Source organism: Peribacillus sp. TH16 (assembly GCF_016651095.1).
GTDB lineage: Bacteria > Bacillota > Bacilli > Bacillales > DSM-1321 > Peribacillus > Peribacillus butanolivorans.
Window position 1 is genome coordinate 1,614,802 of sequence record NZ_JAEKEM010000009.1, and the last position, 115,343, is coordinate 1,730,144.

At 37.7% G+C, this 115,343-nt stretch carries 112 protein-coding genes, 1 pseudogene, 1 riboswitch and 1 other annotated feature; of the genes and pseudogenes, 38 read left to right on the top strand and 75 right to left on the bottom strand.

Annotated features, from left to right (window positions below; genetic code table 11):
* The first annotated feature begins 748 nt into the window (after window positions 1–748).
* From pgsB to JFV29_RS21875, 6 genes are all read left to right on the top strand, one after another.
* A complete protein-coding gene (pgsB, locus tag JFV29_RS21855) occupies window positions 749–1,930 on the top strand; it encodes a poly-gamma-glutamate synthase PgsB (RefSeq protein ID WP_201186332.1) in 1,182 nt (393 codons plus the stop codon).
* A 15-nt stretch (window positions 1,931–1,945) separates the two neighbouring features.
* Window positions 1,946–2,395 carry a poly-gamma-glutamate biosynthesis protein PgsC gene (pgsC, locus tag JFV29_RS21860; protein ID WP_053347415.1) on the top strand — a complete coding sequence of 150 codons (450 nt, stop codon included), beginning with the start codon at window positions 1,946–1,948 and terminating at the stop codon, window positions 2,393–2,395.
* 10 nt (window positions 2,396–2,405) lie between these two features.
* Window positions 2,406–3,701 (top strand): CapA family protein, encoded by a 1,296-nt coding sequence (locus JFV29_RS21865; protein ID WP_201186334.1) that lies wholly within the window; start codon window positions 2,406–2,408, stop codon window positions 3,699–3,701.
* A gap of 81 nt (window positions 3,702–3,782) precedes the next feature.
* Window positions 3,783–5,369, top strand: coding sequence for a gamma-glutamyltransferase family protein (locus JFV29_RS21870; RefSeq protein WP_342366580.1), 1,587 nt, complete (start codon window positions 3,783–3,785; stop codon window positions 5,367–5,369).
* A gap of 54 nt (window positions 5,370–5,423) precedes the next feature.
* A complete protein-coding gene (locus tag JFV29_RS30730) occupies window positions 5,424–5,588 on the top strand; it encodes a CapE family protein (protein WP_342366596.1) in 165 nt (54 codons plus the stop codon).
* 78 nt (window positions 5,589–5,666) lie between these two features.
* Window positions 5,667–6,302 carry a poly-gamma-glutamate hydrolase family protein gene (locus JFV29_RS21875; protein ID WP_201186336.1) on the top strand — a complete coding sequence of 212 codons (636 nt, stop codon included), beginning with the start codon at window positions 5,667–5,669 and terminating at the stop codon, window positions 6,300–6,302.
* Between the two features lie 82 nt (window positions 6,303–6,384).
* Here the strand turns inward: JFV29_RS21875 and JFV29_RS21880 are convergent, their stop codons facing one another.
* Window positions 6,385–7,587 (bottom strand): C40 family peptidase, encoded by a 1,203-nt coding sequence (locus tag JFV29_RS21880; RefSeq protein WP_201186338.1) that lies wholly within the window; start codon window positions 7,585–7,587, stop codon window positions 6,385–6,387.
* Window positions 7,588–8,017: 430 nt separating this feature from the next.
* Here JFV29_RS21880 and JFV29_RS21885 point away from each other — a divergent pair, with 430 nt between their 5' ends.
* Together JFV29_RS21885 and JFV29_RS21890 are read left to right on the top strand one after the other, a co-directional pair.
* The gene (locus tag JFV29_RS21885) at window positions 8,018–9,409 is read left to right on the top strand and encodes a YcdB/YcdC domain-containing protein (protein ID WP_201186340.1); all 1,392 of its coding nucleotides are present in this window, start codon (window positions 8,018–8,020) and stop codon (window positions 9,407–9,409) included.
* A 218-nt stretch (window positions 9,410–9,627) separates the two neighbouring features.
* Window positions 9,628–9,921, top strand: a complete 294-nt coding sequence (locus JFV29_RS21890; RefSeq protein ID WP_201186341.1) for a HesB/IscA family protein — start codon at window positions 9,628–9,630, stop codon at window positions 9,919–9,921.
* A gap of 236 nt (window positions 9,922–10,157) precedes the next feature.
* Here JFV29_RS21890 and JFV29_RS21895 read toward each other — a convergent pair whose 3' ends face one another.
* The 3 genes from JFV29_RS21895 to JFV29_RS21905 form a co-directional block, all read right to left on the bottom strand.
* Window positions 10,158–11,513, bottom strand: coding sequence for an arsenic transporter (locus JFV29_RS21895; protein ID WP_201186343.1), 1,356 nt, complete (start codon window positions 11,511–11,513; stop codon window positions 10,158–10,160).
* Window positions 11,514–11,875: 362 nt separating this feature from the next.
* Window positions 11,876–12,034 carry a hypothetical protein gene (locus tag JFV29_RS21900; RefSeq protein WP_201186346.1) on the bottom strand — a complete coding sequence of 53 codons (159 nt, stop codon included), beginning with the start codon at window positions 12,032–12,034 and terminating at the stop codon, window positions 11,876–11,878.
* Between the two features lie 45 nt (window positions 12,035–12,079).
* Window positions 12,080–12,598 carry a DJ-1/PfpI family protein gene (locus JFV29_RS21905; protein ID WP_056521661.1) on the bottom strand — a complete coding sequence of 173 codons (519 nt, stop codon included), beginning with the start codon at window positions 12,596–12,598 and terminating at the stop codon, window positions 12,080–12,082.
* Between the two features lie 146 nt (window positions 12,599–12,744).
* Here JFV29_RS21905 and JFV29_RS21910 point away from each other — a divergent pair, with 146 nt between their 5' ends.
* A complete protein-coding gene (locus JFV29_RS21910; RefSeq protein ID WP_057214669.1) occupies window positions 12,745–13,137 on the top strand; it encodes a winged helix-turn-helix transcriptional regulator in 393 nt (130 codons plus the stop codon).
* A 308-nt stretch (window positions 13,138–13,445) separates the two neighbouring features.
* Here JFV29_RS21910 and JFV29_RS21915 read toward each other — a convergent pair whose 3' ends face one another.
* From JFV29_RS21915 to JFV29_RS21925, 3 genes are all read right to left on the bottom strand, one after another.
* Window positions 13,446–13,787 carry a DUF6176 family protein gene (locus JFV29_RS21915; RefSeq protein WP_201188004.1) on the bottom strand — a complete coding sequence of 114 codons (342 nt, stop codon included), beginning with the start codon at window positions 13,785–13,787 and terminating at the stop codon, window positions 13,446–13,448.
* A 44-nt stretch (window positions 13,788–13,831) separates the two neighbouring features.
* Window positions 13,832–14,317, bottom strand: coding sequence for an SRPBCC family protein (locus JFV29_RS21920; protein WP_201186348.1), 486 nt, complete (start codon window positions 14,315–14,317; stop codon window positions 13,832–13,834).
* Between the two features lie 122 nt (window positions 14,318–14,439).
* The gene (locus tag JFV29_RS21925) at window positions 14,440–14,958 is read right to left on the bottom strand and encodes a YfiT family bacillithiol transferase (protein ID WP_201186349.1); all 519 of its coding nucleotides are present in this window, start codon (window positions 14,956–14,958) and stop codon (window positions 14,440–14,442) included.
* Window positions 14,959–15,258: 300 nt separating this feature from the next.
* Here JFV29_RS21925 and JFV29_RS21930 point away from each other — a divergent pair, with 300 nt between their 5' ends.
* Together JFV29_RS21930 and JFV29_RS21935 are read left to right on the top strand one after the other, a co-directional pair.
* Window positions 15,259–16,383, top strand: coding sequence for a serine hydrolase (locus JFV29_RS21930; RefSeq protein ID WP_201186351.1), 1,125 nt, complete (start codon window positions 15,259–15,261; stop codon window positions 16,381–16,383).
* A gap of 99 nt (window positions 16,384–16,482) precedes the next feature.
* Window positions 16,483–16,920 carry a GNAT family N-acetyltransferase gene (locus tag JFV29_RS21935; RefSeq protein WP_201186353.1) on the top strand — a complete coding sequence of 146 codons (438 nt, stop codon included), beginning with the start codon at window positions 16,483–16,485 and terminating at the stop codon, window positions 16,918–16,920.
* A 61-nt stretch (window positions 16,921–16,981) separates the two neighbouring features.
* Here JFV29_RS21935 and JFV29_RS21940 read toward each other — a convergent pair whose 3' ends face one another.
* Window positions 16,982–17,266: an AbrB/MazE/SpoVT family DNA-binding domain-containing protein gene (locus JFV29_RS21940; protein WP_053347441.1), complete on the bottom strand. Its 285-nt coding sequence runs from the start codon at window positions 17,264–17,266 to the stop codon at window positions 16,982–16,984.
* Between the two features lie 605 nt (window positions 17,267–17,871).
* Here JFV29_RS21940 and JFV29_RS21945 point away from each other — a divergent pair.
* The 4 genes from JFV29_RS21945 to JFV29_RS21960 all read left to right on the top strand — a co-directional run bounded on the left by JFV29_RS21945 (window position 17,872) and on the right by JFV29_RS21960 (window position 20,322).
* On the top strand, window positions 17,872–18,867 hold the full coding sequence (locus JFV29_RS21945) for a DMT family transporter (RefSeq protein WP_083450928.1): 996 nt from the start codon (window positions 17,872–17,874) through the stop codon (window positions 18,865–18,867).
* Between the two features lie 301 nt (window positions 18,868–19,168).
* A riboswitch (guanidine-I (ykkC/yxkD leader) is annotated at window positions 19,169–19,270 on the top strand.
* 70 nt (window positions 19,271–19,340) lie between these two features.
* Window positions 19,341–19,682, top strand: coding sequence for a DMT family transporter (locus tag JFV29_RS21950; protein ID WP_057214620.1), 342 nt, complete (start codon window positions 19,341–19,343; stop codon window positions 19,680–19,682).
* The gene (locus JFV29_RS21955) at window positions 19,682–19,996 is read left to right on the top strand and encodes a DMT family transporter (protein ID WP_053347444.1); all 315 of its coding nucleotides are present in this window, start codon (window positions 19,682–19,684) and stop codon (window positions 19,994–19,996) included. The genes JFV29_RS21950 and JFV29_RS21955 overlap by 1 nt, the downstream gene beginning before the upstream one ends.
* A 140-nt stretch (window positions 19,997–20,136) precedes the next feature.
* A complete protein-coding gene (locus JFV29_RS21960; protein WP_063577886.1) occupies window positions 20,137–20,322 on the top strand; it encodes a hypothetical protein in 186 nt (61 codons plus the stop codon).
* Between the two features lie 335 nt (window positions 20,323–20,657).
* Here JFV29_RS21960 and JFV29_RS21965 read toward each other — a convergent pair.
* From JFV29_RS21965 to JFV29_RS22000, 8 genes and pseudogenes are all read right to left on the bottom strand, one after another.
* Window positions 20,658–20,951: pseudogene (locus tag JFV29_RS21965) on the bottom strand (LysE/ArgO family amino acid transporter); the annotation flags it as partial.
* A gap of 39 nt (window positions 20,952–20,990) precedes the next feature.
* Entirely contained in the window at window positions 20,991–24,212 is a 3,222-nt protein-coding gene (locus tag JFV29_RS21970; protein ID WP_201186357.1) for a DEAD/DEAH box helicase, read from the bottom strand.
* Window positions 24,213–24,417: 205 nt separating this feature from the next.
* Window positions 24,418–24,651, bottom strand: a complete 234-nt coding sequence (locus tag JFV29_RS21975; RefSeq protein WP_201186359.1) for a hypothetical protein — start codon at window positions 24,649–24,651, stop codon at window positions 24,418–24,420.
* Between the two features lie 18 nt (window positions 24,652–24,669).
* A complete protein-coding gene (locus tag JFV29_RS21980) occupies window positions 24,670–25,788 on the bottom strand; it encodes a GerAB/ArcD/ProY family transporter (RefSeq protein WP_201186360.1) in 1,119 nt (372 codons plus the stop codon).
* A 21-nt stretch (window positions 25,789–25,809) separates the two neighbouring features.
* Entirely contained in the window at window positions 25,810–27,033 is a 1,224-nt protein-coding gene (locus JFV29_RS21985) for a Ger(x)C family spore germination protein (RefSeq protein WP_201186361.1), read from the bottom strand.
* Window positions 27,023–28,663, bottom strand: coding sequence for a spore germination protein (locus tag JFV29_RS21990; protein ID WP_201186362.1), 1,641 nt, complete (start codon window positions 28,661–28,663; stop codon window positions 27,023–27,025). Before JFV29_RS21990 ends, JFV29_RS21985 begins: the two co-directional genes overlap by 11 nt.
* 211 nt (window positions 28,664–28,874) lie before the next feature.
* Window positions 28,875–29,492 carry a DedA family protein gene (locus JFV29_RS21995; RefSeq protein WP_201186363.1) on the bottom strand — a complete coding sequence of 206 codons (618 nt, stop codon included), beginning with the start codon at window positions 29,490–29,492 and terminating at the stop codon, window positions 28,875–28,877.
* A gap of 94 nt (window positions 29,493–29,586) precedes the next feature.
* The gene (locus JFV29_RS22000; protein WP_201186364.1) at window positions 29,587–30,240 is read right to left on the bottom strand and encodes a phosphatase PAP2 family protein; all 654 of its coding nucleotides are present in this window, start codon (window positions 30,238–30,240) and stop codon (window positions 29,587–29,589) included.
* A 1,258-nt stretch (window positions 30,241–31,498) separates the two neighbouring features.
* On the opposite strand from JFV29_RS22000, the gene JFV29_RS22005 reads away from it, so the two are divergent.
* Window positions 31,499–32,302 carry a class I SAM-dependent methyltransferase gene (locus tag JFV29_RS22005; protein WP_201186365.1) on the top strand — a complete coding sequence of 268 codons (804 nt, stop codon included), beginning with the start codon at window positions 31,499–31,501 and terminating at the stop codon, window positions 32,300–32,302.
* 19 nt (window positions 32,303–32,321) lie between these two features.
* Here the strand turns inward: JFV29_RS22005 and JFV29_RS22010 are convergent, their stop codons facing one another.
* The 9 genes from JFV29_RS22010 to pruA form a co-directional block, all read right to left on the bottom strand.
* Window positions 32,322–33,560 (bottom strand): cytochrome P450, encoded by a 1,239-nt coding sequence (locus tag JFV29_RS22010; RefSeq protein ID WP_201188006.1) that lies wholly within the window; start codon window positions 33,558–33,560, stop codon window positions 32,322–32,324.
* A 481-nt stretch (window positions 33,561–34,041) separates the two neighbouring features.
* The gene (locus JFV29_RS22015) at window positions 34,042–34,221 is read right to left on the bottom strand and encodes a DUF4083 family protein (protein WP_313888853.1); all 180 of its coding nucleotides are present in this window, start codon (window positions 34,219–34,221) and stop codon (window positions 34,042–34,044) included.
* 84 nt (window positions 34,222–34,305) lie between these two features.
* A complete protein-coding gene (locus JFV29_RS22020) occupies window positions 34,306–35,214 on the bottom strand; it encodes a LysR family transcriptional regulator (RefSeq protein WP_201188010.1) in 909 nt (302 codons plus the stop codon).
* A 36-nt stretch (window positions 35,215–35,250) separates the two neighbouring features.
* On the bottom strand, window positions 35,251–36,498 hold the full coding sequence (locus JFV29_RS22025) for a CynX/NimT family MFS transporter (RefSeq protein WP_201186367.1): 1,248 nt from the start codon (window positions 36,496–36,498) through the stop codon (window positions 35,251–35,253).
* A 298-nt stretch (window positions 36,499–36,796) separates the two neighbouring features.
* Window positions 36,797–37,474, bottom strand: coding sequence for a DUF975 family protein (locus tag JFV29_RS22030; RefSeq protein ID WP_201186369.1), 678 nt, complete (start codon window positions 37,472–37,474; stop codon window positions 36,797–36,799).
* A gap of 661 nt (window positions 37,475–38,135) precedes the next feature.
* On the bottom strand, window positions 38,136–38,390 hold the full coding sequence (locus tag JFV29_RS22035; RefSeq protein WP_056521602.1) for a hypothetical protein: 255 nt from the start codon (window positions 38,388–38,390) through the stop codon (window positions 38,136–38,138).
* A 36-nt stretch (window positions 38,391–38,426) separates the two neighbouring features.
* Complete coding sequence (locus tag JFV29_RS22040; RefSeq protein WP_207196172.1) at window positions 38,427–39,692, bottom strand: Glu/Leu/Phe/Val family dehydrogenase; 1,266 nt, start codon at window positions 39,690–39,692, stop codon at window positions 38,427–38,429.
* 22 nt (window positions 39,693–39,714) lie between these two features.
* Entirely contained in the window at window positions 39,715–40,908 is a 1,194-nt protein-coding gene (locus JFV29_RS22045) for an ornithine--oxo-acid transaminase (protein ID WP_083450848.1), read from the bottom strand.
* Window positions 40,909–40,927: 19 nt separating this feature from the next.
* On the bottom strand, window positions 40,928–42,475 hold the full coding sequence (pruA, locus tag JFV29_RS22050) for an L-glutamate gamma-semialdehyde dehydrogenase (RefSeq protein WP_201186371.1): 1,548 nt from the start codon (window positions 42,473–42,475) through the stop codon (window positions 40,928–40,930).
* Between the two features lie 382 nt (window positions 42,476–42,857).
* On the opposite strand from pruA, the gene JFV29_RS22055 reads away from it, so the two are divergent.
* A complete protein-coding gene (locus tag JFV29_RS22055) occupies window positions 42,858–44,273 on the top strand; it encodes a sigma-54 interaction domain-containing protein (protein ID WP_201186372.1) in 1,416 nt (471 codons plus the stop codon).
* 375 nt (window positions 44,274–44,648) lie between these two features.
* Here the strand turns inward: JFV29_RS22055 and JFV29_RS22060 are convergent, their stop codons facing one another.
* From JFV29_RS22060 to JFV29_RS22155, 20 genes are all read right to left on the bottom strand, one after another.
* Window positions 44,649–45,335 (bottom strand): FMN-dependent NADH-azoreductase, encoded by a 687-nt coding sequence (locus JFV29_RS22060; RefSeq protein WP_057214588.1) that lies wholly within the window; start codon window positions 45,333–45,335, stop codon window positions 44,649–44,651.
* A gap of 51 nt (window positions 45,336–45,386) precedes the next feature.
* Complete coding sequence (locus tag JFV29_RS22065) at window positions 45,387–46,232, bottom strand: VOC family protein (protein ID WP_201186373.1); 846 nt, start codon at window positions 46,230–46,232, stop codon at window positions 45,387–45,389.
* A gap of 7 nt (window positions 46,233–46,239) precedes the next feature.
* A complete protein-coding gene (locus JFV29_RS22070; RefSeq protein ID WP_201186374.1) occupies window positions 46,240–46,644 on the bottom strand; it encodes a DoxX family protein in 405 nt (134 codons plus the stop codon).
* Window positions 46,645–46,996: 352 nt separating this feature from the next.
* Window positions 46,997–48,247 carry an ABC transporter permease gene (locus JFV29_RS22075; protein ID WP_201186375.1) on the bottom strand — a complete coding sequence of 417 codons (1,251 nt, stop codon included), beginning with the start codon at window positions 48,245–48,247 and terminating at the stop codon, window positions 46,997–46,999.
* Window positions 48,240–49,139: an ABC transporter ATP-binding protein gene (locus JFV29_RS22080; protein ID WP_201186376.1), complete on the bottom strand. Its 900-nt coding sequence runs from the start codon at window positions 49,137–49,139 to the stop codon at window positions 48,240–48,242. The genes JFV29_RS22075 and JFV29_RS22080 overlap by 8 nt, the downstream gene beginning before the upstream one ends.
* A gap of 257 nt (window positions 49,140–49,396) precedes the next feature.
* Window positions 49,397–50,218 carry a nicotianamine synthase family protein gene (locus JFV29_RS22085; RefSeq protein ID WP_201186378.1) on the bottom strand — a complete coding sequence of 274 codons (822 nt, stop codon included), beginning with the start codon at window positions 50,216–50,218 and terminating at the stop codon, window positions 49,397–49,399.
* Window positions 50,196–51,533 (bottom strand): MATE family efflux transporter, encoded by a 1,338-nt coding sequence (locus JFV29_RS22090; RefSeq protein WP_201186380.1) that lies wholly within the window; start codon window positions 51,531–51,533, stop codon window positions 50,196–50,198. Before JFV29_RS22090 ends, JFV29_RS22085 begins: the two co-directional genes overlap by 23 nt.
* A 100-nt stretch (window positions 51,534–51,633) precedes the next feature.
* The gene (locus tag JFV29_RS22095) at window positions 51,634–52,398 is read right to left on the bottom strand and encodes an ABC transporter ATP-binding protein (protein WP_201186383.1); all 765 of its coding nucleotides are present in this window, start codon (window positions 52,396–52,398) and stop codon (window positions 51,634–51,636) included.
* A complete protein-coding gene (locus JFV29_RS22100) occupies window positions 52,395–53,195 on the bottom strand; it encodes an ABC transporter ATP-binding protein (RefSeq protein WP_342366581.1) in 801 nt (266 codons plus the stop codon). The genes JFV29_RS22095 and JFV29_RS22100 overlap by 4 nt, the downstream gene beginning before the upstream one ends.
* A complete protein-coding gene (gene nikC / locus JFV29_RS22105; protein ID WP_446728272.1) occupies window positions 53,192–53,968 on the bottom strand; it encodes a nickel transporter permease in 777 nt (258 codons plus the stop codon). The genes JFV29_RS22100 and nikC overlap by 4 nt, the downstream gene beginning before the upstream one ends.
* A 62-nt stretch (window positions 53,969–54,030) precedes the next feature.
* Window positions 54,031–54,975, bottom strand: coding sequence for a nickel ABC transporter permease (nikB, locus tag JFV29_RS22110; protein WP_201186387.1), 945 nt, complete (start codon window positions 54,973–54,975; stop codon window positions 54,031–54,033).
* Window positions 54,976–56,505 (bottom strand): nickel ABC transporter substrate-binding protein, encoded by a 1,530-nt coding sequence (gene nikA / locus JFV29_RS22115; RefSeq protein ID WP_201186389.1) that lies wholly within the window; start codon window positions 56,503–56,505, stop codon window positions 54,976–54,978.
* An 877-nt stretch (window positions 56,506–57,382) separates the two neighbouring features.
* Complete coding sequence (locus JFV29_RS22120; protein ID WP_053347480.1) at window positions 57,383–57,829, bottom strand: OsmC family protein; 447 nt, start codon at window positions 57,827–57,829, stop codon at window positions 57,383–57,385.
* Window positions 57,830–57,858: 29 nt separating this feature from the next.
* Window positions 57,859–58,596, bottom strand: a complete 738-nt coding sequence (locus JFV29_RS22125; protein ID WP_053347481.1) for an amino acid ABC transporter ATP-binding protein — start codon at window positions 58,594–58,596, stop codon at window positions 57,859–57,861.
* A 15-nt stretch (window positions 58,597–58,611) separates the two neighbouring features.
* On the bottom strand, window positions 58,612–59,256 hold the full coding sequence (locus JFV29_RS22130) for an amino acid ABC transporter permease (protein ID WP_201186391.1): 645 nt from the start codon (window positions 59,254–59,256) through the stop codon (window positions 58,612–58,614).
* 33 nt (window positions 59,257–59,289) lie between these two features.
* A complete protein-coding gene (locus tag JFV29_RS22135) occupies window positions 59,290–60,120 on the bottom strand; it encodes a transporter substrate-binding domain-containing protein (protein ID WP_201186394.1) in 831 nt (276 codons plus the stop codon).
* Between the two features lie 17 nt (window positions 60,121–60,137).
* Window positions 60,138–60,737 (bottom strand): TetR/AcrR family transcriptional regulator, encoded by a 600-nt coding sequence (locus JFV29_RS22140; RefSeq protein WP_342366582.1) that lies wholly within the window; start codon window positions 60,735–60,737, stop codon window positions 60,138–60,140.
* Between the two features lie 246 nt (window positions 60,738–60,983).
* Complete coding sequence (locus JFV29_RS22145; protein ID WP_201186396.1) at window positions 60,984–62,129, bottom strand: mannitol-1-phosphate 5-dehydrogenase; 1,146 nt, start codon at window positions 62,127–62,129, stop codon at window positions 60,984–60,986.
* Window positions 62,130–62,134: 5 nt separating this feature from the next.
* Entirely contained in the window at window positions 62,135–64,225 is a 2,091-nt protein-coding gene (locus JFV29_RS22150; protein ID WP_201186399.1) for a BglG family transcription antiterminator, read from the bottom strand.
* A gap of 86 nt (window positions 64,226–64,311) precedes the next feature.
* Window positions 64,312–66,264 (bottom strand): PTS mannitol transporter subunit IICBA, encoded by a 1,953-nt coding sequence (locus JFV29_RS22155; RefSeq protein WP_201186401.1) that lies wholly within the window; start codon window positions 66,262–66,264, stop codon window positions 64,312–64,314.
* Between the two features lie 282 nt (window positions 66,265–66,546).
* Here JFV29_RS22155 and tnpB point away from each other — a divergent pair, with 282 nt between their 5' ends.
* A complete protein-coding gene (tnpB, locus tag JFV29_RS22160; RefSeq protein ID WP_201186403.1) occupies window positions 66,547–67,752 on the top strand; it encodes an IS200/IS605 family element RNA-guided endonuclease TnpB in 1,206 nt (401 codons plus the stop codon).
* A 271-nt stretch (window positions 67,753–68,023) separates the two neighbouring features.
* Here the strand turns inward: tnpB and JFV29_RS22165 are convergent, their stop codons facing one another.
* The 4 genes from JFV29_RS22165 to JFV29_RS22180 form a co-directional block, all read right to left on the bottom strand.
* Window positions 68,024–69,316: a CitMHS family transporter gene (locus tag JFV29_RS22165; protein ID WP_201186404.1), complete on the bottom strand. Its 1,293-nt coding sequence runs from the start codon at window positions 69,314–69,316 to the stop codon at window positions 68,024–68,026.
* A 307-nt stretch (window positions 69,317–69,623) separates the two neighbouring features.
* Window positions 69,624–70,310 carry a response regulator gene (locus JFV29_RS22170; RefSeq protein WP_201186405.1) on the bottom strand — a complete coding sequence of 229 codons (687 nt, stop codon included), beginning with the start codon at window positions 70,308–70,310 and terminating at the stop codon, window positions 69,624–69,626.
* On the bottom strand, window positions 70,304–71,899 hold the full coding sequence (locus tag JFV29_RS22175; RefSeq protein ID WP_201186406.1) for an ATP-binding protein: 1,596 nt from the start codon (window positions 71,897–71,899) through the stop codon (window positions 70,304–70,306). The genes JFV29_RS22170 and JFV29_RS22175 overlap by 7 nt, the downstream gene beginning before the upstream one ends.
* 461 nt (window positions 71,900–72,360) lie before the next feature.
* Window positions 72,361–72,816, bottom strand: coding sequence for a collagen-like protein (locus tag JFV29_RS22180; protein WP_201186407.1), 456 nt, complete (start codon window positions 72,814–72,816; stop codon window positions 72,361–72,363).
* Window positions 72,817–72,957: 141 nt separating this feature from the next.
* On the opposite strand from JFV29_RS22180, the gene JFV29_RS22185 reads away from it, so the two are divergent.
* Entirely contained in the window at window positions 72,958–73,407 is a 450-nt protein-coding gene (locus JFV29_RS22185; RefSeq protein WP_201186408.1) for a hypothetical protein, read from the top strand.
* Between the two features lie 80 nt (window positions 73,408–73,487).
* On the opposite strand, the gene JFV29_RS22190 is transcribed toward JFV29_RS22185, so the two are convergent.
* Window positions 73,488–74,429, bottom strand: coding sequence for a DNA-3-methyladenine glycosylase family protein (locus tag JFV29_RS22190; protein ID WP_397327950.1), 942 nt, complete (start codon window positions 74,427–74,429; stop codon window positions 73,488–73,490).
* Window positions 74,430–74,694: 265 nt separating this feature from the next.
* The gene (locus JFV29_RS22195) at window positions 74,695–75,834 is read right to left on the bottom strand and encodes a LuxR C-terminal-related transcriptional regulator (RefSeq protein WP_201186409.1); all 1,140 of its coding nucleotides are present in this window, start codon (window positions 75,832–75,834) and stop codon (window positions 74,695–74,697) included.
* A gap of 221 nt (window positions 75,835–76,055) precedes the next feature.
* Between JFV29_RS22195 and JFV29_RS22200 the strand changes: the two genes are divergently transcribed.
* The 5 genes from JFV29_RS22200 (at window position 76,056) to JFV29_RS22220 (ending at window position 79,876) form a co-directional block, all read left to right on the top strand.
* Complete coding sequence (locus JFV29_RS22200; RefSeq protein WP_201186411.1) at window positions 76,056–76,811, top strand: SDR family NAD(P)-dependent oxidoreductase; 756 nt, start codon at window positions 76,056–76,058, stop codon at window positions 76,809–76,811.
* A 64-nt stretch (window positions 76,812–76,875) separates the two neighbouring features.
* Entirely contained in the window at window positions 76,876–77,619 is a 744-nt protein-coding gene (locus tag JFV29_RS22205; RefSeq protein WP_053347495.1) for an SDR family NAD(P)-dependent oxidoreductase, read from the top strand.
* Window positions 77,620–78,048: 429 nt separating this feature from the next.
* On the top strand, window positions 78,049–78,648 hold the full coding sequence (locus tag JFV29_RS22210; RefSeq protein ID WP_201186413.1) for a bifunctional transcriptional activator/DNA repair enzyme AdaA: 600 nt from the start codon (window positions 78,049–78,051) through the stop codon (window positions 78,646–78,648).
* Window positions 78,635–79,162: a methylated-DNA--[protein]-cysteine S-methyltransferase gene (locus JFV29_RS22215; RefSeq protein ID WP_057219880.1), complete on the top strand. Its 528-nt coding sequence runs from the start codon at window positions 78,635–78,637 to the stop codon at window positions 79,160–79,162. Before JFV29_RS22210 ends, JFV29_RS22215 begins: the two co-directional genes overlap by 14 nt.
* Window positions 79,163–79,876, top strand: coding sequence for a 2OG-Fe(II) oxygenase (locus tag JFV29_RS22220; RefSeq protein WP_201186415.1), 714 nt, complete (start codon window positions 79,163–79,165; stop codon window positions 79,874–79,876).
* Between the two features lie 118 nt (window positions 79,877–79,994).
* Here JFV29_RS22220 and JFV29_RS22225 read toward each other — a convergent pair whose 3' ends face one another.
* A complete protein-coding gene (locus JFV29_RS22225; RefSeq protein ID WP_201186417.1) occupies window positions 79,995–80,618 on the bottom strand; it encodes an NUDIX hydrolase in 624 nt (207 codons plus the stop codon).
* 176 nt (window positions 80,619–80,794) lie between these two features.
* Entirely contained in the window at window positions 80,795–81,067 is a 273-nt protein-coding gene (locus JFV29_RS22230; RefSeq protein WP_242485385.1) for a transporter suffix domain-containing protein, read from the bottom strand.
* 418 nt (window positions 81,068–81,485) lie between these two features.
* Between JFV29_RS22230 and JFV29_RS22235 the strand changes: the two genes are divergently transcribed.
* The 5 genes from JFV29_RS22235 (at window position 81,486) to JFV29_RS22255 (ending at window position 86,500) form a co-directional block, all read left to right on the top strand.
* Window positions 81,486–82,520, top strand: coding sequence for an ROK family transcriptional regulator (locus JFV29_RS22235; protein WP_201186419.1), 1,035 nt, complete (start codon window positions 81,486–81,488; stop codon window positions 82,518–82,520).
* A 46-nt stretch (window positions 82,521–82,566) separates the two neighbouring features.
* Window positions 82,567–83,877, top strand: a complete 1,311-nt coding sequence (locus tag JFV29_RS22240) for an MFS transporter (RefSeq protein ID WP_201186420.1) — start codon at window positions 82,567–82,569, stop codon at window positions 83,875–83,877.
* Between the two features lie 39 nt (window positions 83,878–83,916).
* The gene (locus tag JFV29_RS22245; protein ID WP_201186421.1) at window positions 83,917–84,297 is read left to right on the top strand and encodes a VOC family protein; all 381 of its coding nucleotides are present in this window, start codon (window positions 83,917–83,919) and stop codon (window positions 84,295–84,297) included.
* 268 nt (window positions 84,298–84,565) lie between these two features.
* Window positions 84,566–85,246: a copper homeostasis protein CutC gene (locus tag JFV29_RS22250; protein ID WP_116820908.1), complete on the top strand. Its 681-nt coding sequence runs from the start codon at window positions 84,566–84,568 to the stop codon at window positions 85,244–85,246.
* Window positions 85,247–85,627: 381 nt separating this feature from the next.
* Window positions 85,628–86,500: a DMT family transporter gene (locus JFV29_RS22255; protein WP_201186422.1), complete on the top strand. Its 873-nt coding sequence runs from the start codon at window positions 85,628–85,630 to the stop codon at window positions 86,498–86,500.
* A gap of 79 nt (window positions 86,501–86,579) precedes the next feature.
* Here the strand turns inward: JFV29_RS22255 and JFV29_RS22260 are convergent, their stop codons facing one another.
* Both JFV29_RS22260 and JFV29_RS22265 read right to left on the bottom strand, forming a co-directional pair.
* The gene (locus JFV29_RS22260) at window positions 86,580–87,038 is read right to left on the bottom strand and encodes a VOC family protein (protein WP_201186423.1); all 459 of its coding nucleotides are present in this window, start codon (window positions 87,036–87,038) and stop codon (window positions 86,580–86,582) included.
* A 158-nt stretch (window positions 87,039–87,196) separates the two neighbouring features.
* Window positions 87,197–87,703: a GNAT family N-acetyltransferase gene (locus JFV29_RS22265; RefSeq protein ID WP_201186424.1), complete on the bottom strand. Its 507-nt coding sequence runs from the start codon at window positions 87,701–87,703 to the stop codon at window positions 87,197–87,199.
* A 204-nt stretch (window positions 87,704–87,907) separates the two neighbouring features.
* Between JFV29_RS22265 and JFV29_RS22270 the strand changes: the two genes are divergently transcribed.
* The 3 genes from JFV29_RS22270 to JFV29_RS22280 all read left to right on the top strand — a co-directional run bounded on the left by JFV29_RS22270 (window position 87,908) and on the right by JFV29_RS22280 (window position 91,235).
* Window positions 87,908–88,474: a sigma-70 family RNA polymerase sigma factor gene (locus JFV29_RS22270; protein WP_201186425.1), complete on the top strand. Its 567-nt coding sequence runs from the start codon at window positions 87,908–87,910 to the stop codon at window positions 88,472–88,474.
* Entirely contained in the window at window positions 88,471–89,610 is a 1,140-nt protein-coding gene (locus JFV29_RS22275) for a DUF4179 domain-containing protein (protein WP_201186426.1), read from the top strand. Before JFV29_RS22270 ends, JFV29_RS22275 begins: the two co-directional genes overlap by 4 nt.
* A gap of 236 nt (window positions 89,611–89,846) precedes the next feature.
* The gene (locus JFV29_RS22280) at window positions 89,847–91,235 is read left to right on the top strand and encodes an L-cystine transporter (RefSeq protein ID WP_053347509.1); all 1,389 of its coding nucleotides are present in this window, start codon (window positions 89,847–89,849) and stop codon (window positions 91,233–91,235) included.
* A 177-nt stretch (window positions 91,236–91,412) separates the two neighbouring features.
* Here JFV29_RS22280 and JFV29_RS22285 read toward each other — a convergent pair whose 3' ends face one another.
* The 14 genes from JFV29_RS22285 to JFV29_RS22330 form a co-directional block, all read right to left on the bottom strand.
* Entirely contained in the window at window positions 91,413–92,090 is a 678-nt protein-coding gene (locus JFV29_RS22285) for a phosphatase PAP2 family protein (protein WP_201186427.1), read from the bottom strand.
* A 296-nt stretch (window positions 92,091–92,386) separates the two neighbouring features.
* Window positions 92,387–93,736, bottom strand: coding sequence for an amino acid permease (locus tag JFV29_RS22290; protein ID WP_053347511.1), 1,350 nt, complete (start codon window positions 93,734–93,736; stop codon window positions 92,387–92,389).
* 58 nt (window positions 93,737–93,794) lie between these two features.
* Window positions 93,795–94,030, bottom strand: a binding site (T-box leader).
* 331 nt (window positions 94,031–94,361) lie between these two features.
* Window positions 94,362–95,057: a cupin-like domain-containing protein gene (locus tag JFV29_RS22295; RefSeq protein WP_201186429.1), complete on the bottom strand. Its 696-nt coding sequence runs from the start codon at window positions 95,055–95,057 to the stop codon at window positions 94,362–94,364.
* 13 nt (window positions 95,058–95,070) lie between these two features.
* Complete coding sequence (locus tag JFV29_RS22300; protein ID WP_201186431.1) at window positions 95,071–96,144, bottom strand: TldD/PmbA family protein; 1,074 nt, start codon at window positions 96,142–96,144, stop codon at window positions 95,071–95,073.
* Window positions 96,141–97,379 carry a UPF0489 family protein gene (locus JFV29_RS22305; RefSeq protein ID WP_201186432.1) on the bottom strand — a complete coding sequence of 413 codons (1,239 nt, stop codon included), beginning with the start codon at window positions 97,377–97,379 and terminating at the stop codon, window positions 96,141–96,143. The genes JFV29_RS22300 and JFV29_RS22305 overlap by 4 nt, the downstream gene beginning before the upstream one ends.
* Entirely contained in the window at window positions 97,369–98,163 is a 795-nt protein-coding gene (locus JFV29_RS22310; RefSeq protein ID WP_201186433.1) for a hypothetical protein, read from the bottom strand. The genes JFV29_RS22305 and JFV29_RS22310 overlap by 11 nt, the downstream gene beginning before the upstream one ends.
* Window positions 98,148–99,113: a multinuclear nonheme iron-dependent oxidase gene (locus JFV29_RS22315; RefSeq protein ID WP_201186434.1), complete on the bottom strand. Its 966-nt coding sequence runs from the start codon at window positions 99,111–99,113 to the stop codon at window positions 98,148–98,150. Before JFV29_RS22315 ends, JFV29_RS22310 begins: the two co-directional genes overlap by 16 nt.
* 25 nt (window positions 99,114–99,138) lie before the next feature.
* Complete coding sequence (locus tag JFV29_RS22320) at window positions 99,139–101,025, bottom strand: B12-binding domain-containing radical SAM protein (protein WP_201186435.1); 1,887 nt, start codon at window positions 101,023–101,025, stop codon at window positions 99,139–99,141.
* A 95-nt stretch (window positions 101,026–101,120) separates the two neighbouring features.
* On the bottom strand, window positions 101,121–101,255 hold the full coding sequence (locus tag JFV29_RS31235) for a hypothetical protein (RefSeq protein ID WP_274607074.1): 135 nt from the start codon (window positions 101,253–101,255) through the stop codon (window positions 101,121–101,123).
* A gap of 55 nt (window positions 101,256–101,310) precedes the next feature.
* A complete protein-coding gene (locus JFV29_RS31240; protein ID WP_274607074.1) occupies window positions 101,311–101,445 on the bottom strand; it encodes a hypothetical protein in 135 nt (44 codons plus the stop codon).
* Window positions 101,446–101,500: 55 nt separating this feature from the next.
* Window positions 101,501–101,635, bottom strand: a complete 135-nt coding sequence (locus JFV29_RS31245; RefSeq protein ID WP_274607075.1) for a hypothetical protein — start codon at window positions 101,633–101,635, stop codon at window positions 101,501–101,503.
* A 55-nt stretch (window positions 101,636–101,690) separates the two neighbouring features.
* Entirely contained in the window at window positions 101,691–101,825 is a 135-nt protein-coding gene (locus JFV29_RS31250; RefSeq protein ID WP_274607075.1) for a hypothetical protein, read from the bottom strand.
* A gap of 71 nt (window positions 101,826–101,896) precedes the next feature.
* Window positions 101,897–103,288, bottom strand: a complete 1,392-nt coding sequence (locus JFV29_RS22325; protein ID WP_201186436.1) for an MFS transporter — start codon at window positions 103,286–103,288, stop codon at window positions 101,897–101,899.
* A gap of 81 nt (window positions 103,289–103,369) precedes the next feature.
* A complete protein-coding gene (locus JFV29_RS22330) occupies window positions 103,370–103,507 on the bottom strand; it encodes a hypothetical protein (RefSeq protein ID WP_201186437.1) in 138 nt (45 codons plus the stop codon).
* Window positions 103,508–103,675: 168 nt separating this feature from the next.
* On the opposite strand from JFV29_RS22330, the gene JFV29_RS22335 reads away from it, so the two are divergent.
* A complete protein-coding gene (locus tag JFV29_RS22335) occupies window positions 103,676–104,581 on the top strand; it encodes a helix-turn-helix domain-containing protein (protein ID WP_201186439.1) in 906 nt (301 codons plus the stop codon).
* Window positions 104,582–105,176: 595 nt separating this feature from the next.
* Window positions 105,177–106,340 carry an MFS transporter gene (locus tag JFV29_RS22340; RefSeq protein ID WP_201186441.1) on the top strand — a complete coding sequence of 388 codons (1,164 nt, stop codon included), beginning with the start codon at window positions 105,177–105,179 and terminating at the stop codon, window positions 106,338–106,340.
* Window positions 106,341–106,534: 194 nt separating this feature from the next.
* Here the strand turns inward: JFV29_RS22340 and JFV29_RS22345 are convergent, their stop codons facing one another.
* The 5 genes from JFV29_RS22345 to JFV29_RS22365 all read right to left on the bottom strand — a co-directional run bounded on the left by JFV29_RS22345 (window position 106,535) and on the right by JFV29_RS22365 (window position 110,119).
* The gene (locus tag JFV29_RS22345) at window positions 106,535–107,176 is read right to left on the bottom strand and encodes a response regulator transcription factor (protein WP_201186443.1); all 642 of its coding nucleotides are present in this window, start codon (window positions 107,174–107,176) and stop codon (window positions 106,535–106,537) included.
* On the bottom strand, window positions 107,169–108,215 hold the full coding sequence (locus JFV29_RS22350; RefSeq protein WP_201186445.1) for a sensor histidine kinase: 1,047 nt from the start codon (window positions 108,213–108,215) through the stop codon (window positions 107,169–107,171). The genes JFV29_RS22345 and JFV29_RS22350 overlap by 8 nt, the downstream gene beginning before the upstream one ends.
* The gene (liaF, locus tag JFV29_RS22355) at window positions 108,212–108,958 is read right to left on the bottom strand and encodes a cell wall-active antibiotics response protein LiaF (RefSeq protein ID WP_201186447.1); all 747 of its coding nucleotides are present in this window, start codon (window positions 108,956–108,958) and stop codon (window positions 108,212–108,214) included. The genes JFV29_RS22350 and liaF overlap by 4 nt, the downstream gene beginning before the upstream one ends.
* A gap of 161 nt (window positions 108,959–109,119) precedes the next feature.
* On the bottom strand, window positions 109,120–109,755 hold the full coding sequence (locus JFV29_RS22360) for a PspA/IM30 family protein (RefSeq protein WP_201186448.1): 636 nt from the start codon (window positions 109,753–109,755) through the stop codon (window positions 109,120–109,122).
* Window positions 109,756–109,774: 19 nt separating this feature from the next.
* Complete coding sequence (locus tag JFV29_RS22365) at window positions 109,775–110,119, bottom strand: lmo0954 family membrane protein (RefSeq protein ID WP_053347522.1); 345 nt, start codon at window positions 110,117–110,119, stop codon at window positions 109,775–109,777.
* 298 nt (window positions 110,120–110,417) lie between these two features.
* On the opposite strand from JFV29_RS22365, the gene JFV29_RS22370 reads away from it, so the two are divergent.
* Window positions 110,418–110,606, top strand: a complete 189-nt coding sequence (locus tag JFV29_RS22370) for a hypothetical protein (protein ID WP_201186449.1) — start codon at window positions 110,418–110,420, stop codon at window positions 110,604–110,606.
* Window positions 110,607–110,720: 114 nt separating this feature from the next.
* Here JFV29_RS22370 and JFV29_RS22375 read toward each other — a convergent pair whose 3' ends face one another.
* Window positions 110,721–111,335: a TetR/AcrR family transcriptional regulator gene (locus tag JFV29_RS22375; RefSeq protein ID WP_098175631.1), complete on the bottom strand. Its 615-nt coding sequence runs from the start codon at window positions 111,333–111,335 to the stop codon at window positions 110,721–110,723.
* A 167-nt stretch (window positions 111,336–111,502) separates the two neighbouring features.
* Here JFV29_RS22375 and kynU point away from each other — a divergent pair, with 167 nt between their 5' ends.
* The 3 genes from kynU to kynA all read left to right on the top strand — a co-directional run bounded on the left by kynU (window position 111,503) and on the right by kynA (window position 115,282).
* Window positions 111,503–112,789 (top strand): kynureninase, encoded by a 1,287-nt coding sequence (gene kynU / locus JFV29_RS22380; RefSeq protein ID WP_201186450.1) that lies wholly within the window; start codon window positions 111,503–111,505, stop codon window positions 112,787–112,789.
* A 150-nt stretch (window positions 112,790–112,939) separates the two neighbouring features.
* Entirely contained in the window at window positions 112,940–114,361 is a 1,422-nt protein-coding gene (locus JFV29_RS22385; protein WP_201186451.1) for an amino acid permease, read from the top strand.
* A 75-nt stretch (window positions 114,362–114,436) separates the two neighbouring features.
* Window positions 114,437–115,282, top strand: coding sequence for a tryptophan 2,3-dioxygenase (gene kynA, locus JFV29_RS22390; RefSeq protein ID WP_201188021.1), 846 nt, complete (start codon window positions 114,437–114,439; stop codon window positions 115,280–115,282).
* Window positions 115,283–115,343: the final 61 nt, after the last annotated feature.

Genomic DNA, 115,343 nt, shown 5'->3' on the forward strand with positions numbered 1-115,343 from the left:
CCACAAATTACGAATACTCCATAACTAGCGGAGATTTCTTACCCATTCTATTATTCTAAAAAATACAAACGGAAAGCTCAGATATCCTTCTGAGCTTTTTTTCTTTTCATTCTTCTATTTACACTATATTAATAGAAGAAACTAGGCATTTTTCCAAAAAAATTTGCTTGAATTTAGTTTATTTCATTTCAAAGAAAGAAGTCACACTATAGCCCCATGGGTATTTCTCATCTAAAAAACCGAAAATCATAAAAAAAAGAGGGGTGTTCTTTTACTCATCTTTGTTCATATTCAAAAGAGTACAACTATTTGAGTCGATAGATGCAATCTCTTACATAGAATGACAAATGCATGATTATTGTTACGTAGAAGTCAAATAAATGGGTATAAACAATTATTAAACTGTAATAAACCTCACTTTCAGAAACAATTAATTATACAAATATAGCCATTAAGAATTGGGTTCAAATACTCACGAAACTATTTTTATGCTATTCAAAATGAGTATTTATTTACACTTTCCATATTTTAGTGTAAATAAACCAAGGTTTTACTGGATTTCCACCCATATCTTTGGTCTCATAAAACATTTAATCATTTAGATACTATTACACTTATATATACATTTATTTGTAAAATACAATAATAACTATATTGCGATAGAATTTTTGACCCTTGCTTCTTAAGTTTAAAATCATGTAGTGTGTATTCAGTAATTCAAATATTTGAAAAAAAGAGAGGTTAAAAAATGGCACCAATATTTATTTGTGCGATCTTTTTGCTTGGCTATGGCATTTTCGAACAAAAACGCCATCAGAAGCGTCTCGACTCCATCCCGGTACGTGTGAATGTGAATGGGATTCGAGGGAAATCGACTGTAACGCGTCTAATTACAGGTGTGATTCAGGAAGCTAAGTACAAAACAGTAGGTAAAACAACCGGAACATCAGCAAGAATGATCTATTGGTTTACGGACAAAGAAAAACCGATTAAACGCCGTCCAGAGGGACCGAATATTGGAGAGCAACGCCGTGTAGTTAAAGAAGTTGCCGATTTAGGAACAGAAGCACTAGTTTGTGAATGTATGGCTGTACAGCCTGACTATCAACTAATCTTCCAAAATAAAATGATTCAAGCCAACATCGGAGTTATCGTAAATGTACTAGAGGATCATATGGATGTCATGGGACCAACATTGGATGAGGTTGCACAAGCCTTTACAGCAACTATTCCCTATAATGGGCATTTAATAACCATCGAAAGTGAATATTTGGAATTTTTCAAACAAATTGCAAAGAAACGTAATTCGAAAGTAATTGTTGCTGATAATTCAAGAATTTCGGAAGACTTTTTACGCGAATTCGACTATATGGTATTCCCGGATAACGCATCCCTTGCTTTGGCCGTTGCAGAAGCATTGGGCATTGATGAAAAAACGGCTTTCCGTGGCATGTTAAATGCACATCCGGATCCAGGTGCCATGCGTATCACTAAATTCGGAGACCCAATTCAGCCAACGTTCTTTGTAAATGGCTTTGCCGCAAATGACGCTTCGTCGACGTTAAACATCTGGGAACGTGTAAGTACCTTTGGATACAGCACAGAAGCTCCTATCGTCATAATGAACTGCCGTGCTGACCGTGTGGACCGTACAGAGCAGTTTGCAAGAGATGTATTGCCTTACATTAAATCTGAAATCGTCATTGCCATTGGTGAAACTACATCACCGATAACCCGGGTATTTGAGCAAGGTAAATTAGATACAAAAGAGTATTGGGATTTAGAAAACTGGTCAACTGAAGAAATCGTAGCCCGTCTCCGCCCATTAATGAAAAACCGAATCGTATACGGTGTCGGTAACATTCATGGTGCAGCAGAACCATTAATTGAAGCATTTATGAAATCTAAAACGAAGCAAAAAGCGAGTTAAGTAGGAGGAACCTTAATGTTTGGATCGGATTTATATGTAGCCCTAGTACTAGGGGTAACGCTTAGCCTTATTTTTTCAGAAAAAACGGGTGTCGTACCCGCAGGACTTATTGTGCCAGGTTATTTGGCGTTAGTATTTGATCAATGGGAAATCATGCTGGTCATCTTGATCATTAGTGTAGTAACTTATTTAATCGTCACTCACGGCCTTTCAAGATGGGTGATTTTATATGGAAGAAGAAAATTTGCAGCTATGATGGTAACCGGAATTTGTTTAAAGCTCCTATTAGATTTCGTCTACCCTGTCATGCCATTTGAAATTTTCGAGTTTCGAGGAATCGGTATAATCGTACCAGGTTTAATAGCGAATACCATTCAAAGACAAGGAATGCCATTAACACTTGGCAGCACACTTCTATTATCCGGTTTAACTTTCGGCTTAATGAACGTGTACTACCTATTCTGAGGTGCATAAAATGAAACGAACTTTAAATGCAAAAGAAAAAACACTTATCTTTATTAAACATACGAAGACAAAGAATCTTAAGTATGCTGGAATCATTCTCCCTATTTTACTAATAGCATTAGTCATTACCACTTGGATGGGACGGGCTGAAGAAGTGAACACAGTCGCTTCAAAATCGGATCAAACATTAACGATGACAATGGTCGGTGATGTGATGATGGGACGATATGTTGAAAAAGTGACAGATAAACACGGGTATGATTACCTCTTCCGTTACATGAAGCCCTATTTTACTGCTTCAGATTATGTTAGCGGAAACTATGAACACCCTGCTTTAAAAGAAGATGTATCTAAATACAAAGAAGCAGACACAGCGATTCGATTAAACTCATATCAAAGTGGTGTAGAAGCTGTAAAAAATGCTGGCTTCTCTGTAATGACCTTAGCCAACAACCATATGATGGACTTTGAAGAACAAGGCCTGCTTGATACAATTGATGAATTCAAAAGTGTGGATATGGATTACGTCGGTGTTGGATCAAATACTACAGATGCTAAAGCAAGTATCAATTATTCAGATGTTAATGGCGTACGTGTGGCCACTCTTGGCTTCACCGATGTCTATGGCAAGGATGCAGTATCCAAAAATAATCAAGCTGGTTTATTAAACTCTAATCCGGATTTATTATTTGAAATGATTGGTAAAGCTAGAGATGCTAAGCAAGGAAACGCAGACTTAGTTGTGGTAAATATGCACTGGGGACAAGAATACTCTACATCTGCTACATCACGTCAAACAGAATTGGCTAAAGCAGTCATTGATGCTGGTGCGGACGTTATCATCGGTCATCACCCCCATGTCCTTCAATCGTTTGATGTATATAATGACGGAATTATCTTTTATAGTTTAGGAAACTTTGTATTTGACCAAGGTTGGACACGCACAAAAGATTCAGCCATGGTTCAATACCATTTAGCAGAAGACGGACAAGCTACCATTGATGTCGTTCCCCTCCAAATTGAGGAAGCAACACCAAGACCAGCTACCTCTTCGATTGACCAATCACGAGTTTACCGTCAGTTGACGAAGGAAACTAGTGAAAAAGTTCAATGGTCTAAAAAAGAGAATCATATTGAGATTACCATGAATCATAAGAAGGTAATCGACCATAAGACACAACGTGAACAAGAAGAAAAAGCAGCGCAAGAAAAGAAAGCTGCACAACAAAAAAAAGCTGAACAAGAAAAGAAAGCAGCGCAAGCAGAGAAAACTGCTGTACAACAAGATATCCAACCAATACAGTAAATAACTATAAACAAACACGTGAATAAGAATCTTATTAGAGACGCACAACTTAGATGCTCACCGAAAAGAGGGGATCAATTAGTGATTAATCGTATGACGAGGAAAGTACTTCTTTCCCTATGTTTGCTTATATATTTAGCAGGATGTTCGGAGCCATCCCCTCTTTCTGACACGAATAAACCGATAGACAGTAAGTCAGCCAATCAACCGTATGGAGTTAGTTCTTCCAGCCCTATCGCAATAGATGTTGGAATGGAGATTTTGGATAACGGCGGAACAGCTGCAGATGCCGCGATTGCCGTATCTTATGTATTAGGTGTAACTGAACCTTATGGATCAGGAATTGGTGGCGGCGGTGGTATGCTGATTGTACCCGAATCCGAAGATCCCAATTTTATCGATTATCGTGAAACGTCACCTGAAGACCCAAGTTCAAAACACAATACGGGTATTCCTGGCTTAGTAGCCGGCATGCAGGTTGTTCACGATAAGTATGGAAGCGTACCGATGGAAGATCTTCTTCAGCCGGCGATTGACCTGGCTGAAGAAGGATTTACAGTCAATGAAATGTTAACATCACGCTTAATCGCATCCCAATCAAGGGTTTCTTCTGAAGAGACCCAAATATTTTATCCTGATGGTGATGCCATTAAACCAGGCAAAACTCTTACTCAAGAAAAGCTTGCTGAAACATTGAAACTGATACAGCAGAAAGGCCCTGACGGTTTTTATAAACAGGACATCGCACGCGATATAAAAAGAAAAACAGACATCGACTTGATGGATTTAAAGCACTATGAGGTGAAAGAACGGGAGCCGGTTCAAGGAACATTTGCTGGGTATGACATTTTGTCAGCCCCTCCTCCCTTTTCTGGAATTACAGTTCTTGAAATGTTAATGCTTGCTGAGAAAACAAACCTTGGTGATTCTTCCGGCAAATCAGATTACATGAAGGAGCTAGGGGCCATCACAAACACTGCCTATCAAGACCGAGTTACTCATACTGGGGATGGAATCAGTGCCTCTAAGGCTGAACAACTACTATCCCCCATTCACCTAAGCAACCTGAAAAATAAGATCCAAGAGGGAGAATGGAAAAATATAGAGTCTGGAGATTCCGAAGAACATGAAAGTACGACTCACTTTGTGATTATGGACAAATATGGTACTGTCGTTTCTGCAACAAATACGCTCAGTAACTTCTTCGGTTCAGGTGATTATACGAATGGTTTCTTCCTTAACGATCAATTGAAAAATTTCCGATCCGGTTTGAATTCTCAAGATGCGTATAAACGGTCAAGAACCTTTACAGCACCGACGGTTCTCAAAAAACAAGGGGAAGAAACGATTGGAATCGGTTCACCCGGTGGTGACAGAATACCTCAAGTACTGATGCAAGTCCTTTATTCATATACACAGAATGAAGGCTCATTTCAGGATATTATTGACCGCTATCGGTTTGTCTTTGATGGAAAGACCATCTATACGGAATCTCGGCTTTCAAATGAAATAATCTCATCATTAGAAGATTCAGGGTATAACGTCGTTCAAAAGGTTTCCCCCATGTATTATGGCGGAGTTCAAGTTCTAGTTAAAAACGAGAAGAACGGCCGGTTATCCGGAGCTGGAGATCAAAGAAGAAATGGTAGCTGGAAAGCACAGCAATAAAAAGAGCATCCGGCGTACCAGTTCATCTTTAAACATATAAATTTTTAAAGATCTATAAGGGGACGAGAATATGAATATTGTAAAAAAGTAGCAGGCTGGGTTATCCCTGTTATTCTTATAGCAGGCCTGCTTGTAACCATGAATACGTTTAAACGGTCGGAAACATTAACACCGGATGAGCAAAAGAAAATAGAACAATATACTAATATCCAAGAATAAAAAAAGCCGGGATTTCTCCCCTGCTTTTTTTATTTTTGATTTCAAGGGGTAATAATCTACAAATTGGGAGTGGAAATCATGCTGAAAAATAGCTATACAAATTTTGCTGAACTGCAACAGAAAGAACAAGAAAAAATTGATTACAGCATCACCGCTTATTACAGAAATCCTGATATAGCAGTCCTAGCCATACATGGAGGAAATATCGAACCAGGCACAAGCGAAATTGCTGTAGCTCTTGGAGAAAAAATGAATGCTAGCACCTATCTATTTGAAGGTCTGAAACAAAGAAATAACCAAATCCTCCATATAACATCCAACTTATTCGATGAACCAATCGGTGTTAGAATAGCATCTAACGCAATGACCAATCTCTCCATCCATGGTCATTATGACATTCATAATGCGCTAATCTATATTGGCGGGAGAGATGAAGCCTACAAGAGCTTGATTGAACATTCCCTAAATCAAGCCGGATTTCAAACGGATGACGCACCTAGGCACCTTTCAGGCATGGGTGAAAGGAACCTCACAAATTTAAGTAAAACTGGGGAAGGCGTTCAATTAGAGCTCTCGACTAAACTACGAAAAAAATTTTTCAAAGAAGATAACTTCACCAGAAAAAACAGGAAAAACCAATCGGAACTTTTCGACCGATTTGTCAACGCATTAGAAAAGGCGACTATAAGTTATAAACAAAACTTTTATTCATAACATTTTTTATAATGTAAAATTAATTCAAAAAAAGACTACCCAGAAACATCTAAGTTAGTCTTGTGATCACTCGTATATATCATTAGTTCATAAGGTTGTCGACTTGACCAAAGCTTTCGAACTTCTCGGCAAAATAAACTGACTCAAGATTGGATATATGAACGCCAGCGTTTTCTGTTGTATTGATAAAACGGCCATCCCCTAGATATATACCTACGTGGGTCACGCCTAGTCTTGTGCCCGTATCCCTAAAAAACACTAAATCCCCTGCCTTTGGATTTTCGATTTTCGGCAACAAGGAAAAGTAGTCCTCTGCTGAACCGCGTTTTACTGAAAGGCCCTGCTCCTTCATGACCCAATAGATGAAACCGCTGCAATCCATTCCAATCATCGGATCATCTTCTCCGAAAACATAGTTAAATCCACGTAGAGTGTAGGCATACTTAATGACATCATAAGCTTTATCATAGGAAGCCTCTTGATTTTCATAAAACGGATACAAAGTATTGCTGTATACTTGAAGATACTGCCCCTGCATCAAGCTATCAGTTGGTAAAGCGTTACGCTTTTTGATTGTCTTAATCGAAATACCGTAATTAACCGATATGCTATTAAGTGTTTCCCCATTTTGGACGATATGCTCTCCCTTAGGTGTATACGTTTTATACACGGCTTGGTATTTTGCAAAATATTCTTCTGTGGTCGATCTCACCTGAACTGTTTCTGCTCCATATCCAGAATTGACAAATTGATCTTTCCCTAAATAGATACCAGCGGTCACGACTTTTGAACTGCCTCTTTCTAGAAAAAATATAATATCTCCAACCTTAGGTGTATCTGTATCCATTCCTTGCTTATAATAACCTTCTACTGTCAAACGGTCGATGGGCACATTTTGTTGGGAGAGTACCCAATGAATCAATCCGCTAGAGTCAAACCCTTTTTTAGGCGTCTCTTCTCCAGCTGTTTTTTTAAATCCTGTAAAAGTTCTCGCATAGTTTGCAATTTTCTTTCCTCTCTCCGCCCATTGATAGTTTGTAGGAGTATAAACCGTTTTAATGATTCGTAAATTCTGCCCCTCATATAACTTAGTATCCGGTAAACCATTCGTCTTCATTAATTGTTCCGTCGATATATCATAAGTCAATGCAATCGATTCTACCGTGTCTTGAGAGGATACAGAATGAACTCGATCAGCCGCTTCAACTTTTACACCAGGGGAAAAAGTAAAACTAAACATGGCTAGTGCTAAAAGCAAAATACTTCCTAATGTTCTTTTACCCATTTTAACCCTTCCTTTATAACCAGAAATATTTATTAAAACATGCAGTCATCTAGTCAAAACACTTGATTATAAAGATGTTTTTTTAAAATAAATCAGGTATATATATAACTTTTATCTCAATACCTTATTCAACATTACACTTTATACTCATCCTCTTTTATAATATCGGTAATTAGCCTATGCCTTTTATCCTGTTATCAACAAATATATATTTGTTTAGTTTTTTAACAAATTCCCACACCATTAATAGTTTTTTATACTCATATCACATGATAATAAATCAACATCTAGTCGATAAAATTCCCATTCTAAGATTTTAATTAAACATAAAAAAGGAGCCTCTTCTTCTGAAATTCAAGAGACCCCTTCTCTTACCTTATCAGAACACTTCTTATGGAAAACGGATATAATTTAATGGGGAGGGATTTAGTTGAACAAAAATTCATTAAAACAAAAGGCTATCGAAATAGGGAAGGTACATAGTGGATATACATTAGAAATTGAAGATTTTCATAAAAAAAGTGGGACATTGATGTTCGCCTGGAAATCAGCTTGCGGATCTAAGGAGATAATCGTAGAGCTGGATGTATTCGGCAATCTGCTAGATTTTCATCTTGATAAGGAGTCTGTATCTAAAGTGGTATTAGCGGAAAAATCACTTCATGAAAGAGCCTTACAATATGTCATGGTCTACTATCCCGAAGCACTGGATAATTTTATCCTGGAAAAAATAAGCGTGAACAATGATAAGAAATCTATGCAATTTACATATGTTCAGCAGCAATTAAATTTACCGCTTCCTCGCACTGGATTTTTCGTGGAAACTGCTCTAGACGGCGAGGTTATCCACTTCCATTATTATGGAGCTGCAAAAGAAATCACCGTGCCAGAAAACCTTCTTGCTAAAGAGCTAGTGATGGAAAAATGCCTGAAAGATCTCGATATGAAGCTTTCTATTGCTATGATTAACTCGGAAGTCCATGAAAACGGCAAAGACTTGCCTCGTCTAGTATATGAACCGGTTCTCCCCTTTTATAGCCACCCTGCCGACCCTTCATCTGTAATGAAAAGGGATGAACAAGAGGATGAAAATGAAGAGGACTCATTATTATTGCCGCTTCCTCAACAGGAAATGCCATTACCGGATATTAATAAAGCTATCGGTTTTGACCTCGATGCCTATACGAAAGTACGGGAAGTCGATTTAGGTGATGAACTTGTTACGGTTTGGAGACAGGGAGAACCGCCAAAAGTTCAAGATTTAAGTGTAGACAGCTATTTCATTACTCAGAATGACCAGGCCTTCAAAATCAAGACAAACAAAGAAACTGGCATGGTATCATCGTTTGCCAATTTTGAAGACACGAGAGGCCCCCTGTCCTTATCCATCACAGAATGTAAAAAAATCGCCAGTCAATTTCTTTACAAGCTATATCCTTATGCTAACCGTTACTTTTATATTAATGAGGTTATATCGGATACAGAGAATCATAAGGTCGCTTTTCACTTTACGCTGATATATGAAGGAATACCTTTTGGGCTCGCTTATCTATCAGTTAATGAAACAACCGGTAACATTGGTTCCTTCTTCGGACCTGATCTTGATCCAGTTACCCTGTCGCAAATCCAAACGCTGCCTGCAATTTCCCCTGAACAGGCCAGGAAACGATTCATTTCGGCTTTCGAGCTAGAACTACTCTGGGATAATAACTACAAAGAGAAAAGCGATGAATATTATGAACTTGTCTATAAACAATCCTCTAGGAGAATATCATACATTGATGCACAGACTGGTGAAATCATATGGTCGAAGTTACATTAGAGTCATTCCTTATCTAAAGAAATCACTACTATCGCATTTATTTAAAGATTTCAAAGGAGTAAAAAATGCATACCACTTATTGAACTATTGTCATGGATTATATCCTCAAAAATTCAAATTTTTTAAGAGGTTCTAAAAATCGGTTGAGTAAAGAGTAAATGGTATCGATTGTAATGTTTATCATGATAAAGTGAGCCTAATGTATTGGAGTGAACATCTTGATAACAATAACAGTTAAAGCCCAGGAAATAATTAAAGGCATGCAGCAAAGTATGGAAGAGGAAACATTTTTGAGATTTGGTGTAAGTAGAGCATGTTGTAACCAGATGAACTATTCATTAAGTTTGACAAGATTTAAAACAGAACAAGAAGAAGAACTAGTTTTACATGGTATTAAAATTTTAATCGATCCATCAGATGCCCGTTTTACGGAACAAACAGAAATTGATTATGAAGGCGATGGTTTTTTGATAAATAACCCTAATCCGTTAGTTTCACCATTAATCTATTAGAAGAAAAAAGGGGAACCACATTTGCAGCTTCCCCCTTTTCTCAATATCTATGTCAGTACCCTGCTTAAATCTAAACACATGTAACAGAAACTGTTGTCCATTAAATAACACAAGAATATCTGAACTCAGATCAGTAAGAATTCCTCTATAAGATTTACTTCCTGAGAGTTGAGCATCAATCTGTTCACCTAGTAATTCGCCCTCAACACTAATTACTATCTCCTCCTAGGGTATTATCAGCTAAATACCATTTGCACCCAATAGTATAATAAAAGCAGCGTCACCACGGTAGTTAAAGGTATGACTATTAGGGATACCTTTAAATAATCTTTCCATTTTATTTTCATTTTATTTTGTTTCAAGATATGCATCCAGATAAGGGAGGCAAGCGTACCAATAGGTAATAACAATGAGCCCATGTCACTCCCAATTATATTCGCGAGATAGATCGTTTTTAACGTGATTGGATCAAGTCCCATTTCTGTTAAGGTAATGGTACCAATCATTAAGGCTGGATGATTATTAAAAATGTTTGATAGAATCGAAACTAATCCTCCCATGACAAAACTCGCACTTAATAACCCCTGGTTTACAATTGGTTCACATATTTGCACGAGTATTGCTGTAAGTCCTACATTATGGAGGCCATAAATAATGACATACATAGAGAATGCAAATATCAGAATATGCCATGGTGTCTTTTTTAAGATATCAACAGGATTGGTTCGCAAATGATACCATCTCCACACCAGTAAAGATAAAGACCCAAGTACAGCAACCAATTCAATTGGTATGGAAAGATACGAAGCAACAAAGAGTAAACAGCGCACCACAAAGACATAGAGCAATACCTTTAACATAAATTTAGTACGTTGACGTTTTGTTTTAACCGACATTTTTCCCTTTAAAGGATGGAAATTCTTAGTAAAAAAACTATCCTCAATGTCATAAGACAGATCTGGCAACTTTTCGGGCAATTTTTTCTTTACCACTACGAACATCAACCATGACATAAAGATTAAACCCAATGTTGCAGGAACAAACATCATGGCTGTATGCATATAAAGTGTCATATGCACAATTTGCAATGCTATTAAATTGACAATGTTACTAACCCCAATAGGAGCGCTAGAAGCAGTTGCAATCAGTGCTCCGCTCAAAAGATATGGAATGGCTTCATGCGGTTTCAGTCTAAGATTTTTCAGAAGCAATATCAATATGGGTGTCGTAATCATGATGCTACCATCGTTATTAAATAACAGGGTCATTAAAAAACATAATAATTGAATGTACCAATATAGGCGATATCCTGAACCTCTAGCAAGGGTAGCAAGTTTTGCAGCCGCCCAATGAAAAAAGCCAAAACTTTCTAGTATGACAGCCATGACAATCGTTGCCATGATGGTGATCGATGCGCCCCCGATTTTATTGATAATATCCAAAATATCTCCACGTGATACTATGCCAGTTAGTAAAATAATACCTGCACCGATTGAAGCTGGCCAAGCTTCATTTATACCTCCTGGCCTCCATAATATGACTATCATTGTCATGGCGAACACAAAAATAGTCATTCCAATTTCGATATGCATGTTCTTCTCCCCTTTTCGGGCCTTGAGCCATTGGAACCCTACTTGTCCGACTCCTATATATATATTCCCCCTTATTAAAAAAGCACAAGATAGTAAACCACTTCTTCTAAATTGTACCTTTGTCCTTCTAGTAAAAATGTCCACTAAAGAGAGAAGTCTAGACCTTTGAATCATGGTTAGGTACCTACTACATTTCACATATCTTCTAATAAGATCTATAGCTTCCACTATTCCGGTTTGAAAAAGGAGAAACCACTATAGTGGTTTCCCCTTTTCAAACCCTATATGGCCATCTGCTTAACCTATTTCTTTATCTAAAATTCTCCCAACATATGCTCTAAGTCATTTATTAATTGTGCAAGCTAATTCGTATATTGAGCAAGTTCAATGGTTGTAGCGGCTTGTTCCTCCATCGACGATGTAATCTCTTCAGATGAAGCAGTTGTTTGCTGAGATACAGCTGTTATTTCTCTATCATTCTTACCCCTAATGGAAAAACCCTTGAATTCTATAGAATCCAAGGGTTTCACATGGGGAATAATACGATTTACGTTGTAAGCAAAGATTTAGCGTAATGCTGCAGCTAAGCTTTCACCAAATTCTTTAGCTCCATCTGGGCCGTCACCTGTGATAATATCATCATGTGCAACAACATGTTGTTCAACATATTCAACATGATTAGCTTTCAATTCGTCAATTTGGACATCAACTGGGTAACATGCTGCTTTTCGTCCAGAAAGTAAACCTGTTTTAGCCACAGTTACAGATCCTGCACAAATTCCTGTGACAAGAACCTTTTGCTCATGAGCTTGTTTCAAGTAGCTTTGTAATTCTTGATTGCCCCATAGATGATCGTTCGTACCAGATCCTCCAATTACAGCTATAGCATCAAAATCACTAGCTGAAACGTCAGAAAAGATCACTTCAGCATTTGCCTTACCTTGATAGTCACCAGTAATCTCACCTGTCTTTGTACTTGCAATCGTTACTGTAACGCCTGCATTTTCTAACACTTCTTTTGGTTGAAATAATTCATCTTCATTAAAACGTTCTGGTGGTATAATAAGTAATGCTTTTTTACTCATATATGTCTTCCTCCTTATAATTGAAATAGATTGTCTGTCTGACTACTCATATTTTAGCGCTGGTTATAGACGTTGTGAAGAACGCACTTTTATGTGCGGAGGTTACCTAAAAGTTACTGGTAAAATAAAAAAGGAGCTAAATATCCATGTCAGAAACATTAAGAGATGAAATCAAAGAAAAAATCTTAAATGGCTATTATAATTGCGAAAAAGAACTTACTTTATCAATTTTCAGCGGCAAATGGAAAATCGTTATTTTATGGCATTTAGGTGTAGAAGGCACACACCGATTCAGTGACTTACAAAGACTTTTCCCAAAAATATCTCATAAAATCTTAACGAATCAATTGCGTGAACTTATAGAAGATGGTGTTGTTCACCGAGAAGTTTATCCTGAAGTTCCTCCAAAAGTTGAATATTCCATGACTGAACTTGGAATGACTTTACTGCCAATTGTTGAAATGATGTATGAGTGGGGAAAAAACAGAATGAATGAAATCAAACAAGAAATGCATTCTGAAAATGATAAGAACAATTAATGCGTACGTTTAATTACATAAATTAGACCGACAATGAGATATGTGTCGGTCTTTTTTTAACACTATGAAATTGGATATTTCCGAAAGCAAGCAAGTGAATAAAGTGATTATAAATAAACTAAATTTTATTAAAAAATAAATAATATGTAGAGCTAGAAGACTTTAAAATGGAGAAAATCTCTTTCACTTTGGTATTTAGAGGACTGAGTGGACTGCACATACTATTTCTCCTACATAGAATCCTCCCTGGAGATATTTCCTTTTCTGAACTACGACTTCTAAAAAGCCGCTTCTAATAAAAGCTCTGTCTACTTCATCGTAGAAAGAACACTTTCCTGTATCATTATCACTTCGGTTTTTAAATCAACAGGTCGACATTCATTATCTATACATTCTTCCCAGTATTCTAAGTGCTTCTTATCAATTTCGTGATTCGAATCTTGAACCTCGATACCACCATCACCTTGGACAGAGTACCAATAAAGATATTCAATCCCTTCAATCTCTTCTCGAAAAATAGTCTCTACATACATTTTTTCATCATTAAGTGTTAATAAAACACTACTCATATTATCATTTAATAGCTTCATCCATTGGTCAACAACCGCCGTTTTCCCAGGCTTAACCTTACCCTCTCCCCTTACATATATTTTTCAACTGTGGGAATGACTTCAAATTCGATATCACATTCTTTTTATCCTTCAATCTGATTGACTACGATAATATACTTCTCATGCCATTTTTCCCATTCATCCTTAGGAAAGTCCATATAATGACCATTCAATAATGTACTCAGCATATCGAGGCATACATGCCATCCAGCCAAATCTTTTGATGTATGGTCACTTATTGTGCGGATAGATTCTTTTAATACTAATAAACAACCCTCAGTTTTAGGGGATAACTCGAAACGAACCCAACCGTCACCCCATTCGAATTCTAGGACGGAATGTTTTTGGAAGTCTCTTATCTTCATATCAATAGATGAGCCAGTCCCATCATTCATATTAAATTTTATGGTCCCTTCTTTACGAAGTTCCGCAATTTCAAGATTCGACATCCATTTTTCCAACTTATCATTTTCTGTTAAAACAGCCCAGACCTGTTCTACTGAATGCTTTAGTAGACGTTCAAAGCGAGCGATATTTCCACCTTCAACTTTTTCTATTACTGCTAGCATATGTAATTCCTCCTCATTCAAATTGTTTAAGCATGCAGATCAATATTTGTGGTTTGTATTCTACCCGATGTGTTTTTATCACAGAAAAGAGTTGATGACTCTTTACTTTCCAACAGATCCATTTACCATCCCTGACGCTTTGATAACGAAGTAATATGAGCAAGGTGATGTCGACCATGCCACGAGTAAATGCCTATATTTTCACCTAATGAAACTTCTCCTGAATCCGGATGGATAAATGTTTTTTTTAGATCAGCTGAATTAATACTATATAAAAGGTTAGCCCAGCGTATATGTAACGCTTCAAGTAGGGATAGCGAAATATCAACCGGCAATTTATTATCAGGTAGCTCTGCCCATTTTCCCTCATCATATGGCTTAATGACAGGATTATTTTCCGTAAGAGCCCATTTAAAGCGAATATAAGCATTCATATGGCTATCCGCAAGATGATGCACGACTTGGCGAACAGTCCATCCGTCCGTACGATAAGCCGTATCAAGCTGTTCTTCATCCATGTTTCGTACTGCCTCTCGCAGCAATCCAGGCAAAGCCTCAATCTCCTTTATCCAGCCCTCAGCCACACTATTCGTTATCTCCCTATCAAACTGAAACTTCCCTATTGGGTATCTTGCTTCCATCTTTATTTCCTCCTGGTGTTTTTATAGTACCTTTATTTACTACATTCTTTATCCTTACCATTAAATCCTTTATGCCTACATATCTTCTCTGACTACCTTTTCTTTTCGAATCCAAACCAAAAAGGCTGGCGCAGCAGCCTTGATATTGCAGGTATACTATTTAGAACTACTTCATAGACCCGGCAATTTTATTTATGCTATCTCACTGCTTACATGCTTAAAAAGTTCTTCATAAGTAAAATGAAACCTAATCATTGAGCAGTCGTATATGTATTTATATGTAAAAAGGCAGGTGTTATTTTGAAAATATTACTCTTTTTAATCGGAGGTATTGGACTATCTCTATGTTTGATTCTAGGAATTGGGATGTGGATGTTTAAGAAGGATATCAACAAAGAGGATCCAGAATATATAGTTCAGTTTATCAAGGAGAATGCAGAGAATAAGAACGTTTCTTTATCCATCCATCTTAATGATGAGAAATGGGTAAATGTTAATGCCAACACGTTGCTTCCTTTAGCAAGCACCGTCAAAATCATCGTAGCCATTGAATATGCACAACAGGCGGCAGTGGGGCAAATCAATCCAGAGCAAGAAGTGAAATTAGCCGACCTAGATAGATTTTATGTTCCTAAAACAGACGGGGGAGCACATGAGGCATGGATTACTCAGGTCAAAAAGGATAAAGAGATAGATAGAGTTCCTTTAAGTGAAGTAGTAGATGGAATGGTTGCTTACAGTTCTAATGCGAATACAGATTACTTAATAACTATGCTTGGCCTTCAAAACATCAATCATGTTCCAGAGAGCTTAGGCATTACCAGTCATGAGCCAATGTATCCCATTGTAAGTTCGCTGTTCATACCTGACCAATTAATGAAAGAAAAAAAATTAACTAAACAAGATACCCTAAAGGCCTTGAAAAATATGGGCAAAGGTGAATACCGTGATCGGGCGATTGCTATTCACAATAAGTGGCAGACTCACCCCCCAACAGATCAGGAAAAGAAACAAGCAATGAAAATGATGGGTAGTGATTTTCAAAAAAATTGGTCTGATCGTTTGCCCCGAGCAACTACAGAAGACTATGTCTCCATAATGAAAAAACTAAATAGCAAGACGCACTTTGATAAAAACGTTTATCTGTATCTCGATCCGGTATTAGAACAGTTAATGAAAAGTCCAAGCAATCGTGAATGGCTTGTTCATGCAGGTCAAAAGGGAGGCTCTACTGCCTTTGTTCTTACGATTTCGATGTATGCGAAGGATAAAGATAATAACCAAACAGAGCTTGCATTTTTTGCAAACGATTTAACCTCTATTGAACAAGCAAAGCTATCCAAAAATATGAATGCGTTTCAGCTTAAATTTCTAACAGATACGAAATTTCGAACATACGTCAAAAAAGAAGTATCCAATCTATGAAGCATTAGGCAATGAATCGAACAGTTTATTCACAGTCACTTATCAATAAATGGTAAATTAAGAGTATTCTATAAAATAAACACTGGAGGTTCGTTACATATGGGTATTCAAAAAGCTACTTTAAATGAGCTTGATTCCTTAACAGAACTTTTTGATTTATACAGAGTGTTCTATGAGCAAACGTCAAATCTTGAGGGTGCAAGGGAGTTTTTAAAGGAAAGGTTAACGAACGAAGAGTCGGTCATTTTTATGGCCTTTGATGGGGATAACCCTATTGGTTTTGTTCAATTATATCCTTCATTTTCATCAGTGAGCATGATGCACTCATGGGTGTTAAACGATTTATTTGTGAAGGGAAATGCTCGCAAAAAGGGATTTGGTGAGAAGTTATTAAAAGCCGCTATTGCTTTTGCAAAAGAAACTGGTGCAAAAGGAGTGTCGCTTGAGACAGATAAGGATAACAGCAATGCACAAAAACTTTACGAAAAAATTGGTTTTATTCGAGAATCTAATTATTTTTATTACTTCTCCATTTAAAATGAAAAAAGTGTAGAGAAAATTCCTTCCTCTACACTTTTTTTATTTTATTTCCAATTAATTATTTAGCAGTTTCATAGCTTGCTTGAATTTCTTTAATTAGAAGTTCAGCACCTTCACGGCTAAGTATTAATTTACCGTTTGCAAGTTTCATATTGTCATCAGATATATCGCCCGTTACCTGACAAGTCATGTTTGCTTTGTATTTTTGAAGGATTATACGCTCTTGTTCTACGTAGATTTCCAAAGCATCTTTCTCTTTAATTCCTAGAGTACGGCGTAATTCGATAGGAATTACTACCCGTCCTAATTCGTCAACTTTACGTACAATACCTGTAGATTTCATTTTTATTTACCTCACTAATTTTCTTTCAAATTTTACATCTATACTTTTCGTCAACATTCGACATAATTTGCACTCTATAAATATACCACTCCCTCCCAAATTCGTCAATTCTCGTATCTTCGTATATTATCTACCTCTATATGATTATTATCTTATATCTCAATAAAGCCTCTATAAATAGCGCTATTATGCTATTTTAAAAGTTTTAATAAGGTATTTTTTGTATACTAAACATAAAATTGGTATATTAATTTTTTCCATATCCAAACGTCAATACTCTTATTTAAAGATATAATTTATGTCGAATATTGCAGAAGACATATTCACAGTCTTAAAGAATGCAGTTGATTTTTTTGTATAACTGAAGGACAATTTAGTATGATTGTTAGATTTAATATTTAGAATATTCACCTTATCTTTCCGTAACAAAGCTCCTCATTAGCTCTTGAAGGGAAAGTACGTTAAAACATGACAACCTGGTTCGTTACTCCAACCCTAAACTTTTATGGTTTGAATCTCGTAAAAGGTATGTTCTAAATTCTTTTCTAATCATAAGAAAGCCGAAACGATTGCCATACTTCAGAGGCTTGGCTAATTATTGGCTCATAAAACAGATTGAGGTGAGTCGATTGCGACCAATTATATTAGGTATTTGCTCTGCTTTCTTTTTTGCATTTACGTTTGTGTTAAATCAGTCAATGGAATTATCTGGTGGAAGTTGGATATGGAGTGCTTCGCTTCGATATATCTTTATGGTTCCTTTTCTAGTATGTATCGTCCTAAGTAGAAAAAACCTCCGACCACTCTTGCAGGTGATGAGAGAACGACCAGGGCCTTGGTTGCTTTGGAGTTTTGTAGGCTTTGGATTGTTCTATGCTCCCTTATGCTTTGCATCTGCCTACTCACCCGGTTGGCTAATCGCCGGTACTTGGCAAATCACGATTATCTCAGGTGCTTTACTTGCTCCGTTATTTTTTGAAAATGTTCAAACACAAGATGGACTCGTAAGGAAAAGAGGAGAGATTTCTTTGAAAGGTCTTCTCATGTCCCTTATCATTCTCTTGGGGATCATACTTATGCAACTAGAACACACTAAGCATATTTCTATGGCAAATCTCTGGTTGGGCGTAATCCCAATCGTCATCGCTTCATTTGCATACCCTTTAGGGAACCGTAAAATGATGGAAGTGTCCCAAGGACGTTTAGATGCATATCAGCGTGTGTTAGGGATGACTTTAGCGAGTCTGCCATTCTGGTTCTTACTTTCGTTGTATGGTTTTTTTACGGTAGGAGCACCAACGAAAATGCAGAGTTTTCAATCCCTTTTGGTAGCACTATTTTCTGGAGTTATTGCAACGGTCCTTTTTTTCAAAGCGACCGATTTGGTAAGGGGAAATATGCAGAAGTTAGCTTCCGTTGAAGCCACACAATCAATGGAAGTCCTTTTTGCTCTTGCCGGGGAATTACTATTTTTATCTTTACAATCCCCTTCTCCTTTATCGTGGTTCGGCATCTTTATCGTTATTATTGGGATGATTTTGCATAGTTATGTTTCTCATATAAAAGAAGTCAATCCTCGAAATCAGTCAGTGAGTGACTAATATAAGAGTAAGGCAGGACTATAAATGCATCTGATAAGACCAATGTGTTGGTACTTATCAGATGCATTTTTATTGGAACACTTGAGAAAGTATGTAATTTTCAATCTTAATTAGCGGTAATTTATTGAGGTTTCATTCGAGCATTTTTATTTGTCCTCATCCTGTTATCGTAATTATAGAAGGCTGGAAAGGATTTGGATGCCTTTTTCGAATAGATTCATACATTCATTGGAAAAAGTAAATAGCCCTTTAACCTTGAGTAAATTTAAAATGTATGTATAATATAATTTAATTGTATATGTTAAATGTTTTCTAGGGTTCCGTAGCGAGCGTCTGTGCTAGTCTGGTCCGAGAGAAAACTCACAGCTTTGCTGTGTCACGGAAGGATAAAAGCCTGGGAGAAACTGTTTTACAGTTATCTCTTAGGCTTTTTTTGTTTTTTGGTAAGAATAAAATTGGAGGTGTTATTTTTAATGAGTACAAACTGGATTAAAGTATTTATTGCTGCTTTTTTTGAAGTTTTTTGGGTTATTGGTTTAAAACACTCAAATGACTTTTGGACTTGGACTGGAACTGTTATTTCTATCATCATCAGCTTCTATTTAATGATAATGGCTGGACGAAAACTTCCCGTTGGAACCGTATATGCAGTATTTGTAGGAATGGGGACAGCAGGAACCGTTTTTTCCGAAATCATATTCTTTGGAGAATCATTTAAATTGAGTAAAACACTTTTGATTTTACTGTTATTAGCAGGGGTAATCGGCTTGAAACTAGTGACTAAGGATAATGTTGAAAAAGGAGATGAATCCTAATGGCTTGGGTCTCTTTAATCTTAGCTGGGCTATTTGAAATGTTTGGTGTTGCGATGATAAATAAATTGCATAAAGACCGTAATTGGCAATCCTTGGCGCTGTTGTTTTTCGGATTTGGGGCAAGTTTTCTATTTCTTGCTTATGCCATGAAAACACTACCTATGGGGACGGCTTATGCAATCTGGACAGGAATTGGTGCGTCTGGTGGAGCAATAATCGGCATGCTTTTATATGGTGAATCAAAAGACTGGAGAAGAGTCGTTTTTATTGCAATGGTGTTAGGTGCAGCAATAGGATTAAAACTTGTTTCATAAGAAGTTCTCACTCCTTCTTTGTATAAAAAGTTCTATATCAATTTAGAACAAATCGATTTGGGTTTTATCACTACCTACCTACTGCTATAAAAATTTGGTATGATAAATTAGTTAAATAAAATAGTGAAGGTGATTTTACTTTGTCTGAAGAAATTCCAGAAGAAAAAAAGGAATATGACACCACAATTATTTATGACTACGAAGATTACCCTGACATCGTTAGTGGTCGCTGTGACAATTGCGGTAAAGCTCAATTTGAAAGTTCGGTTAAGAACTATGTATATATTCGTAAATGCAGAGAGTGCGGCATGAAGAAATCGATTTGACCCTATATAGTTATAGGGTTTTTATTATTTTTTACTTTTTGTTCGTTTGGATTTATCAGATATACTCTTTCCTTTCTTCGGAGATCAAAATCAGAAAAGGTTATAGCAATAAGTGAATTCCTTCAGCGAATCATGGTATATGACAGATTTCCCTCGCAGTATGACCTGATCTGATTGTTTTCTTCTTAATCGGCTTTCTTCTTTCATAATGGCGCCCGCAGCCCTCTCTAATTTCATGTTACCCTTCAATAGGTAAAACATAATAGGCCGCCAATTGGAGGGCGGCCTTCTTGGGCTAACACTATAATTGACTAGGAACGCCGTTAAAAATCCTACTACATTTTATATAGTTGGAATGCTATATATAGAGCGACAATCCATATCATAATTGCAGATACTTTGTTGATTACGTTTATAAATCTCCCATCGGTATCGATATCTCCTACCTTTTTTCCCACGATAGCCAGACTGAAAAACCAAATCCAAGAAATTAATATAGTTGCAGCGGTAAACGTCATTTTCTCTATCCCGGTATAGCTAAGGGAACTGATTCCAATAACCCCAACGGTAGCAAGTATCGCGTGGGGGTTTAGTAATGAAACGGACATAGCAAACATAATCTGTTTTTTAGAACATTGCTGCTAACATTCTGTAATTGCCCTCGCTCTCTATATCATCAATATTTCCCGAATGTCCTCTTCAGTAAGAGCAGATGACGATTTCTCCTCAGGGTCAATGATTTCTTCAATCAGATGCCTCTTTTTCTCTTGCAGTTCATTCATTTTTTCTTCGATTGTGCCACGGGCAACAAGTTTGATGACCTGAACAACATTTTTCTGTCCCATACGATGAGCACGGTCTGTTGCTTGTTCCTCGACTGCTGGATTCCACCAAAGATCATATAAAATGACAGTATCGGCACCCGTCAGGTTAAGACCTGTACCGCCTGCTTTCAATGAAATGAGGAATATATCACGTTCGCCTGCATTAAATCGATTACAGATTTCAACGCGTTCTTTTGATGGTGTTTGTCCATCCAAGTAGAAAAAGGGCTGCCCTTGATTCGCTAAATCTCTACCAATGATCTGAAGCATTTTCGTAAACTGTGAGAAAATCAGTACCCTTCTTCCAGAAAGCTTTGATTCCTCAACAATCTGCATTAGTTGCACATATTTAGCTGAGCTTCCTTTATAACCGTCCACAAACAAGGCGGGGTGACAACAAATCTGTCGTAACCGAGTCAAGCCAGCGAGGATTCGAATACGATTTTTCCGAAGTGTATTTTTATCCAGATGTTTTAATGTGTCTTGTCGCAGCTTTGCTAAATAAGCAGCATACAGTTTCTTCTGATCAGGTAGCAGTTCCATCGATTCCATCGACTCGATTTTTTCTGGAAGCTCCGATAATACATCTTCTTTCAACCTCCGAAGTAAAAATGGCCGGATCCTACGAGCAATTTTTTCCCTTGAGAGGTTACTGTATTCCTTTAACCCCATGAATAGTTCAGGAAAGACAACGTGAAAAAGGGACCACAGCTCTTCTAGTGAATTCTCAACCGGGGTACCAGTGAGGGCGAAGCGATGATCCGCTTGTATCTTCTTCACCGCTCGTGCCGTTTGTGTCCCTGGATTCTTAAATGCCTGTGCCTCATCAAAAAATACCGTGTGAAAATCTTGTTTCTCAAACCACATAATGTCCTTACGTAATAACGGATATGAGGTAATGACAACATCTATGCCCGTTATTTCCTTCTGTATCTTTGACCTTTCTGTTTTATTGCCATCCACGACGACGGCTTGTATATCAGGGGAAAATTTCATGAATTCACTCAGCCAGTTATATGTCAAAGATGATGGACAAACAATAAGAGCGGGGAGCTTCTTCTTACGGATGTCTGGAAGCTCGGATAAAATGAATGCGATGCTTTGCAGTGTTTTACCCAGTCCCATATCATCTGCGAGAATTCCTCCAAAGCCATAGCCAGCAAGTATTTTCATCCATTTGTAGCCGCTTTTTTGATAGTCCCGTAATATTGGCTCTAAACTCTTTGGCACCGCGAACTCCAGGTTACTTGGATTGCGGATGTTTTCCAAGAACTTCCGGAATGACTCCTCTATTGTAAATGTATTGCTGTCATTTACAGAATCAAGAAGCTGAAGCCCTCTTACGATTGGTACATTTAAGCGACTTTCCAAATCTTCATTCTGAACCGGAAGTGCATTCAGAAAACGATTGATTTCTTCAAACTCCCTTGTCTCAAGGGAAAGCAACGATCCATTCCTCAAACGATAATACTTCCTTTTTTCCTCTAGAGCCTCTAGAACTTCTCGTATTTGTTTTTCAGGAATGCCATCCATTTCAAATTTGAATTCCAGCCAATTAGTCCGTTCTTTTTTGATTTTCACCCTAATTTGCGGAGCAGCATTCCCTCGGGAAATCCGATTTCTTACAGCAGTCGTGGCATATATTTGAACAAGCTTTTGAAGTTTCGGAACGACATGGTACAAAAATTCATACTCCAACTCTTCATTATGTAAAAAATATCCACCTTCTGTCTTGGCAAACATGCTATCATCCATCAGTTGCAGGATCTCTTCCTCTTTATCCACATCTCTTATAAGCTTGGAAACTGACTTGAGTTCCTGATTTTCCAAAGGATTAATCACAATATTTTCATAGTGAAACTCCAAACCTGCAAGCAGCCTATTTTTCACGCGATCTAAGTATAGCTTAGCAATCAATGGTGTCTTCTCGAACTGCTCAGAAATGGCCCCTGAGAAATGAACATCACCTAGTTTTTTCAAACCTGGTACCACTTTTTCCAGGAATAACTCTAATTGCTTCTGATGAATAGGAATTTGATTCATTCCTGAATCTTCCAACATCTGTTTTAAATCTGAGAGACGTTGGCAGTCTTCACTTTCGAGGGGAACCAATTTCCCTTCAGATAAAACAGAGCTGTATGCATTCATCACAATTATTTCATTCAACCCTTTAATATTCAGTTTATATCCTTTGCCCTCACTTTCGGCAAATTCAAACTGTAAAGGAAGCGGTTCGCCGGATATCTGAAAACTATCAAACGAATTCCCGTCATACGCAAGCTTCACCAATGGTGCGATTGTAAGGATAGGGACAAGCCTTTCAAAAGAAGTTGGCGGAATGAGTAACAGGTGATTGCTCATTGTATAGTCAGATTTGTACGGAAGCGCGTCAAGATAGACCTGTTCATCATAAGTCACTTGGATAAGCTGCTGAATCACTGCATCTGTTTCACGCTGAAAACAATGGAGATCAGGATCATACAGAAATGAAAGGGACACTTGGGTAGGTTTTCCTTCTTTTACCTGCTTCAGAAAATCCCTGAGATTTGGTACATTTGCCGAACCAATCTTCACTTCAATTCCGAACATGTATCTGCCCTGGCCTATCGTGATGGGCTTACATGTAAACTCCGCATCAAGCACCTGCCTGTTTTCAAAGTGGAGCTGATGGCCACTTGAGCGTACAGGCTGATTATTGAAAAGCGTAAGCAAACCATCTGTCAGCTTCATATTTGCTGAAGCGTCAGACTGAGGTTCGTTTAGACCTTCAGGAATTGTTCCTTGACGCTGGTGTTCGTATACCGACAGTAATACGGCCGCAATATGCTGACAATCCCGTTGAAAAGAAGCAAGCGTTGGGCAGCTGCATTTCGTGTGAAAGCCTCCGGCAGCATCCACTTCAATAGAGACATGGAAATCTTCTATTCCTTTAACAGTTGCTTCACAACCATCAGGATGGTAACTTTCAAATGTCACTTTATTAGCACGATAAAAAGCATCTCCCCTTTTGAAGGAGACTGTCCCGCACATATCTTTAATGATTTTTTGATTTAATTTGATATTCAAAATGCCGTTCTCCCTCCTGAGGACCTCTGTGCTATTGTTATTTATGTAAAGGTGGTGTTCCATTCTATTTGAAAAATAAGCTCATTTTATCATCATACTATGAAATGGGTCCAAGGTGTAAAAAAGCAAAAAGACAAACTCCCTTATTCAAATCAGATTTGAAATAGAGTTCATCTATAGTGCAGCAACGGGAATATGTAAATCTTTATTGTTGTCCTTTGGCTTTGTTGCCTTTCTTTTTTTTTCGATAAATGAAACTAAACAAAAGGAGGAAAAGAAGAACGAGAAAAAGGATAAGTTCAGCGGGGTCCTTCACCAGAAAAGGGTTAAAGGCATGTTTAATGGAATTATCCAAATCAAACCCTAAAAGAATATCCATGCCTAAAGAAAAGGCCACTAAAAGGATTAGCATCAAAATAGTAATACCGAAGATTTTCATTTTTATCAGCTCCACCTTTTAGGGTTTTGGTGGTACAAAGCCCTGCTTTTTTTTTCTATTCTTAAAATAAGCAATAACCAAAAGAAATACTGGAATTATCACTTGAAATGGTAAATGAACGTAGATGGGCACAGCACCTAGCCCTTCATGGATATGTTCCGAATAGCTACTTGCAATCACAATGGATATTAGTAAAATGACAAAACCAACCGGATAGGCCAGCCGAGAAGGTTCTTTAAAGTTGAAAACATTTGCCGTACCCGTTACAGCTACATAGGTAAACACACTTATTTTGATGAACCCTCCAATCATGAGTTTAACCAAAAAATAAACATCGAGTCGTTCCAAAAAGCCAGCGATCTCAATTGACTGAATGAGGGAAAGAAAAGGATATTGCGAACGTGTTGTAAGATCCACTCCAAGCACAGCTACATTCAAAGCCATTATAAACGCAAGAAAAATACCGCTTGCAGCCAAACTCCCTATACCAATTTTTTTTAGCCTCTGAGGTTCGTTCAAATAAGGAAAAATCATTAAAAAGACAATGATTTCGCCAAATGGAAAAAATAAGGTTTCAGTAAAGGACATTTTCATCATCTCTACCCCACTGATTTCAAAAACAGGTTTTAAGTTGTTTATATGGATCATTCCTGAAACAACAATCAGAAGAATGAACGTCATGAAAAGTAAATTCTCTAACACAAAGAAAAGTTCTCCCGTCCTTGCCAGTACCTCTATCCCTTTACGAACCGTATACACCACCACCAAAATAAATACTGCGTTCGCAAAAAATAACGGAACATGAGGATAGGCAAAGGTAAGTAGCGTCTCTCCGAAATCCCTCAGCACTCTTGCTGCAAGATACATGAAATATAGGATGTATAGAAAAGCTACTATCCTTCCTAAAAAATTCCCCATTATATGTCTTACATATTCAGTTAGCAGCTGATCAGGATAGTATTGAAAAAGGCCATAATAAACGAAAAATAACAAAAATCCGCCTATCATCGCAATGAGAATGACTAGCCATGCGCCCTGTTTGGCTTCACCTGCAAGCGGAACCAAAAGTGCACTGCCTATTTCAAACAGGAAAATAAGGACGAATAGCTGGTAACCGCTGATTTTTGCCTTTTCCACGAGGATGCCACTTCCTTTCCATTATTGATCGCTCTTTTTTAAATTTGAAAGATACGGCTTATTACGTAATCCTGTACGGCGAATGAAAGTCTCTACCTGCACATCTACTTCCAGCTTAGCAAAAGAAACATCGTCCCAGTCCTTTTCGATTTTTTTCCATTCTTTCGGATGGGATTCGTGCATGATTTCACCAAAGCCAAAAATATCGGATTTATTTTTTTGGGCACGAACGATCGCATCTTCCATCTCCTTCTTTAAGTCTTTTGCTAACTTCTTTTCAATGTCTATCAGAACGTGCGGCCTGTTTAGATTCACAGGCACATTTGCCTCGCGGATATCTCCTTCAACAAGGACCTTTATCAACATTTTAGGTTTGCCATTTTTCATTTTTGCCGCGACGTTGGTTTTTTGGCGTTTCACTTGATAGGTGATTGCGTCTTTTTTATCATTCCAATCAATGTTTAAATTGGTATGTGCAATCCTATCTAACACCCACATCGAGCCTATTGCCTTATTACCATCCAGCCAGTCAATCAATTTACCATCTTTAAAAACACCTATTCCAGCGGTAGTTGGGTTAGCCTCAATATCAGAGGTCTGAGTATTCTCCATTTTATCCTCTTTATCTGTGTTACCCTTCACGGTAAAACCACTAATTATCGGTTCTTTTCCGGTACTCACAAGGTTTTTAATCACTTCTTGAAGATTGACACTGATACTTCTCCCCTGCTGTTTTTCCGAAGATTCAATCGTCCTAATGACTTTTTCAGCTGATACTTTATCGATTGCCGTTAATGTTTCGACTATATCCCTGGCTTTTACACCTCGGGCTATCACGATCCTCGAAGTTGCCCTAAATTCAGGGGAGCGCTCAAAGGCATCGAAAATAGCGTAAATGCCCTCTTCTTTTGCTATTTCCTCACCTATGACGATCAGGTTTGCATGAGCGAAATACATATCTCTTGAAATTTTAGTTGAAGCAATACTATCTAGTCCAAGCACATTATTTCCAGTGGCCCTATAAACGGATATAGCGGGATTTGTCCCGCCGCCGCCCTGAAGAGCCCCCGCAACATTGCCTGGGTTAATGATTTGAAACGTTCCCACTAACTTTCCTTCTTTATCTTTATCGATTCCCATTGCCGAGACGATGGCTATCTCGTTTAACTCTTTTTTATCCCAGCAGCCAGAGGTGAACGTGGTACCGATCATCATCAATAACAGAACTAGCCATTTACGATTCATTGCCTTCACCTTTTTTCTTGTCAGAAGTTTTCATTCCCCGCGATGCAGGAGGAAGGGGTCTTTGATTATCGCCTTCTCGTATCAGATTATTATTGGAGCTTAATAACTTTGGTCTTTCTTTGAACGCCCACATAGGTCTTCTGAAGAATGTGTCACCTAATCCTTCCGGGTTCAGAGGGGCGAGCGGTGACATATAAGGAACACCGAATGAACGGAGGCTGCATAAATGGACGATGAGGACGATAAAGGCTAAAATCATACCATAAAAACCTAATACCCCAGCACAAATGATAAATAAGAACCGCACTAAACGGGCAGAAATGGCTATGGAATAAGAAGGGGTTGCAAAACTGGCAATCGCCGTGATCGAGACGATTATGACCATTGCCGGCGATACGATGCCAGCCTGGACTGCTGCCTGCCCAATCACCAATGCTCCAACAATAGACATGGTCGAACCAACCGCCTTTGGCATCCGAAGGCTTGCTTCCCTTAACATTTCAAAGGTTATTTCCATGATTAGTGCCTCAATGACGGCCGGCAAAGGAACCGTTTCCCTTTGGGCCGCAACGATGACCAGCAACTTCGTTGGGATCATTTCCTGATGAAAAGTCGTGGCTGCGACATAGACAGCTGGCCCGATTATAGAGATTATAAAAACGATGATCCGTAAAAAGCGTGTGGCTGAAGCAATATCGAAGCGATTATAGTAGTCTTCGACAGATTGGAAAAACTGTACGAATAAGGCCGGGGCCACCAAGACAAAAGGCGATCCGTTAACAAATATCGCCACTCTTCCTTCAAGAAGATTACCCGCAACCATATCAGGTCTTTCTGTATGATTAAGGGTGGGGAATGGGGTCATAACCTGATCTTCTATCAATTGTTCTATATATCCTGATTCAAGAATGCTATCGATGTTAATTCGGTTTAAGCGCTTCTTGACCTCTTCGACGATCCCTTCCTTGGCAATCCCATTTATATACATGATAGAAACATCCGTCTTTGTCACAGTGCCTATTTTCATAGACTCTATCCATAAATCCGGACTGTTAATAATGCGGCGTAACATGGCAATGTTTGTTGCATTCGATTCAGTAAATCCTTCTCTTGAACCGCGGACCGTCAAATGTGTGCTTGGTTCCTGAATGGAACGCCGTTCTCCCCCTCTTGTACTGGCAACCAGGGCTTTGTTTACGCCGTCAACAAAAATGATGCTATCCCCTGATAATAATGACAATAATAATTTTTCCCAGTCCGTAACAGTTTCTACACCACCGAGAGAAACTACTTCTTCAGAAATCACGTCCAGTGCTTCTTTAGGAAGTAGTTTTTCTTTTAGATGAGGGTTTTTCATGATTGATTCAATTAAAAAGTCCGTAACGCTTGGATTATCTATCAAACCCTGCACATACAAGATAGTCGTTTTAATTTCAGGGTTTTGACTGATTTTCAACGTTCGGACAATAATGTCCGGGCTGTTACCCGTTTTCTTTTTCATATTGTCTAGATTGGCTGAAATAGAGCTGTCAATATATTCAAGTTTTTTACTTTTAGATTGATCTTTATCATCTATCTTTTGCTTCTCACGTTTCTTCATTTGTCCTTTATTTTTGAAAAAAGAAACCATCGCGCCGAACCTCATTCCTTTTTCGTTTCACTCATTTTGTCCAAAGCACATTCCCTTTATTCTACGTTCAAAGCTCATCCTCTCCGCTTTCCCGTTTGAGATGACATAAGAAAAAGGCTGTCATAATGACAGCCTCTGATGTTTATATAAGATTATGTAATAGCAGTTCGGACTTGAACGGCCCTTTTATCATTTTTTATATCTACTATAATCACTTTCTTTTTCCCTTATTTCTTCTAAAAATTAAAACAACGAAAAGAATAAACAGTAATACAAGTATTGCATAAACGATGTTTGAATAGATGTCCATATACCCTACGATGTCTTCCCATGAAGATCCTACAGCGGCTCCAACATTCACCAGAATCACGTTCCAAATCAATGTTCCGGTTGTTGTGTATAGTAAAAAAAGCCAAAAACTCATATGAGACATGCCTGCGGGAATGGAAATTAAGCTTCTAATCAACGGAACGAGTCTACAGAAAAAAACAGTCCACGCTCCATATTTATCAAACCAAGAATTTGCCTTATGGACGTCAGTTACTGTTAACCGAAAAATATGCCCCCATCTACCCACAAACTTCTCTATCCTTTTCACATCAATCAGTAAACCAATCCCGTAAAGTACCACAGCCCCTGCCACTGATCCAAGAGTTGATGCAATCACGACTCCGAATATAGTCAAATTTGTTGATACCGTGGTCATAAAACCTCCAAAGGTTAGAATGACCTCTGACGGAATAGGCGGAAAAATATTTTCCAATGCTATTAATAGAAAGATTCCAATATACCCAAAATTATTCATAAACTCCGTAATCCAGTTTTCCATTTAAAAGCTCCTAACTATTTCAATCATTTGATATAATCAGCAGCTAACTAGTTTAGTCCCTAGCTGCTTTCTTACTGAATTGCCTGTCCTAACTTTAGTTAATCTCTTTATTTTTCTGGCTTTCTTTATACTTTTGGAAAACCCAAATAGAAATGGCAAGCCAACAGCCACTCCCTAAATATCCTCCAATAATATCACTAGGATAATGGACTCCCAAGTATATTCTACTTATTCCTATTGTAAGGATCATCATCACGCTGAACAAAATCAACAGAGTTCTCCCCCACATAGTCGAAATATGCCGCCATAGTAGAAATGTGAGAATACCATATAAAGTGAATGCATTCATCGCATGTCCACTTGGAAAACTGTATCCTCCTATCTCAATGAGTCGATGTAAATCAGGTCGGGCTCGTTGAAAGAAAAGTTTCAATATCAAATTGAGGAGAGTTGAGCCAACCACGACAGCACTAAATAAGACTAGCTCCAAACGATGTTTCAATACCTTATACAAGTAAAATAAAACAAGTAAGGAAAGTATAATTATGGAACTAGATGAACCAATAAACGTAAAGACCTTCATGATGGTTGTTAAAAACGGAGACTCTAAGCCTTGAACGAAGGAAATCACCGCTCTATCAAAATTCAAGAATTCATATGCACTTATTGTGAATGCCATTATACTAAATCCAATTAAAAAAATTACACTTAATACAAAGGCAATAGACAACTGAAACTTTAATTTCATAATAACATCCTTTCACTTTTTAAAACCGGTGTTCCATGATTGAAGTAAGATCTCATTATAGAGTTTTAACTTCATCCTATATGATCTAAACCATAACAAGGAATGAAAGGAACTTGCATTTCTTTCTGTTTATCCAGTGTATATACTAATAATTCATTAGTTAACCCATTTATTCTATCTGTTTCATTTATGATTGTATGTATCGAGCTTTATAAAACGTCTTTTTGATTTCCCCCATCTATTTAATAGAGAAAGATTTCTATGAATAATAAGAAGTGGAATCGGAAGGACATATGAGGCATCTTCAGCGTATCCATTATTAGAGTATACAAACTGAATGAAGAAGAAATAAGATTTTGATTAGATTTTGATTAGATTTTCATTAAAATTTGCTAATCTTTCTACAAAAAAATAAACAGATCGGTTATCTTCCTCAATTAACTCCACAATTTATTCAAATAATAGGTAAAGAACCACTCATGAATGAAAATCCTTGCTCCCGCTAAATAATTTAAAATCATTCTATCTTTTAATACTACTCTATACAGCTTAACCAACTCAACTTAAGGTTACGGTAAATATATCTCCTTATCCAACTTCAACTTGCTGGATTCTACACCAACATGGTCTTAACCTTAATGATGAAAGTAATATCTATATCGAATAACCCTTATGTGTTAAGAATATATTTTGCTAAAGAATTTTTATATATAGGTATTTCAAATTAAAAAGGTTCCTAAATTTCAGGTACGATAAGGCAGCAACGCCTCTTTTTGTCTTGTGAAAATTAGGGACACTTAACTTAAACAAATACCTTTCTCCTAAAAGTTATTGCTCATTTGGAGATTATCTACCTTTCCTTCTATATCGATAACATCAAATTTACTAATTGACTCCCCAAATAAACAAGTAGTAACAGCCATTATTATAAATAAAACCTCAAGTATTTTTTTCAACTTAAACTCCTTCTTAACTTTGGTGCTATCTAAAATACCCCTATTACATTTACATAATTACCCATTATGGTACAATCAAAGATATACATATTCTGTCATCCGTATTTGAAAGGTAATTATTATGGGGGATTTTCTTTCTAGCTTTCTACTTATTACTAGTTGGAAATATTTGTTAATGTGACTTTTTATATGGTTAATAAAGCTTGATAAACACATAATTGCTTGTTTCTTTATAGCTCAATCCTATCATTTTAGATCACCTGAGTCTGAGCAAAAAAAAAAAAATAGAAGGTGGAAAATGAATGAAAGTGAATTTCGGAAAAGTAGCTAAAGATTATGCTAAATGGAGAAATGATTTACCTGGTGAATTAATAGAGAGCTTAAAAATCAGAGGAATAAACTTTGCTAATGTTCCGGTTGCAGACTTAGGTTCTGGGACTGGCGTTTTGAGTAGAGCTTTATTTAAGGAGAGAGCTAAGGTGGTTGGCGTTGAACCATCAAAGGAATTGATAGAAAAAGCGCATAATATTGATAGACAAGAAAATAGTAGAATAAAATATGTTAATCGATATTCAGAGGATACAACTTTAGAAAGTGATACTTTTGACTTTGTAACCGTTTTAAGGGCTTGGCACTGGTTTGATCGAGAAGCAGCCTTGAATGAAATAAAGCGGATTATTAAAGAAAATGGCACGTTAATAGTGATGGATTCAGGATTCGTTTCTAAAAGTAACGTAATAAAAGAAACGCTTCAAATCATTAAAGGTCATATGCCGGATGGCAAACTAACCTCTGCAGGATCTAAAGCGAATGTCCAACAATTTATTAACGGCTTTCCGGTTGAGTGGTTTAAAGAATGGCAGGAACATCAATTTGATTTAACAGATACATATAAATTCTATTACGATGTGACATTTAAAAACGAAGAATGGTGTGGAAGAGTGGGGTCATTATCCTGGCTTTCAAGTTTTTCCGAAGATAAGCGGGTACAAATCCTCGATGAAATCCACTCACATTTGGTAAAAGAGTTTGGGAACATTCAGCATACCATTCAACATGTATGCAATGTAGTAATTTTAAAACGAAAAAAACCTTATGCTGGTTAATGGCATAAGGTTTTTCTTTTTAATGTTTACTGAATGCCTTAAGTGGTAAGCTAGTTAGAGTTTGCCCGGTCGCTGAATCGGTCAGATTCTCTTCCAACTGAAACGAAACCACTGATTCAATATGTGAGTATTTCTCTAGAAATGTGGTAAGGGCAATTTTTGCTTCCAGTCGTGCTAGCGGAGCACCTAAGCAGAAATGCGGCCCATTTCCAAAGGCTAGATGTTTCTTATTATTAGGACGGTGTATATTAAGAGTGAATGCGTCTTCAAACATCTCCTCATCCATGTTTGCTGCACTCATCCAGGCAACCACGACATCCCCTTTCTTCAAATCTACTCCTAATAAATCGTTATCTTCCTTTACTGTACGATCTAATTTGGTTAAATTGAATCGGTAACGCAGCATTTCCTCAACGGCTTGTGGAACTAAATCCAGGTTATTACGTAACTCTTCATAGACTTTATTGTCATCATATAATAGTGAATAAAAGGTATTGGCAAGTAAATGACTGGTTGTCTCGACTCCCGCTCCTAAAATCAACATGGTCGTACGCACAACTTCATCATCTGTAAAGGTTTCACCATCTACTTCGGCCTTCAATAGATCGGATATGATATCATCCGCTGGATGTAACCGTTTCTGTACAACAATTGGATATAAATACTCATAATATTCTCTTGCTGCCACTTGCTTCATTTCATTTACTTTTTCTTGTTTTTCTTTGTCAAAGGGAAGGAATAAGATATCTACCCATTTTTTAAACAGTAAACGATCTTTTGAGGGAACGCCCATTAAGTCTGACATGACAATAATCGGAAGCGGACTTGCCAATGATTGCACAATATCAATTTCCTTGTCTGTCCCCATCTGTTCGACTAATTCATCTGCAATTTCCTGAATGCGAGGTTCCCAGTTTTGGAGACTTCTAGGTGTGAATGCTGCGGCCAACAGTGAACGGCGTTTTCTATGCACAGGTGGATCCGCTTCAGTGATCTTGATTTTCTCAGGTGCTGAACCTTCCTTACTATCCGTTCCAACAGATATAGTGGTTCGTTGGCGTTCACTCGTAAAATGTTTATAATCACTAAGAACACGCTTAACATCTTCATATTTAAAGACATTCCACGTATCTGTTCCTTCGTGATAGCTCACTGGGTCATTTTCTAACATGTGTTTACACCAGGCGTATGGACTAAATTCCTCTGCACGGGACTTAAACTGAGTGACTTCTTTAATAGCAATAATTTCTTTCATGATACCGACTCCTCCTACTTCTCAAAGATACCTAACAAAAGGATTGAATGTTTAGCATTCTTCATCTCCGACACTTAGTTATAGGGTCATCATTCATGTACGTAAATTTTTGATGGTTTGTTTGTATTTTCTTTATTTCCCTTAAATATCTAACCCACTCCATTATAAGATAAGAAGCCATCACAAACCATGCATCATCTATACCAACTCCTTAACATGCAGTTTGCCCAACAAATGTCATGTATTCCATCATCTCGCCATGTAAAACTGCTTATTTTTAACAAATCCTATTTCTTTTTATGATTCGTTATGTCTTTCAAAAGATGAAAAAAACCTATCTTCTTTTCAAATTCTGAGACAGGGGTTTTTCATTAGCTATTTTAATAGATGATTTCCCTGACTAACCTTCACAACCATCAAAGCGGTAATTAGACTGTATCCAATGACTCTTTTGCATAGAAAAAACGGCCACAGAATGTAGCCGTCAATCGCTGTCCTTTTTAATTAGTTCATATAAATCATCCATTTTCTTTTCCATGATATCCAGTCTAGTTTTGCGTTGCTTGACGGAACGGAAAAGCGATACGATACCTACTATGATCAGGATTAGAAATACAAAGCAAAACAATTGGTATATCATATCCGCCATATTAAAACTACTCACTATGTAATCCCCCTAAATAGCATTCTAAGTTTTCTATTATACACCTTAAAATTAACAATTTAACCTTTAAAGGGGAATTAAGAATTAAAATCCATTTTTTCTTTCCTGATCTTTTTTATGTTCCAAAAACTCCATCGTATATTGAATGAAGCTCTTTACAATATCATTACATGGCCGGCTTTTATGCCAAACCAACCCAACTGTTCTGGAGCAGGGAGGCTCAATGATCTTCAATTTTGCCGTTTGTAAATCATGTAATCTTTCATTTGATAGCAATGATGGAAATAAGGCAACGCCGAGGCCTTTTTCTACGAGCTCATGAGTGATTCCCGTTTCGTCTCCTTCAAAAGCAAAATCAGGATAGAAACCTGCTTCTCTGCAAAAGCGTTCCGTCATATCGCGAAAATCATAACCTAATGGCATAACGATGAAAGGAGCATTCTCCACTTCTTTTAGATAGATGCTCTTTCTATTGGCCAAAGGGTGGGAAAGGGGCACGGCTAGAAGTATTTCTTCTTCTAGGATGGGAACCCACTCAATATGTTCCCCTATCACAGGTACTGTTGAGATACCGACGTCTATTTCCCCTATTTCAATCTGTTTTTTGATTCGTTCGAAGGAAGCCTGATGTTGTCTAAATCGGGCATTGGGATGTTTCTTTAGAAAACCGCCTAATAACTCTGGCAGAATACTCGGAATGGTAACAGCTATGGAGATTAATTTATCCTGCTTATCTGCCAGGTAGGCTAATTCCTTTTCCCCTTCTTTTAATTGTAAAAAGACCTGTTCGACAGTTCGCAAATAGGATTCACCGAGTTTATTTAATTGGATTTGCCTGCCTCTTCGATCAAATAATTCATAACCAAGACTATTTTCCAATTTACCAATCATTTTACTAAGGGCTGGCTGAGTGATGTTCAATGCTTCCGCTGCTTTTGTTAAATGTTGATGTTTTGCAACGATTTGAAAGTATCTCATTTGTAAAAGATCGATCGGGGACGCCCTCTTTCTACGTATTTTAAAAACCCATTATATACTATAAGACTTTTCATCACTTTTTTGGATTTTCTTCAAAACAGGTTTCCTTTGACCAACAAAGGCACCGGATATAATTAATAATACAGTAATGAAAATCAGGATCAGTTTTGGTAATGCCCAACTATGAGTAAGATCATGAATCAAGCCAATCAAGATTGGTCCGATCGCGGCAAGTAAGTATCCAATAGATTGTGCCATTCCTGAAAGAACAGCTGCTTGTTGTGCACTTTCCGTACGTAATCCGAATGTGATCATGGCAAAGCTGATGGCCATACCGTTCCCTAAACCTATCAAAACCATACAAATTGGTATCAGCGAAAGCTGACCGAAACCCATACCCACCATACCGATGGTCATTAATATCCCTGATATGATTCCAAGAATACTCCTGTTTGAGATACGCATCGCGACAATCGGGGTAATGATGGTCGCCGGCAGCGAAGTGAATTGATTAATACTTAGCATCCAGCCGCTTTTAGCCTGATCCATGCCTTGAGCCATCAACATATCAGGAAGCCATGCTGACAAAATATAAAACGGTAATGATTGTAAGCCCATGAAGAGTGTGATGTTCCAAGCTGTCGGCGATTTCCACATTTCAAAAGAAAAAATCGATGTTGTTGATTTTGAAGCGCGATTCTTTCTTTCTCCCCGCTTGCCCTTCACTTGGGGCAACCAAAGAATCAATGTGGCAATAGCCAGAATTGCCCAACATAATAAAGACCCTTGCCACCCTAAGCCTGCTTCTTTGGCTAATGGAATACTGATTCCAAAACCGATGGCTGATGAAAGGTTCATGCTCGCTATATAGGCACCAGTCAAGATGCCTGCTTTCTCTGGATGTTTCTGTTTGATGATACCTGGAAGTAGAACATTCCCAACTGCAATGGCAATTCCCATAAAAGCCATTCCGGTCATTAAAGCCGTAACTGATGAAATCGATCGAAGGAATAATCCCACTATGAGTAGCAGTAATGAGTATAGTAAAGTCCATTCCATTCCAATTCGCTTAGCAATCAATGGGGCCGCAGGGGAAACCAAGGTAAAGGCTATCAGCGGAATCGTCGTCACCATCCCTGCGACTGCATTATTGATTCCTGTATCATCACGAATCAGGCTAATTAATGGACCTATTGACGTAATAGGTGCACGAAGATTGGCCGCTATGAACAGAATTCCGATTACCCAAATGATGCTGATCTTTGCTTTATTGTCTTTGATTCCTATGGTTTTTCTCATTTATCCGTTTCTCTCCTGAGCGCATAGAGCCATTATTTTTCGATTCAATCTCATTATACTCCCGCTCTCGTGAGGAAAATAATAGAAATTCAATCATCATTTCATAACCAAATGGTTATGAATGACCATAAAATAAGATATGCGGCAGGTTATGAGTAAAAGCCAAAGGCCTCCCTTGGATTCGTTCCATCCTTTATCAAAACAAAGCAATAGTCTACAATACTGTCATTCTCTTATTGACTAATACGAGATACTAACAATAAAAAAACCGATAGCAATTTTGCTATCGGCCAAGCGTTTATGCTTCTATTTGATCGTTGTCAGAATCATCTTGAGGTACAATTAATTCATTATAGAATGCTGCCATTGTTGTTCCTGCATAAGGGGCCAACCATAAAAGTCCAATCCCTAAGGTGAATATACATAGTATTCCCCAGCCTATGAAGCTTAAGTGCATTAGAAAATACTTCCATTTCAACCCTTTCATTCGTTTCTTACTTTCTGAAAATGCTTCAAGCACTGTTAATTGAGGGTGATCTTTTAATAAGAAAAATAGTTGGGAATATGACAGACTTTTGATGATTCCTGGAATAATAAATAATAATGACCATAAAAATATGAAAATACCTTGTAAAATTGACGCACCGATAATCTTAAAAGAGGTTTTTCCTTCTTTATAGATAGCGAATACCTCTGGAATATCAGGGTTTCCTTTCCTGACTATATTCAGGTAAAACCAAGTTGTTGCTATAGTCAGCGGGATTAAGGCTATAGATAGTACGGTTCCGAAGATATCCGACCATACCGGTGTTTCTTCTTGCGCGAACCACTGTGTAAACCCACCGCTTCCGATCACTTCAACAATTATAGGTAAAATGACATTGATCAAGAACAAGAGCAACATAAGTGAAACGGCTACTCCCCATTTACCTTTCAAAGAAAGTAGGGCTTCTCTTTTTAATTCTGAGATTCTCATACGTTAATTAACCTCTCCTTTTTTAAATGGCAGAAATCTGAAAATACACTCACTTAGCAAGTATGGGTAAATTCAGAAAAACTACTATTTATTAGATGTTTAAATCTCCTGTTGTATTCTAACATAATATTTCTAACTATAGGCTTAAATTCCTATAAACTTCTCTCAGAAAAATATCCCTACGATAATAACCCGACTTTTCTAGAAAAAAGAGAGAGAGAATCTGTTTCGAATAATCCTTAATCACCTCCCAAATTGCACTCAAAAAGTATAGTACAATTCTTTTTAAATTTCCTACCTTGTCTTTTATGTTTATGAAAGGGAATATAACAATATTCCATCTATTACTTCAGGCACAATGAAAGCCTCGAACTTCAGCAAGCCATATGGTGTTTAATAGAGCAATTGCTCACATAATGTGAACTTCGCGGATAAACGTGCTATAAACTAAGTCGGATTCCTTTCAAATGAAAAACACCTTCCTTGAATGTACAATGAAGAAAAGTACATGCAGCAAAGGTGTTTTTATTTATAATGCAAGGATTCCTCAGTGCTTTAGGAATTCTCTATATTTAACTATGATATCTGTTTGAACAACAACAAAAAAGAGCATCCCAAAAGTCGAATTGCCTACACCTTTGGAACACTCTCTTTTCTATAATTAATCAGAGCCTGTTATAACAAAATCGTCTTGGAGCAAAGCTAAAGGAAGCTTTCTATTAATAGGATCCCCTGCCGTGACATTAATTTCAGTAATGTGACCACTGGCACCTATTGAAACATCAATCAATTTCCCATCTTCTGTTTTCACTAAAAAGAGCCTTTCCCATTCATAAACATAGGAATTCTTTTGAACATAAACTTGTTCGATGGTCCCATTCTGAGCACACTCAATTGTGTAAATCGGTTTTAACAAGGAATCACCCCTCCACTATCTATCATAATATTCAGCTTATACCCAACCCCGGAATATCGAGGCTTCTGCCATTTTTCTGACACCCACCATATATGCAGCTAATCTCATATTCACTTTTCTTGTCTCAGCCATATCATATATTTGATTAAATGAGTTGACCAATAACTCTTTTAATTTTTTTTGAACTTCTTCATCTTCCCAGTAGTAACCCTGATTATTTTGAACCCATTCAAAGTAAGAAACAGTTACACCGCCTGAACTTGCTAATACATCAGGTACAAGAAGCACATTGCGTTCTGTTAAGATTTTAGTGGCCTCCAAAGTGGTTGGACCATTCGCTGCCTCTACGACAATTTGCGCTTTTATAAGATGTGCATTTTCATTCGTGATTTGATTAGAAATAGCAGCTGGCACTAAAATATCACAATCTTGTTCTAGAAGCTCTTGATTGGTAATTTTATTTTCGAATAATGTTGTTACCGTTCCAAAGCTATCCCTTTTATCAAGTAAGTAATCGATATCGAGGCCATCTGGGTTATATATGGCACCATATGCGTCAGAAATACCAATCACTTTCGCACCTGCATCATGCATGAATTTTGCTAAAAAGCTTCCCGCATTCCCAAATCCTTGGACAATAATGCGTGCACCTTTCAGTTCTATGCCCTTACGCTTTGCTGCTTCCTCGATACAAATCGTGACACCTTGTGCAGTTGCCTTTTCCCTACCGTGTGAACCGCCCAGCACTAGTGGTTTACCTGTAATGAATCCAGGAGAATCGTGTTCTCTTATTCTACTGTATTCATCCATCATCCATGCCATGATTTGAGAATTTGTATAAACATCCGGGGCCGGAATATCTTTAGTCGGCCCCACTATTTGGCTAATCGCTCGAACATACCCGCGGCTAAGCCTTTCTAATTCACCCATAGACATTTGGCGCGGGTCACAGATAATGCCACCTTTTCCTCCGCCGTATGGCAGATTCACAATCCCGCATTTTAAACTCATCCACATCGAAAGTGCCTTTACTTCTTCCTCATCAACTTCAGGATGAAAACGGATTCCACCTTTAGTAGGACCAACAGCATCGTTGTGCTGGGCACGGTATCCAGTGAATATCTTTGTTGAATTGTCATCCATCTTAATTGGAATTCGGACGGTCAGCATACGAAGAGGCTCCTTTAAAAGCTCAAACACTTCTTCCGAATAACCAAGCTTACCCAGCGCCTCCTTGATTACGACCTGTGTGGATTCAAGCAAGCTGGCAGTTTCTTTTTCTTCTTTGATCGTTGTACTCAATGGAATTCACCTCATAGGGATATTAGGATAAAACTCTTTTAATACGTTCAATTGCCCAATCTAGCTCTTCTTTAGTGATCACTAGCGGCGGAGCAAAGCGGATAACTGTATCATGTGTTTCTTTACACAGTAATTTTTCTTCTTTTAGTTTTTCACAATAAGGTCTTGCCGCTTCAGTTAATTCCAATCCAATAAATAAGCCTCTTCCACGAATATCTTTAATCATAGGATTATTGATTTCTTTTAAACTATCCATGAAATATTTCCCTAGCTCTAATGAACGTTCTGCCAGTTTTTCATCTTCAAGAACTTCTAATGAAGCGATAGAAACTGCACATGCTAATGGATTACCACCGAATGTAGAACCATGTGAACCAGGATTAAATACGCCAAGAATTTCACGGTTTGCTGCGACACATGAGATTGGAAATACTCCGCCACCAAGTGCTTTTCCTAAAATATACATATCAGGAATCACTTCATCCCAATCGGAGGCAAACATTTTTCCTGAACGGCCAAGTCCTGATTGAATTTCATCCGAAACGAATAGTACATTATTTTCTTTACATAGTTCGTAAGCTTCTTTTAAGAATCCTTGTGGAGGAATGATAATTCCCGCTTCACCTTGGATCGGTTCAATTAAAAATCCAGCTGTTTGAGGAGTAATCGCTTCTTTCAATGCTGCAAGATCTCCATAAGGAATAAGCTTGACTCCTGGTAGCATTGGCCCAAAGCCTCTTCTGTATTCTTCATCTGAAGACAATGATACGGCTGCCATTGTACGGCCATGGAAATTGCCTATACAAGCAATAATCTCCGCTTGATTTTCAGCGATTCCTTTCACATCGTAGCCCCAGCGTCTAACAGCCTTGATAGCTGTTTCAACTGCTTCAGCACCAGTATTCATAGGCAGCGCCATATCTTTTTGTGTAAGACGAGCAACCTTTTCATACCAAGGGCCTAATTTATCACTATGAAACGCACGAGAAGTTAACGTTACACGATCTGCTTGTTTTTTTAGTTCATCGATAATTTTTGGATGTCTGTGGCCTTGATTCACTGCAGAATAGGCACTTAGCATATCCATATATTTGTTTCCTTCAGGATCTTCCACCCAAACTCCTTCTGCCTTTGAAATGACAATTGGAAGTGGATTGTAATTGTTTGCACCATATTGCTCTGTTTGTTCAATTAATTTTTCTGTTACTGTTGTCATGTTGATTCCCCCCTATGATTTATAACGTTTCTGCTGTTGTTTTTCCTTGTAGATGAAGAACTAAATAATCTGGTCCACCTGCTTTTGAATCTGTACCTGACATATTGAATCCGCCAAATGGTTGGTATCCAACGATCGCTCCTGTACAGCCACGATTGAAATACAAGTTCCCAACGTGGAAATCCTCACGCGCTTGCTCGATATGTTCACTGTTAGTTGTGATTACTGCACCTGTTAACCCATAATCTGTGTTATTAGCAATCTCAATCGCATGATTGAAATCTTTTGCTTTACAGAACGCTACTACTGGTCCAAAAATTTCTTCCTTCATGACACGAGCATTTTCATCCACATCTGCAATAATTGTTGGTTGGATAAAGAAACCTTTTGAATTGTCTCCTTCTCCTCCTGCAACTAACTTCCCTTCTGTTTTACCGATCTCTACGTAGCTCATGACTTTGTCGTAAGCAGCTTGATCGATAACTGGACCCATAAAGTTATTTACATCTGTTGGTTCTCCAACTGTTTTTTCTTTTGTTAATTCGATAACACGATTTAATACTTGATCATACACATCTTCCACAATGACTGTACGTGAACATGCAGAACATTTTTGACCTGAGAATCCGAATGCAGAAGCAACGATGGATTGTGCTGCAAGTTCCAAATCGGCCTCTTTATCAACAACGATCGTATCTTTACCGCCCATTTCAGCGATGACACGTTTCAACCAAATTTGACCTTCGTGAACTTTTGACGCACGCTCATAAATACGAATTCCAACATCACGAGATCCAGTAAAGCTGATGAACCGCGTACGAGGATGATCCACTAAATAATCGCCTACTTCAGCACCGCTTCCTGGAATGAAGTTCACAACTCCTGCAGGTAAGCCGGCTTCTTCCAACACTTCGATAAATTTAGCCGCAATGACCGGTGTTGTACTTGCCGGTTTCAATAAAACGGTATTTCCTGAAACAAGAGCTGCTGTCGTCATGCCTGCCATAATCGCAAAAGGGAAATTCCAAGGTGAGATAATGACACCTACACCAAGTGGCACATAACTAAATGTATTTAGTTCAATTGGGCGGCTTTCCACTGGCATACCGTCTTTAAGCTTCAACATTTGACGTGCGTAGTATTCCATAAAGTCGATTGCTTCCGCTGTATCAGCATCCGCTTCATTCCAAGGCTTCCCTGCCTCTTTAACCAATAGAGCTGAGAAGTAGTGTTTTCTTCTCCGAACAATGGCTGCTGCTCTGAATAAAATATTTGCACGCATTTCTGCTTTTGTTTTTCTCCAAGTTTGGAATGTCTTATCTGCCGCTTGCATTGCTTGCTCTGCAAGGTCTTTGTTTGCTTTTGACACAATCCCGATTACTTCTTTTTTGTCTGCTGGGTTTACAGAGGTAATGACTTCATCTGTAAAGATTTTTTCACCGTTAATAACTAATGGATATTTATTTCCTAATTCTTTAGCTACATCATTCAAAGCTACCTGAAATGCTTTATTGTTTGCCTCATTATTAAAATCAGTAAATGGTTCGTGTTTGTATGGTTGGACCATTATGTCTCATCTCCCTAAGATTTATGTTTTTGCTTCTCCCTTTATAACTAGCAAGTTCCGTGCCAACTTTTCAACTTTTTTGAAAAATATAGATTTTTCTAAAGGAAATGCAAAGAAATTCAGCACTTTTGGTGAAAAATAGCATAGTGTGCCATTATTTTTTGCTTTAATTCTTATATTTGTGGCTTGAACACTATAGTTTTTATTAATGCAAGATTTGTGCCAACTTGTTTTTTCACGAAAAACAAGGAATTTTTATCTTTTGTGCAAAAAAAATTTGCACTTTAATGCAAAATAATCTTGCTATGCAAATTTTTATTGCGCCTTTTCTGCAAATCCTCTACAATAATCTCTAAGAAATGAATAAAAGTAGGAGGCATTAATGAATTTAGATCAGATCATAAAAATAGAAGGTTTTCAATCTATCCTGTATTCACTCGTAGATGTAATTGATATCGGGATACATATAATAGATACAGAAGGTCTAACCATTGTTTATAACAAGAAAATGGCTGAAATTGAAGGAATGGATTCAGAAGATGTATTAGGGAAAAAGATCCCTGATATTTTTAAGTTCCAAGAGGAAACTGAGAGTACGCTAATACGGGCTCTTCATTCCGGAAAAGCAACTGAAAACTCAAAACAGACCTACTTTAATAATCTCGGACAGGAAATTACAACAATCAATAATACGTTTCCAATTTTAGATCAGAAGCAAAATATTATCGGTGCTATTGAAGTAGCAAAGGATATAACAAATCTTGAAAGAATTATTAAAGACAATATTTTAAATAAGGGCGATACCAAATATACGTTTGAAAGTATCATTGGAACTAGTGAGAATTTCTTAGACGTCATTGAAAAGAGCAAGCGCTCCACAAGAACCACATCCTCCATCTTGATAGTCGGGGAAACAGGTACCGGAAAAGAACTCTTTGCCCAAAGTATCCATAATGGAAGTAACCGTTCGACACATCCTTTTATTAGTCAAAACTGTGCTGCACTGCCAGATAGTTTAATTGAGGGAATTCTCTTTGGAACGAAGAAAGGGGCTTTCACAGGATCCATTGAAAGGCCTGGGTTATTTGAACAAGCTCAAGGCGGAACCATCCTTCTTGATGAAATCAATTCTTTAAACCCGAATTTGCAAGCAAAATTATTACGGGCCCTTCAAGAAAGAACGATTCGCCGAGTAGGAGATACAAAAGACAAAAAAATTGATGTTCGAGTCATTGCAACGATAAATGAAGATCCAATAGATGCGATTTCAAATGATCATTTACGAAAGGATTTATATTATCGATTAAGCGTTGTATCCTTATTTATCCCTCCACTTCGTGAGCGGAAAGAAGATATACCATTGCTGGCTCAATCCTTTATTGAAAAGTTCAATGCGTTGTTTGAATTGGATATTGAAGGAATCAGCGACGAGGTCTACTCTCTTTTTTATGATTACGAATGGCCAGGAAATGTAAGAGAACTTGAGCATATTATTGAAGGGGCTATGAATTTACTAGAACCCGGGGATACAAAAATTGAGATCCCGCATCTTCCAACTTTATTTAAAAAGAAAGCTCATATGGAAGAAACTCAGCTGGATATTAAAAATGACGTTATTCAAAATGAAGAATTACAAGACAAAACCCTATCTCTTGATGATTATATTGCTAATACAGAAAAGATTTATTTAGAGAAGATATTAAAAGAGCATGGCATGAATATCTCTCAAGCAGCTAAAGCCTTGAATATAAGTCGCCAAAGTCTTCAATACCGCTTGAAAAAGCATCAGGTTAAATAACATCATTCCCGCACAAAGAAGGCCCCCATTGATATGGAGGGCCTTTTGTTTATCGACAAAAGGGAGTTTGGAATAGTCACATCCCGAACCGTGATTTTAAAAAATGGTTTAATTCTGCTTTATGGAATCCTCAATGGATGGAAGAAATTTGCGGCACTCCTGCCGAATAACTGGCTAGCCGAGACCCCCAGACGCTTGCGGCGAGGAGGCTTGGCAGACAGTCGGCGGAAAGGGTGCGGATTTCTGAAATCAACTGAAACGTTTTTCAATAAAAAAACTGCAGGCAAACTCGCTTTCTACGAATTTGTCTACAGTCTGAAGGCCCCGATTGATAGTGAGGGCCTTCCATTGCCTGCTATTCTTTTCACTTCACAATCAGAATGTTTCAGCTGCTTTTGCAACGTTTTCCAAACCATCCGCAATGATTTTTTGCGTGCGATCAGGATACTGATTATGTCCTTCAATAACCACTTCTTCTGGATTTTTGATGCCCCATAGGCTAATGATGGTTTTTACTAAGTTTACAGCCATTTCAGCAGAAGCCATTCCTTCTAAGGAATAATCTGAGCCACGAGCGTTTAAAAGCATGACTTTTTTATCACCAGCATATCCAACAGGACCTTCCGCTGTATAATTAAACATTTTACCAGCTTGAGCCAAATAAGAAAGGTACGTGATTAGCGGAGCAGGTACCGTTGAATTCCATAAAGGGAAAGCAAATACTACTTTATCCACAGCAAGGAATTGATTTAAATATTGATCAACTAAACTAGCTGCTTTTTCTTCTTCAGGTGTCAGTTCAAAACCTTGGTTTCGTTTATACATCCCAGTTATCGCTGTATTACCATAGTACGGTAGCTCTTCTTTAAATAAATCTAACTCAATCACTTCATCCGTACCATTCGCTTCTTTATAAGTTTTTACAAATGTATCATACATTTTTGAGCTTATTGCCTGGTCTGCTGGACGATCGTTTGCTTTGATAAATAATACTTTTGTCATTTTTTTATTCTCCTCTGCACTTGTATCTTTATTTCCAAATAACTTACTGAAAAATCCCATTTTTTCTCACCAATGCTTTCTGAATATACTATAGTTCCAACCCTAAAGGCTTTAGATAACTAAATGAATCTCATTTCCTGACGGATCTGTGATGACATAAAAACCGTCTTCTTTTGTAGCTTCAGCACCAATTTTGTTTAGTTTTTCAATCACTTTGTTTCTCGCTTCTTCATCTGCAAAAACAAGTGAATACCAGTTGAGCCCTACACTGTTTTTCTTTGGAGCAGGAGCGCCAACGCCATTCCATGTGTTTAATCCGATATGATGATGATATCCGCCGGTTGAAGTAAAGAGAGCCCCTCCGAATCGATTCACAATAGTAAACCCAAGACCCAACATGTAAAACTCTTCTGTTTTTCGTAGATCCGCTACATGTAAATGAATGTGTCCCATTAACGTACCAGCAGGCAGTCCGTTCCACTCGGCGTCACTTTCTGCCAGAAGGCTGTTTCCATCTAACGGGTCCGTTCCCATCGCAACTTCTCCATTTGACCATTTCCAGTCAGAAGATGGACGGTCCCAGTAGACTTCAATGCCATTTCCATCCGGATCAGTAATGAACAGCGCTTCACTTACATCATGATCCGAAGCTCCAAACCGGTATTCTGTTTGAAGTAAATGGCGTAAAAAGATCGACAAGTCAGCACGGGTTGGCAGCAAAAGAGCAAAGTGATATAAGCCTGTTGTTCTTCCTTCTTTTGGAATTACATCAGCGGGCTGCTCAAGCGTAAGCAACGGGGTTTTACCATCTGTTGTTAAAACAGCTTTGCGATCCGTTTTTTTCAATAATTGGAGACCTATGATATCTTGATAAAACCTGATGGCATTATCCAAATGCATGACATTAATACTAACTTCCCTAACAAACGTAACGGGCTTTTGATGAAATTCCCCCATCATATTGTTACTTCCCTTCTTTATTTAAGAGTTTATTATCTAAAGAAAAAAGCGAGCGATTTGCACATGCAAGATAAACGGACATAGCAAGCAGTGCTAAGTCCAGCTCGTATCCTGCCATTTGTCCATTGCCAAGAAATCCAGCAGGTAATTTAGCAGTGAAAATGGCACCCAGCATAATAACGACAAACAAGATAGAAACGATTCGTGTTCCAAAGCCAACTATTACTGCAAGACCTCCGACTAATTCGATAAATGCTACCACATAAGCCATGAACCCAGGAATTCCGAGGCTATCAAAGAAGCCTGCCGTGTTACCTATTCCACCTTGAAACTTTGAAACTCCGTGAATGAAAAAAGTAAGACCTAAAATTATCCGTAAAAAAACTTGACCAGCTTCATTTCTATTCATGTTATTTATTCTCCTTTTTTATTGGTTACTTTATGTAAGTAATTATATTTTCATAAGCTTATATTGTCAAGTAAGTTTTATAGACTTACATTAAACTTAACAAATCCCCCTATGTATCTTTCAATATATCGAATGAATTTCGAAGGACTATCTTGTCTAGAACAGCTGAATTAGTTGGGATCTTATTGGAGATAATAAGTGTCAGTACATATGAAGGAAGGAATAGTAGAAGTAAATAAACTTATTCCTTAGAAAAAGTCATAAGGGTTTTTAGGAGCTGAACTCATAAATCATGAAAAAAATAAAAAAACCTGAATACCTCAAAAAAAAGTGAGGGATTCAGGTTTTAAGGTTAATTTTTCTTTGATAATTGTAATGCATTTTTGATGCTTTTTAGTGATTTTGAGCTTCCATACATCAGGACTCCACCACGATAGATTTTCGCTCCGATAATACCAAGTAAAATAATTGTTAAAATCAATACAGCAATGCTTATTGCGATTTCCCAGAAAGGGACATCAAGCATTCCTACGCGTAAAAACATAATCATTGGAGTGAAAAATGGAATGAATGATGTAATGGTGATATAACTAGCTGAAGGATTCCCTAGTCCAAACATCGCAATCATAAAGGCAATGACAACAAGCATGGTCATCGGTGAAATCATTTGCTGGACATCTTCAATTTTGCTGACAACGGACCCAAGACAAGCCGCAAGTGTCGCGTACAGAAGATAACCAAGCAATGCGAAGATGATCGCATAAATGATCGTTGAGATATTGATGCTGCCGAAACCAAAAAATGCGAAAAATCCTTCATTCATACCTGTCAAGTTTTGCTTAATTGATAAATAACCCAATCCAAAAAATAAAATCATTTGTGTAAGACTAAGCAAAGCTACCCCCATTATTTTGGCAAACATCTGCGTGACTGGCGGGACACTTGAAATCAGGATTTCCATGACCCTTGATGTTTTTTCAGTGGCTACTTCCATTGCAATCATCGTTGCATACATCAACACACCGAAGTAAATGACGAATAAAAGCACATACACAAGACCACGGGCTTGATTGAGGTCTTCTTCTGTTTTTGCATTCTCCTGAAGTGCAATCGTTTCAAAGGCTGGCGGCGTCTTCAATTTAGTGATTTGCTGCTCTGTCAATTTCAATTCATTCGCTGTGATTTGGCTTTTCAATTGGGTAAGTGCGAGAAGCAAATCATTACTTACCATTGAATCTGAAATTTGATTCGCTTTATACGTTCCCTTAAAACCTAGGCTGTCATCCTTTTCGATCAAAAGATACCCAACGATTTCTTCTGCGTTAACCATTTCATCCGCTTCCTTTTCATCTTGGGCGGATATTATCGAGAGCTCATCGTTCACACCTGCTACCGCAGTCTTATAAGAATCAAATAAGCTATCTTCAGTCAGATCGATAACAGCAACCTTTTCCTGATCCTCACTATCGAATGTATCAATAAGCTTCGAAATATTTGTAAGAACAAGAATCAATGCCATCATAATGACTGTAGAAATGATAAAGGATTTCGTTTTTAATTTTGATAGATATGTATGGGAAAGAACAATCCAAAATTTATTCATAGACTGCACCTACTTTTTCAATGAAAATATCCGTCAGCGATGGTTCTTCCAATTCGAATTTTCGAACGAACCCTTTTGGAACAAGATCACGAATCATGCTCTCAGCTACATCTTCACCAGTGACTTGAAGAATTTTCCCTTCCATCGTGTTCTTAACTTTTGTTACACCAGGATAAGTATCCAAGAAAGATAAATCAAAATCAGCTTTAATTGACACATTCTTTTTGCCAAAAGAACGCTTAATTTCTTTCAATTTCCCAGCCACAACGGGGGATCCTTTATGCATAATGCAAAGATGCTCACACATCTCTTCAACATGCTCCATACGATGACTTGAGAAAACAATCGTCGTACCGCTGTCCCTCAAGTCGATGACCGCCTTCTTCAGCATTTCCACATTAACAGGATCTAGTCCGCTAAAGGGTTCGTCAAGAATAAGCAATTCCGGTTTATGAATCATGGAAGCGATCAACTGAATTTTTTGCTGATTTCCCTTTGAAAGCTCTTCAACACGCTTATCGATGTACTCTGGCACCATAAAACGGTCAAGCCAATACTCTAACTCTTTCAATGCATCTCCTTTTCTCATGCCTCTTAATCTAGCTAAATATACAATCTGATCACGCACCTTCAGCTTTGGATATAGTCCGCGTTCCTCAGGAAGGTAACCAATTAATGAACTGGTCGTATAATCGATTTTCTTACCATCCCAAACTATTTCTCCTTCGGTTGGGTCAAGCAAGCCAAGTATCATACGAAACGTGGTTGTTTTCCCTGCACCATTCCCTCCTAAAAAACCAAACATTTCTTTCTCGGGGATAGTGAAATTTAGATTATTAACAGCTGTGAAATCTCCAAATTTCTTTGTGATTTCTTTGATTTGTAAAGCCAATGTACAACCTCCTATCACATTATTCATATTCCATATTAATAGAAAACTTTTCCAATTACAACCACCCTTGAGGAGCAAGAACATCTCTCCGCCACCATTCCGTTTGTAATTATATGCAAATATCCATAAATAAAGTTCCAATATTTAACCCCAAACGACTGCCGCATAGACAACCTTTTGACACTTCCCGTTTTTTTCTATGAATCTTAAGAAAAAAATTCCTTTCCTCTTCTTGCTACAGATCTCGTTTGATGGGTTTACTGTTTGTATGTGTATAATATTGTTGAATTAATGATGAAAGAATCTGCAATAGTTCTGCCGACTTCTTCACATGCCACTTTGTGAAACTTTGTTGCATCGACTTGTTCATATAATAATTGATGTATGCCATCCACCGATCGAATGGCCACTATAGCCTTTGGATTCGTCTCAAATATTTGTTTTAAAATATCCTCTTTATTAGGAACAAGGCTGGCAATCCAGATAAGATCATATCCACTATAATCATGTAGAGCACCATCTTTTAAAATAAAGCTTGAGTTCCTATCAATATCTAAATCTTGTATGAAACCCTGGCCATATGTATAAGCCTGCTTATCAATATCGAGACAGGTCATTTTTGAACCCAATTCTTGTTTAAGCAGTAAAGGGCTTAAAGGTAAAGGACCCGCTCCTATAAATGCGAACGAATGAAAATCATTTTTTACTTTTTTTAGTTCATGTATTTCTGTTTTGATCAGTTCTTTGTAGTTATCCCAATAAATAAATGAACGAAAGTCATCTAAGGAATTCACCTTGCCAATAAATAATTTGGCATAGTAATCCTCCATTAAGGTTTCGGCAATCGTCAGCTTTTCAAGCATGGTTCCCCTAATTGATTTAATCTCCTTATCGTTAAGAATATCTTCTGCTATGGATTGATCTATTGGTTTAGAAAGAGTGGCAACTAGTTCAGATAAAACGTGATTAATTATCTCATTATTTGGTGATAAATCTTGTTCTGCTAGTAAGATTTTATATGTTTCTGTATATGTATTAATGATTTTTTCTTGTTTTCTAGCTAATTCGATTGTCTTCATGTCTAACACTCCTCTTAGGAAATAATTTATGACTTAACTGTGGTATATACAGTGCTAAAAATACTGAACGCCCTAAGCTAAATACAGTAAAGGCCAACCATAACGCATGGTTTTGAAACGAAGGCACAAAGATATATAAGGTTATTAAAAAAACAATTAAGGAGTAAATCATTGAGTTCCGAATAGGTGCAGCTTCTGTAGCCCCTGTAAAAACACCATAGAAAACGATGCCTACACTTGCCGAAAGAGGAAACAAAATAAGCCAGATTCCATAATCATTTGCCAAATCAATGACACTAGGTATGCGTGTAAATAGTGAAATGATGTAATCACTAAATAAATAGTAACTGGCAGCAATCATTAGAGAGGATAGGCCCCCCCACTGCCAGGACAACATAAGGGTCTTCTTATACAAGTGCTTATCCTTCGAACCAATGGCTTTTCCAACAAGAATGCTAGAGGCATTTGCGAACCCATCAAAGAAGTAAGCCATTATATAGTGAATTTGAATAAGGACGGCATTGGCTGCCAATATCTCCGTTCCATATGACGCGCCCTTTGCCGTAAAGATATTAAAAACAGTTAGCAAACAGAGCGTTCTGATAAATAAGTCTCGATTCACCGCCATCATTTTTTTAAAAGATAACGGGTCAATCATCTCTTTAAAGGGAGGCATTTTAATTCGATAGGGCGTCGCTTTCCAAATAATAAATAGCCCAATGAAAAAGGCTGTTACCTCTGATAGAAGAGTCGCTATAGCTACTCCAGATACACCCCATGCGAAAACATGGACAAACAACAAATCAAGAACAATGTTCATGAGGTTCATAAACACTTGTAGCACTAACGAAACCTTGATTTTGGACATCCCCATTAGCCATCCTAAGATAACGTAATTCATTAAAGTAAATGGAATTCCCCAGATTCGAATGCTGAAGTATTCAGAGGCATATAAGTGAACGTCAGTGTCCGGGTTTATCAAGGTTAATGAAACATGTTCTATCGGACCTTGAAGCAAAATGAAAATTATTCCTACCGCAATCGCTATTAATAACGGCCTGATAAAGGCTAACATTCCTTGCTGTTCATTCTTTGCACCAAGTGCTTGTGCAGCAAATCCAGATGTACTCACTCGCAAAAAGCCGAACAGCCAATACATGGTGTTAAAAATAATCGTACCTACAGCTACACCTCCCAAATAAGCCGGATTGGGTAACTGACCCACTACTGCCGTGTCCACCGCACCTATTAGAGGTGTCGTTATCGTCGAAATGGTCAGAGGAATGGCTAAGGCTAGATATGATCGGTGATTCACCGCATTTCCCCCCTTATGGTTCAAAACCTTATCTGCCATTAATCGAAATCATTACGATTTATATTTTAAACAGATAGAGCGGTTCTCCTGATGTTCTTCATCATTCAAACATTGTTAATAATTCTTGTGTGTATGAATGACGGTCCATAGAAAAGAGGTTTTCCTTCTCGAATGAATCAACAATGGCACCCTCTTTCATCACCATGATTTTTTGACTCATCTCATGCACAGCCGACAGGTCATGAGAAATAAAAAGATATGAAATATCCAACGTCACTCGTAGTTCATCTAACAAACGCAATACGGCTGCTTGTGATAGCACATCAAGACTTGAAGCCGGTTCGTCTAAAATTATAAGCGCTGGTTCAATACTAATAGCGCGTGCAATGGTCACCCGCTGCTTCTGTCCTCCACTTAGTTCATGCGGAAATCGTTCAGCAAGCCCCGTTGGAAGTTCTACAGCTTCTAATAGCTGTGCGACAAAGTTTTCTTCACTTGTATACTGAAATTGTTTCATCTTAGCTTGACTGCTGTATTGCAGGTAAGGATCTATTAGCGAATCTTTTATCCTTAGTTTTGGATTCAACGCTGAAGCAGGATTTTGTAAAACCGCTTGGATGTTTTTTCGGTACGGCTTTAAATTGCGCTCGCTTTTGTTTTGCAGAGGCGTCCCCTCGAACATGATCATACCTTTATTAATAGATTCAATCTGTAAAATGCAGCGAGCAAGCGTGCTCTTCCCGCACCCACTCTCTCCTACTAAACCTAGGCACTCTTTCCTCTCCATGCTAAAATTCACGTTCTTAAGAACTTCCACACCGTTATCGTACGTTTTATGGACATTTTTCACTTCTAATAAACTCATCCTGACACTCCTTCAAGTGTTAATGGACTCCTGCTTCTAAGTGATGGCAATGATTGAATCAGTTTATCTGTATAAGCGTGCTGCGGATGATTCAGCACCTGATTTTTATTACCGGTTTCTATGATTACTCCTTCTTTCATAACAGCAATTCGGTTCGCATATTTCTTCACATGACGCAAATCATGGGTAATGAACAAAATTGCACAGCCGGTCTCTACTTGCAGCCGGGATAACAATTGCAAAACCTTAAAAGAAGATACACTGTCCAAAGCAGTAGTCGGTTCATCTGCTATCAATATATCTGGTTTAAGCAGCAGGGCTATCGAAATGGACACACGTTGAAGCTGCCCCCCGCTTAATTGAAACGGATATCTTCTATAGATATCTTCATAAAGGCCAACGGAAATAAGCGCTTCTACAGCTTGCTGCCGTCTTGCTTTTTTAGACAGTTTAAGGTGCGTCCGCTGATACTCCTCGAAGTGTTGTCCAATGGTAAGAAATGGAGTAAATGACCCTTGGTAATCTTGAAAAATATAAGCTAGGTGCTTTCCGCGAATTTTCCGCATTTCAGAGGAAGACAGCGTTAATAAATTCTTTTCTTGATACCATATTTCTCCCTTTGCTTGGAGATTTGGCGCTAGCAACTGTCCGATTGCCATGGCTGTCATGCTTTTGCCGCTACCACTTTGACCAACAAGTGCGAACCACTCTCCTTTATGGATGTCTAACGAAATATCTTTGACAATCCTATTTTGTTTTCCTATAACAGATAGATGATTAACGGTTAAAATACTCACGATTCCACCTCCTTTTTCACATCAAATTTATCACGCAAATAATCACCGAGTAAGTTTGATAAAAGAACGACAAATCCAATAGCAAGTCCGGGATAAATCATCAGAAACAGATTGGATTGAAAGTAAGGACGGGCGTCATTGAGCATCGCTCCCCATTCTGGTGCTGGAGGCTGCGCACCGAGTCCAATATAAGACAGGGAAGATATGAGTAAGATGATTTTCCCTAAATCGAGACTTGCCAGTACGAGTACATTCCCAATAAGGTGCGGAAATAGATGTTTTCGCATAATTCGGAAGGAACTAACTCCATTAATTTTAGCTACCGTCACATAATCTTTCTGACGCTCAGTAATCACCGTACTGCGCACAAGCCGAGCATAGTTCACCCATTTCACTACAACAATGGCCAACAGCAGGTTCTCAATTCCCGGACCTAATAGACCACTCAACACAATAGCTACGATCGTATCTGGAAACGATAAAAAAGCATCTGCAATACGCATGAAAATTCGATCGATCAGACCTCCTTTGAATCCAGAAATCACCCCAAACGGGACGCCGATTATAACAGCAACTAACAAGGATAAGAGCCCATAGCCAACCGTCAGCTTTGTACCAAGCAGCAGACGCGTTAATACGTCACGCCCTAAGTGGTCCGTGCCAAGCGGATGTTCTAAGCTTGCTGGCAATAATCTTTCAGCCAGATTGACTAGTAGCGGATCATGCTTCAGGCCAAGAAAGGTGTTCGCTGCAACAGCAAACACAAAAGCCATCGTTGTATAAATAGCGGCAGCTTTCCATCGTCTTTTGATTTGTTTTCTGAACACTAATTCCATCAACTATTATTCCTTTCCTTTAGTCTTAGCTCAGGATTCAAATATCGGTAAGTTAAATCCACTGCGCTATTTACCATAAATACAATGATAGCCATAATTAAAATGTATCCTTGGATGACTGGATAATCACGAGACCGAATAGAGTCAACGACCATCTTCCCAATACCAGGATAAGCAAAAATCACTTCAACCACGACGACCCCGCCGATCAAGCTGCCAAGGCTAACACCGAATACGGTAATGACCGGCGGTAAACTATAGCGAAATGCGTGGGCAAAGAAGATACGTATTTCTGAAATCCCCCTTGACCGGGCGGCTCTGATAAATTCATGACTAAGCGAGTCAATCAAACTCGAACGCAGCAAGCGGACGTATACACTTGTAATGGCAAGGCCCAAAGTAACCGACGGCAAGACCATTGAAATGAATCCGTCCCTCCCCATTGTTGGAAATCCCCCCCATCTCACCGCGAATAAATCAATCAAAAGTAGTCCCAGCCAAAAGCTAGGGATAGCTGCGCCTAATAATGAGACTCCACGACTTATCTGGTCAATCCAACTGCCTCTATATAAAGCAGCAAGCGATCCTAAAGGAATAGCTATACTAAGCATGACAAGTAAAGCACCCATTGACAGTTCAAGTGTCGCTGGCAGACCGCTTATAATCATTTTCATCACAGGCTGATTCGTAATATAGGAATTTCCAAAATCTAATTGAACAAAGTCCGCAAACCAATGACCATACTGTACAAGCAACGGATCGTTGAATCCCAATTCTTCACGAAGCTCATAGACTTGCTCGTTTGTGATCGATACATCATCCACTTGAAGAATTGATAGTACCGGATCGCCTGGAGCGAGCCGCACAAAAAGAAAGCTGATAAATGTAATAACAAGGATAAAAATCACAACCTCGATAAATCGCCGGCCTAGAATGCGGAACATTTACTTCACATCCAGTTCATTCGTCAGCATGTAGTATTCACTTCGCGAAGTGATCCAGTTTTCAACTTTATTGGAGTTATATGCAACAAGTGTGTTGGGATGTAAAATAAATGAGTTATATACTTGTTCATCCACATACATCGCAATTTCTTCAGCTAAATCTGAACGTTTTTTCTGCCCAACCGTTACGTTTAACTTGTCAATAAGTGCCGTCAAGTGATCGTCATCCGCACCACTGAAGTTTAAGGCGCCATTTGGATGATACGTTGCATTTAAATAGTAACCGGCATCTCCGCGCGGTGCCGTTAAATTACTGTACGTTGTTAAATCCCAATCCCGATTGGCAGCCATATACTCTTCCGGGATTTCAATCTGTTTGATTTTCACATCAATTCCTAACTGCGCAGCATCCGATTGAAATACTTGAGCGATTAACGGTAAATCGGCACGTGAACTGTAAGTAAGAAGCGTAAACGAAAGCGGTTTGCCGTCTTTTTGCATAACATCATGTACTTTCTTATATCCTGCTTTTTCAAGATATTCTCTAGCCGCTTCCATTCCGTTCTCTTTTTTTGGATAGTCTGGAGCAAATGAGAACGTAGATGGAAAAGGTCCTGTGGCAACTTCTGCATGACCTTGTAAAATCGTATTCGCAATGGATGAACGATCTATCAAAGCATCTATAGCCTTACGAACGTGTATATCTTGCAGCGCTTTCCGTTCTAAGTTCATCGTCATTTGATGTACACGGAAAGTAGATGTGGACTCCACAGTTACCCCATCTATAGCTTCTAAATTTCCTAGGCTTTCAACTTCTGGACGGAAGACAATATCAGCATCTCCTGATTCAAGTGCAAGCGAGCGCGCGTTGGCATCTTCATTAAACGAAAATCTGGCTTTCTCCAGTTTCGCGGCTCCACCCCAGTAAGAATCGTACCGCTTAAGATCCACTGCAGTTCCTGGTGTGAATTTCGACACGGCAAATGGGCCTGTCCCAACTGGTTTGTTTATATAGTCACTTTCCTTTACGTCAATAATCGATGTGTTTGGATGAACTAATTCAGATGGGAACTCCGGAAAGGGACCTTCTGTTTTAATCATTAAGGTATTTCCTTTTGCTTCTATCGAATCAATGCGCAAGGCATTTTTAATCGCTAGACTATCTTTCATCGCCCTCTCTAAAGATGCCTTTACCGCCTCGCCATCCATAGGTTTTCCATTCTGAAACGTCACTCCCTCCCTTAGCTTGAACTCCCATAATTGTCCATCTTTACTATCCCAGCTCTTGGCAAGCCAAGGCTCAATAGTCAAGTCCTTATCATTGAGATGTACCAAAGTTTCAGTAATTCCTGCACGCAGTGACACATAACTTGTATCAACATTTGGATCAAGCGAGCTAGTGGCAAAATTAAAAAGTAAATTCACTTCTTTTTTCTTTTTCTCTTGTTCTTTTGCAGTCTCGGAAGAACATGCTACCAAAAGAAAGACTGTTAGAAATAGAATAAATAATGATTTGTATTTCCTGAACATAAGATAATCCTCCATTAATATTTTTAGTTTTATATCAGTTGTTGTAAATCGTATTAATTACGATTTAAATCATGGTTTTACTATCATGATTTGCCAGGCAATAATTTCCTGATATTACTGGTGAGAGATTTCTCCAATCAGAAATCATTCAAATTATCCCTTGTTTATAGGTTCCTTACTATGTATGGATTGGATAATCTTCTACCTTCCTCCCTGCTTCTCCTTTCTCCAAACTTACGCGTAAGAGGACTAAACTCGAGTTAAAGTATGAACCCATGAGTAAATGCACTCAATTCACGAGTAAATGCGCCAAATTCACGAGTAAATGCGCTAAACTCACGAGTAAAAGTACCAAACTCACGAGTAAATGCGCTAAACTCACGAGTAAAAGTACCAAACTCACGAGTAAATGCGCTAAACTCACGAGTAAATGCGCCAAACTCACGAGTAAATGCGCTAAACTCACGAGTAAAAGTGCTAAACTCACGAGTAACTTCGCTAAATTCACGAGTAACTGCACCAAATTCACGAGTAAATGCGCCAAACTCACGAGTAAATGCACCAAACTCACGAGTAAATGCGCTAAGCTAAACTCACGAGTAAAAGCACCAAATTCAAGTAAGAGCTATATTCTCAACATAAAAAGACCCCTTCATCACACAAATCAAAATAATTACGATTTATATTATAAAAAAATCCTTTTTGTTCAAGAATTATCACTATAGATGTCTTGACTGTCTCTCATTATAAAACGTAATGATTACTATTTACAAGCATTAAATTTATATTCCTAAGAAATATCCTTTTTCTTTTTCCTTAAAAACAACAAAAGCACCGTAGAGATTTCTCCACAGTGCCTTTGAAAAGTTAAAAGTATTTATTCTCCTTGGTTCTGATCAGTAACTATTTTTGCTTGTTCTTCCCCATTTAAAATCAGCCGGAATGAGATATCGGCTTTCAAAGAATCTGATACCGCACAGTATTTTTCTTTGCCCAGATTAATTGCCCTCCAGATTCGTTTACTGTCCACTTGCCCATCAATGATGAAAGTCACAACAATGGATGTGAATCCTTTTGGCAATTCTTCTTTTCTCGTGCCATCTGTTTCAATTTCAAGCTTGTCCACAGATGACAAATAAGGTTTCAGTATCATCGTGACATCAATTCCAATGCAACCAGCTAGAGAAGCCAGCAGCATTTCAGTTGGTGTACATCCTTTACCTTCGCCTCCATATGCAGGAGTTGCGTCCATACTTACTTCATAACCTGAATCTCCAACAGCTGTGAAAGCACGCTGGCCATTCCATTTTGTTACTACTTTCATAATAATTCCTCCAGCTCTCCTTATATTAACTACATTTTCTTCAAAAATTTCTTGGCTCGATCGGTTTGTGGTTGTGAAAAGAATTCCTCTGGGGGACCTTCTTCAACAATGACACCATCTGACATGAAGACGATTCGATCAGCAACTTCCTGAGCAAAAGTCATCTCATGTGTAACGATAGCCATGGTCATTCCATCTTGAGCAAGTTCTTTAATTACAGCCAACACCTCATCTACCAACTCTGGATCTAATGCAGACGTTGGTTCATCGAACAATAAGATATCCGGTTCCATGGCAAGTGCTCTTGCAATCGCAACCCTTTGTTGCTGACCTCCAGATAATCGTGAAGGATACACATCCTTTTTATCAATCAAACCTACTCTTTTTAACAGCGTTTCCCCTTTTATCTCTGCATCATTTTTCGACCATTTTTTCACAATTAACAGTGCTTCGATAACATTTTCCAATACCGTTTTATGCGGATATAAATTAAATTGTTGAAAAACCATTCCCGTATGAAGACGGACTTTTTTAATTTGTTTATTGCGCTCTTTATGACTTTTTTTCGCATCAACGACAATGTTGCTCACTTCAATAGTTCCACTCGTTAATTCTTCGAGACCATTTATACATCGAAGCAATGTACTTTTACCTGAACCACTCGGTCCAAGAATCACAACAACTTCGCCGCTGTTCACTTGTAAATTAATATCCTTCAACACTTCTAATGTTGAAAAACTCTTCGATAGGTTGTTGATGTTTATCATTCTACTTCACCATACTTAGTCATATATTGATAACCGTTTTTCAATTCTTTCCAAGACAAAGGAAAATCCTGTACTCATGATCCAATACATTAGCGCAATTGCTAAATAAAATGGCATGTACACATAGTATTGAGCGATTAATAATTGAGCTGAACGCAATAATTCGGTAACCGTTATAACGGAGACAAGTGATGTCTCTTTTAACATCCCAATAAATGTATTGCCTGCTGGCGGAATGGCCACCCGAATCGCTTGCGGGAAAATAATCCTGCGCATCGTTTGATATGGCGTCATTCCAGAAGCATATGCCGCTTCATATTGCCCTTTAGGGATAGATTGAATCGCCCCGCGTAATGTTTCAGACAGGTAAGCCCCGATACTAATACTTAACGCAATATAAGCCGCTGTTAGTGGTTGAAGATTTAATCCGTAATCAGCCAGTCCATAATACACAATAATAATTTGGACCAAAGTGGGAGTACCTCTTATGATGGAAACATATGCACGAGCCATCCACCTAATAAACTTATTACCTTTTAGTCTTGCTACCGCCACAACCACAGCAATAATCGATCCAAAAAACATTGAAATAATGGTGATAAGGAGCGTATAATACGCTCCCTTCAATAAAAATGGTAGGTTAACCCAAATAACATCCATAACTTTGCTTGTATCCTTTCTACTACTAAAGGTTTATTCTTTTGGCTCTTCCCCAAACCATTTCACAAAAATCTCATTATATGTGCCGTCTTCTTTCATATCAGCTAGATGTTTATTCAATTCTTTCAATAATGATTCATTGCCTTTACGAATCGCGATTCCTGCTTTATCAGATTTAACCGGTTCACCAACTGCTTTGATCTTAAATCCATTACTCTCTACAACTGGTTTCAACGCATACATATTATTAATGGTTGCATCGATTCTTCCAGAGTCCAAATCCTTTAATGATGTAATAACATCATCATATGTTTTAATTGTAAAATCCCCCACCTCTGGAAGCAGCTCTGTACGAAGATATGTTTCGTCATTAGTACCTAGCCCCACTCCAATGTTTTTGCCTTTGAAATCTTTTACAGACTTAATCGAGTTATTATCTTCTTGAACGATTACCTTCACATGGTTAGTGATATACGGTTCCGTAAAGTCCATTTGTTTTTTACGTTCATCAGTAATGGTCATTTGACTAATAACTGCATCAAATTTTTTTGTTTGTAATCCTGCCACCATACCTGAAAATTCTTGAGAAACAAATTCAACATCCACTCCAAGACGCTTGGCCATTTCTTTCGCGATATCAGCATCAAATCCATCCATCTCTTTCTTATCATTCAAGAAATTGTATGGCTGATATGTACCCATAAGCCCTACTTTAAGTGTTCCGCGATCTTTGATTTGTTGTAATAAATCTGCACTGCTTTCTTTATTTTCGCTTGCCTTATCGTCTTTCGAACCACAAGCACTTAAAATCAAAGTAAATGCTAATAATAATACCAATATAAGGTATGAATATTTTTTCTTCATAATAATCTGTCTCCTTTTTATGTTCCTAATAATCCAAAAAATTCGAATCTGACCATTTCTTTAGCCAGTTCCGCCGTTGTTTTGTTTCGTATATGCGAACCCTCTGAGACCGGTCCGAATAACCACCTAGATAGGATTCCTTCAAATAAACTCATTAATAATGCAGCTTGTAAACCAGGATCCCTTTCCGGTAGAATGTTTAGCTCCATCGCTCTTTTAATATTATTTTGAAAAGCTTCTTCCACCTTCAATCGAGTTTCAATAATCACCTGTTTAAGTGACTCTTCACCGTCAATTCCTTTGAATATCATTTCCATCATATATCGATTAGATGCGGAAAAATCAAACAACTCTTCAAATAACTTTTCAGAGGAACTCACAACATCCTTAACAGTTCCAGGAAATTTTCGATGTCCGTGCGCTACAACTTCCAGAAGTCCGTTCCGCCCTTGTTGAATAATTTCTAAAGCAATAGCTTCTTTACTTTTAAAATGCCAATAAAAAGTTCCCTGCGCAATACCCGCTTCTCGAACGATGTCAGAGATCTTCGTTTTATGATAACCAAGTGAAGCAAAAAGTTGTTGCGAAATCTCTAATATTTGCTCTCTTCTATCCACCTTTTCTGTAGAAATTCTTTCTCACCTCCCGATTGATTAGTCAGTCAGTATTATCATATAAAATTACTGTTCTGTAGTCAATTATCTTTAGTGGTTTAGTCGGTATTGAGTGGAATTTATTTTATCCTTTTGAGCATTGTATAGCGTAAAGCAATTGATCACGTAAGTACTTTGCATCCCTTCAGCAATATTCCTAAGTTAAAGAGCTCCTGAAAATTAATTTCAGGAGCTCTGGTCATAAACTATTTATTTCTTTAACTCATTGTAATGACTGACAACTTCTTTGGTAATTTTGCTATTTTCGTCTAAACCACTAACTTCTTTAAGAACAGAAGGTACACCGTTTTCTTTCACCATCGCTTGCAGCCTTAGTGCTTCTTCATCCTCGTTATAGTTAAAGAGTAAAGCTGCTGCTATTGCCTTCGCTAGATGTGTATAGGAAAGTCCAGCTTTCTTCGCTTCTACTGCAGGGCGTACAAGACGGTCGTTTGGTCCAAGCTTACGAAGAGGTGAACGGCCTACTCTATTTACTGAGTCATTTAAGTAAGAATTTTTAAATCGGTTAATAATCTTGTTAATATATTGATGATGCTCGTCTGGGTTCAACTGGTATTCCTTTATTAAATAGGCTCCAGTTTCATCTAATGTTTTCTTGACTTGCTTTACAATGCCTTCGTCTTCCAATGACTGGTCAATCGTCAATTTGTTATCCTTAAGATAACCCAAGTAAGCAATGACAGCATGTCCTGTATTAACGGTAAAAAGTTTTCTTTCAATGAATGGAGCGAGTTCTTTTACAATGGTCATCCCCTCAACGGCAGGAATGTTTTCATTCGTTTCAACGACCCATTCATAATAAGGTTCTACCAAAACATCGAGGGAACCCTCGTTATTTTGAATCGGAACAATTCGATCAACAGCTGAATTAAAGAAGGATACTTTATCAGCTAAGTTTGCCTTTGTATCTTGATCTAAGTTTTCTAGAATGTATCCTTCTAAAAGATCTGTTGCTGATATTTGGTTTTCGCAAGCAATCACATATAGTTTTTCATCGGTTTCCTTCACTCTTGAAGTTAACCCTTTTGCAATTAAAGGTGCGATGTGAGGCAAAATATTCGGACCGATTGCAGTCGTAAGGTATGTTGCTTCTTTAATTGCCTTGATGATTTCCTCTTCCTGCTTTAAGCTGTTTAAACCTGATACATTCTCTACTGTGACCGATTCTTGCTGATCAGTCGCCAATTTGACTTGGTATTGCTTTTTATCATTTAACTGGTCGATGATTTGATCAGCTATATCTACAAATGTTACATGATATCCAGATTGTGAAAAGAGTGCCCCAATAAATCCTCTTCCAATATTCCCTGCACCGAAATGTACTACTTGTTTCATTTCTATCATCCCTTTATCAAGTTAGTATATAAATAATCCAAAAATATGGCTTCCATTCTACTGCGAATTACTTCTTCGTCTGATGATGAAAAAATCATTATAGATTCATTGCTTTCAATTAAACTTGAACTGATTAAGCTGACGATTTCCTGCTGCTTCGCACTTAATTCTTCAGGTGCAAGCATCAGCAACAGGTTTTTCATATACACGTCTTTTCCGTCCATTCCTCTTACCATACAGAGTTCATCTAAGTGGGTCACCTGGAAAATCAGCTCTTTCACATTCTTATGTCTGGTATGAAAAAGGCCCATTCCAGTGCCTGGAATACCTAAACCACCTTTTTTTTCCCGTTCGTTAAGGGATCCAATCACATCATCCGCATCCATTAGCAGATCTTCCTTTTCAGCCATCCGAACCATTTCTTCGATGATTCGCGGATGTCCTTTCAGATGCGGCAGCCGATAAAACCGGAAATTATTGATAACAGCGTCTATTGCTTGTTGGACGTCTTTCAGTTCCTGCAATACTTCTTTCAATTCGCCATTCTCTTTTTTTGGCAGGGAATCCTTTTGGGCTGAATGACTGCTATAACGCTTATTCTTAGTGAAGTTTTCAATATTCTTCCTTAAATAATTCCTGATGTTCAATATATTCTCTTCACTCAAAAGAGGGGATACGAGGATATAATCCATATCGATATACGGAAGCCGAACCGTAGAAATGATTACATCATAGTTTTTCAGGCTGCCCTGCTGCTGGATATCTTTGATCGTCTTGATTTCTACAGTCTGGATTTCTATGATTTCTTTTTTGATCCGGCTTGCAAGCATCTTCGACGTACCTATACCTGTCGGACAAACAATGAGTGCCCTTATTGATATTTCTTCCTCCCGCATCACTAATGCAGATCCGAAATGAAGGACAATGAAGGCTATTTCATCTTCAGGAAAATCTTTAATTTCTTTGAATCCCTTTTCCAGACTGGTCTTTACTGCTAAAAAGAGAACCGGATACTTTCGTTTAATATCTTCCGTTAAGGGATTATATAATCCCATTTCCTGTTTGATCCGGAAAAGCGATGGTTCCATGTGGGCAAGGAGCCCTTGATACAATGGGAAATCCTTGGTCAAATCGATTTGCAATTGAGCAGAAACATCTTTTATCAAATTCCTTATCAGCTGGCCTAGCACCACACTGTCATATGGAACTGCATCCGCCGCATGAAGCTTGGAACCTTTAAGGATGGCGGCCAGGTAGCTTATATCATCGATGGTAAAAGAAACTTCCAGCATGGTGCTGAGTTCCTTGCCTATTTTATTCATAAGATTATTCTCATCCGAAAGTTCTCTTATTTTCTTGAAGTCCTTCTCCAAAAAAAATTGGCTTTCATTCCTTTGCAGGGTTACATAAATATGCACAATTAACCCTATATACCCGCTATCCGCCAAACGCGAATGGACACTGTTAAAGGTCGAGTTCAGCACCCCATCAATAGCCAGAAGATAATCGGGATCGAAATAGTCGAGGATTTTCCCTTCTGGGAATTTTCCTTCTTGTAACAAAAATAAACTTTCAATCAGCTCTTCATTAAAGAAGTGCAAGAAATAGGCAGCCTGAGCTTTCCGTTTATTTTCTTCAGTGCCGGTAAGCTCTATTCCGACTCCCCTTTTTCTGGTAATCACGATATTAAAATTTCTTATCCACTCAGTCAGTTCGTCTAAATAGGTTGAAAGAGTGGTTATGCTTATACCGAGATCCCCCGCTAGAGCTTGAGTTTTATATGATTCTTCCTGCAGTAAAGCTAAAAGAAGATGCAACTTTCTTTCTTGTGGCGTTTGATCAATCGGATGATTACCCATCAGGTGCTGTACAAGCCTAAAGACTTGTTCATTCTTCCCATCGATGGACAGCCCTTCATGTGTATTGCGTGTTAAATGCAACTCAAAAGATTGCAGGATTTTTTCTATGGCCTTCAGATCACGTTGAACCGTCCGGACACTTACATTCAGTTGTGTTGCAATGGAAATGGCCGTATGTTTTCCTGAAGTTTTTATGATCAATTCAATGATTGATTTTTCCCTTGAAGTAATATACATGCTACCAACTCATTTCAGGTGGAGTAACACGAGAAAATACTGAATAGAAAAGCGTAAAACGCTTTTCTATTCTTGGTTAAGAGTATTTAATTATTTTTAACGTTTATAATATCCATCAATTCCCTGGCTGATGTGGCTTTAACCATCTTTTCAATATTCTCCATCTCCGAGCAAGTAACCGCAATGCCAGATAGAATTTCAAGATGCGTGCCATCCTTGCCGGCTATTCCGAATATTAACCGAGCCTTTTGACCGTCAAAATCGACACCGTTTGGTATCTGTAAAACGGTAAATCCAGATTTAAGGACATCTTTCTTAGCTTCCTCAGTTCCGTGTGGAATGGCTACATCATTTCCCATATAGGTTGAAGTCATTTCATCACGTGCAATCATCGCTTCAATGTAGCTCTCCTTAACGTATCCTGCATTTACCAAAGCTCTTCCCGCAAAGCGGATCGCTTCTTCCTTATTGTCAAAATGTTGATTAAGGAAGACATTTTCTTCGCGAAGCAGATCATTATCATCCGGTGCATCTTCTTCACCTGCATCGATGCCAGGTTCAATTGAATGTTCACGAACACCTGGAACTTCCTCTTCAGCATCTTCGACAATCTCATGAAGCTCGTCAGTACCATCATCCTGAAGCCGCGCTAGCAATGAATCGTATTCAGGACTTGATAAGAAGTTATCGACAGATACATGAAAAGCATTCGGCACTTTATTTTGTGCTCTTGGAGTTAACTCTTCCTGTGTAATAACAATTTGTGCGTCAGAAGGAATGTTGCTGATTGCTGTATTTGTAACATCAATATTCAAACCAGCTTCCTTTACCTTTTTGCGCAGGAGGGAAGCACCCATTGCACTTGAACCCATACCAGCATCGCAAGCAAAAATAATTTTACTGACGTTTGTTGGCATAGTACCCGGATCTGAAGCAAATACATCAGCAACAGAGCTTTTCTTCCCTTTCATTTCTTGCATTTTTTTCGCAGCATCTTCGATATTTTCCTCCGTCTGTTTACCTGTTTTCAAGACGAATGCAGCTACGATGAATGATACAATTGCAGCTACGATCACACCTGCAAAGTTAGCAATATATGCGCCCATATTATGCGGAGTTACCGCTGTAATGGCAAGAATACTGCCTGGCGAAGCGGGAGCGAACAATCCGCCGCCTAAAAGAACTAAAGTGAAAACTCCGCTCATGCCTCCAAGAATGACCGCTAAAAATAACATCGGTTTCATTAGAATATAAGGGAAATATATTTCATGGATACCACCGAAGAAATGAATGATGGCAGCTCCAGGCGCCGATCTCTTCGCAGTACCTTTTCCGAAGAAGCAATAAGCAAGCAGAATACCAATACCGGGTCCAGGATTTGCTTCAAGCAGAAACAGAATGGAAGATCCAGTTTGTTTAACTTGCTCTACACCGATTGGTGAAAGGACGCCATGATTAATTGCATTGTTTAAGAACAATACTTTGGCAGGTTCGATTAGAATACTTGTTAATGGCAGTAAACCTGTACCTACAAGCCAATCAACACCTGCTACAAGCCATCCTGTAAACACGTCAACAGCAGGACCTATCGCTAAGAAAGATAGAATGGACAGCAAGCCGCCAAGAATCCCAGCTGAGAAATTGTTAACAAGCATTTCAAAACCGGCTTTTATTTTTCCTTCAATAAATTGATCGAATTTCTTGATAACATATCCGCCAAACGGCCCCATGATCATTGCACCAAGGAACATTGGAATATCAGATCCAACAATAACACCCATAGTCGCAATAGCACCAACTACGCCCCCTCGGTGATCATGAACTAACTTACCACCTGTATACCCAATTAAAAGCGGAAGTAAGAAAGTAACCATTGGGCCAACCATTTTGGCAAGGCTTTCATTTGGGAGAAAACCAGAAGGAATGAATAGTGCAGTGATTAACCCCCAAGCTATGAAAGCTGATATATTCGGCATGACCATTGAACTTAGAAAGTTACCGAACTTTTGAACAGCAACCTTTATATTAAAGTGAGCCATTTTGCTCTCTTCCCTTCTTAATATAGTTTCACCTAATGTTAAGGTACGGTACATCCACATTCAATAAAAGAAAAAGCTAATTTTGTCGCGAGAGAGAAGACAAACATAATGTTTCTCTTAATTCTAGTTTTATCATTTCCCGCCAGAATATTCCCTCTTCAAACGTGTGAAGGGCGAGAGCCCAACGGTAAGGGGAGATGAATGGCGGTTGGCATAAGCCAAAGTAATCTTTTGACAAACATACGTTCGGTGGTTAATAATAACTATAAGGGGGTGAAACCAATGGTCGTAAACAAAGCTTATAAATTTCGAATCTATCCAACTAAAGAACAACTAGTTCTAATCAATAAAACGATCGGCTGCTCCCGTTTTGTCTATAACTTCTTTTTAGGCAAACAAAAGGAGAAAGATGCCTACTGGTATATCTGTGAAGAAATGAAGCAGAACGGCCAATTACCCTCTAATGAATGGAAAGGTTCTTTTCTGAATAAATACGCAACAATCAAAGAACTTCCAGCTTTAAAGAAAGAGTATTCTTTCCTGAAAGAAGTAGACAGTATTGCCTTACAGAAATCGGTGGAAAATTTAGCAGATTCCTATAGTCGATATTATAAAAAGCAAAACAAGTCACCACGCTTCAAATCGAAAAAGAATCCTATCCAGTCCTATACAACTAAACATACGAATGGGAATATTGGAATTGTTGGAAACAAAATCAAATTGCCAAAACTCGGTCTAGTTCGTTTTGCTAAAAGCCGCGAAGTCGAAGGGCGAATCATCAATGCCACAATCAGGCGGAACCCTTCGGGTAAATATTTCATTTCCGTTTTAGCCGAAACCCATGTACAAGTACTTCCTAAAACGAATCGTTCGTGCGGTGTAGATGTTGGTTTGAAGAACTTTGCTATTCTTTCAGATGGTACGGTCTATCAAAACCCAAAATTCTTCCGGACGGTCGAAAAGAAATTGGCCAAAGCACAACGGATTCTTTCAAGGCGACAAGAAATAGCCTTGAATCAAAATAAACCATTGGCTGAAGCCAAAAACTATCAAAAACAAAAACGAAAAGTGGCTATCCTACACGAAAAAATTTCAAATGCCCGAATAGATTACTTACATAAAGTTTCTACCGAAATCATCAAAAACCACGATGTTATTGGAATGGAAAACTTGCAAGTGTCGAATATGATGAAAAATCACAAACTAGCTAAAGCTATTAGTGAAGTATCTTGGTACCAATTCAAAAAAATGTTGGAATACAAAGCAAACTGGTATGGTAAACAAATCGTGACCGTATCTAAAACGTTTGCTTCTAGCCAATTGTGTTCTAGCTGCGGTTACCAAAATAAAGACGTTAAACATCTGAATCTTCGTGAATGGGATTGTCCTTTTTGTTCTACTCACCACGATCGAGATATTAACGCAGGACTCAATCTAATGAATGAAGCCATAAGGCTTCTAACCGTAGGAACTACGGGAGTAGCCTAATTAAAAATTGGCCGATAGGCTAATGTTCTTAGGAATCCCCCACTTCAATCAGACCGTAAAGTCGATAAGTGGTGGGTAGTTCAATCAGCCAGTAATAAATATCATTATGAGCTTTGATAGATAGAGTGTTAGTGAGGAAAGCGAGCAGTAGGATATAGGACCACCTTTCAAACGAAATTAAAGAGCCCCATTCGTACTAGTACTAGTACGAATGGGGCTCTTTACAATAAAAGGGTACTTTAAAAGATCGAGGAACTACTTGCTATATCTCTTATAGTGGGATTATTCCTAATACAAGAGATACCAAAATCATGACAAGTGTCGATCCGCAAGCCCACTTCAAGAAAGTACGCTGCAGGGCTCCAAAATCTTCTCCTACCATCCCAATCAATAGATAGGTAGATGGAACAAGCGGACTTAATAGATGAACTGGCAACCCTAAAAGAGAAGCTCTTCCTATCATGGCAGGATCAATTCCATAAGCAGCACCTGCCTTAGCAAGTAATGGAAGTACGCCATAATAAAAGGCGTCATTAGACATGAAGAAAGTAAAAGGTGCGCTAATGATAGCTGTGATAACGGCAAAGTGTGCACCCATTTGGTCAGGTATGTGCTGAATCATAGAGTTTGCCATAGCATCTACCATTTCCGTTCCGGAAAGAATTCCGGTAAAGACACCTGCTGCAAATATCATCGAAACAACTGATAAAGCATTGTCAGCATAATTGGCTACACGATCTTTTTGATCACTTACTTTCGGATAATTAATCGTAATAGCAATGGCAAAACCTATCATAAATAGGACCGCTGAAGGCATAAGTTCCATAATCAGCGCGACTAGCAGGGTAAGTGTTAACGCATAATTAAAGACAATTAATTTAGGACGCTTAATGTAAGCATCTTCAGTTGCAGCCGCATGTTGAGCTACAGCATGATAATCTAGTTCTATTATCCCGATTCTTTTTCTTTCTTTTTTACCCATACAATATGCCATGAATAGAACGAATAGCACGCCGCCAATCATAGCAGGAATAACAGGCGTGAATACATCGGACATTTCTAGTTTCAAAGCAGTCATCACCCTTGCTGTCGGGCCTCCCCAAGGAAGAAGATTCATGACTCCAGATGACGAAACTGCGATACCAGCTAATATAAGCGGTTTCATTCCAATCCGTTTATATAGCGGAAGCATGGCAGAAATCGTGATCATATATGTGGTTGTACCATCTCCATCTAACGAAATAAGTAAAGCCAAAACTGCCGTACCGATGGCAATTTTTACAGGATCTCCTTTTACAAGTCTAAGGATCGTATTAATGATTGGATCAAAAACTCCAGCATCAATCAAAATACCAAAGAAAAGGATTGCAAATAAAATCATGATTCCTGTTGGCGCCACACTTTTGATTCCTTCTAGCGCCATTTCACCCATTTGACTACCGAAACCACCAATAAGTGCGAAGGCACTAGGTACTACGATCAAAGCTATCATGGCTGAAAGTCGCCCTGTCATAATTAAAATCATAAACACTAAAATCATCAAGTATCCTAATAAAGCGAGCATATCTATCACTCCTATCTTCTAATAAAGTAAATTGTATATGAAAACGCTTAATCTGTAAGCGTTTTCAATTTATTGTGTTTTAAAACTATTTTGTTAATTGTGTTCATTGTGTTCACGGAGGTACTTTTCATCTTCAATTTTCAGACTATACCGGATGCCATGCCCGGGGTTTGAATGGTCGGTTTTTAAATGATTTTAACAATATTGGTAATCTCTAAAGCACTTTTCTACCCACCGATTTTCCCACACAAAAAACACCTCCATTTACGAAGGTGTTTTTATATTTCCTAGGTTATCTTTCTCTGAATCAAATCTTATAATATCTACGTTCTGGTCTCCCAACTACTCCATATATTACTTCTGCCTTACATTTCTTTACGGATATGAGGTATTCCAGATAACGCCTTGCTGTTGTTCTAGAAGCGCCGATTTGAGAGCTCACTTGCTCAGCTGACAAACCAATGTTGCTTATTTCAAGAACTTCCATTACTTTCGTTAATGTGATTTCGTCGACTCCCTTTGGTAATGCAGGTCCATCATTGATTTCCGGCGTAGACGATCCCTTTTTTAAAATAAGATCAACAAAATCCTGGTCTATATCTTGTTTAGATTGCATCAGGTGAGCTTTCTTAAGATACTCCACTATGACTTGGTTGAAGCGCTTCATTTCTACCGGTTTAATTAAATAATTCTCTACACCATAGTGAAGGGCCTTTTCAAGTTGTTCTTTTTCTGTGGCTGCCGTAATCATGATAATATCCACATTCGGGAATTTCTGACGAATGCTTGGAAGTAAGTCTGTACCAAGCTGATCCGGCATATAGACATCAAGCAGAAGCAGATCAGGGCTTTTTTGTTCCAAAATCCGAAGAGTTTTTTTTGCATTTACAGCTTTCCCGACCACTTCTATTTCTTCAAAGTTTTTTAAAAATTTTTCATGGATATCCGCTACACGAAAATCATCTTCTGCAATGACCGCTCTTATTTTTAGCATTCTTTCCCTCCTGTCTGCTCTTTAGGAAGATACACGGTGAATACGGTGTTTTCTTCCTCGCTTTGAACTTCGATGATGCCACCCAACTCTTTTACAACATGATCAGCATTTGATAGTCCATATCCACTTGGATTTCCACTTGTTTTCGACGTGAAACCCCGTTCGAAAATAAACGCGATATCATTCTCGGGTATTCCCTTTCCATTGTCACTTACTTCAAATACCATATCATTTCCGATATCGGTAGCGAAAAATTTCACTAGTGGCTCATCCATGCCAGAAACCGCTTCCAGCGCATTATCGATTATATTGCCAAGAATTAAGGTAAGTTGGGACAATTTTATATGGTCCGGGAGTTTCTCTAAGTAACTTTGTGAGTCTATTTCAAAGGGAATCTTCTTTTCTGATGCTTTTCCTATCTTCCCAAGTAACAGAGCTTGTACCTTTGTATCTTTAATCTGTTCGAATACAACACGGTTCAGAGAGTACAGTTCGGATGTTTCGCTTTGAATCATATCTATTGCTTCATCATATTCCCCTAACTGTATCAATCCGGATAGAACATATAATTTATTGGTAAATTCATGGGTTTGTGCTCTTAAATCCTCTGAATGCATCTTCACTTCCGATAGTGTGTTAACCATTTCCTCTATTTCTGTTCGATCACGGAACGAAGCGACAACACCGCTTACACCTTCACTGTCGAAGATCGGCGTGCAATTCACAATAACAGATTTATCTTTCCATGAAATTTCTTTATCCACTTGCGGTTCCCCTGATTTCAACACTTCATATAAATATGTTGAAGGAAACAACCCATCTACATTCAAATGGCGAACAGGTTCCTTTATATCCAGCAACTTTTTTGCCGGCTGATTCATAGATGTAATCAAACCATTTTGATCAATGGCTAAAATACCTTCTTTCACCGAGTGAAGTACAGCATTTTTCTCTTTATATAAATTAGCAATTTCAAATGGCTCTAACCCTAATGTATCTTTACGTATGCTTCTTGCCAGCATATAGCTCCCGACGATTGATATCATAATGGCTACTAAAGACACAATCATCTCTTTAGATAAATCCTTAAAAATTTGGGCACGAACATCGTTCACTAAAAAACCGACCGAAACGATTCCAATTATTTTTCCATCCTTATCAAATATCGGTGACTTTCCTCGAATAGAAAGACCAAGCGAACCAGCCGCTTCAGAAACGTAATATTCACCATTTTTTATAGCTCGGTTGTTATCCCCGCCTTTCATTCGCTTCCCTATTTCAGAAGCTAACGGATGAGAATAACGAATTCCCTCTTTATTTCCTACAACGATGAATTCAGCCCCCGTTTCCTTGCGAATCTTTTCGGCAATCGGCTGGATCGTTCTAGCAGGATTTTCGGATTCAAATGCCTCCATGACGGTAGGCATAAAACTAATGGTTCTTGATAACTCCAATGCTAACTGACCTTTATCCTTCGCTATTTGTCTTCCTTCCATATAGGAAAAGGAGGTCGTTAATAGGAGAATCAAAAATAAGCTCAATGATAAGACTAACCCAAGAATCTTGGTTTCTAGCGATACTTTCTTCATATTCAACAGCATCCTCTATTTTCATTTCCACTTTTAAATTTTATAGGAATATAGTGATTTTACCATTTCTAATAAATAATGAACATGAACCCTGATAAAAAAGAGAGAGCTTGTTTTGAAAAAGATTAACCAAACCAAGCCCAAAACCTGTTCAATAATAAACGGTATTTTTATTATTCAATGTTCCTTTTACTTGATTTATTTCTTATAAAGCTTGTGGAACTACTTGTTGAGTTTTACTAAAATCAGCCTTTTCTACGGGATAATTTAACCAGAGAGGAGGACAATCAACAGTAGGCGTTTTGTTGAATAATGGTTTTCTTTGGCTTGTCCTGCTACTATCTTGCTTTGAAGCCCTTTCTTATTAGAAGAAAGCAAAGCAGTTTAAAGCTTAGGTTATCAAATTTCTCCAATGTTCAAAGGGGATATTATGACTAACATCCCCTTTGAATACTTTATTTTCAAAAACATGTAAATGAATTAATTTGTCTTGTATCAATGCCAAAAACCGTCCAGAACCTGCCATTCCATCTGAAGCCTGCAACAGATCGCGGACCGACAAAAATGGGATAATACCAGAAACTTGCACCATTATTTAGCCATATAAAAGTATTCCGGAATAAGCAAAATGAAATGGCTCCTGGGTCTACAGCAAATGTTGAAGCCGATTGTTGGAGAGGGATAAACGATGGCGGAGGGGCTGTTGGCGCTTGTGAACTTGGTGGTGATCCTGGTTGGCCCGGAGATCCTGGTGGACCTGGAAATCCTGGTTGGCCCGGAAATCCTGGTGCACCTGGAAATCCCGGTTGACTAGGAAGCCCTGGTAAACCAGGTATACTTGGAAAGCTGGGTAGACCTGGAAACTGTCGTACAAGATAATCTTGATTTTCATAATGATACATTGGGTACATATACATAGTCATTCACCTCTACATGATTGAATGTAATAAGATATGGTGAATAGGCTTGAGATGGTTGGGCTACTTTGTAATTATTAGGGGGATTCTCACTTAGTACGCTCTGTAAAACATTATTGTAAGAGAAAGGGGAATACATTTTTGACTCAATATATCTATATGGCTTCTCCAATTAAACTTCCTGAAGGTTCGTTTGGCCATAAGCCAGTCTCACCTGAACAACCAAATGTTTTCAAAGATGAATTGGATTTCACACATTTACATTTTGAAGATAATTACGATAGGGCATCAAAAACAAGATTTTCATATAGTTCCCACTTTTCATTCAAACATCAGGTTGCCATTAACCATAACCTTTTACCGCTAAAATACCTATCCAAAAGCAATGCGATACAAGAAAAGTGTTTAGCTATATTGTATTCGTATATAGAGGAAGAACTGCACGCTAGCGGAGTTATCGAGTATTTCACTAGTTTGAGTGGCCACGAAGACTTGCCCATAGGAATTAATCGAAGCGTTAGTTGGACTGACATTAAAACACCTTATAATCTAGTTTTAGCGGACCGTGAATTTTGGTATATTACCTTGTGAGCACACTAGCCTCCCACATTGAAAAATGAACATTCAAAAGCCCGCTTGAAACCAATTCAAGAGGGCTTTACCATGGCTTTTTAATATAGCAATCTCCATAAATAGAACGTCGCATAAGACTCCCAGTTGGCCCACGCTCCTGATAATTTGAGAATTTCTTCTTTCGTAGGTTTTGCTTCAGTTTCCATAACCAATTTCATTGAATTATGCAACCCGACATCATCAATTGGAAAAGCTGCTGGAAAACGTAAACAGCGCATCAATACATAGTTCGCTGTCCACGGACCGATTCCACGAATTTTGGTCAGCATTTTTTCAGCCGCTTTAACATCCTTAGCATTTAACAACTCTTCTTTTGTGAGATCTCCTCGAACCATCAGTTGGGCCACGCCAATTAAATATTCGCATTTCTTCACGGTCATCTTCATTTCTACAAAATCTTCTACGGTTAAATTCGCGATCACTTCAGGCGTTGGGAACAGCCAATATTTCTCTCCTTCATATTCAACAGATTTACCGAATCTCTCAACAAGTCTGCGTTTCAATGTATAAGCATACGTCAAGTTGATTTGCTGCCCAAGAATTCCCCAGGCAATAGCTTCAAATAAATCCGGGATACCTATATTTCGCAGACCATAAAATTGACTTACTGGCCTTTGCAATAAAGGATCATTTTTTGCTAACTCATAAAAAGGAAGCAGATTCGTGTCCAGATCAAACCATTGTCGAACGTATTGGGAAACGGCTTCTTGAACATGTTTTTCTATTGAAGTAGTACTTCTTAAAAATCGAACAAAAATCATCGTGTCGTTCTCAGCTCGGATTTCCACTAATATTGTCTCGTTTTCTACGAATAAGGCACGATAAATTTTTTGATCAACAATTTCAAATAGACATTCATTGGAGGATCGTGACAGGTATCTCAAGTTTTCCGAAAAGCTAAACTCTCTGGGGGCGTGGATGATCAATTCATCCTTCTCTTTATCAAGTAATTCTTTGTTCATTTTATATGGCTCTTTCATTTTGCCCCTCCTTCTTCACGTTCTCTTTATTCTAATCCTATTTCCAAAAAATTAATTACGTTATCTTGCACTTTCCTTCTAAATTTGGACGGTGTATGAAAACAAACAAAAAAAGTAATGAATCCTAGAAGCTGAAAGTCGAGAAATCATAAGTAAACCAAAAGAAAAAAGACCATTATTTTTGGTCCTTCTTAGTGTACATCGTCCATATTTTAGGTATTCCTAAGACCCTCTCATTGTTGACGGATTTGCAAAAGGGGGGGAATTAATTTAATAAACCTAATCGAAAAGCAAGGGCAACGACTTGCGTCCTATTTTTTGCTTTTAGTTTAGTCATTAAACTGCTTACATAATCTCTCACCGTATGCTCGCTTAAGAACAATAATTCACCTATTTTTTTATTGTCGTACCCTTCCGAAAGCAAATCAAGAATCGTGGTTTCTCTTTCTGTTAAGTGAAGATCGGAAGTTTTTGCTACTTTTTCACCTTTCCTTGATAAAAATAATCCAAGACGTTTCCCCACTTGTTCAAGTAAATCTAACTCATCTTTCGAACAATCAAAGTCTTCCCCTAACTGATCAAAAGTAAGCCATCCAAACAATTGATCTTGATGGGTGATCGGTATAAAAATAATGGAAGACAGATTAAATAATTTAATATGTTCCTCTTTTACATAATTTCTTGGATTTTTTAAATATATCGGTTTTTTGGAAGTAAGAACTGAAGTCTGCTCAGTAAGCTGTCCTTTCATGCTCTGTACCTTTGGAAGCTCTGCACCAATTACACCATAGAATTGATTCGACCATGGGATATAAGCGTAAAAAACACATCGTTTATAGTGAAAATACTCTTCACATTTTTTTAATATATAGGCTAAATCATGAACTCCTGAAGAGCGAATCAGGAGTTTGTTTAATTTGTCTAATAATTGTAGCCTTTTAAGTTCCCTATTTTCATGGGGATTTTTCTTGGTAAGATCTGTAGTATCTGCATCTACCCAATTGTTATAACTATGGACAAGGTACGTAAAAATAGATAATGAAAACATTAATATAGGAATGATTCGGTTATGTTTTATTTGGATCATGAGTGTAATCAAAGATTTTTGGAAAATCAATTGAAACAGGTTAAAACTTTTCATATTTAAAATCGATAACTGAGATTGAAGCCAATTGTCAAAGTGGCTAGCTAAATCTTCATCGATACCTTCAATGTTCGATTGGGTTAATAGTTGAAAAAATGAATGCAGCAACGTATCAGTTATTTTTCGATCTGACTCGGAAATGGAAGGTTCTAGACTGAGGTAGATATTTATATTTTCTTCAATCTGTTTGCTATGAGTTTTGATGAACAATACGAATTGTTGAAACGTAATTTCTTCATATGGATGAAATGGCTGAGTCATAAGAAATTCTTCTCCTTCAAACAAAATAACCCTATAAATGGAGGATATTCACTCTATTATTATACATCATCTTATAGGATAGTATTTCAAAATGAACGTAGTAAGATGAATGTGTAGCAAGTTAGTAAATCTTTTTGAATCCGATTTCGAATAGTAAAAAGGTTCTTTGTACACAATTTTATACATGATTTTAATAAATATTGAAAGGATGCGTACTTGTAATGAGACTTGAAAATAAAGTAGCCATCATAACCGGTGGAGGTACAGGAATCGGTAAAGAAACAGCCTTATTATTTGCTAAAGAAGGAGCAAAAGTTGTTATCACTGACATAAATCAAGAATCTGGAAGCCAAGCAGTAAAAGACATTCAAACAAATGGTGGAGAAGCACTTTTCGTCCAACACGATGTTAGCAAAGAAGAAGACTGGAAAATGGTTGCAGAGGAAACCATCAAGACTTTTGGCAAAGTTGATGTTCTTTTCAACAATGCTGGAATTTATATTATAAAACCTGTTGCAGAGATTGAACTGGAAGAATGGAATCGTCTAATGTCTATTAATGTGACTGGCGTATTCCTTGGAATGAAACATATCATGCCTTTGATGGCCAAACAAAATAAAGGTTCAGTGATTAATGCTTCCTCCATAGCAGGTTTGATGGGATCTCCAGGACATGTTCTATATGGTGCTAGTAAAGGAGCAGTACGTATTATGACAAAAGATGCGGCGATGGAATATGCTTCTGCGGGGGTTAGAGTGAACTCTATTCATCCTGGATACATCGATACTGGAATGGCAGACTATGCTTCTGAGGTAACTGGAAATTCAAAAGAACAATTAGGTGCAAATTTATTTCCTTTAGGACATCTAGGATCTGTAAAAGATGTTGCAAATACAGTGCTATTTCTTGCTTCTGATGAATCAGCTTACTCGACAGGTGCAGAATTTGTGATTGATGGTGGAGCAACAGCACGATAAAAAGATTAAGCAATGTTAACAATAGGATATCGACTTGAATTAATTGCAGAATGGAGAGATTAATATGAAATTAAAAGACAAAGTAGCAATCGTAACAGGTGGCGCAAGTGGAATTGGTGAAGCGACTGTTCGCCTTTTTGCTGAAGAAGGAGCAAAAGTGGTCATTGCTGACTTTTCAGAACGTGGTAAAGACATATCAGTAGAATTGAATACGAATGGATATAATACATTATTTGTTAAAACAGATGTAACAAATGAAGAAGATATTAAACAGATGATCAATGAAACCGTGAATAAATACGGCAAGCTAGATATTATGTATGCAAATGCTGGAGTTGCTGATGATGCACCAGCACATGAATTGTCCTATGAAAAATGGAAACGAACCATCGATATTAATTTGTCAGGAGTATTCCTTTCTGATAAATATTCGATTGAACAGTTTCTTAAACAAGGTACAGGCGGTGTCATTGTTAACGCTGGTTCTATTCATAGTTTTGTTTCATTACCAAATCCAACAGCCTATTCCTCTGCAAAAGGTGGCGTGAAGCTACTAACTCAAAACTTATGTACTGCTTATGCAAAAGATGGTATTCGTATTAATGCGGTCTGCCCTGGTTATATTGACACTCCTTTACTTGCAAGTGTTGATCCTCAAACGAAAGAATATTTAGTTTCTCTTCATCCACAAGGCAGGCTTGGAAAACCAGAAGAAATAGCAAAGGCTGTCTTATTTTTAGCAAGTGATGATGCTAGTTTTGTTAATGGTACAACCCTTCTCGTTGATGGGGGCTATACCGCACATTAATTTAAATTAAGGGATATCTTTTAATAACAAAGCAGTCTAAATCGTAGATCATTTAGAACTGCTTTGTTATTTCATTTTAAAAAAGTGAACTAACTCTTTCATCAACAAATAGACCCTTTTGTGATTCACAACCAAACTATGTTTGCGAAACAGCCAAGTTCTCACTCTGCCATAAATTAATTCTATTTGTCGCAAATACTCCTGGAGCTTTATCTACCTTCCTTAACAGATTCAAACTATTTATAGTCACACAAGAAAAAAGCCGATCACTAATATAGTGAAAGGCTTTTTTTCTTATTTGTCCGGGCAGCCATCTTCGGCTGTCTTTTCCTATTCCTATTTGAAAGAAATTACGTTATCTTGCTTTTATATTATCGAAATGTTTGTATATCAATACTTTCTTGTATACTAAATGGAGAGGTGAATGTGATGAATTTGAAAAAAACAGACATTCCTAACGATTACTGGAAAGCTATTGTAGAGTGTGATGCAGCGTATGATGATCATTTTTTATATGGCGTAAAAACAACAGGCATCTTTTGTCGGCCCTCCTGTAAATCCAGGGTGCCCAACAAAGAAAACGTGCAGATTTTCAAAAATGCCAATATGGCTTTAGAAGAAAATTTCAGGCCTTGTAAACGCTGTAAACCCGAAGGCTTGAATCTGCCAACAGATGAGTGGATTGAGCAAATAACTGAATGGATTGATCAACATTACAGCGAGCCCCTCACATTGAACACATTGGCGGATATTTCTCATGGCAGTCCCTACCACTTACAAAGATTGTTTAAGCGTGTGAAAGGTCTATCGCCTACTGAATATATTCAACAACTCCGCCTTGAAAAAGCAATTAGAATGCTTGAAAGCTCCGAACAGCCGGTAACCGAAATAGGATTGGCTGTAGGATTTTCAAGCACCCCCTATTTTATAACGTTATTCAAAAAGAAAACGGGATATACACCATCAGGATATCGAAAAGCTTACCATCAAAACTTGAAAAAGGAGCGTGAACAACATGATGAATGTTAAAGAACAAACAATAGATTGGGCCATTTTAAAATACGATAAGTGGCAATTATATGTAGCCAAGTCTGAAAAGGGACTTTGTTATGTAGGTTCACCTGGTCAATCGTATGATGAGCTGAAAACTTGGATACAAAAACGCTTCCCCTTGGCGAACCTTGTTGAAAATGAAGAAGCCTTAAAGCCCTATCTAAAAGAACTGTATGAATATTTCGAGGGAAATCGGCAAACTTTCTCATTACCCGTAGATGTTAAAGGAACGCCATTTCAACAAGAAATTTGGGCAGCATTGAATCAAATACCCTATGGAAAAACCTATTCCTATTCCGATATTGCCGAGCACATTCAAAGACCTAAAGCTGTTCGCGCGGTCGGAACGGCTATCGGTGCCAATCCAGTTCTGATTACAGTGCCCTGTCATCGGGTAATTGGAAAAAATGGAGCCATAACTGGGTACCGCGGAGGAACGGAGATGAAACAATATCTGCTTCAATTAGAAGCACAAAATGGAGGGAGATAAATGAATAGGGAGTTGAATTCACCAATCTACACACTTGACTGGGGCCAAATTCATCAAACATTGGACGACCAAGGCTTTGCAAAATTGCCTGTCCTGCTTACTCCTGAACAATGTCAAAACTTTATCAATTTGTATGACCAAGAAGAACTATATCGAAACACAATCAACATGGGACGTTATCGCTTCGGTGAAGGCGAGTATAAATATTTCGATTATCCATTGCCAGCTATACTGCAGGAGCTACGTACGGCATTTTACCCTGAGCTCGCAATAGCTGCTAATCGATGGTTGCACCAGTTAGGGAAAGAAGCCATTTATCCTGATTCGTTAGATGTTTTTTTAGAAGAGTGCCATGAAAAAGAACAAACCCGTTCAACCCCTCTTATTCTTAAATATGAAGCAGGCGGCTATAATTGTATGCATCAGGATCTATATGGAGATGTTTATTTCCCATTCCAAGTTGTATTTACACTAAATCAGCGGGGGGTTGATTATACCGGAGGCGAATCCATTCTTGTGGAACAGCGTCCCCGAGCCCAAAGCCGAGGGCATGTCATCACGCTAGAACAAGGAGAAGCTCTCCTCTTCCCTACGAACCACCGGCCAGTAGAAGGTAAAAAAGGATATTACAAGAATACGATGCGTCATGGCGTAAGCACTCTTCAATCTGGAATACGCTACGGGATGGGAATCATTTTTCATGATGCAAAGTAACGGTACAACACGATGACAATGAGATTTTCAGCTTTTTGAACACAACTTAAGCCCCAACAAAACTCGAATTGTTTTGTTGGGGCTTAAGTTTTAGTTAGCTTTGGTCAGAACCTGAATGCTATGATAAGTTTTCTCTGATCAACCTAATAATGCTTTTATAATAGGAAACTTCATGCGGCACAAATTTATCTCTGCCAACATATTGATCTATCATCATTCTATGGTCATCTTGATTGATTTCAAAGCCTTGGATATTCACTTCTTCTTTTGTTCCGTCCCACAGATCTTCAAAATCATCCAATTCAACTTTTACCATCCCTGAAACTTCTTCTTTTTGTAAGGTGAAGTCATCGAAACACTGAGTACTTTCATATAGAAATACGTTAGCTAATTCTTTGTCGATGAAATTTTCTTTTGTTACATGATATTCGATAACACCTAATGAGACCAACTTATCAAAAGAAACCTCGATGCCTATTTCTTCATTAATCTCCCTTACACCGTCGTACATGGTTTCATGAGCCAGCAAATGTCCGGCAGCCGTAATGTCCAATAGGTTCGGATAATCTTTTTTCATCGCACAACGATGTTGGAGATAAATATAATCTACCCCCGCTTCTCTACTAACGAACCAACAATGGAATACCTCATGCCAATATCCTATTCTATGTACTTCTTCACGAGTAGCCACGCCGATTTGTTTACGATCAGCATTAAATACTTTCAACATCTCATTTTCCATATTTCGCTTCTCCCTACGTTTTATTTTTTACTTTTCGTCTCCAAACATTAAAAAGAAACTGCGACATAGAGGACAATATGGGATGCAGGTTAGATATAGGTGGTGAAAAAGAGCCAAGATTTAATGTGGTTCCATACCCTCACTCTTTTTTACACTACCTTCTAAACTTTTATTTTTCATTTTCCTGCTTTTTCTTTTTTCCAATTTTTCGGGTTTAAGTAACTTTTAAATTTAGCAGCTACTTCTTTTCCGACTAAAAGTGCACCTACCCAGAACATTACTTCTGCAAAGACTATTGCACCTGTTATGACCCCCGCTTTTACCGCAGTTGGAAATGGCGTAAAAGGAGCTATTACAGGAATAATCCAAGTGAGAAGAGACACTATTAGAAAACCCATTCCTATTTTGTAAAACTTCGATTTCGTTACTTCCTTACCTTCTTTATCCAATTAAATAACCTCCGTTATGATTATACTCATTTAATTTTTCCGGCAACCATTTTACTTTCAATATACCATTCTCTAAATATATTCTTTTTTTATACGTTTGAATGGACATTTCGTTTCATTATAAATGAAAATAAAAAAATAGTTGATAGTGAAAGCATAATCAATAAGCCACTGAGGTTACCTGGGATGAAAAATAGAGTAGCCAAACAGGATGATTTATAGGTAACAAATGTGCAATCCTCTTCCACAATTGGTCTTTGGGCCAGACTTAGAAAGAGCAATGCTAGTATTTGTAAGTTGTATAAATAATAAATATCCGATTTTGATTTCCATTGTTTCCCAAACTTGTATGTGATATAGTATCATCGTAACTTATTAAAGATCTTTAATAAGTTTTTTATATTAGGTGGTGAATATTATGAATGAGTTATTCGTTACTCCAAAATCTATGAAGAAGGTTATCCTTAATGGTATTCGTACAACTCTTTTAGAACTTGGAAGTGCAACAAAAGTTGAACTCAGCGATAAATTAGGAATTAGTTTCCCGACAATAAGTAAATTCCTAGCGCAGATGGAGAAGGATGGGGAACTTATTTTAGTCGGCCTCGATGATTCTAGTGGTGGAAGAAGAGCAAAACGATATGCATACAATCCTGAACATATGTTAGGTTTAGCACTATTTTTAGAGAGAACAGAGACAAATTATACAATTTTTAATTGTTTGGGTGAAGTGAAGGAACAGGGAAAAACGTCAAGTGTATTAATAGATGATAATCTAAAATTATTAACCAAGTATATTGAAGACATTATAGCTAAATACTCAAAGATTAGTTCTATGGCAATTGGTGTCCCTGGTTCGGTTGATAATGGTCGGATTTTTTATATACCAGGCTACGAGCATTTTCAAAATTTTGATTTAAAAGGATACTATGAGGATCGTTTTTCTATCCCTGTGGTAGTAGAGAACGATATGAATGCTGCAGTTCTTGGATATCACAATAATAAGGGGAATAATGACAATCAATCTCTTATATATTTGTATTCCGGTCAAAATGGTCCAGGTGCAGGAATTATGATAAATGGAGACGTGGTGCGAGGAAGTACTTTTTTCTCGGGTGAGGTTTCATTCGTCCCGCAGTATGATGACCGAAATTTTCTGCAAGCTTTAGAAAATGGAAGTGGACCTAAGAAAGCAACTATCTGTGAGGAATATGAGATTGATGCAATTAGCCGTTTAGTAGCTACGTTTGTAGCAATCATTAACCCTCATACGATCATTTTTTGCAATGATGAAGTGAACAAATTAATAATAGACCAAATTGTAATAAGGAGCTCAAAATATATCCCAGTAGAACATCTTCCAGAGATAACAATGAGTGATTGGAAACAAGACTATCTATATGGATTACAAAATCTTGGACTTGATCTCATGATCACTGGAACAAGCAGGTAAAACGTACAATGGAGCACCGCAAAAAAATTAAAGGCGGGTTATATATATGGCTACATTCTTTTTAGTAATCATCTATTTGGCTTTCATCAGCTTAGGTTTACCTGATTCATTGTTGGGGGTTGCATGGCCTGTGATGCAATTGGAATATGGAGCACGGCTTGAGACTGCTGGCTTGCTTTTTATGACGATAGCAGGTGGTACAATTATTTCAAGTTTAGCAAGCGGAACTGTACTTAAACGGTTCGGAACTGGGAATGTTACATTTGTCAGTTGCTTAATGACTGCTGGGGCTTTGCTAGGTTTCACTTTTGCTCCATCGCTTGTTTGGTTAATTATTTGTGCCATACCACTTGGATTAGGTGCAGGTTCTGTTGATGCAGGATTAAACAATTATGTTGCTACACATTACAAAGCACACCACATGAGTTGGCTACATTGTTTCTGGGGAGTTGGGGCTACACTTGGTCCCATCATTATGTCTCAGTTTATTTCAGAGCAAAATTCTTGGAGACAAGGATATCTTACTATTGCTGGAATTCAGTTCGCATTAGTTGTAATCCTATTCTTCACTCTGCCTTTATGGAATATGGTCGCAAGAAACAGCAATGTTACTTTAAGTGAAGAGCCGGAAGATTCAAAAAGTGTATTTAATGATGAAGATGCTAAAGATATAAAACCTTTGAAGATTAGGGGAGTTAAGCTAGCTCTGATATCTTTCTTGTTTTATTGTGGTGTTGAAGCAACAATGGGCCTATGGGGAAGTAGCTTTCTGGTAAATGTTAAGGAGTTACCCGTAGCGGTAGCTGCACAATGGGTTTCCCTATATTACGCAGGAATAACAATTGGCAGATTTATTACAGGCTTTATTACTTTAAAGGTCAGTAACCGTACTCTCATTCGGGTAGGCCAAATAACAGCATTAGCTGGTGCGGTACTTCTATTCTTACCATTGCCGTCTAGTTTCTCACTTGTAGGCTTTATCATGATTGGATTAGGATTAGCACCGATATTTCCGTGCATGTTACATGAAACACCAGCACGCTTTGGAAAGGAGCATTCTCAGACAATTATGGGCTATCAAATGGCTGTTGCCTATACAGGTAGTACGTTCATGCCTCCTCTTCTTGGTTTCATTGCATCTCAATCAACAATAGGAATCTTCCCGTTTTTTATTGTTGTTTTTGTTGTAGCAATGATATTTGGTTCAGAAAAATTAAATTTCTTATTGAAAAAAAGGATTTTTCAAAGGGGAAAAATACGAATTCTAAAGTACTTTAGTGATATAGAGTTTGCATTGATAACTACGTTGCTTATTTTTATATTAATGAGAATAAAGATTAGTAGTTGTTTAGTATGAAAGCTGATAAAGAGAAAATAAACGAATAAGGTGAAGATGATGAAAATTGAACATGTAGCTATTTGGGTGAATGATCTGGAATCAATGTGTGCCTTCTACGCGCAGTACTTCAAGGGCACAGCCAATCGTTTATACCGTAATACGGAAAAGCAATTTGAATCCTATTTTATAACTTTTGAAACTGGAGCACGTCTAGAAGTTATGCGACAGAAAGGAATACAAGATAAAATGACTACCCCAATAACAGGATATGCTCATATCGCTTTTTCTGTGGGAAGCAAAGAGAATGTCGATCAATTAACAGAGACGTTAAAAGCAGCAGGATACCCTGTGTTGAACGGCCCACGTATCACTGGGGATGGTTATTATGAAAGCGTAGTAAGTGACCCTGAAGGAAATCAGGTAGAGATAACAATCTAACAGAAAATCAGACCATGATAAAATTGATTGTGACTGTAGTTACATAGAAAGCTGATTTCGTTTCTAAAAAACCTCCCCTTTTTTTGAAAATGAAATGCTTGTTCTTTTGTAATGAAACTTTCTTTTATAAACCAGTTTATTGTCACTGTTCTTCTGACACTTAAATTGTTTTATCCAAAAAATTAATCAACAGCAACAAAATGATATACTTTTATTATTGTGATTCCTATGAAGGATACCAAAGAACTTGTCAAGAAAGGAAAATCTAATGTACATTGAATTTATTGCCACAACCATAGAAGATGCCCTTTTAATTGAAAAATCGGGTGCAGACCGTATCGAGCTCGTTTGTGCTTTAACTGAGGGCGGTTTAACTCCCAGTTACGCCCTGATAGAAGCTGTCGTCAGTTCGGTAAGCATTCCAGTCAACGTGATGGTAAGGCCTCATAGCCAATCATTTCAGTATTCTCCTGATGATCTGAGTATTATGAAGAATGATATAAAGATTATTTCCTCATTGGGGGCAAACGGCGTCGTATTGGGTGTATTAAATGAAAAAAATGAAATCAATCAAATATACCTGGAAGAACTATTAACAGCATGTGAAGGTTTGGAGATTACATTCCACCGAGCCATCGATGATACTCCTGACCCAGTACGAGCTGCTGAAATGCTAGCACAGTATCCGGAAATTACAACGATATTGACCTCCGGTGGACATGGTGATTTCTCAACCCGCATGCAAACCATTCACCAAATGAAAAAAGCCTGCGGCGACATCTCGATTTTAGTCGGCAGCGGCTTAAATAAAGATAATATCCTTTCTATCCATTCCGAACTAAATACCGGTTACTATCATTTTGGTACAGCTGTTAGAAAAAATAGCAGCTTAATTGAAGGAGTTCAATTAGATAAAGCGAAAGAAATTGTAAACATGCTAAAGATTTAATGAAAAGATTCTGTTAAAAAACAATAGGAAAGGGACCATTTCTTTGGTCCCTTTTCTGTCCCTTATTGAAGTAAATTACACGTTTGTTGCATAAAAAAGGGCTGATCGTAACAGCTCATCTTGGTTCATTACTCATATTTATTTTTCTTCATTCTCCTCTATATTGATTCGTATGAAAAGCCAAAACGTTGAACAGTTATATACTCCATTCAACCAAATTATTGTATGATTAGGAAAACATTATGAAAGTGAGCTGAAATATGATGATGTATTCACCACTATTTGAAAATGATGTACCTGTAGTTATTCTCCCTTAACGGTAGAAAACTACAACTCCGTTAAGGACAGTATTATTTGTCTAGAGAAAACGGAGGGCACAAAATGAAAAACACCTTATTAGGTTCTTTATATTTATCACTCGCTGCTAGTATTTGGGGCGGGATGTATGTTGTGGTAAAGGTTGTGGTAGACTCTGTTCCACCACTTGAATTAGTATGGTTCCGCTATGTAATTGCTATTGTTGCATTGCTAATTATTGGCGTTGTAACAAAACAATCATGGCGTATTGAAAAACGAGACTGGCTGCTAATTTTCATGATTGGGCTTACTGGAAATACAATTTCCATTGTAACCCAAGAAATTGGTACGATGCTTTCTACCGCACAAATGGGTGCTATCATTACTTCAACCACACCTGCATTCATGGTGCTATTTGCGCGAATTATTTTAAAAGAAAAAATTACGTTTAAAAAAGCACTTTCAATTATTCTAGCTACAATTGGTGTCTGTATTATAGTCGGAAATGCGCATATCAATTCATCTAATCAACTTGGTGCGGTATCGTTACTTATTGCAGCACTAACATGGTCGCTTATGTCTGTTCTTATTAAGCGTGTCCCCGGGCAATATTCACAAATTGTGGTAACAACCTATGCTATTCTTGTTTCAATTATCTTACTTACGCCTTTTACAATTAATAGATTAGATAAACTCGACTTCCAAGCCATGATGCATCCAACTATTTGGGGCGGCCTTTTATACTTGGGAGTCATTTCGACAGCATGTGCCTTTTTACTATGGAATCGCGGATTGCAAATGCTTAATGCTTCAAGTGGCGGATTATTTTTCTTTTTCCAGCCTATAGTCGGTACCTTTTTAGGGTGGTTATTGCTAGGTGAGCAAATTGGCCTGCCTTTTTGGATAGGTACTATATTAATCTTTATTGGTGTTATATTTGTTATTCGAGAAGAATAAGCATCAGGAAAAAGCTGATTGGTGTTACTGCCGATCAGCTTTTTATATAACTTTGGCATTTTTATTAATAGTTAATTAGTCACTTAGTAAGTAATTCTTCCCATTCTTCAAGTGAAAGTTTATTGGTCATATGCTTATATGCATCAGGTACTTCTATTGAACACATAAGCTCCAAACTATTACCATCTGGATCATTAAAATAAACGGAAGCGTTCCCTTGATGGGGACGAACAAAAGGTTCAATGGACGTTCTTTTTCCAAAAGGGACAACTTGAATTTGCAGGGATTGAAGCCAAGTCAAAGCATTTTTCATATTTTCATAAGATACTCGAAAAGCGATATGCCGTAGTGAAGGGTGATATGGAGTTTGATATTCTTCCCCTTCCCACAGACCTACCCAACTTTTGTTTTCCTCGATCCAAAAGAAGGCAGTATCTTCATCCTTCCATGCCATTTTCAAGCCTATTTTCTTATAAAATTCCATTGAAATGGCTAAGTCTTTAACAGGTAAATGGGCTTCATATAAACCTTCTATCATAGTAGATTCTCCGTTCTCGTTCAAAGTAATGAAAGCTTTTACTATTCTTGCGAAACATTCATGCCTGTAAAATATTTTGGGAATGTTGTATGTTCTATCATTTTTTTCATTGGTTCATCTCCTAAATATCTCAATCGCCTATTTTTCAGTCCGAATTTTTATATTGTCCTACAATAATAGATAAACGTTTCCTTTTGACCGTGTTCATTTTTTTCCTCATTAATAGAAATCCGTATAAATCCGTTTCTTTCTAAAACTTTTTGAGAGGCAATATTGTTACTTGTTGTTTTCGCATGTATCTGGTTTACACTTAATTCTGCCGCTGTGTTTACTAATAGCTTTAATGCTTTATTGGCTATTCCCCTTTGCGTATACTTCTCTCCAATTCTATAACCCACATGTGCCGAGCCATTGGTATTATCAATATCCACCAAGTTAATTCTTCCGACAATAGAGCCTGAGTCATTCTTAATGAGATAAAAATATGAGATATTTTCTTCTTGTTCTTTTAATAATTCCCTATGTCTATTTTTAAACGTTTCGAAGGTATAATAATCATCTCCACGACTTGGGACCGTTTGTTCAAAAAACCTTCTATTATTGCATTCAAATGTAAATAACTCTTCCGCATCTCGTTCATTTAGCCTATCAATAAATATTTCCATCACTACTCATCCCTTTCCAAAACACTTGGCTCATCTTTACAAAGTTTGATAACTTCAATACCCTATAATTCAAGAAACCTATTTACATATCCTTCCTGATAATACCTGCCATATCAAGTTCCCAAATCTTTTTGAGAATAAATATTTTTCCATACGTTGTATAAGGTGTAAAAGCTTTTACAAAAAAATAAGGGGAATCATTACATGAAGTCTACTGATGAAAATTTTATACAACGGCTGCAGCGACAAGAAGAAGACGCATTAGAATTTATAGTTGATAATTACTTGCCATTGATTAAGGGGATCACATTTAAAATTCTTTCCCCCCTTAAGAACGAAGGAATTATTGAAGAATGTATCAATGATATTTTTCTCTCCATCTGGAACAATTCGAAAAAGTTCCATGGCGATTCAACAGATTTCAGAAAATGGATTTGTGCGATCGCTAAGTTTAAATCGATTGATTCCTACAGAAAAGCTACTAAGAAAGTGGAATTTACTTCAAGTTATACCGATGTGAATCTAGAAAAATCAGCAGAAGACGAACTGATTATGATGGAAGATAGAACGGAACTACTTCAGTTAATCGAGCTTTTAGAGCCTATTGATCGAGATATTTTTATCTTGAAGTTCTTTCTAGGTTTTAAGAATGAGGATATTTCGATAAAACTCGGGTTAACCAAAGCTTCGATTGACAATCGAATTTATAGAGGAAAGAAGAAACTAAATCAAAAAGCTACGAATCTTAAGTTAGGAGGCAGCGTAGTATGAAGGATATTTATGAATTATTAAATGATATAGACATAGACGAAACTGAATTTGAGGTAATGGAAGTTACTGAACTAGAAAAAGCTAAAGTCAAAAGAACTCTTAAAAAATCAATAAGCAAGAAGAAAAAAATGAAGGGTTGGCAAAAGAAAGTTCTGGCTGCTTCCATTATATTCGGATTATCCACCGCAACCATTGGATTATCATTCACAGCTTCTGCTAAAAGCATTCCTTCGATTGGAGATATTTTTAGCTTTTTTGGTAATGGAAATACTGGTCTCTATGATGATATCAAGAATGATGGAAAGGGTCTTTATAGTGATTATAAGAACTACTCCAACGAAATTGGTCTTACCGAAGAAAGCAATGGCCTTACTTTCACGATAAATGACGCCATTTATGATGGAAAAACAGTAACCATCACTTATACCATTGAAAGTGAAGAAGATTTGGGTGACGGATCATTCTATATTCCCGGCCCACAAATAAAAGAAATGAAAGCCCAAGCAGGATCAGATGGAATTACAAAAGTAGCTGATAAAAAATATGTAGGCTTACTAACGGCTAGTAACTTAGATGAGCTTAAAGAAGATACGGTAAATATAGACTGGGATATAAACAGCATTAGTATTACCGACACGAATAAAGAGATAAAAGGAAATTGGAACTTTGCCTTCTCTCTAAAAGCAACGGAAAGCAACGAAAAGGTTATTAATAAAAGTGTAGATCAATATGGAGTAAAGGTGTCCGTTGAAAAAATCGCGATATCACCGATGTCCTTTGTCGTTCATTACAATCAAGAAGTTTCCGACTTAGTTAAAAACAAGTGGGATGAGGTCTATGTTGAATTGACTATTAAAGATGACTTAGGAAATGTGTACGCTGGACAAGGCAACGGAGGAAAAGGTTTCGGTTCTTATAATATGAGCTGGAGTAAAACCTTCCAAAAAATTGATCAGAACGCTACGAAACTGATTGCAACTCCTCATTTGTCCTTACGTAATTTCACTTTAGAGAACCATGGGGAAGTAACCATAACGGAAGATGGTAAAGAAAAGGTGTCATCCTTCCCAACAAAACCGAGTAGTGCTCCCAAAGAGTTGGTATTGGATGATATCGTGATTGATTTGAAGAAGTAATAATTGTATCTATGAGAGGTATACTGAAACCCTGATCCGTGAGTGGAGAAAGGTTCATGTATACCTCTCTTTTATTGTTCCTTCTTATTCAGTTCTTGAATATGGATAAATACATGAATTCCTCTCCAAGTCAAAAATAAATAATTTTCTTCTGGTAAATAAATAAAAAATGATGTATTATAATTTCAGATATTAATTAATCTTATTTGGTTAATCGGAATTGAGGAGGGAAATATATGATTGGTTATGTATTTTTAAATCTTGCTATTATGCTCGTACTTTTAGGCGTTTTATTTTATATGAATAAGAAACATGTTTCTTTTACAAAAAGGGTCTTTACTGGACTTGGATTAGGGATTGTATTCGGTCTTCTTTTGCAGTATTTCTATGAACCTCAGTCAGAAGCGATTGTTAAATCAGTCGATTGGTTTAACATTGTAGGTTCAGGCTATGTTAAGTTTCTGCAAATGATTGTTATGCCGCTTGTCTTCATCTCTATCTTGTCCGCCTTTACAAGGTTGAAACTAACTAGCAATATCGGAAAGATCAGTGTCCTGATTATCGGGATCTTGCTTGGAACGACTGCGATTGCAGCAGCCGTGGGGATTACATCCGCAACTGTGTTCAATTTAGAAGCCGTTCAAATTGAGCAAGGAGATGCAGAGTTAAGCCGTGGGGATCAAATAACGGAAACATACGGTACCATTCAAGATAAAACGATGCCGCAACAAATCCTTGAATTGATTCCGTCAAATCCGTTTCAGGATTTAACGGGAGCCCGTCCGACTTCAACTATTTCTGTTGTGATTTTTGCTGCATTTCTTGGGATTGCCTATTTAGGGGTCAAAAGGAAGCAGCCTGAACATGCTGAGTTTTTTGCTAAAATAGTAGATACATTGCACAGCATCATCATGCGCGTGGTCACGTTAATTCTACGTTTAACGCCTTATGGAATCTTGGCGATCATGACTAAAACGGTAGCGACAAGTGATCTGGACGCTATCCTGAAATTAGGAAAATTCGTGGGAGCCTCTTATGTCGCCCTAATTGTCATGTTCTTGATTCATTTGTTATTGTTGACGCTTGCCGGATTGAATCCAGTGGTATATTTGAGAAAAGCTTTCCCAGTATTATCGTTTGCCTTCACTTCAAGAACAAGTGCGGGTGCTCTGCCATTGAACATCCAAACACAGAAACAATTAGGAGTGTCTGAAGGAATTGCCAACTTTGCTGGATCCTTCGGTTTGTCGATTGGTCAAAACGGCTGTGCCGGCATCTATCCGGCCATGTTAGCCGTCATGATCGCTCCAACAGTGGGTATTGACCCTCTAACACCATCCTTTATTGCCATGTTAATTGCCATTGTAGCCATTAGCTCTTTCGGGGTTGCTGGCGTAGGTGGAGGAGCAACTTTTGCTGCTATTCTAGTATTGTCAGCAATGAACTTGCCGATTGCCTTGGCGGGACTTTTGATTTCCGTTGAGCCATTGATCGATATGGGAAGAACGGCTGTGAATGTCAGCGGAAGCATGACTTCAGGTATTCTAACAAGTAAAATAACGGGTGACCTGGATAAGGAAAAATTCAGCGAAGAATCATCATTGAAAATAGAAGCTGAAATGTAAAAGCAAAAGCACCAATCTTCTTATTTCTTGAAGATTGGTGCTTTTTTCATTGGCTGTATAATGCATTTTACTTAAGAAGCCTATATAAAATGCCACTGTAAGATATACGCTCCTAAGAGCTGGTATCTTACAGTGGCATTTTTCTTGTAAACGGATCAAGGCATTTTCTCAAAATACCTATAGATCCGTATTTTTTATTTCTTTTTTTATTTGTCTCCCTGCATAATGATTGGTCCGATAGGCTGATAGTGCTTGGAACATATACTGTATCGAAACATACACCCCACATGCAAGGAGTATTCCTGCTAGTACATCTAAAACAGCATGCTGTTTCGTAAATAGCGTGGATAAAATAATCAGTGTTCCAAATGCAGTGACACTAGCAAACTCCCATTTATGCTGGTCTTTCCGTTTATACACAACGATCATCATAATAAATGTTGTCAGTACATGAATACTAGGTAAACAGTTAACAGGTTGATCATGACTATAAACAAGTCGAACTAAATTGGCAAAGATATCGTTCCCCACCACTTCTGGACGTGGTACGGTCGTTTGCCAAAAACAATATACAATAAAACAGAGAAGTTTTCCGCTAACCAAACTACCTAATGCAACAAAATAATGCTTGCGGTCAACAAAACAGTAATAAATCATCAATCCATATATATACGGATACCAAAGTAAATAAGGAACGACAAATTCTTTAATGAAGGGAATCTCCCCATCTATTAGAGTCGTAACATCGACAGCATGACCTGTTGATTGATTGATGATCGAGTAAATAGAACTAGTAAGTACCAAAAGTAATAAATAACATACTGGGTGAAAAGAGAAAAGAGTATTGTTTTTCATAGTTCGCTCCGGCTTTCAATATAATGGTTATTTTCCAAAGATTATTATACAACATTTAGCACTCAATTGGACTCATAACATGCTAGATTTAATGATTCCCAGGAACTATTAAATGATATCTTTGACTCTTTCTAATAATAGACCTTCTCATGATAAAAAAAGCCATGGTATGTTAATATATACCATGGCTTAAATAAGTTGCTTTATCCAACTCTCTCATTCGTTCGATAATACTTTTCTTGACCATATGAAACTGGAACTACACTATAAGAGAAAAAGGGTAGCCCCTCTTCCTTCTAGATTTTATTAAAGCGTCTTTTCCATACATAAGTTAAGGTAATAAAGAAGTAGATGCTAAGTGTAATAATCGTTACGATGATGGATGTCGTGAAAATGATTCCAATCAGGATCGTTATTAAAGCGATGATCGCAGCCCAAGTTGTATAAGGGAACCATTTAACCGAATAGGCACTTGTTTTTTCAGGATGTTTTTTACGTGATTTCAGATGAGCTATAGCTATGATTAACCAGATAAATAATACGGTATATCCCAGCGATCCCATTAGGAAATCGAAGGTCTTGCTCCCAGCAAATAAGGAAATCAGTACACCGCCATATAAAGCTGAAGTACACATTAATATTGCGTAAACAGGAACTTTCTTCTTGGATAAACGTGAAAAGATTTTCGGAATGCGACCGTCCACGGCTTGTGTATACAAAACGCGAGATGAACCATACAATCCAGAGTTCATCGATGAAATGATTGCTAGTAGAACAACTGCGTTCATAATATGGTCGGCACCTGGAATCCCTATCATTTGAAAGACCATCACAAACGGACTTTCAGGCACCCCGTTTACTTCGTTCCAAGGAATTAAACTAACGATGATGAAAAATGGAATGATATAGAAAGAAATGATCCTGACCAATGTACTGCGAACGGCTTTTGGAACCACTTTTTCGGGATTTTTCGTTTCAGCTAACGTGACCCCAATAATTTCAGTACCACCATATGAATAGATCACAACAAGCATCGCAGTGATTAAACCTGTTGATCCATTCGGAAAGAAACCACCATGGTCAGTCAAGTTAGAGAAACCAACGGCTGTATGATCACCAAAAGTTACGAGCAGTAACAATAATCCAGCCATGATGAACACAATAATGACGGTAATTTTAATTAACGCAAGCCAGTACTCCGTTTCAGCAAAAACCTTTACCGACAGCAAGTTAATCGCTGTAACTAACACAGAAACAGCTAATGCCAGTATCCAAATTGGATATCCAGGCAGCCAATATTGAATGAAAATCGCTGCAACGACGGATTCTGCCGTTATGTTCAATACCCACATTTTCCAATAGATCCAATCTAGAAAATAGGCAGGATACTTTCCTAGGATCGATTGAACTAAGTCCCTGAATGTTCTTGCACCGCTATTGCGGACCGCCATTTCAGCTAAACCTTGCATAATGAATAATAAGATGATTCCACCAATTAAGTACGCAATAATTACGGATGGGCCTGCCATATCAATGGCTGAACTGCTTCCTTTGAATAAACCTGCTCCAATAGCACCGCCTAATGCCATCATCGTAATATGCCGTGAAGTCATTGTCCTCTGTAAATTTCGTTTGTCCGTTTCCATATCATTACCTCCCAAAATCAAAAAAGGCATATCGTCTCTTCCTTCATAATCAAATGAAGAAAGAGACGATATGCCTTATGCTTACCGCGGTACCACTCTTATTGGTTCTTTTGAACCCTGCTTTAAAAACCTTGTAACGAAGGTTAATCGTTAAAACAAAGAGAATAGGTTTGATCTATTCTTTTGCTTTACCACTCCCAGGCAAGTTCAAAGTATTATTGGACTGCGTTACACCACCCCGCAGCTCTCTTTACCGAATAATTTGCTTTTACTACTCCTGATCTTTGCGTTTTGAAAATTATATCTGAATATTTTTAATAATATCCAATACTATACGGATTCGATGTAAATTTGTCAATAATTTTTTTAGAATAACATTTTAAAAGAAACAAATCTTAGTGAATTGTGGTGAACTAGCTATATAAAATCAGTAAAATACTATTTAAAATTAAGTATGATGTATGTCCTCTGGAGAACTTACGAGTGGCAACAAGGATTCAGAAGGTAAGAGGAAAAACCGCCCGATGGATCCCCTTCTATACCTCTTTATTGTGGTATTATCAAAGGCTTATAGTCTTTAGTAAATACGAGTTTTCATCCTGTACACTTAAAAAGGAATGAAGAATTATTCCTTTTCATCTTTATACCAAAAATTCTCACTAACTGAGAAAGAAGTTTTGATGTTTCGAACGGCATGCCACCAATTTTTAGGTGTGTACATTAATTCTCCTGAAAACTGTTCCACAATGTAGGGCTTGGTATATTTGAAATTTGAATCCTCCTTTAAATCCAAATCGAATAAATCATGCTTAAATTCTTTCACATACTCAGTATCATCAGGACTGAAGAAAATCCACTTTTTTTGGCCAAATACTACTGCGTTCCAATTATGTGATTTCTCAAAATCCTGGTGTAGTGGGGTTCCTGTTCCAACCGAACCAAGGAAGATCCATTTTAATTTCTTGTTGTTTTTTGTCTTGATTGTATTATGGTTGAATAGAGATGGGGTTTCAAAATAACTCTCTAAATCCTCATTGCCCATTATGGAAAAAGGCCAGTCACAATACAATTTTTCGGGGTTATCATTTAATATACCAATGAATTTACCAAGTTTTGATTTGTAAAATTTTTTTTCTTGTTCGTATCCTGATTTCCTTATGATTATTTCCCTTTCTCCATAATTTGACTGTAGGTAGTCTGTATCCCAATCCCTAGAAGGCCATAAATCTACTAATCCAGTTATTATCAGTGGCTTTTTACCCGCATAATTTTCTTCAAAATTCATTAGTGATAATTCTTTATAGTGTATCTTTTCTATCAATTCGCTCATCCTTTCAGAGTATGGGATACAATGTTAGATTTTCAAAATGAATATGAGGTGAACCTTGGGTGACGCTAAGATTATTTTCACCATTTTTATTACAACCGAAAACCGGATTAAAAAAAAGCAGTTCCTTGCTAAGGGACTTAATAGCTTTAGCTGAATCAAGTTTGTTTCCTTTAATATCAAATCTTCTAAGTATTTTATTGGTTAATTTCCCATTTTTAATGACCAAACCATATGATGGCCTGATTACAAAATTCAAACCAAGTGATCCCCCACCCCAGGCACCTCTGCAATAAATACCATTTTCGATTCCTGAAATTATCTCCTGTACTTCCATATTGCCAGAATCCAAATAAGTTGTTGACATTCTGGGCATCACAATTGAAGATTTGTCAACGCTTCTTGCATTACAGGAAGATTGTAAACCTAGGAGCTTACAGGTTTTTGCATTATGCAGCAAACCTACGTTTATCCCGTCCTTTATTAAGTGAGTCCTAAATGTTTCATTCTGTTCCGCATCCAATAAATAACTACCATTTTGCCTAGGAATGGTCGGATCATCGAATACGTTAATTTTATATTCTGACCATTTGTATCCCATCGTTATTCCATTTGGCTTTAAATACTCTAGGTAATTATCTGCTTCTAAAGTATGACCAAAACATTCGTGTACATAATGAGATCCAGTCCATGGCTCAAGCACAATTTGTGTTTCAATCTTGCGTTCAAGTTGCTGACCATATAAAGCAGCTTCTATTTCCGCTAAAATAACTTCAAAATGATCCATTAATTCAGTACATGGTGACTTATTAGTTCTTGTTTGCCATAATACTGGAATAATAGATGTTGAAGTCTCTATTAAAATCATTATAAGGATGGAATACTTTAATTCATTACTGCTCAATCCAATACGAAGTTTAAAAGACTTCCAATGTCTTAAGTGATCATAGCTATCACGTTCAATGAATTTTAAACAATGATTTAATTCTTCTTGAAGAAACTTATTCTTTTCATTATCGCACCTTGGTGAAACAACCCCTTCAACAGTTGAATCATATGATATTAAATATTCATTGTTCATGGTTTCGTATCAGCTCGACTAATTATTAATTGCGAAGGATCGTAATGGATCTTGCCATCAAAATCCAGTAATTTCATTCCTAGTTTTGATGCGAATACTTCACCCAATATATAACCCTCTATTCTCATGGGTAATAATTCGATGCACTCTTTTGATAAATAATATCCTTTTTGATACAGCTCCAAACGAAGGCAACAAATTAAACTTAATATTAGGCCATGTGCCTCGATGGTATCCACTATATTTCCAGTTTTACTAAACCAATTTAAAGCCTCTTCATAATTACTATCCTTGAAAAAGTGAATTCCTAAAACATAGGCAGCCCAATATGAATCATCACCTGTTTTAGTCGCTATTTGATAGCAATTCTTAGCAAGCTCAATTTCACCAGATTGGGTATAGAGAATGGATTTCAATTTCCACCCTATTGCTCCTAATGGTTTCAATTCAAAGTTTAAATCATCTATTTCTGCTAGACTCAACTTTTTATTTGATGAAATTTTCTCCATCGTTACCTTAGGGGAAATCTTATCTTCCTTGGAATATACAATTTCCCTCCCCATTTGCCCGGCTATATATTCCCCTATCCACCTGAAACTTTCAGGTAGAAACCCACTTTTGATTGAATAGGTCATTGTTTTCACTTGATTAATGAGGCCTAGATTGTTCAATACATTTAAGGTTTCGTCTATATCATTGGATAAATCATTAGTCTTGGGATCATAAAAATAATCCAAATCAATATCTACAATAACCTGTTCATTAATTATGAATTCTCCCAGATATTCAATAGTCGTGACATGTAACTCAATATTATTTAATTGTACAGAAGCAGAATTTTTCCCATTTCTAAAGCTTGATATGAATTCTTTCCCATGATTTGGCACAAGAGATAAAAGCCCCCAAAGTAATTCACTAAATCCTTTTTCTCCTAACATATGAGGGTATACCCATATAATTTTCCGAAAAAGACCCTCTTGTATTGCGGCGTACAAAAAGTCATCAATTCCATAAGAATATCTTCCATCTTCCCGACAAGGAATATCTTTTTTTAATTCATCAATACACAGACCCTCTTTAATGAACTGACTAATTCTGTTCATTTTTGAATTTTCTATGAACTTTAAATCTAAGTGTTGATCTAAATAAACCAAGGTACTATTCCTAGGAATTTCATTGACCCAATATGAAAATACTTCACTATGTTCCTCATATACATATATTTTATCCATCATTCTTGATTAATCCTAAGTTTAGAATCCAATTTATCTGGTCTTGATTGAACTTTTGTTGGCGGTTTATTTCCCTTGAACCTCCTATTTCTACCATTTCTAATATACTTGGGTGAATGGGGCCCCTAATTAAATTTTTTTCGGTCGCTGCATATAGCCATATAACCTTTTCGGAATCACTAGCTACTTTTTTTCCACTTAGTGCCTCGGATATTTCTTTAGAATATGTTTGATACGCATAGTAAATATGACCATTATTTTTAACAAGGTCACTATCTATTCTAAAAAATGGGTGTTTATTGACTGTTAGTATAGATAAAATGGCATTTAAAAATTCGTGTTTTAATAGTAAATGATTATTATCAGCCGCAAGGATAAACTCTTCGTTTTCAGACAAATAATTGTAAAACGCTTCCTCGATACATGTCCCTTCCCCTGCATAGGGCAATTCCATGTAACACTCGAAATGTTTGGACGCCAGGAACTTATGCATTAGCATCGTTATATCGGTTTCACGGAATTCTAAAGCCTGAAAAACACCGGGAAAAGAAGTTCTTAAACCACCTTTATGTTCAATATTTCCACTCATTAAATTTCTTACAATCGTTGTAGCCGTCGCTACAAGCTCTTCTTTATCTATTGTTTTTATGTGATTTAAATTATCAGCTGATAAATTCAATTCATTAAATTCATCATTTAAAAAGTTATTTCTATACTGGTAATCATATAATAAATTGTAAAGTAACTCGTCTAGTGAATAATTCTTTGGTTTTAAACCATTTGCCATTTTTCAACTGCCTCCTTCATCCTTTGATAATTTTTCTGTGACTTCGGAATTAATATTCCTTCATCTGTATATTTAGGGTCTTCATATGTAATGGCTTTTAAATTAGGGCATAAAGGAAGCAAGTAATCTAAAAGCTGGATTTGTTCATCCATTAAAATTCCATGATGCAGATCTCTGAATTTCCCTTTGATAATTTGACAACCTGAAAGATGCAATTCAAAACAGTTTTCAAAAGGCAATTTTTCTAAACCATTGAACATCTTTTCATTTGTATTCCCTAACAACCATTGATAACTAAGGATATGACCAATGTCTATAGTGATAGGGGAGTTTGTCTCCTCGACCAATGTTCTGAAATAATCAAAGCCATTTATTTCTCCAATAAAGAAGTTAGTACCTTCAGTGAATCCAGGAAACTCAACTGAAACTGGAACAGCCAGTTCAGATTGGTATTCGTTGATGTTCTTTATACAAGCTTCCAATCCTGCTGGTGTCATATATGGTGGTAAGGGGAAAGGGACGGTTTTCCCTTTTATTGACCACAGGCCAAGATCTTCTACAATCCATCTTATGTTATATCTTTCTATAATCTTATTAGTAAATTCTATGATTTCAGATTTTTTGTAATATTCGGTAGCCCCCATATTTAAAATCGTTTGATGGAATGCTCTCGCCTTAAGATGTGGATTGGCTTCGAATAATCTATCATAGGCATCAAAGTAATCCTCGGCTTTTAACACACTTCTATTTTTCGGTTGAAAAGCAAAGAAAATATAGTTAAACTCGTCTTTATAATTTTGAAAAAAGCCTTTCATCTTAGGCGTGATGTCGTCATGGTCCCCTTTGCTGGAAAAACCTATATCTTCCCCCCAAGGTAAATCCATGCCTAAACCAAGTCCAAGCTTTTCCTTTACATTTGGAAATTTTATTTTCTGATAGACTGTGCTCATTAGTCTTTCCTCCCCATAAGTTATTTTATTTAAGGCTAATCACACCTTTTTCGACAAAATACTCTAGGTACTTTTTATCGTCTGCTTTGCTCATTATCAGTGTGTTTCCGAATACTTCTAAGGATTCTGGCACTAAGAAGATTCTTTGCCATACAAAATCCATGATATACGTTTTATCTAACTTAATGATTTTAGTCCATGGGTTTATCAATAAGGTATTTGAAGTGATATCCGGTCCTTCCTTTTTGTATTTATCAGGAGGAAGCTCATCATTCTTTTGTGGGTTGACATTTTTATGCAGTTGCAAGAATCTATTCAGCTTTTCTTCAAACGTTATTCCGTCAGAGTATTGAAATGTAGCGCCCATTCTACCCATCCCATAATTGAGTAATTTGTTCCCTCTTAGATTTTTGCTTGATTGAATATGGATATCAGGATTATTTGTATCTTCATAAATATAAGTACCGGGTTCTAAAACAAGCATTTGCATGACGTCGATGCCAATTTTATCTTGATTTTTAAGTAAAAATTCCTCAGAACATTCAATTTCATCCTCGGTTTCACCAGGTAAGCCACCAATGATAGACATTCGCAGCGTAATGTTGGCATTATGTAAATTATCTATTATCTGTTGATAGTTACTAGAATGCACTCCTTTATCCAAGGAGTCTAAAATCCTTTGAGAATTGGTTTCATAGCCAACAGACATTAAAATACAACCTAAATTACTTAGTTCAAAACAAAATTCAGCGTCTAACAACACATTCTCAAGACGGTTTCGTGTACTGAATTTAATTTCATAACCTCTAGATTTAAGTATTTTGACTGCATTGACGACAAGCCGCAAATTAGTATTCTCATCTATGAAATTAATTCTATTAACCCCATAATTGTTAATGATATCCTCGCACTCGCTTGCTACTTGCCTTGCCGTTTTCTGCTGATAACTTTTTTCTTTTCTTGATCTATTACCATATGAACAAAAAGTACATCGTCCCCAGTAACACCCCACACATGTAATCAAAGACATATGCACTTCTTCATCTAAATAGTTTTTGTACGGTAAATCAGAAAAATCAGGTGGTAAGGCATCGGTGATCCTATATGCAGACTTAGATGGGACATTTTCAACATTTTTTTCATTAAGCCAAACAATATCCGGCACCTCCCCGATTTGGCAATCGTTTTTCAAATACCTGTTTAACATGAATAATGTTTCTTCACCGGCTGATATTCCTAATGAATCCACAAATTGATTTAATCCATTTAGGCTAAAGAAAGATGATTGACGAATCATGATTTGTTGCCCACCCATAATAATGTGGGTATTAGGGGAAAGTTCTCTAATCCACTTGCATATTAAAAGGGAAGGTAATATTTGGCTATAGTAAGCGATAGAAAGCGCGAAGATTTTGGGCTTATCGTTAAGAATTTTTTCTTTGATATTTTCGTATAAAACCTTTGTTGCTATATCACTTTTTTTCCAACTAAAATTCCTTACCGATTCAAGGATTTCTTCCAATGAGGTAATCTCAAGTTTTAAAAATGAATTTACTAGTAGTAGCTCTATGCCTTGTCTCACCAACCGAACGTCATACTTCAATGAATCAGACGATCTTTTCTCAATAAATACATTATTGTAAAGTTGCTTTTGTTCTTTGAATAAGTATTTAGCCATTTCGACTTTATATATCAATTTTAAGTCTTTACTTCCATTTTCATTGATACTCACATATTCAGCTAAACAATCTTCACTAAATAGGGTATGGCATAATTCAATATTTAAATCAATTTGACTTACACTCATTCCCTTGTTTCTCAAAAAACTAGTAATCATAGGTAAACTTAAATAAGGAAAGAGCCTGGCTTCAGTTAGAGGAGGAAAAACTACCATAGCATCTGAATTTTTCATCTAAAGAAATTCTCCTTTTATTTATCCAAAGAGAGTGCTAGTTTTTAAAAAGCTAACACTCTCTTTGAATCACCTTTATGGATTTAGGATCTAACTTATTTTTCTGCGTCCGTCACTGTACTGAAACGGAACGCATGAAATGCACTCCCTACTTCTAGCTCTTTAGCTTCGATTACTTCAAGGTTTTCCACTAGCTTTTCCGCTTGTGTTTTTTCCACTTGCTTAGTCATATGTTTCACCTCCTTAACATTTGTAATGGATTGCCTGTAACTCCTAGGCTCTAATCTATTTTTCTGCGTCCGTCACTGTACTGAAACGGAACGCATGAAATGCACTCCCTACTTCTAGCTCTTTAGCTTCAATTACTTCAAGGTTTTCCACTAGCTTTTCCGCTTGTGTTTTTTCCACCTGCTTAGTCATATGTTTCACCTCCTTAACATTTGTAATGGATTGCCTGTAACTCCTAGGCTTTAATCTATTTTTCTGCGTCCGTCACTGCACTGAAACGGAACGCATGAAATGCACTCCCTACTTCTAGCTCTTTAGCTTCGATTACTTCAAGGTTTTCCACTAGCTTTTCCGCTTGTGTTTTTTCCACTTGCTTAGTCATATGTTTCACCTCCTTAACATTTGTAATGGATTGCCTGTAACTCCTAGGCTTTAATCTATTTTTCTGCGTCCGTCACTGCACTGAAACGGAACGCATGAAATGCACTCCCTACTTCTAGCTCTTTAGCTTCGATTACTTCAAGGTTTTCCACTAGCTTTTCCGCTTGTGTTTTTTCCACTTGCTTAGTCATATGTTTCACCTCCTTAAAATCACTTCAAATCTGTCTCTTCTTGGTATATTTCACTTTCAGATAAACGAGAATTATACTTCTTCTTTCAAAGACAATTTTATATTGCTCTTTAGAAGCCTTTTATCATAAACGACTGTTCCTATAGCCACCAAATATAATCCTATACAAATGATTAACACGTATGAAAAACCAACTTGGGAAAATTCACCTTGGTCAGTACCATAGTCCAGAAAAGTGTTGAATACCCCCGCAGCGAAAGCCCCAGTTCCAAACTGTACCATCTGGAACAAACCCATATAAACCCCTGTTTCTTCCTCAGGAACGGACAACATAGCAATTTTATTTTGTGTGGGCATGGAAATGACACCGGCCAATCCAAAAAGGAGAAATGCAAATATAAAGAAAATTAAGCTGCCATTAAACATTGTCAAAGTAAGGTTTACCATTCCAATTATGGAAATCGAAATAGATAAAAGTAAAAGGTTTCTATTGTCTTTTAAATCTGCAAGTTTACCGGCATACCCAGATAACAAAACCGCCAGTATCGAATCTGCCATAATGATATAGCCAACAATATCTGGTTGAATATTGTGTACATCCCGCATGTAACTTGGAATGTAAAGCACTATTACATTTGTGATGAGAAAAAGAACGAATATTCTTATGATTGAAGAGATAAAAATGGTGTTTTTTATTGCCTTTCTTGGAAGCAAAGAAGTATTTCCGTGGTTTGCCCGTTCATAAAATATAAATAAAATTAAACTCAATATCGTAACAACAATAGAAAGCGACCGTTCCACTACACTAATATCATCATTGAATATGAATTGAAAACTGATTACCATAACTAGTAAAGCCAAACTGTTTTTTAAAGGTAAATGAAGGTTTGCCGTGATTCTTTTTTTTGATTTGGGAGTTACCATTAATACAAGAATTAAGGATATGCAACTTATGATAATCAATACTCCAAATATCATTTGCCAAGAGTAATATTTTATTACCAAACCACCAACAGCTGGTCCAATAAGTGTGGCAGTCGCTAAAACTCCGGAAAACCATCCAAAAGCCCACCCTAATTTATTATCCTTAAAACTTTGCCTGATTAATAATACCTGTGCAGGTACTACCATTGCATCTGCAATTGCCTGAAGCGTCTGGTAGAGCAAGAACAAATTCCAATTATTTGTGGTCCCACTAAGAATGGTTGATGTGATGAATAGCGATAGGCCAAATATCAACAATTTTCTTGCGCCTAATACATCCGCCACTTTACCAAAAAGCGGAATGAGAAATGCGAAAAAAGAAAAGAATAGAATATTTCTAATTTGAAGCGTGGAATAAGAAATATTAAAATAGTCTACAAGATTAGGGAATGCAATCGTCAACATGGACGTAGACATCACACTAGCTATAACACATGAAGAAATGGTTATAATCAATAATTGATCCTTATTTATTTTCATATATATAATCCTTTTTTTATTTATTTTATTTAAATTCCCCTTTAGGCATCTTCCTTTTTTAACATAGGTTCATATTGGTATTTAAATCTTTTCATGCTGATTCGGCAGATCATTTATTGTAGGCCGATCATCTACAGCCAATTTGACGCTTGAATCGAATTGTAAAACCATTGCTAGCATTAATAGAATGGAGAACCCAGATACTAATATTTTTTTCATATACCTTAACCTCCCGATATTGATTGATACAACTAGTATAAACCATCCAAATATGGTACATTTTTCTTGCGTGACTGCTACAGGGTATTTTTTTCGATATATTTTTGGTGTTTCCAATGAAATACATAAAAAAATATAAAAGTATTTATATTTTTAGGAGTTGATAAAATGGATGCAAGTATTCCTTTTAAGCTTGGAAATGTTCTCTACACTTTAAGAAAAAGGTCAGGTATAACACAAAAAGTTATGGCAGAGGGAATCATTACTCAAGCACAACTAAGCAACATAGAGAAGGGGAAAGTCATTCCATTAGCGACTACTTTATATGAGCTCTCATTACGTTTAGGTATCAGCATTGAAGATATACTTTTAGAAACTTATTCAGACCGAATGGAATATAGTGAGGAAGTGAAATCTCAAGTAAGGGTTTCAATTAGAAATAGAGAGTATCGGCAGGTAAAACGGATTCTCGAAGCAGAACAATACCATGCAGATTTCCAGTCATCTATCAATAAACAATTCATCCTCTGGCATTTGGGGATCGTAGCATATTATTGTGATAGTGATATATTGAAATCCCTAGATTTTTTAGATCGAGCCTTAGACTTATCTACTCATTTTCATATTTTTTCTGCTCAAAAAATAGAAATTTTGAATAGCAAAGCCATTATTTATAACGAAATTACTGAATATAAAAAGTCAATTGCCACTTACGAAGATGCCCTTAAGCAATTTCAACAACTTCCAAAAACTTCAATGAATTATAGAATTAAAGTCCGGATTCATTACGGATTGACAAAATCCTTACATAAGGACGCACAATATTATGAATCTATAAAAATTTGCTCTGACGCTATTCAAATTTTAACCCGGGAAGAATCTATGTACCTATTGGGAGAAGTTTTATATCAACGTGCCCAATCCTTGCAGTCAATGAACAACATGGAAAGTGCCACAAAAGGGTATGAAGAGGCAAGGAATATATTCTTATTGCAGCAGAATTACGAATTTGAGAAAGTCGTTCAGGAAAGACTCTATGAGATAAAGAAATCTCTTAAAGTGTATAAAGATTGAAGAATTCACATAGCAACACAATGCTGTACTTTTTTGGTTAGTATAATGTCACTGATATATTCTAGTTAAGTCCTTTACAATAATTTTTTTAGAGAATGTGTCCGTCTTGGAACGTAAAAAGACTGCATATCATTATTACCGATAATCAAGCACGAGAGTTAAGGGAAAACGGTTATGGCATATCAAAAGGAAAGCATTCAATTCAAACTGGAAATTTCCATCTAAAAAAAGACTTTTATATTTTCAATCAAAAATAGCCAAGATTTATCGAGGTACACAAAAATCAATAACCCGTACTAAAAAAATCCCAAGAAACCACCTTTTTCAAACCATTCAACTAGACGTCATGAACAGGACTAACAAAAGAAACCTAGCTCATTCAAGCTGGAAAGCAAAGGATAGCATAGGGGAATTCCTCGATGTCATTTTGAAAGGCATCTTACCCTCATGGGTCCAGAACCTCTCGAAACCAACTCTATCTGTCTATTTCCATCCATAAAAATAAAATCTATTTTTTCAAAAACTGTCATCAATGTTACAATAACAAAGTTGAAATTAAACCAATCTATAGAACACGTGAGGTATCATACTTTTTATGAAAGCACTACGATTATTAAAAAGTTTTAACTTTTTATATTTTGGACTGCTTGCCATTTTCATTCCGTTTCTCCCAGTCTATCTGGCTGATCAAGGTTTGCGTCCAGCCCAAATCGGATTCATCATTGGTACAGGAGGTTTTGTCACCCTCATTACCCAGCCTTTATGGGGAATGATCAGCGACAAAACGAGGACTATACGTAAAGTCCTGTTGTTACTTATCTTTTTCTCGAGCGTAATCGGATATTTTCTATATGACTCAAGCAGTTATCTTCAACTCATCCTGTTTGCCATGCTGCTATATTTCTTTCTGATGCCGATTGATCCCCTGACGGAAAGCCTCAACTTTACGATTGCGGAAAAATCTGGGATCAGTTATGGTTCCATCCGGACATATGGTGCATTGGGTTATGCGGTCATCTCGCTGATCACTGGCTATGTTATGTCATCTTTCGGAGCAAACAGCCTGGCCTTCCTTTTTGCCGTCATAGGTTTGATCAGTTTCATTGTCAGCTGGATGATGCCTGATGCACCCGTTTCAGGGAAACCTGTCACCTTAAAGAGCCTTAAGCATTTTTTCAGTAATAAAGAGACTCTTCTTTTCTTGTTATTGGTCTTTATCTGTGCTGTTCCAGCAAGGATGAATGATACTTTCCTCGGAGTATATATCCGTGAACTTGGAGGAAGTGCCAAGCTTGTAGGCTTGACCTGGTTCTTAGCAGCAGGAAGTGAAATTGTTGTTTTCGCCTTAAGCTTCTGGTGGCTGCGTAAAGGTAAGGAAATCATTATTATTTCGTTCGCAGCTGCGTTTTTCTTTATTCGTTACTTCGTCTCTGCCTGGATTACCGATCCACATCTATTAGCTTATTTGCAAGTCATGCAGCTATTGACTTTCCCGATCTTCTACTCTGCTGCCATTCAGTACCTGTATCGGATTGTTCCGGTGGAGTGGCGTGCCACAGGCCAGACCGTACTGGCGCTATTGTTCTTTGGAGTTTCGGGAATCATGGCTTCTTATATAGGCGGAGCAATATATGGGGCTTTCGGAGGCAAGACTCTTTACCTGTTCATCTCCTCCATCTCCTTTATAGGAATGGTATTTGCCTTGGTTCTTTATCGGATATATGGCAAGAGGCTCGATACTGCAGAGGAAGCTATATAATCTGAAAACATAATGTATAAAAAAGAGCATGTTTTGATTAAACTTAATCAAAACATGCTCTTTTTGCATTCCGTTAGCGAAATAAGGGGCAGCCGTTAACATTAGCATGGAGAAACAAATTAGGGAGTACTTGTTTTGTTCGTCTTGTCTGTCATTTTTATAAATCCCTGAAAATTGAAGCCGGTTTTTCAATATCACTCTTCTTCTTGAACGAGCGAATGTTTAAATGCGTAAATCACTGCTTGGGTGCGGTCCTGCACCGCAAGCTTACTTAATATATTACTGACATGTACTTTGGCTGTTTTCAGCGCAATGAATAGGTCATCCGCAATTTCCTGATTCGTTTTCCCTTGTGTCATCAACAGCAAAATTTCCATTTCACGGTTTGTCAATTGTTCATGAAGCTGGGTTTTCTGAGGACGACGTAACTTTTCCATCATTTTCCCGGTCACTTCAGGTTCAAGTACACTTTGCCCTTGAAATGTGGAACGGACGGCTCTCGCAATCTCGCTCGCCTTTGATGTTTTCAACATATAGCTTGTCGCCCCGGCTTCCAATGCCGGATACACTTTTTCGTCATCCAGGAAGCTTGTCACAATGATGATTTTTGCTTCAGGCCATTTTTCAATAATTCGCTTAGTCGCTTCTATGCCGTCCATTTCTGGCATAACCAAATCCATCAAAATGATATCTGGACGCAACTCCATCGCTAGTTCAACAGCTTTCATACCATTGTCCGCTTCACCAATCACTTCGATATCTGCCTGTGCGGATAAATAGGCAGATACCCCTATTCTTACCATTTCATGATCATCGACAAATAATACTTTAATCATCATGATCACCTCCTGTATTTAATAATGGGATTTTCACTTCAAGTTGTGTTCCTTTATTCGGAACACTTACCAGTTTCATCGTTCCGCCTAATTCAACAGCCCGTTCATGCATGTTTTGCAGACCATATGATCCGGTTTTCGACTCCTCGACGTTAAAGCCGATGCCATCATCCGTAATCCGTAAAATGATCAACTCATCACGAACGATCAATAGCACTTCAAGCGAGCTCGCTTTTGCATGTCTTAGTGTATTGGAAATCGATTCTTGTAAAATCCGAAACAGATGGTCCTCAATCCCCTTATCCAGAGTAACGGGCTCCATCTTCCAATTTATATCCATCGTCACTTTTTGGGCCAATTCCTCGAGGAGCTCCTTCATTCCTTCCTGCAATGATTTTCCCTTTAACGCAACGGGTCTCAGGTGCAGCAATAAAGCCCTCATCTCGAGCTGAGATTGATGGATCATCTCTTCCACTACCTTGAATTGTTTCATTTCCGTTTTTTCCATATTAGATTGTGACTCTGTAATGGCCGACATGAACATCGAAGCGGCAAACAATTGCTGGCTCACTGAATCATGCAGTTCCCGCGCCAAACGGTTTCGTTCCTGTGAAACAATTTCCTGGATCTGTTTTTCCTGATCAATGGCCTTTTCATTCGCCATTTTTTGAGATAATTTTGTCTGCTCATTGATATGCTTTTGGATCTGATTCATCCGTTCAACCATTTTAGCCATCTCTTGGACTGGATACATTTCCTGTTGCGAAGGTAAGCGGCCTTGTTCAAGTAAATAAAGCCCTTCATCCATCCTTTGCAGCTGCCTCTTCCAAAACATCCCTGAAACGACTCCATAGATCAGCCCTACCGTAATGACCAGACTTGGCAGGAATATGACGAAGGGTAACCCCATGACCACTTTATCCCACAATAATCTCCAGTTAGATAAAGGAAAAACAAAGAAAACCGCTGCCGGCAAGGCAAGGGAAAGGACGAAAGAAACACAAAGGGCACTCAATATCTGACGTGTCAGTATACTCATACCCGCTTCACCTCTAAATCCCCAACTAAGATAGAAGTGATGATATGAACCTTTTGATCCGTTTCATTGAACCCTTCCGTTTGATAGGAATAGATTTGATTAAATACCCTGGATTCAGGCTTATTTTCAAAAATCCGTGCTCTACCTGCAATGACCGAATGATGGACTCTGATTTCAATACCATACGGTACTAGGATTGTGATATTACCAACTATATTTCTGATGGAAATGACAGCGTCGTCTTTCGGTAAAATCGTCCGGCTTAAATCAATAACTGTATCACCGACCCCACCCTGAACATTTACGGAATTCCATTCATATACATGTTCGGTCGTTTGTTGATGACCGAACAACCTATTTTGAAACAGATAATTGGTTTTCAATAATCGTTCTTTATTGATCTGTTCTTCGTCAAACCCCTCATTGGTTAAAACGGGATTGATCCAATCAGGATTTTTTTTCGATTGATAATAAAGAAGTAATAGATAAATAAGAATTGCTATTAGGAAAAATCTAAAGACGAACATATTCAGGACAGTAATAATAAGAGATATTATCCCTATAAAAAAAAGGATTTTCCCGATTGTCCGTTTTGAAAATTTCCTTCCTAAATAGATAAGTCCAATTGAAAATGCTAGGGAAAAAAGGAGACCTCCACCCTTAAATGAAATCTCTAAAATAAGCAGGACGATTCCGATGAGAAAGATCCAGCCCATATAATCCGTTTTCATTTTGTTCAACATCGGTTCGCCTCCTCTGTAAATTGTCATGATATTCTTAAAAGGCACAGGAACCCGTGCCTTTTAAGAATACCATGAATATATCACGTTCTAACAGACTGTTTTCCCCCACCTTCGATTCCAAGCAGTTGGGGGATAACAGCAAAGCTTTAATAAAAAATCGACTAAGCTTCTTTCTGTTCCATTTCCTTTTCAAGCTGGGCAATCCTGGCATCGATAGTATGTCGATTATAATCTGAATGGACTTGATTCTCAATACGATCGATATATTGCTCCATTTCATCAAACTTCGCTATCGGTTTGGCATCGGAGCTACCAGCATTCAAAACCCGATTGATCCGATGGTTTGCCCGGGCAATATTCTCCCTGCCCATCAGTTCCATTCTCTTAAGATGCATATCCTTGAGCTTATGCTTCATTTCTTCATATTTCCGCTCCAGTTCATCTAACTGAACTTCTGCACTTTTTTGCGCTTCCTTCAAACTTAGCACCCGATCTTCATAGTGCAGGTTTTCCTTTAAGGCGAATTCCATTAAATCAATTTCTCCAGCCTGCTTAGCAATTTCAGCCTGATGTTTACGCTTTTCGGCTAGATTTTGCGCTTGACTATATTCACGAGTAAACTCTTCTTTCAGTAGATATTGACGTTCAACCAGCTTTCCTACCTTCTCTGCCTCCTGCTCACATTGACGCAGATATTGATTTAACATTCCAATTGGATTTTTTTGCTCCTTTTTATCCAACAAGTCGTGAAAATCCGCTGAAATCGTTTGTTTCATTCTTGAAAATAGATTACTCATTCCAATTCCATCCCTTCTCCTAGTTTTTATTTAACTCTTTCCACTCTCTTTCAAAATTCGAGAATGGGTCTGTTTCTTTCGATACAATTTCATCATTTTCATTCCATTTTTTATAGACGAGGTAAAGAACGTAAGCTGCTACTAGTCCTAATATCGCTGGGATATGAGAAACAGCAACTATTAGCACGATAAGGGAGATTGATCCCCAGGCAATTTTGGCTCCTGTCGATTCGGACTTCATGAACTGTTTGAATCCAAAATATAGAATAGCCAAGCAAATCGCCAAGCTGATTAATGGACCCACATTCGCTAGCAAGATAAATAATGCGATCAGCCCTACAATAAATAAACCAAATTTCTTCATTGTTTTCGTCCTCCTTTCCTTGTTTCTATCTTATCTAGTTTTGCAAGTTCGTATAATGAGCCTTAGCTATATTTTTAAGTAAGACTTAAGGCGTAGTGGTACTAAGCCTCACACTAATGAGGGCGTTTTGTTCCTGAATTTGAGAGGTTTACTCGTGAGTTGGGTTGTTTTACTCGTGAGTTTGGCTGCTTTACTCGTGAATTTGAGAGGTTTACTCGTGAGTTTGGAGTTTTACTCATGAGTTGAGAGTTTTACTCGTGAGTTGGGCGTTTTACTCGTGAATTTGGGAGGTTTACTCGTGAGTTTGGGAGGTTTACTCGTGAGTTTGGTTGTTTTACTCGTGAGTTTGGCTGCTTTACTCGCGAATTTGGACGCTTTACTCGTGAGTTTGGCTGCTTTACTCGTGAATTCAGCTGGTTTTGGTTATAAGTGCTTGTATAAGAAGTTTTCCGATAAGAGGTGTGTAGTGGGAAAGCCTTTAAAGTAGCTGTAAAACCTTGAATAAATAAAATAAAATCTTCCGACTGTAAAACCGGAAGATTACTTGACATGCATGCTTTTAGTAAAATATATATTCATTGCTTATTGTCTAAAAATAAAGTTATAGATAAAGACCTTCGACGTAAACAGACGTGATGGTTTTAGCAATTTCTTCGACAGAACTCTGATGTTCGTTTCGGACAATTTCCCAAAGATACATTTCATTTGCGAAAAACCACCCCCTTGCAACAAGCTCATGGTTTAATTCAGCTCTAGCTAGCCCATTTTGCTGTGCATAGGCAACGTCCTTTGAAATTCGCTGTATAAACTTTACACGGATTGCCTTCCATTTATCTGAGATAACAGTTGAAATCCCAATAGCCTGCTCGAAAACTTGCATCATATTGCGTTCAGCCTCTGCCATTTTTAAAAAAGCATTAGCTTGTTTATTTATAATACGTTCTGCTTCGTCCTTCGATTTTGGAAAGAAAGAGGTCTCGGCAATTTCATAAAATTGCTCCATAACATTCTCCATTAATACAATTAAAAGATCCTCTTTTCCTTTAAAATGAACATAGGCCGTTCCATACCCGATGTTTGCCTTTTTGATCATTTGGGAAATAACCGCAGCTTGAAAACCTTCTTCAAGAAATATTTCCTTTGCAGCTTCTAATAACTTTTGACGTGTCATAATTGAGCGCAAATGTCGTTTATCCCCTACTTTACCATTATCCATTCCTATTCCTCCCCTTATCTTCTAGCATAAAGGATTTCAATAAAAATAAAAAACATTTGAATAATTTAATGTTTATAATTTTCTGAATTAACTTATTGACATCGTGTCATATTCTTTGGTACGATTCTCCTAGAATTATAAGAAAAATAGAATAAGGGAGGATAATTATGCTTTCAAACGGCTTTCAACACACATTAGATTACGCAAAACAAATGGATAAAGAAGATACCCTTCGTTGTTATCGTGAAGAGTTTTATTTAAAGCCAAATTCGATCTATATGGATGGAAACTCATTGGGGCTTCTTTCGAAAAGAGCTGAACGTACTCTTTTGGAATCCTTAGAAGATTGGAAAGAACATGGGATTGATGGATGGACACAAGGGAATCACCCATGGTTTTTCATGGCAGAGAAATTGGGCGCGAAGATTGCCCAATTAGTGGGAGCTTCTCCTGAGGAAGTTATTGTAACAGGCTCGACAACTGTAAATCTGCATCAACTTGTAGCTACTTTTTATAAGCCTGAAGGAATGCGTACAAAAATTTTAGCAGATGAATTAACCTTTCCGACTGATATTTATGCTCTTCAAAGTCAGCTTCGTACACATGGATACGATCCGGAAACCGATCTCATCCGCGTGAAAAGTCGGGATGGCCGATTTTTAGAAGAGGATGATATTATCGAAGCAATGACCGATGATATTGCTTTAATCATCTTGCCAACAGTACTGTACCGCAGCGGTCAAATATTGGATATGAAACGATTAACTGATGAAGCTCATAAAAGAGGAATATTAATTGGATTTGACGGATGTCATTCTATTGGAGCGGTCCCGCATTCATTCAGTGAATGGGATGTTGACTTTGCATATTGGTGCAATTATAAGCATTTAAATGGCGGTCCTGGCGGTGTTGGCGGCTTATATGTAAATCGAAAACATTTTGGAACGATGCCTGGATTGGCTGGATGGTTCGGGTCTAGAAAAGATAAACAATTCGATATGGAACATACATTAACACCAGCTGAATCAGCAGGCGCTTATCAAATTGGAACGCCACATGTATTAAGTTGTGCACCTTTGATTGGGTCATTAGAAATGTTTATAGAAGCTGGTATAGAGAATATTAGGGGAAAATCTCTTAAAATTAATCAATATTTAATAGACTTAATTGAACTCGAGTTGAAAGACATGGGGTTTTTCATTGGAACTCCTAGAGAAGACGTACGTCGCGGAGGTCATGTGAGCCTCGAGCATAAAGAAGCTGCACGCATTTGTAAGGCATTGAAAGAAAACGGTGTGATTCCGGATTTCCGAGCACCAAACATCATTCGTCTTGCTCCAGTTGCACTCTATACTTCCTATGCAGAAGTTTGGGAAGTTGTACAAATTCTCAAAAAAATCATGACAGAAAAACAATATGAAAAATTCAAGAATGAGCGTGAAGTGGTCGCATAACATGGAATTCCACCAGATGAGGCTCATCCCTCTAATGGTTAGTGTCGAATCAGTCGGTTATTATATTCGGTTAGCCTACGCTTAAAGAGGTGGAAACTCACTGCCTATTAGGGTAGGATAAAATCTTTTTGGATAAAAAGGGGATGAACTATGGAGAACAAAAATACTCAATTGAACTTTAAAGATGGGCCAGAGAAAGGGTTAAAACGTGATTTAGAAACAAATCAGCTTTCCATGATCGCGATGGGCTGTGCCATCGGGACAGGGCTATTCCTTGGCAGCGGGCTTGCAATTCAAGCGGCAGGGCCAAGTGTATTGCTCAGCTATGCACTCGGGGCGTTCATTGTTTTGCTGTTGATGGGCTGTTTAGCCGAAATGACGGTTGCCCATCCTACTTCCGGTTCTTTTGGAGCTATTGCTGAAAAGTACATGACTCCTATGGCAGGCTATCTTGTCCGCTATTCCTATTGGATTGGCAATGTTCTGGCAGTTGGGGTTGAAGTAAGTGCAGTCAGCGTGTATATGAATTATTGGTTTCCGACCGTGCCGGGAATCGTATGGATTTTGTTGTTTGCAGGTGTCCTGATTTATGTAAATGCTACCAGCGTGAATACATTCGCTACTTTTGAGTATTGGTTCTCCTTTATTAAAATAAGTGCCATTGTTGGTTTTATTCTCCTTGGAGCCTATGTACTATTCGGTTCATCCGAACAGCCACATATAGGGCCGGAAAACTTTGTGAATGAAGGAGGTTTTTTCCCATTTGGTTTAAAGGGAATGTGGATAGCCGTATTTATTTCTTTATTCAGCTTTCTTGGAACTGAAATGATAGCGGTTACATCAGGAGAAGCAAAAGATCCAGATGCAGCTGTTCCAAAAGCATTGAAAGCGACTGTCTTCCGTTTATCCACCTTCTATGTGTTGACAATTGGAATCATGTTGATGATCGTTCCGTGGAAAACGGCTGGGATCGAGGAGAGTCCATTCGTAAAAGTGATGGAAATCTTGAACATTCCAGGTGCATCCGGGATCATGAACTTTATTATTTTAACGGCTGCTTTATCTGCCATGAATGCTCAGCTCTATGCTTCAACTCGTATGATGTTTTCATTGGCGCGTGGAAAACATGCACCCAGCTTTTTAGGAAACCTAAACAAAAGGGGTGTTCCGGCAAAAGCACTTGCTGTCTCTACAACCGGGATTCTTATTGCTGCAGGCGTTCATGCGTTACTTCCTGGTTCCTCCTATGCATTCATGATGGGAATTTCCATGTTCGGTGCTATGTTCACATGGCTTATCATCTTCATTTCTCATTTGTTTTTCAGGGTGAAATGGGAGAAAACAGGCGGACGCAAATTACCGGTAAGGATGATCGGTTTTCCCTATTTAACGATACTAGGAGCCGTTCTTCTATTTAGCTTAATGATTACGACATGGTTTACAGATTTCAAAATTATGCTTCAATTCGGGATTCCTTGGTTACTATTTTTATCTGTCGCTTATTTTGTTTCGAAAAGAAGAAATAGTAATCATAATGTAGTGGAGGAATCTCTGGAAGAGAAGATAGAATAGAATGACGGAATAACTAGTATGGAGAAATCACAGTTTTTTGAATATGAAAAGTGAGGGGATTGCGGAATGAAGAATATGGATACCAATGAACAAACAATAACTGGTCTAGAGAAAGAAATTCAAACCGATTTTCAAAAATCGATGTCTTACGGAGATTATCTCCACCTTGATAAGATTTTAACTAGTCAACATAGATGTTCCGATCATCATGATGAAATGCTATTTATCGTTATCCATCAAGCGAGTGAATTATGGATGAAGCTCATTTTACATGAGTTGACAGCTGCTACTCAGTGTATACGCCAAAACAATTTGGAACCCTCGTTTAAAATGTTGTCACGCGTTTCGAGAATTCAGCAGCAATTGATTCAGTCATGGAGTGTCCTTTCAACTTTGACACCGGCTGAATACATGGAGTTTAGGGATAAACTAGGACAATCTTCTGGATTCCAATCTTATCAGAATCGTTTGATTGAATTTGCACTAGGTAACAAAAATGTTCATACGCTATCAGTCTATCAACATCAGACAGATCTATACGAGCAAATGCAGCAGGCTCTTCATAAGCCAAGTATTTATGACGCGGCGATTAATGCTCTTGTGGCCCGTGGACTACCTGTTGATCAAGAAGCTATTAATAGGGATTGGTCACAAAGATATGAACCAAATACCAGTGTAGAAGAAGCGTGGCTGACAGTTTACCGCGATGTCGAGCAATATTGGGACTTATATGAGTTGGCCGAGAAGTTAGTGGACATTGGCAATCAACAGCAATTATGGCGTTTTAATCATATGAGTACTGTGGAAAGAATTATTGGTCATAAACAAGGAACTGGTGGATCATCAGGTGTTACGTATTTAAAAAGAGCTCTAGACCAACACTTTTTCCCAGAACTATGGAGTCTAAGAACGAAGCTTTAAGAAGAAATTAAGTACGTTATTCTTTTTGAAAAAGTGGCAAAGAAAGCAATAGCCAGAAGAG

Excerpts from the sequence above, each read along its gene's own strand:
- pgsB (WP_201186332.1), top strand. The coding sequence starts at position 749 with ATGGCACCAATATTTATTTGTGCGATCTTTTTGCTTGGCTATGGCATT.
- pgsC (WP_053347415.1), top strand. The coding sequence starts at position 1,946 with ATGTTTGGATCGGATTTATATGTAGCCCTAGTACTAGGGGTAACGCTT.
- JFV29_RS21865 (WP_201186334.1), top strand. The coding sequence starts at position 2,406 with ATGAAACGAACTTTAAATGCAAAAGAAAAAACACTTATCTTTATTAAA.
- JFV29_RS21875 (WP_201186336.1), top strand. The coding sequence starts at position 5,667 with ATGCTGAAAAATAGCTATACAAATTTTGCTGAACTGCAACAGAAAGAA.
- JFV29_RS21880 (WP_201186338.1), bottom strand. The coding sequence starts at position 7,587 with ATGGGTAAAAGAACATTAGGAAGTATTTTGCTTTTAGCACTAGCCATG.
- JFV29_RS21895 (WP_201186343.1), bottom strand. The coding sequence starts at position 11,513 with ATGCATATCGAAATTGGAATGACTATTTTTGTGTTCGCCATGACAATG.
- JFV29_RS21905 (WP_056521661.1), bottom strand. The coding sequence starts at position 12,598 with ATGAGTAAAAAAGCATTACTTATTATACCACCAGAACGTTTTAATGAA.
- JFV29_RS21910 (WP_057214669.1), top strand. The coding sequence starts at position 12,745 with ATGTCAGAAACATTAAGAGATGAAATCAAAGAAAAAATCTTAAATGGC.
- JFV29_RS21920 (WP_201186348.1), bottom strand. The coding sequence starts at position 14,317 with ATGCTAGCAGTAATAGAAAAAGTTGAAGGTGGAAATATCGCTCGCTTT.
- JFV29_RS21925 (WP_201186349.1), bottom strand. The coding sequence starts at position 14,958 with ATGGAAGCAAGATACCCAATAGGGAAGTTTCAGTTTGATAGGGAGATA.
- JFV29_RS21935 (WP_201186353.1), top strand. The coding sequence starts at position 16,483 with ATGGGTATTCAAAAAGCTACTTTAAATGAGCTTGATTCCTTAACAGAA.
- JFV29_RS21940 (WP_053347441.1), bottom strand. The coding sequence starts at position 17,266 with ATGAAATCTACAGGTATTGTACGTAAAGTTGACGAATTAGGACGGGTA.
- JFV29_RS21950 (WP_057214620.1), top strand. The coding sequence starts at position 19,341 with ATGAGTACAAACTGGATTAAAGTATTTATTGCTGCTTTTTTTGAAGTT.
- JFV29_RS21955 (WP_053347444.1), top strand. The coding sequence starts at position 19,682 with ATGGCTTGGGTCTCTTTAATCTTAGCTGGGCTATTTGAAATGTTTGGT.
- JFV29_RS21975 (WP_201186359.1), bottom strand. The coding sequence starts at position 24,651 with ATGAAAATCTTCGGTATTACTATTTTGATGCTAATCCTTTTAGTGGCC.
- JFV29_RS21985 (WP_201186361.1), bottom strand. The coding sequence starts at position 27,033 with ATGAATCGTAAATGGCTAGTTCTGTTATTGATGATGATCGGTACCACG.
- JFV29_RS21990 (WP_201186362.1), bottom strand. The coding sequence starts at position 28,663 with ATGGTTTCTTTTTTCAAAAATAAAGGACAAATGAAGAAACGTGAGAAG.
- JFV29_RS21995 (WP_201186363.1), bottom strand. The coding sequence starts at position 29,492 with ATGGAAAACTGGATTACGGAGTTTATGAATAATTTTGGGTATATTGGA.
- JFV29_RS22000 (WP_201186364.1), bottom strand. The coding sequence starts at position 30,240 with ATGAAATTAAAGTTTCAGTTGTCTATTGCCTTTGTATTAAGTGTAATT.
- JFV29_RS22005 (WP_201186365.1), top strand. The coding sequence starts at position 31,499 with ATGAAAGTGAATTTCGGAAAAGTAGCTAAAGATTATGCTAAATGGAGA.
- JFV29_RS22025 (WP_201186367.1), bottom strand. The coding sequence starts at position 36,498 with ATGAGAAAAACCATAGGAATCAAAGACAATAAAGCAAAGATCAGCATC.
- JFV29_RS22030 (WP_201186369.1), bottom strand. The coding sequence starts at position 37,474 with ATGAGAATCTCAGAATTAAAAAGAGAAGCCCTACTTTCTTTGAAAGGT.
- JFV29_RS22045 (WP_083450848.1), bottom strand. The coding sequence starts at position 40,908 with ATGACAACAGTAACAGAAAAATTAATTGAACAAACAGAGCAATATGGT.
- pruA (WP_201186371.1), bottom strand. The coding sequence starts at position 42,475 with ATGGTCCAACCATACAAACACGAACCATTTACTGATTTTAATAATGAG.
- JFV29_RS22055 (WP_201186372.1), top strand. The coding sequence starts at position 42,858 with ATGAATTTAGATCAGATCATAAAAATAGAAGGTTTTCAATCTATCCTG.
- JFV29_RS22060 (WP_057214588.1), bottom strand. The coding sequence starts at position 45,335 with ATGGGATTTTTCAGTAAGTTATTTGGAAATAAAGATACAAGTGCAGAG.
- JFV29_RS22065 (WP_201186373.1), bottom strand. The coding sequence starts at position 46,232 with ATGGGGGAATTTCATCAAAAGCCCGTTACGTTTGTTAGGGAAGTTAGT.
- JFV29_RS22070 (WP_201186374.1), bottom strand. The coding sequence starts at position 46,644 with ATGAATAGAAATGAAGCTGGTCAAGTTTTTTTACGGATAATTTTAGGT.
- JFV29_RS22075 (WP_201186375.1), bottom strand. The coding sequence starts at position 48,247 with ATGAATAAATTTTGGATTGTTCTTTCCCATACATATCTATCAAAATTA.
- JFV29_RS22085 (WP_201186378.1), bottom strand. The coding sequence starts at position 50,218 with ATGAAGACAATCGAATTAGCTAGAAAACAAGAAAAAATCATTAATACA.
- JFV29_RS22095 (WP_201186383.1), bottom strand. The coding sequence starts at position 52,398 with ATGAGTTTATTAGAAGTGAAAAATGTCCATAAAACGTACGATAACGGT.
- nikC (WP_446728272.1), bottom strand. The coding sequence starts at position 53,968 with ATGGCTTTTGTGTTTGCTGTTGCAGCGAACACCTTTCTTGGCCTGAAG.
- nikB (WP_201186387.1), bottom strand. The coding sequence starts at position 54,975 with ATGTTCCGCATTCTAGGCCGGCGATTTATCGAGGTTGTGATTTTTATC.
- nikA (WP_201186389.1), bottom strand. The coding sequence starts at position 56,505 with ATGTTCAGGAAATACAAATCATTATTTATTCTATTTCTAACAGTCTTT.
- JFV29_RS22120 (WP_053347480.1), bottom strand. The coding sequence starts at position 57,829 with ATGAAAGTAGTAACAAAATGGAATGGCCAGCGTGCTTTCACAGCTGTT.
- JFV29_RS22125 (WP_053347481.1), bottom strand. The coding sequence starts at position 58,596 with ATGATAAACATCAACAACCTATCGAAGAGTTTTTCAACATTAGAAGTG.
- JFV29_RS22130 (WP_201186391.1), bottom strand. The coding sequence starts at position 59,256 with ATGGATGTTATTTGGGTTAACCTACCATTTTTATTGAAGGGAGCGTAT.
- JFV29_RS22135 (WP_201186394.1), bottom strand. The coding sequence starts at position 60,120 with ATGAAGAAAAAATATTCATACCTTATATTGGTATTATTATTAGCATTT.
- JFV29_RS22145 (WP_201186396.1), bottom strand. The coding sequence starts at position 62,129 with ATGAAACAAGTAGTACATTTCGGTGCAGGGAATATTGGAAGAGGATTT.
- JFV29_RS22150 (WP_201186399.1), bottom strand. The coding sequence starts at position 64,225 with ATGTATATTACTTCAAGGGAAAAATCAATCATTGAATTGATCATAAAA.
- JFV29_RS22155 (WP_201186401.1), bottom strand. The coding sequence starts at position 66,264 with ATGGCTCACTTTAATATAAAGGTTGCTGTTCAAAAGTTCGGTAACTTT.
- tnpB (WP_201186403.1), top strand. The coding sequence starts at position 66,547 with ATGGTCGTAAACAAAGCTTATAAATTTCGAATCTATCCAACTAAAGAA.
- JFV29_RS22165 (WP_201186404.1), bottom strand. The coding sequence starts at position 69,316 with ATGCTCGCTTTATTAGGATACTTGATGATTTTAGTGTTTATGATTTTA.
- JFV29_RS22170 (WP_201186405.1), bottom strand. The coding sequence starts at position 70,310 with ATGCTAAAAATAAGAGCGGTCATTGCAGAAGATGATTTTCGTGTAGCG.
- JFV29_RS22175 (WP_201186406.1), bottom strand. The coding sequence starts at position 71,899 with ATGAAGAAAGTATCGCTAGAAACCAAGATTCTTGGGTTAGTCTTATCA.
- JFV29_RS22180 (WP_201186407.1), bottom strand. The coding sequence starts at position 72,816 with ATGTATATGTACCCAATGTATCATTATGAAAATCAAGATTATCTTGTA.
- JFV29_RS22190 (WP_397327950.1), bottom strand. The coding sequence starts at position 74,429 with ATGAAAGAGCCATATAAAATGAACAAAGAATTACTTGATAAAGAGAAG.
- JFV29_RS22195 (WP_201186409.1), bottom strand. The coding sequence starts at position 75,834 with ATGACTCAGCCATTTCATCCATATGAAGAAATTACGTTTCAACAATTC.
- JFV29_RS22200 (WP_201186411.1), top strand. The coding sequence starts at position 76,056 with ATGAGACTTGAAAATAAAGTAGCCATCATAACCGGTGGAGGTACAGGA.
- JFV29_RS22205 (WP_053347495.1), top strand. The coding sequence starts at position 76,876 with ATGAAATTAAAAGACAAAGTAGCAATCGTAACAGGTGGCGCAAGTGGA.
- JFV29_RS22210 (WP_201186413.1), top strand. The coding sequence starts at position 78,049 with ATGAATTTGAAAAAAACAGACATTCCTAACGATTACTGGAAAGCTATT.
- JFV29_RS22215 (WP_057219880.1), top strand. The coding sequence starts at position 78,635 with ATGATGAATGTTAAAGAACAAACAATAGATTGGGCCATTTTAAAATAC.
- JFV29_RS22220 (WP_201186415.1), top strand. The coding sequence starts at position 79,163 with ATGAATAGGGAGTTGAATTCACCAATCTACACACTTGACTGGGGCCAA.
- JFV29_RS22225 (WP_201186417.1), bottom strand. The coding sequence starts at position 80,618 with ATGGAAAATGAGATGTTGAAAGTATTTAATGCTGATCGTAAACAAATC.
- JFV29_RS22235 (WP_201186419.1), top strand. The coding sequence starts at position 81,486 with ATGAATGAGTTATTCGTTACTCCAAAATCTATGAAGAAGGTTATCCTT.
- JFV29_RS22240 (WP_201186420.1), top strand. The coding sequence starts at position 82,567 with ATGGCTACATTCTTTTTAGTAATCATCTATTTGGCTTTCATCAGCTTA.
- JFV29_RS22245 (WP_201186421.1), top strand. The coding sequence starts at position 83,917 with ATGAAAATTGAACATGTAGCTATTTGGGTGAATGATCTGGAATCAATG.
- JFV29_RS22250 (WP_116820908.1), top strand. The coding sequence starts at position 84,566 with ATGTACATTGAATTTATTGCCACAACCATAGAAGATGCCCTTTTAATT.
- JFV29_RS22255 (WP_201186422.1), top strand. The coding sequence starts at position 85,628 with ATGAAAAACACCTTATTAGGTTCTTTATATTTATCACTCGCTGCTAGT.
- JFV29_RS22260 (WP_201186423.1), bottom strand. The coding sequence starts at position 87,038 with ATGATAGAAGGTTTATATGAAGCCCATTTACCTGTTAAAGACTTAGCC.
- JFV29_RS22265 (WP_201186424.1), bottom strand. The coding sequence starts at position 87,703 with ATGGAAATATTTATTGATAGGCTAAATGAACGAGATGCGGAAGAGTTA.
- JFV29_RS22270 (WP_201186425.1), top strand. The coding sequence starts at position 87,908 with ATGAAGTCTACTGATGAAAATTTTATACAACGGCTGCAGCGACAAGAA.
- JFV29_RS22275 (WP_201186426.1), top strand. The coding sequence starts at position 88,471 with ATGAAGGATATTTATGAATTATTAAATGATATAGACATAGACGAAACT.
- JFV29_RS22280 (WP_053347509.1), top strand. The coding sequence starts at position 89,847 with ATGATTGGTTATGTATTTTTAAATCTTGCTATTATGCTCGTACTTTTA.
- JFV29_RS22285 (WP_201186427.1), bottom strand. The coding sequence starts at position 92,090 with ATGAAAAACAATACTCTTTTCTCTTTTCACCCAGTATGTTATTTATTA.
- JFV29_RS22290 (WP_053347511.1), bottom strand. The coding sequence starts at position 93,736 with ATGGAAACGGACAAACGAAATTTACAGAGGACAATGACTTCACGGCAT.
- JFV29_RS22300 (WP_201186431.1), bottom strand. The coding sequence starts at position 96,144 with ATGAACAATGAATATTTAATATCATATGATTCAACTGTTGAAGGGGTT.
- JFV29_RS22305 (WP_201186432.1), bottom strand. The coding sequence starts at position 97,379 with ATGATGGATAAAATATATGTATATGAGGAACATAGTGAAGTATTTTCA.
- JFV29_RS22310 (WP_201186433.1), bottom strand. The coding sequence starts at position 98,163 with ATGGCAAATGGTTTAAAACCAAAGAATTATTCACTAGACGAGTTACTT.
- JFV29_RS22315 (WP_201186434.1), bottom strand. The coding sequence starts at position 99,113 with ATGAGCACAGTCTATCAGAAAATAAAATTTCCAAATGTAAAGGAAAAG.
- JFV29_RS22320 (WP_201186435.1), bottom strand. The coding sequence starts at position 101,025 with ATGAAAAATTCAGATGCTATGGTAGTTTTTCCTCCTCTAACTGAAGCC.
- JFV29_RS31235 (WP_274607074.1), bottom strand. The coding sequence starts at position 101,255 with ATGACTAAGCAAGTGGAAAAAACACAAGCGGAAAAGCTAGTGGAAAAC.
- JFV29_RS31240 (WP_274607074.1), bottom strand. The coding sequence starts at position 101,445 with ATGACTAAGCAGGTGGAAAAAACACAAGCGGAAAAGCTAGTGGAAAAC.
- JFV29_RS31245 (WP_274607075.1), bottom strand. The coding sequence starts at position 101,635 with ATGACTAAGCAAGTGGAAAAAACACAAGCGGAAAAGCTAGTGGAAAAC.
- JFV29_RS31250 (WP_274607075.1), bottom strand. The coding sequence starts at position 101,825 with ATGACTAAGCAAGTGGAAAAAACACAAGCGGAAAAGCTAGTGGAAAAC.
- JFV29_RS22325 (WP_201186436.1), bottom strand. The coding sequence starts at position 103,288 with ATGAAAATAAATAAGGATCAATTATTGATTATAACCATTTCTTCATGT.
- JFV29_RS22330 (WP_201186437.1), bottom strand. The coding sequence starts at position 103,507 with ATGAAAAAAATATTAGTATCTGGGTTCTCCATTCTATTAATGCTAGCA.
- JFV29_RS22335 (WP_201186439.1), top strand. The coding sequence starts at position 103,676 with ATGGATGCAAGTATTCCTTTTAAGCTTGGAAATGTTCTCTACACTTTA.
- JFV29_RS22340 (WP_201186441.1), top strand. The coding sequence starts at position 105,177 with ATGAAAGCACTACGATTATTAAAAAGTTTTAACTTTTTATATTTTGGA.
- JFV29_RS22345 (WP_201186443.1), bottom strand. The coding sequence starts at position 107,176 with ATGATTAAAGTATTATTTGTCGATGATCATGAAATGGTAAGAATAGGG.
- JFV29_RS22350 (WP_201186445.1), bottom strand. The coding sequence starts at position 108,215 with ATGAGTATACTGACACGTCAGATATTGAGTGCCCTTTGTGTTTCTTTC.
- liaF (WP_201186447.1), bottom strand. The coding sequence starts at position 108,958 with ATGTTGAACAAAATGAAAACGGATTATATGGGCTGGATCTTTCTCATC.
- JFV29_RS22360 (WP_201186448.1), bottom strand. The coding sequence starts at position 109,755 with ATGAGTAATCTATTTTCAAGAATGAAACAAACGATTTCAGCGGATTTT.
- JFV29_RS22365 (WP_053347522.1), bottom strand. The coding sequence starts at position 110,119 with ATGAAGAAATTTGGTTTATTTATTGTAGGGCTGATCGCATTATTTATC.
- JFV29_RS22375 (WP_098175631.1), bottom strand. The coding sequence starts at position 111,335 with ATGGATAATGGTAAAGTAGGGGATAAACGACATTTGCGCTCAATTATG.
- kynU (WP_201186450.1), top strand. The coding sequence starts at position 111,503 with ATGCTTTCAAACGGCTTTCAACACACATTAGATTACGCAAAACAAATG.
- JFV29_RS22385 (WP_201186451.1), top strand. The coding sequence starts at position 112,940 with ATGGAGAACAAAAATACTCAATTGAACTTTAAAGATGGGCCAGAGAAA.
- kynA (WP_201188021.1), top strand. The coding sequence starts at position 114,437 with ATGGATACCAATGAACAAACAATAACTGGTCTAGAGAAAGAAATTCAA.